General features: G+C 65.3%; 119 protein-coding genes (2 of these 119 cut by a window edge). 52 read left to right on the top strand and 67 right to left on the bottom strand.

The window, feature by feature from the left end; genetic code table 11:
* Positions 1-182: the final stretch of a DUF2145 domain-containing protein gene (locus JW897_RS14560; RefSeq protein WP_338030573.1), read on the top strand. The gene continues 631 nt to the left of window position 1, outside the view; the window shows 182 of its 813 coding nt (coding positions 632-813); the start codon falls outside the window, past its left edge; its stop codon occupies positions 180-182.
* Positions 183-189: 7 nt separating this feature from the next.
* Here JW897_RS14560 and JW897_RS14555 read toward each other — a convergent pair whose 3' ends face one another.
* Positions 190-1,098 carry a DMT family transporter gene (locus JW897_RS14555; protein ID WP_205466700.1) on the bottom strand — a complete coding sequence of 303 codons (909 nt, stop codon included), beginning with the start codon at positions 1,096-1,098 and terminating at the stop codon, positions 190-192.
* Positions 1,099-1,195: 97 nt separating this feature from the next.
* On the opposite strand from JW897_RS14555, the gene JW897_RS14550 reads away from it, so the two are divergent.
* Positions 1,196-2,059 carry a LysR family transcriptional regulator gene (locus tag JW897_RS14550; RefSeq protein ID WP_205466698.1) on the top strand — a complete coding sequence of 288 codons (864 nt, stop codon included), beginning with the start codon at positions 1,196-1,198 and terminating at the stop codon, positions 2,057-2,059.
* A 45-nt stretch (positions 2,060-2,104) separates the two neighbouring features.
* Here the strand turns inward: JW897_RS14550 and ppc are convergent, their stop codons facing one another.
* On the bottom strand, positions 2,105-4,804 hold the full coding sequence (gene ppc, locus JW897_RS14545; protein WP_205466696.1) for a phosphoenolpyruvate carboxylase: 2,700 nt from the start codon (positions 4,802-4,804) through the stop codon (positions 2,105-2,107).
* A 295-nt stretch (positions 4,805-5,099) separates the two neighbouring features.
* Between ppc and hemC the strand changes: the two genes are divergently transcribed.
* The 4 genes from hemC to JW897_RS14525 are packed head-to-tail and all read left to right on the top strand — an operon-like array spanning position 5,100 to position 9,005.
* Positions 5,100-6,029, top strand: a complete 930-nt coding sequence (gene hemC, locus JW897_RS14540; protein WP_048412736.1) for a hydroxymethylbilane synthase — start codon at positions 5,100-5,102, stop codon at positions 6,027-6,029.
* 7 nt (positions 6,030-6,036) lie between these two features.
* On the top strand, positions 6,037-6,768 hold the full coding sequence (locus tag JW897_RS14535; protein ID WP_205466694.1) for a uroporphyrinogen-III synthase: 732 nt from the start codon (positions 6,037-6,039) through the stop codon (positions 6,766-6,768).
* Positions 6,765-7,793, top strand: a complete 1,029-nt coding sequence (locus JW897_RS14530; protein WP_048412738.1) for a uroporphyrinogen-III C-methyltransferase — start codon at positions 6,765-6,767, stop codon at positions 7,791-7,793. Before JW897_RS14535 ends, JW897_RS14530 begins: the two co-directional genes overlap by 4 nt.
* A 3-nt stretch (positions 7,794-7,796) precedes the next feature.
* Positions 7,797-9,005: a heme biosynthesis protein HemY gene (locus tag JW897_RS14525; RefSeq protein WP_048412739.1), complete on the top strand. Its 1,209-nt coding sequence runs from the start codon at positions 7,797-7,799 to the stop codon at positions 9,003-9,005.
* A 72-nt stretch (positions 9,006-9,077) separates the two neighbouring features.
* Here JW897_RS14525 and JW897_RS14520 read toward each other — a convergent pair whose 3' ends face one another.
* Both JW897_RS14520 and cyaY read right to left on the bottom strand, forming a co-directional pair.
* On the bottom strand, positions 9,078-9,494 hold the full coding sequence (locus JW897_RS14520; RefSeq protein ID WP_048412740.1) for a YqaA family protein: 417 nt from the start codon (positions 9,492-9,494) through the stop codon (positions 9,078-9,080).
* Positions 9,491-9,808, bottom strand: coding sequence for an iron donor protein CyaY (gene cyaY / locus JW897_RS14515; RefSeq protein WP_205466692.1), 318 nt, complete (start codon positions 9,806-9,808; stop codon positions 9,491-9,493). Before cyaY ends, JW897_RS14520 begins: the two co-directional genes overlap by 4 nt.
* Positions 9,809-9,928: 120 nt before the next feature.
* On the opposite strand from cyaY, the gene lptM reads away from it, so the two are divergent.
* Together lptM and JW897_RS14505 are read left to right on the top strand one after the other, a co-directional pair.
* The gene (lptM, locus tag JW897_RS14510; protein ID WP_205466691.1) at positions 9,929-10,132 is read left to right on the top strand and encodes an LPS translocon maturation chaperone LptM; all 204 of its coding nucleotides are present in this window, start codon (positions 9,929-9,931) and stop codon (positions 10,130-10,132) included.
* A 138-nt stretch (positions 10,133-10,270) separates the two neighbouring features.
* The gene (locus JW897_RS14505; protein ID WP_205466689.1) at positions 10,271-11,365 is read left to right on the top strand and encodes a pyridoxal phosphate-dependent aminotransferase; all 1,095 of its coding nucleotides are present in this window, start codon (positions 10,271-10,273) and stop codon (positions 11,363-11,365) included.
* Between the two features lie 291 nt (positions 11,366-11,656).
* Here JW897_RS14505 and JW897_RS14500 read toward each other — a convergent pair whose 3' ends face one another.
* The gene (locus JW897_RS14500; RefSeq protein ID WP_019103569.1) at positions 11,657-12,382 is read right to left on the bottom strand and encodes an MgtC/SapB family protein; all 726 of its coding nucleotides are present in this window, start codon (positions 12,380-12,382) and stop codon (positions 11,657-11,659) included.
* 257 nt (positions 12,383-12,639) lie between these two features.
* Here JW897_RS14500 and JW897_RS14495 point away from each other — a divergent pair, with 257 nt between their 5' ends.
* From JW897_RS14495 to JW897_RS14480, 4 genes are read left to right on the top strand one after another with little or no spacing between them, the layout of a single operon-like run.
* The gene (locus tag JW897_RS14495) at positions 12,640-12,960 is read left to right on the top strand and encodes a hypothetical protein (protein WP_156187749.1); all 321 of its coding nucleotides are present in this window, start codon (positions 12,640-12,642) and stop codon (positions 12,958-12,960) included.
* A 26-nt stretch (positions 12,961-12,986) separates the two neighbouring features.
* The gene (locus JW897_RS14490; RefSeq protein ID WP_048412745.1) at positions 12,987-13,355 is read left to right on the top strand and encodes a VOC family protein; all 369 of its coding nucleotides are present in this window, start codon (positions 12,987-12,989) and stop codon (positions 13,353-13,355) included.
* Entirely contained in the window at positions 13,352-13,804 is a 453-nt protein-coding gene (locus JW897_RS14485; RefSeq protein WP_048412746.1) for an EVE domain-containing protein, read from the top strand. Before JW897_RS14490 ends, JW897_RS14485 begins: the two co-directional genes overlap by 4 nt.
* Positions 13,805-14,518, top strand: a complete 714-nt coding sequence (locus JW897_RS14480) for a helix-turn-helix transcriptional regulator (protein WP_048412747.1) — start codon at positions 13,805-13,807, stop codon at positions 14,516-14,518. It begins immediately after the preceding gene.
* A 264-nt stretch (positions 14,519-14,782) separates the two neighbouring features.
* Here the strand turns inward: JW897_RS14480 and JW897_RS14475 are convergent, their stop codons facing one another.
* Entirely contained in the window at positions 14,783-15,757 is a 975-nt protein-coding gene (locus JW897_RS14475; protein WP_205466688.1) for a quinone oxidoreductase family protein, read from the bottom strand.
* 86 nt (positions 15,758-15,843) lie between these two features.
* A complete protein-coding gene (locus JW897_RS14470; protein ID WP_205466687.1) occupies positions 15,844-16,416 on the bottom strand; it encodes a YqiA/YcfP family alpha/beta fold hydrolase in 573 nt (190 codons plus the stop codon).
* A 203-nt stretch (positions 16,417-16,619) separates the two neighbouring features.
* Here JW897_RS14470 and JW897_RS14465 point away from each other — a divergent pair, with 203 nt between their 5' ends.
* Complete coding sequence (locus tag JW897_RS14465; protein WP_043589344.1) at positions 16,620-17,039, top strand: hypothetical protein; 420 nt, start codon at positions 16,620-16,622, stop codon at positions 17,037-17,039.
* Between the two features lie 15 nt (positions 17,040-17,054).
* On the opposite strand, the gene JW897_RS14460 is transcribed toward JW897_RS14465, so the two are convergent.
* Both JW897_RS14460 and JW897_RS14455 read right to left on the bottom strand, forming a co-directional pair.
* Positions 17,055-17,684, bottom strand: coding sequence for a tetratricopeptide repeat protein (locus JW897_RS14460; protein WP_205466685.1), 630 nt, complete (start codon positions 17,682-17,684; stop codon positions 17,055-17,057).
* A gap of 98 nt (positions 17,685-17,782) precedes the next feature.
* Positions 17,783-18,025 carry a hypothetical protein gene (locus JW897_RS14455; RefSeq protein WP_205466684.1) on the bottom strand — a complete coding sequence of 81 codons (243 nt, stop codon included), beginning with the start codon at positions 18,023-18,025 and terminating at the stop codon, positions 17,783-17,785.
* A 19-nt stretch (positions 18,026-18,044) separates the two neighbouring features.
* On the opposite strand from JW897_RS14455, the gene JW897_RS14450 reads away from it, so the two are divergent.
* Complete coding sequence (locus tag JW897_RS14450; RefSeq protein ID WP_205466683.1) at positions 18,045-18,824, top strand: EAL domain-containing protein; 780 nt, start codon at positions 18,045-18,047, stop codon at positions 18,822-18,824.
* Here JW897_RS14450 and JW897_RS14445 read toward each other — a convergent pair.
* Positions 18,779-19,978, bottom strand: a complete 1,200-nt coding sequence (locus JW897_RS14445) for an MFS transporter (RefSeq protein ID WP_240352213.1) — start codon at positions 19,976-19,978, stop codon at positions 18,779-18,781. The genes JW897_RS14450 and JW897_RS14445 overlap by 46 nt on opposite strands.
* 117 nt (positions 19,979-20,095) lie before the next feature.
* Between JW897_RS14445 and JW897_RS14440 the strand changes: the two genes are divergently transcribed.
* On the top strand, positions 20,096-20,977 hold the full coding sequence (locus JW897_RS14440) for a LysR family transcriptional regulator (RefSeq protein WP_205466681.1): 882 nt from the start codon (positions 20,096-20,098) through the stop codon (positions 20,975-20,977).
* 139 nt (positions 20,978-21,116) lie between these two features.
* On the opposite strand, the gene JW897_RS14435 is transcribed toward JW897_RS14440, so the two are convergent.
* A complete protein-coding gene (locus JW897_RS14435) occupies positions 21,117-22,121 on the bottom strand; it encodes an extracellular catalytic domain type 2 short-chain-length polyhydroxyalkanoate depolymerase (RefSeq protein WP_205466679.1) in 1,005 nt (334 codons plus the stop codon).
* A gap of 200 nt (positions 22,122-22,321) precedes the next feature.
* Between JW897_RS14435 and JW897_RS14430 the strand changes: the two genes are divergently transcribed.
* Together JW897_RS14430 and fepB are read left to right on the top strand one after the other, a co-directional pair.
* Positions 22,322-23,143, top strand: a complete 822-nt coding sequence (locus JW897_RS14430; protein WP_205466677.1) for a M949_RS01915 family surface polysaccharide biosynthesis protein — start codon at positions 22,322-22,324, stop codon at positions 23,141-23,143.
* A 114-nt stretch (positions 23,144-23,257) separates the two neighbouring features.
* Complete coding sequence (gene fepB, locus JW897_RS14425; RefSeq protein ID WP_240352212.1) at positions 23,258-24,265, top strand: Fe2+-enterobactin ABC transporter substrate-binding protein; 1,008 nt, start codon at positions 23,258-23,260, stop codon at positions 24,263-24,265.
* A gap of 483 nt (positions 24,266-24,748) precedes the next feature.
* Here the strand turns inward: fepB and JW897_RS14420 are convergent, their stop codons facing one another.
* On the bottom strand, positions 24,749-25,456 hold the full coding sequence (locus JW897_RS14420) for a pseudouridine synthase (protein WP_048412794.1): 708 nt from the start codon (positions 25,454-25,456) through the stop codon (positions 24,749-24,751).
* A 328-nt stretch (positions 25,457-25,784) separates the two neighbouring features.
* Complete coding sequence (locus tag JW897_RS14415; RefSeq protein WP_205466675.1) at positions 25,785-27,701, bottom strand: sensor domain-containing diguanylate cyclase; 1,917 nt, start codon at positions 27,699-27,701, stop codon at positions 25,785-25,787.
* A 328-nt stretch (positions 27,702-28,029) separates the two neighbouring features.
* Here JW897_RS14415 and JW897_RS14410 point away from each other — a divergent pair, with 328 nt between their 5' ends.
* Positions 28,030-28,620 carry a TetR/AcrR family transcriptional regulator gene (locus JW897_RS14410; protein ID WP_240352211.1) on the top strand — a complete coding sequence of 197 codons (591 nt, stop codon included), beginning with the start codon at positions 28,030-28,032 and terminating at the stop codon, positions 28,618-28,620.
* 362 nt (positions 28,621-28,982) lie between these two features.
* Here the strand turns inward: JW897_RS14410 and JW897_RS14405 are convergent, their stop codons facing one another.
* Both JW897_RS14405 and JW897_RS14400 read right to left on the bottom strand, forming a co-directional pair.
* On the bottom strand, positions 28,983-30,119 hold the full coding sequence (locus JW897_RS14405; protein ID WP_048412756.1) for a PilT/PilU family type 4a pilus ATPase: 1,137 nt from the start codon (positions 30,117-30,119) through the stop codon (positions 28,983-28,985).
* 46 nt (positions 30,120-30,165) lie between these two features.
* Complete coding sequence (locus JW897_RS14400; RefSeq protein ID WP_043589321.1) at positions 30,166-31,203, bottom strand: type IV pilus twitching motility protein PilT; 1,038 nt, start codon at positions 31,201-31,203, stop codon at positions 30,166-30,168.
* A 268-nt stretch (positions 31,204-31,471) separates the two neighbouring features.
* On the opposite strand from JW897_RS14400, the gene JW897_RS14395 reads away from it, so the two are divergent.
* The 6 genes from JW897_RS14395 to aroG all read left to right on the top strand — a co-directional run bounded on the left by JW897_RS14395 (position 31,472) and on the right by aroG (position 35,994).
* On the top strand, positions 31,472-32,164 hold the full coding sequence (locus JW897_RS14395) for a YggS family pyridoxal phosphate-dependent enzyme (RefSeq protein ID WP_205466674.1): 693 nt from the start codon (positions 31,472-31,474) through the stop codon (positions 32,162-32,164).
* Between the two features lie 52 nt (positions 32,165-32,216).
* A complete protein-coding gene (proC, locus tag JW897_RS14390; protein ID WP_205466672.1) occupies positions 32,217-33,020 on the top strand; it encodes a pyrroline-5-carboxylate reductase in 804 nt (267 codons plus the stop codon).
* Between the two features lie 8 nt (positions 33,021-33,028).
* Positions 33,029-33,610, top strand: coding sequence for a YggT family protein (locus tag JW897_RS14385; RefSeq protein WP_048412759.1), 582 nt, complete (start codon positions 33,029-33,031; stop codon positions 33,608-33,610).
* 92 nt (positions 33,611-33,702) lie between these two features.
* Complete coding sequence (locus tag JW897_RS14380) at positions 33,703-34,005, top strand: c-type cytochrome (protein ID WP_205466669.1); 303 nt, start codon at positions 33,703-33,705, stop codon at positions 34,003-34,005.
* A gap of 284 nt (positions 34,006-34,289) precedes the next feature.
* Positions 34,290-34,700 (top strand): RNA polymerase-binding protein DksA, encoded by a 411-nt coding sequence (gene dksA / locus JW897_RS14375; protein ID WP_019102526.1) that lies wholly within the window; start codon positions 34,290-34,292, stop codon positions 34,698-34,700.
* Between the two features lie 232 nt (positions 34,701-34,932).
* Positions 34,933-35,994, top strand: a complete 1,062-nt coding sequence (gene aroG, locus JW897_RS14370) for a 3-deoxy-7-phosphoheptulonate synthase AroG (RefSeq protein ID WP_048412761.1) — start codon at positions 34,933-34,935, stop codon at positions 35,992-35,994.
* 61 nt (positions 35,995-36,055) lie between these two features.
* Here aroG and JW897_RS14365 read toward each other — a convergent pair whose 3' ends face one another.
* Positions 36,056-37,483 carry an aminotransferase-like domain-containing protein gene (locus JW897_RS14365; RefSeq protein ID WP_205466667.1) on the bottom strand — a complete coding sequence of 476 codons (1,428 nt, stop codon included), beginning with the start codon at positions 37,481-37,483 and terminating at the stop codon, positions 36,056-36,058.
* A 116-nt stretch (positions 37,484-37,599) separates the two neighbouring features.
* Between JW897_RS14365 and JW897_RS14360 the strand changes: the two genes are divergently transcribed.
* The 4 genes from JW897_RS14360 to JW897_RS14345 all read left to right on the top strand — a co-directional run bounded on the left by JW897_RS14360 (position 37,600) and on the right by JW897_RS14345 (position 42,571).
* Entirely contained in the window at positions 37,600-38,802 is a 1,203-nt protein-coding gene (locus JW897_RS14360; protein ID WP_205466665.1) for a benzoate/H(+) symporter BenE family transporter, read from the top strand.
* A gap of 105 nt (positions 38,803-38,907) precedes the next feature.
* Complete coding sequence (locus JW897_RS14355) at positions 38,908-40,296, top strand: aminopeptidase P family protein (RefSeq protein ID WP_205466663.1); 1,389 nt, start codon at positions 38,908-38,910, stop codon at positions 40,294-40,296.
* A gap of 354 nt (positions 40,297-40,650) precedes the next feature.
* Complete coding sequence (locus JW897_RS14350) at positions 40,651-41,748, top strand: NAD(P)/FAD-dependent oxidoreductase (RefSeq protein WP_240352210.1); 1,098 nt, start codon at positions 40,651-40,653, stop codon at positions 41,746-41,748.
* A gap of 58 nt (positions 41,749-41,806) precedes the next feature.
* On the top strand, positions 41,807-42,571 hold the full coding sequence (locus JW897_RS14345) for a DeoR/GlpR family DNA-binding transcription regulator (RefSeq protein WP_048412765.1): 765 nt from the start codon (positions 41,807-41,809) through the stop codon (positions 42,569-42,571).
* A 150-nt stretch (positions 42,572-42,721) separates the two neighbouring features.
* On the opposite strand, the gene JW897_RS14340 is transcribed toward JW897_RS14345, so the two are convergent.
* Complete coding sequence (locus JW897_RS14340) at positions 42,722-43,444, bottom strand: SDR family oxidoreductase (RefSeq protein ID WP_043589302.1); 723 nt, start codon at positions 43,442-43,444, stop codon at positions 42,722-42,724.
* A 115-nt stretch (positions 43,445-43,559) separates the two neighbouring features.
* Here JW897_RS14340 and JW897_RS14335 point away from each other — a divergent pair, with 115 nt between their 5' ends.
* Positions 43,560-44,387, top strand: a complete 828-nt coding sequence (locus JW897_RS14335) for a LysR family transcriptional regulator (protein ID WP_205466662.1) — start codon at positions 43,560-43,562, stop codon at positions 44,385-44,387.
* Between the two features lie 234 nt (positions 44,388-44,621).
* Here JW897_RS14335 and JW897_RS14330 read toward each other — a convergent pair whose 3' ends face one another.
* Complete coding sequence (locus JW897_RS14330) at positions 44,622-45,815, bottom strand: amino acid aminotransferase (RefSeq protein ID WP_048412767.1); 1,194 nt, start codon at positions 45,813-45,815, stop codon at positions 44,622-44,624.
* Positions 45,816-46,142: 327 nt separating this feature from the next.
* Positions 46,143-46,442, bottom strand: a complete 300-nt coding sequence (locus JW897_RS14325; RefSeq protein ID WP_205466660.1) for a superinfection immunity protein — start codon at positions 46,440-46,442, stop codon at positions 46,143-46,145.
* 295 nt (positions 46,443-46,737) lie between these two features.
* Here JW897_RS14325 and JW897_RS14320 point away from each other — a divergent pair, with 295 nt between their 5' ends.
* The 3 genes from JW897_RS14320 (at position 46,738) to JW897_RS14310 (ending at position 49,559) form a co-directional block, all read left to right on the top strand.
* Positions 46,738-48,222, top strand: a complete 1,485-nt coding sequence (locus tag JW897_RS14320) for a C69 family dipeptidase (protein WP_205466658.1) — start codon at positions 46,738-46,740, stop codon at positions 48,220-48,222.
* A 240-nt stretch (positions 48,223-48,462) separates the two neighbouring features.
* Positions 48,463-48,915 carry a GNAT family N-acetyltransferase gene (locus JW897_RS14315; protein WP_205466656.1) on the top strand — a complete coding sequence of 151 codons (453 nt, stop codon included), beginning with the start codon at positions 48,463-48,465 and terminating at the stop codon, positions 48,913-48,915.
* On the top strand, positions 48,912-49,559 hold the full coding sequence (locus tag JW897_RS14310; protein WP_205466655.1) for an alanyl-tRNA editing protein: 648 nt from the start codon (positions 48,912-48,914) through the stop codon (positions 49,557-49,559). Before JW897_RS14315 ends, JW897_RS14310 begins: the two co-directional genes overlap by 4 nt.
* Before the next feature lie 206 nt (positions 49,560-49,765).
* Here JW897_RS14310 and JW897_RS14305 read toward each other — a convergent pair whose 3' ends face one another.
* The 24 genes from JW897_RS14305 to JW897_RS14190 all read right to left on the bottom strand — a co-directional run bounded on the left by JW897_RS14305 (position 49,766) and on the right by JW897_RS14190 (position 70,188).
* Complete coding sequence (locus JW897_RS14305; protein WP_205466653.1) at positions 49,766-50,350, bottom strand: tail fiber assembly protein; 585 nt, start codon at positions 50,348-50,350, stop codon at positions 49,766-49,768.
* A gap of 10 nt (positions 50,351-50,360) precedes the next feature.
* A complete protein-coding gene (locus JW897_RS14300; protein ID WP_205466651.1) occupies positions 50,361-51,350 on the bottom strand; it encodes a phage tail protein in 990 nt (329 codons plus the stop codon).
* 239 nt (positions 51,351-51,589) lie between these two features.
* Positions 51,590-52,174 (bottom strand): tail fiber assembly protein, encoded by a 585-nt coding sequence (locus JW897_RS14295; protein ID WP_205466650.1) that lies wholly within the window; start codon positions 52,172-52,174, stop codon positions 51,590-51,592.
* Between the two features lie 10 nt (positions 52,175-52,184).
* A complete protein-coding gene (locus tag JW897_RS14290; RefSeq protein WP_205466648.1) occupies positions 52,185-53,621 on the bottom strand; it encodes a tail fiber protein in 1,437 nt (478 codons plus the stop codon).
* A 228-nt stretch (positions 53,622-53,849) separates the two neighbouring features.
* Positions 53,850-54,857 (bottom strand): hypothetical protein, encoded by a 1,008-nt coding sequence (locus JW897_RS14285; protein WP_053077525.1) that lies wholly within the window; start codon positions 54,855-54,857, stop codon positions 53,850-53,852.
* 176 nt (positions 54,858-55,033) lie between these two features.
* Positions 55,034-55,360, bottom strand: a complete 327-nt coding sequence (locus JW897_RS14280) for a hypothetical protein (RefSeq protein ID WP_205466647.1) — start codon at positions 55,358-55,360, stop codon at positions 55,034-55,036.
* A 456-nt stretch (positions 55,361-55,816) separates the two neighbouring features.
* Positions 55,817-57,223, bottom strand: coding sequence for a hypothetical protein (locus JW897_RS14275; RefSeq protein WP_205466645.1), 1,407 nt, complete (start codon positions 57,221-57,223; stop codon positions 55,817-55,819).
* 282 nt (positions 57,224-57,505) lie between these two features.
* A complete protein-coding gene (locus tag JW897_RS14270) occupies positions 57,506-58,084 on the bottom strand; it encodes a YmfQ family protein (RefSeq protein WP_048415923.1) in 579 nt (192 codons plus the stop codon).
* Positions 58,081-59,145 (bottom strand): baseplate J/gp47 family protein, encoded by a 1,065-nt coding sequence (locus JW897_RS14265; RefSeq protein ID WP_205466643.1) that lies wholly within the window; start codon positions 59,143-59,145, stop codon positions 58,081-58,083. The genes JW897_RS14270 and JW897_RS14265 overlap by 4 nt, the downstream gene beginning before the upstream one ends.
* Positions 59,145-59,495, bottom strand: a complete 351-nt coding sequence (locus tag JW897_RS14260) for a phage GP46 family protein (protein ID WP_019102042.1) — start codon at positions 59,493-59,495, stop codon at positions 59,145-59,147. The genes JW897_RS14265 and JW897_RS14260 overlap by 1 nt, the downstream gene beginning before the upstream one ends.
* A gap of 106 nt (positions 59,496-59,601) precedes the next feature.
* Complete coding sequence (locus tag JW897_RS14255) at positions 59,602-60,201, bottom strand: phage baseplate assembly protein V (RefSeq protein ID WP_048415921.1); 600 nt, start codon at positions 60,199-60,201, stop codon at positions 59,602-59,604.
* Between the two features lie 20 nt (positions 60,202-60,221).
* Entirely contained in the window at positions 60,222-61,280 is a 1,059-nt protein-coding gene (locus JW897_RS14250) for a phage baseplate assembly protein (protein ID WP_240352209.1), read from the bottom strand.
* Positions 61,264-62,571 (bottom strand): DNA circularization protein, encoded by a 1,308-nt coding sequence (locus JW897_RS14245; RefSeq protein WP_205466641.1) that lies wholly within the window; start codon positions 62,569-62,571, stop codon positions 61,264-61,266. The genes JW897_RS14250 and JW897_RS14245 overlap by 17 nt, the downstream gene beginning before the upstream one ends.
* On the bottom strand, positions 62,571-64,355 hold the full coding sequence (locus tag JW897_RS14240; protein ID WP_205466640.1) for a glycoside hydrolase family 19 protein: 1,785 nt from the start codon (positions 64,353-64,355) through the stop codon (positions 62,571-62,573). The genes JW897_RS14245 and JW897_RS14240 overlap by 1 nt, the downstream gene beginning before the upstream one ends.
* A 72-nt stretch (positions 64,356-64,427) precedes the next feature.
* A complete protein-coding gene (locus JW897_RS14235; protein WP_043589272.1) occupies positions 64,428-64,802 on the bottom strand; it encodes a hypothetical protein in 375 nt (124 codons plus the stop codon).
* Between the two features lie 153 nt (positions 64,803-64,955).
* Positions 64,956-66,377 carry a phage tail sheath C-terminal domain-containing protein gene (locus JW897_RS14230; protein WP_048415916.1) on the bottom strand — a complete coding sequence of 474 codons (1,422 nt, stop codon included), beginning with the start codon at positions 66,375-66,377 and terminating at the stop codon, positions 64,956-64,958.
* A gap of 75 nt (positions 66,378-66,452) precedes the next feature.
* Positions 66,453-67,151 (bottom strand): DUF1834 family protein, encoded by a 699-nt coding sequence (locus tag JW897_RS14225; RefSeq protein WP_048415915.1) that lies wholly within the window; start codon positions 67,149-67,151, stop codon positions 66,453-66,455.
* A gap of 115 nt (positions 67,152-67,266) precedes the next feature.
* Positions 67,267-67,911 carry a phage tail protein gene (locus tag JW897_RS14220; protein ID WP_082159164.1) on the bottom strand — a complete coding sequence of 215 codons (645 nt, stop codon included), beginning with the start codon at positions 67,909-67,911 and terminating at the stop codon, positions 67,267-67,269.
* An 80-nt stretch (positions 67,912-67,991) separates the two neighbouring features.
* Complete coding sequence (locus JW897_RS14215; protein ID WP_043640201.1) at positions 67,992-68,207, bottom strand: hypothetical protein; 216 nt, start codon at positions 68,205-68,207, stop codon at positions 67,992-67,994.
* Positions 68,208-68,221: 14 nt separating this feature from the next.
* Positions 68,222-68,419: a TraR/DksA family transcriptional regulator gene (locus tag JW897_RS14210; protein WP_043589247.1), complete on the bottom strand. Its 198-nt coding sequence runs from the start codon at positions 68,417-68,419 to the stop codon at positions 68,222-68,224.
* Complete coding sequence (locus JW897_RS14205; RefSeq protein ID WP_205466638.1) at positions 68,416-68,994, bottom strand: hypothetical protein; 579 nt, start codon at positions 68,992-68,994, stop codon at positions 68,416-68,418. The genes JW897_RS14210 and JW897_RS14205 overlap by 4 nt, the downstream gene beginning before the upstream one ends.
* The gene (locus JW897_RS14200) at positions 68,994-69,218 is read right to left on the bottom strand and encodes a hypothetical protein (protein WP_231589344.1); all 225 of its coding nucleotides are present in this window, start codon (positions 69,216-69,218) and stop codon (positions 68,994-68,996) included. Before JW897_RS14200 ends, JW897_RS14205 begins: the two co-directional genes overlap by 1 nt.
* Complete coding sequence (locus JW897_RS14195) at positions 69,215-69,637, bottom strand: M15 family metallopeptidase (RefSeq protein WP_048415914.1); 423 nt, start codon at positions 69,635-69,637, stop codon at positions 69,215-69,217. The genes JW897_RS14200 and JW897_RS14195 overlap by 4 nt, the downstream gene beginning before the upstream one ends.
* A 137-nt stretch (positions 69,638-69,774) precedes the next feature.
* Positions 69,775-70,188, bottom strand: a complete 414-nt coding sequence (locus tag JW897_RS14190; RefSeq protein WP_048415913.1) for a Mor transcription activator family protein — start codon at positions 70,186-70,188, stop codon at positions 69,775-69,777.
* A gap of 329 nt (positions 70,189-70,517) precedes the next feature.
* Here JW897_RS14190 and JW897_RS14185 point away from each other — a divergent pair, with 329 nt between their 5' ends.
* Positions 70,518-71,237, top strand: a complete 720-nt coding sequence (locus JW897_RS14185) for a S24 family peptidase (protein WP_053077522.1) — start codon at positions 70,518-70,520, stop codon at positions 71,235-71,237.
* A gap of 61 nt (positions 71,238-71,298) precedes the next feature.
* Entirely contained in the window at positions 71,299-71,883 is a 585-nt protein-coding gene (locus tag JW897_RS14180) for an SIS domain-containing protein (RefSeq protein ID WP_205466636.1), read from the top strand.
* Positions 71,884-72,029: 146 nt separating this feature from the next.
* Here JW897_RS14180 and JW897_RS14175 read toward each other — a convergent pair whose 3' ends face one another.
* Positions 72,030-72,965, bottom strand: coding sequence for an alpha/beta hydrolase (locus JW897_RS14175; protein ID WP_240352208.1), 936 nt, complete (start codon positions 72,963-72,965; stop codon positions 72,030-72,032).
* 297 nt (positions 72,966-73,262) lie between these two features.
* Positions 73,263-74,138, bottom strand: a complete 876-nt coding sequence (locus tag JW897_RS14170) for an HD domain-containing phosphohydrolase (RefSeq protein WP_205466635.1) — start codon at positions 74,136-74,138, stop codon at positions 73,263-73,265.
* A gap of 283 nt (positions 74,139-74,421) precedes the next feature.
* On the opposite strand from JW897_RS14170, the gene JW897_RS14165 reads away from it, so the two are divergent.
* The 5 genes from JW897_RS14165 (at position 74,422) to JW897_RS14145 (ending at position 79,221) form a co-directional block, all read left to right on the top strand.
* On the top strand, positions 74,422-75,789 hold the full coding sequence (locus JW897_RS14165; protein WP_240352207.1) for an SGNH/GDSL hydrolase family protein: 1,368 nt from the start codon (positions 74,422-74,424) through the stop codon (positions 75,787-75,789).
* A 201-nt stretch (positions 75,790-75,990) separates the two neighbouring features.
* A complete protein-coding gene (locus JW897_RS14160; RefSeq protein ID WP_205466633.1) occupies positions 75,991-77,004 on the top strand; it encodes a class I SAM-dependent rRNA methyltransferase in 1,014 nt (337 codons plus the stop codon).
* 261 nt (positions 77,005-77,265) lie between these two features.
* Positions 77,266-78,600: an SGNH/GDSL hydrolase family protein gene (locus JW897_RS14155; RefSeq protein ID WP_205466631.1), complete on the top strand. Its 1,335-nt coding sequence runs from the start codon at positions 77,266-77,268 to the stop codon at positions 78,598-78,600.
* 72 nt (positions 78,601-78,672) lie between these two features.
* Entirely contained in the window at positions 78,673-78,864 is a 192-nt protein-coding gene (locus JW897_RS14150) for a Lar family restriction alleviation protein (RefSeq protein ID WP_205466629.1), read from the top strand.
* A 9-nt stretch (positions 78,865-78,873) separates the two neighbouring features.
* Positions 78,874-79,221, top strand: coding sequence for a DMT family protein (locus JW897_RS14145; protein ID WP_048415907.1), 348 nt, complete (start codon positions 78,874-78,876; stop codon positions 79,219-79,221).
* Between the two features lie 7 nt (positions 79,222-79,228).
* Here JW897_RS14145 and JW897_RS14140 read toward each other — a convergent pair whose 3' ends face one another.
* Positions 79,229-80,020 (bottom strand): inositol monophosphatase family protein, encoded by a 792-nt coding sequence (locus JW897_RS14140; protein ID WP_048408466.1) that lies wholly within the window; start codon positions 80,018-80,020, stop codon positions 79,229-79,231.
* Positions 80,021-80,111: 91 nt separating this feature from the next.
* Here JW897_RS14140 and JW897_RS14135 point away from each other — a divergent pair, with 91 nt between their 5' ends.
* On the top strand, positions 80,112-80,837 hold the full coding sequence (locus tag JW897_RS14135) for a 16S rRNA (uracil(1498)-N(3))-methyltransferase (protein ID WP_048415938.1): 726 nt from the start codon (positions 80,112-80,114) through the stop codon (positions 80,835-80,837).
* Positions 80,838-80,865: 28 nt separating this feature from the next.
* Here JW897_RS14135 and JW897_RS14130 read toward each other — a convergent pair whose 3' ends face one another.
* Positions 80,866-82,080: a cyclic di-GMP phosphodiesterase gene (locus JW897_RS14130; RefSeq protein ID WP_048415937.1), complete on the bottom strand. Its 1,215-nt coding sequence runs from the start codon at positions 82,078-82,080 to the stop codon at positions 80,866-80,868.
* A gap of 493 nt (positions 82,081-82,573) precedes the next feature.
* On the opposite strand from JW897_RS14130, the gene JW897_RS14125 reads away from it, so the two are divergent.
* From JW897_RS14125 to pyrI, 4 genes are all read left to right on the top strand, one after another.
* Positions 82,574-84,649, top strand: a complete 2,076-nt coding sequence (locus JW897_RS14125; protein WP_205466627.1) for a methyl-accepting chemotaxis protein — start codon at positions 82,574-82,576, stop codon at positions 84,647-84,649.
* Positions 84,650-84,677: 28 nt separating this feature from the next.
* Complete coding sequence (locus JW897_RS14120) at positions 84,678-85,292, top strand: LysE family translocator (RefSeq protein ID WP_205466625.1); 615 nt, start codon at positions 84,678-84,680, stop codon at positions 85,290-85,292.
* Between the two features lie 361 nt (positions 85,293-85,653).
* Positions 85,654-86,574 (top strand): aspartate carbamoyltransferase, encoded by a 921-nt coding sequence (gene pyrB, locus JW897_RS14115; RefSeq protein ID WP_048415904.1) that lies wholly within the window; start codon positions 85,654-85,656, stop codon positions 86,572-86,574.
* Positions 86,575-86,594: 20 nt separating this feature from the next.
* Positions 86,595-87,053 (top strand): aspartate carbamoyltransferase regulatory subunit, encoded by a 459-nt coding sequence (gene pyrI / locus JW897_RS14110; protein WP_043589228.1) that lies wholly within the window; start codon positions 86,595-86,597, stop codon positions 87,051-87,053.
* 105 nt (positions 87,054-87,158) lie between these two features.
* Here the strand turns inward: pyrI and JW897_RS14105 are convergent, their stop codons facing one another.
* The 3 genes from JW897_RS14105 to JW897_RS14095 all read right to left on the bottom strand — a co-directional run bounded on the left by JW897_RS14105 (position 87,159) and on the right by JW897_RS14095 (position 89,672).
* A complete protein-coding gene (locus JW897_RS14105; RefSeq protein WP_048415903.1) occupies positions 87,159-87,677 on the bottom strand; it encodes a GNAT family N-acetyltransferase in 519 nt (172 codons plus the stop codon).
* A 239-nt stretch (positions 87,678-87,916) separates the two neighbouring features.
* Entirely contained in the window at positions 87,917-88,780 is an 864-nt protein-coding gene (locus JW897_RS14100; protein ID WP_205466624.1) for an NYN domain-containing protein, read from the bottom strand.
* An 88-nt stretch (positions 88,781-88,868) separates the two neighbouring features.
* Positions 88,869-89,672, bottom strand: coding sequence for a substrate-binding periplasmic protein (locus JW897_RS14095; RefSeq protein WP_156188005.1), 804 nt, complete (start codon positions 89,670-89,672; stop codon positions 88,869-88,871).
* Between the two features lie 113 nt (positions 89,673-89,785).
* Here JW897_RS14095 and JW897_RS14090 point away from each other — a divergent pair, with 113 nt between their 5' ends.
* Positions 89,786-90,010: a hypothetical protein gene (locus tag JW897_RS14090; protein ID WP_048415901.1), complete on the top strand. Its 225-nt coding sequence runs from the start codon at positions 89,786-89,788 to the stop codon at positions 90,008-90,010.
* A gap of 89 nt (positions 90,011-90,099) precedes the next feature.
* Here the strand turns inward: JW897_RS14090 and JW897_RS14085 are convergent, their stop codons facing one another.
* The 3 genes from JW897_RS14085 to JW897_RS14075 form a co-directional block, all read right to left on the bottom strand.
* The gene (locus JW897_RS14085) at positions 90,100-90,642 is read right to left on the bottom strand and encodes a DUF2059 domain-containing protein (protein ID WP_048415900.1); all 543 of its coding nucleotides are present in this window, start codon (positions 90,640-90,642) and stop codon (positions 90,100-90,102) included.
* Positions 90,643-90,755: 113 nt separating this feature from the next.
* A complete protein-coding gene (locus JW897_RS14080; RefSeq protein WP_053077520.1) occupies positions 90,756-91,706 on the bottom strand; it encodes a substrate-binding domain-containing protein in 951 nt (316 codons plus the stop codon).
* Between the two features lie 189 nt (positions 91,707-91,895).
* Positions 91,896-92,468, bottom strand: a complete 573-nt coding sequence (locus tag JW897_RS14075) for an RBBP9/YdeN family alpha/beta hydrolase (RefSeq protein ID WP_205466622.1) — start codon at positions 92,466-92,468, stop codon at positions 91,896-91,898.
* Between the two features lie 211 nt (positions 92,469-92,679).
* Here JW897_RS14075 and JW897_RS14070 point away from each other — a divergent pair, with 211 nt between their 5' ends.
* Complete coding sequence (locus JW897_RS14070; RefSeq protein WP_205466620.1) at positions 92,680-93,675, top strand: sulfate ABC transporter substrate-binding protein; 996 nt, start codon at positions 92,680-92,682, stop codon at positions 93,673-93,675.
* Positions 93,676-93,782: 107 nt separating this feature from the next.
* Here the strand turns inward: JW897_RS14070 and JW897_RS14065 are convergent, their stop codons facing one another.
* Both JW897_RS14065 and JW897_RS14060 read right to left on the bottom strand, forming a co-directional pair.
* A complete protein-coding gene (locus JW897_RS14065; protein WP_205466618.1) occupies positions 93,783-94,280 on the bottom strand; it encodes a M48 metallopeptidase family protein in 498 nt (165 codons plus the stop codon).
* A 54-nt stretch (positions 94,281-94,334) separates the two neighbouring features.
* On the bottom strand, positions 94,335-94,862 hold the full coding sequence (locus JW897_RS14060; protein WP_053077519.1) for a GNAT family N-acetyltransferase: 528 nt from the start codon (positions 94,860-94,862) through the stop codon (positions 94,335-94,337).
* A gap of 115 nt (positions 94,863-94,977) precedes the next feature.
* Here JW897_RS14060 and JW897_RS14055 point away from each other — a divergent pair, with 115 nt between their 5' ends.
* From JW897_RS14055 to JW897_RS14045, 3 genes are all read left to right on the top strand, one after another.
* The gene (locus JW897_RS14055) at positions 94,978-95,283 is read left to right on the top strand and encodes an antibiotic biosynthesis monooxygenase family protein (RefSeq protein ID WP_048415896.1); all 306 of its coding nucleotides are present in this window, start codon (positions 94,978-94,980) and stop codon (positions 95,281-95,283) included.
* 145 nt (positions 95,284-95,428) lie between these two features.
* Positions 95,429-95,632, top strand: coding sequence for a hypothetical protein (locus JW897_RS14050; protein WP_205466617.1), 204 nt, complete (start codon positions 95,429-95,431; stop codon positions 95,630-95,632).
* The gene (locus tag JW897_RS14045; protein ID WP_205466615.1) at positions 95,629-95,787 is read left to right on the top strand and encodes a hypothetical protein; all 159 of its coding nucleotides are present in this window, start codon (positions 95,629-95,631) and stop codon (positions 95,785-95,787) included. The genes JW897_RS14050 and JW897_RS14045 overlap by 4 nt, the downstream gene beginning before the upstream one ends.
* A gap of 5 nt (positions 95,788-95,792) precedes the next feature.
* Here JW897_RS14045 and JW897_RS14040 read toward each other — a convergent pair whose 3' ends face one another.
* Together JW897_RS14040 and JW897_RS14035 are read right to left on the bottom strand one after the other, a co-directional pair.
* Entirely contained in the window at positions 95,793-96,329 is a 537-nt protein-coding gene (locus JW897_RS14040; RefSeq protein WP_205466614.1) for a YaeQ family protein, read from the bottom strand.
* 249 nt (positions 96,330-96,578) lie between these two features.
* Positions 96,579-97,235, bottom strand: a complete 657-nt coding sequence (locus tag JW897_RS14035; RefSeq protein WP_205466612.1) for an MliC family protein — start codon at positions 97,233-97,235, stop codon at positions 96,579-96,581.
* A gap of 404 nt (positions 97,236-97,639) precedes the next feature.
* Here JW897_RS14035 and JW897_RS14030 point away from each other — a divergent pair, with 404 nt between their 5' ends.
* Positions 97,640-99,079 carry a DEAD/DEAH box helicase gene (locus tag JW897_RS14030; protein ID WP_205466610.1) on the top strand — a complete coding sequence of 480 codons (1,440 nt, stop codon included), beginning with the start codon at positions 97,640-97,642 and terminating at the stop codon, positions 99,077-99,079.
* 219 nt (positions 99,080-99,298) lie between these two features.
* Complete coding sequence (locus tag JW897_RS14025) at positions 99,299-100,099, top strand: substrate-binding periplasmic protein (protein ID WP_205466609.1); 801 nt, start codon at positions 99,299-99,301, stop codon at positions 100,097-100,099.
* A gap of 13 nt (positions 100,100-100,112) precedes the next feature.
* Here the strand turns inward: JW897_RS14025 and JW897_RS14020 are convergent, their stop codons facing one another.
* A complete protein-coding gene (locus JW897_RS14020; protein ID WP_048412910.1) occupies positions 100,113-100,724 on the bottom strand; it encodes an EAL and HDOD domain-containing protein in 612 nt (203 codons plus the stop codon).
* Positions 100,725-100,862: 138 nt separating this feature from the next.
* Between JW897_RS14020 and JW897_RS14015 the strand changes: the two genes are divergently transcribed.
* A complete protein-coding gene (locus JW897_RS14015) occupies positions 100,863-101,495 on the top strand; it encodes a 3'-5' exonuclease (RefSeq protein WP_205466607.1) in 633 nt (210 codons plus the stop codon).
* Here JW897_RS14015 and JW897_RS14010 read toward each other — a convergent pair.
* The 9 genes from JW897_RS14010 to JW897_RS13970 all read right to left on the bottom strand — a co-directional run.
* Positions 101,479-103,170 (bottom strand): bifunctional metallophosphatase/5'-nucleotidase, encoded by a 1,692-nt coding sequence (locus JW897_RS14010; RefSeq protein ID WP_205466606.1) that lies wholly within the window; start codon positions 103,168-103,170, stop codon positions 101,479-101,481. The genes JW897_RS14015 and JW897_RS14010 overlap by 17 nt on opposite strands.
* A gap of 178 nt (positions 103,171-103,348) precedes the next feature.
* On the bottom strand, positions 103,349-103,933 hold the full coding sequence (gene mobA / locus JW897_RS14005; RefSeq protein ID WP_205466604.1) for a molybdenum cofactor guanylyltransferase MobA: 585 nt from the start codon (positions 103,931-103,933) through the stop codon (positions 103,349-103,351).
* A complete protein-coding gene (gene moaE / locus JW897_RS14000) occupies positions 103,930-104,388 on the bottom strand; it encodes a molybdopterin synthase catalytic subunit MoaE (RefSeq protein ID WP_205466603.1) in 459 nt (152 codons plus the stop codon). Before moaE ends, mobA begins: the two co-directional genes overlap by 4 nt.
* 2 nt (positions 104,389-104,390) lie before the next feature.
* Positions 104,391-104,642, bottom strand: a complete 252-nt coding sequence (gene moaD, locus JW897_RS13995; RefSeq protein WP_205466601.1) for a molybdopterin converting factor subunit 1 — start codon at positions 104,640-104,642, stop codon at positions 104,391-104,393.
* Between the two features lie 74 nt (positions 104,643-104,716).
* Positions 104,717-105,541 carry an arginase family protein gene (locus tag JW897_RS13990; protein WP_205466600.1) on the bottom strand — a complete coding sequence of 275 codons (825 nt, stop codon included), beginning with the start codon at positions 105,539-105,541 and terminating at the stop codon, positions 104,717-104,719.
* A gap of 117 nt (positions 105,542-105,658) precedes the next feature.
* Positions 105,659-106,723, bottom strand: a complete 1,065-nt coding sequence (fba, locus tag JW897_RS13985) for a class II fructose-bisphosphate aldolase (RefSeq protein WP_043640341.1) — start codon at positions 106,721-106,723, stop codon at positions 105,659-105,661.
* Positions 106,724-106,808: 85 nt separating this feature from the next.
* The gene (locus tag JW897_RS13980) at positions 106,809-107,438 is read right to left on the bottom strand and encodes a LysE family translocator (RefSeq protein WP_043589187.1); all 630 of its coding nucleotides are present in this window, start codon (positions 107,436-107,438) and stop codon (positions 106,809-106,811) included.
* A 237-nt stretch (positions 107,439-107,675) separates the two neighbouring features.
* Positions 107,676-108,851 (bottom strand): phosphoglycerate kinase, encoded by a 1,176-nt coding sequence (locus JW897_RS13975; RefSeq protein WP_205466598.1) that lies wholly within the window; start codon positions 108,849-108,851, stop codon positions 107,676-107,678.
* Positions 108,838-109,221, bottom strand: the final stretch of a protein-coding gene (locus JW897_RS13970) for a zinc ribbon domain-containing protein (protein ID WP_205466597.1). It continues 732 nt past the right edge of the window; 384 of the gene's 1,116 nt are visible here — the last part of the coding sequence; its start codon lies off the right edge, out of view; it ends in the stop codon at positions 108,838-108,840. Before JW897_RS13970 ends, JW897_RS13975 begins: the two co-directional genes overlap by 14 nt.

Raw genomic sequence — 109,221 nt, 5'->3', positions numbered from 1 at the left:
TCAAGCTGGGGCCGTTGACGCGGCTGGGCGGCCGCATGTTCAAGGCCAATGTCGCCTTCGACGACCACCCCAGCGAGATGCGCTACGCCGACCGCATCCAGACCGTGACCGTGGATTCGGTGATGAACTTCCTGCAGGCCCGCAACGAGGGCTGGCAAGTGCTGGAAATCCCCGCGCCCTGACTTGATCTCAGCGGGCGCCGCACGCCGCCGGCACAGCCGGTGCAAGCGCTGCCGGCTCCCGCGCCGCCAACCAGGCGCCCAGGCTGACGCAGACCAGGCCGGCGGCCAGGTAGCCGGTCAGCGGCTCGTCCAGCAAGGGCACCGCCAACAAGCCGGCCAGGACCGGAATCAGCGCAAACAGCATCCCCACCCGCACCGCGCCCAGCGCCGCGATGGCGCGCAGATACAGCAACATCGCCACGATGGCCGCCGCGCCGCCCTGATACGCCGCCTGGAACAACAGCGCCGGCCAGGGCGCCGCCGCCAGATGCTTGGGCAGCCACAGCAGATAGATCGGCAGATAGAGCATCGCCGCCATGATGGTGATCGCCCGCGTCAGCGGCCAGGCCGGATAGGCCCAGCGCCGCGCCAGCACGCCGAAAGCCGCCCAGCTCAAAGAGGCCAGCAACAACAGCAGATCGCCGATCCAGGCATCGCCGCCGGCGCCGGCGAACAGCGGCGCCGCGCTCAGGGCCAGACCGGCGCCGATCAGCGCGTAGCCGGGCAGCTTGTGACGCCGCAGGCGCTCCCCGGTCAGCCACCAGGCGAACAAGGCCACCAGAAAGGGCTGCATGCCCGGCAGCAGCAGGCCGCCGTGCGCCGCCGGCGCGTATTTGAAGCCGCTGTAGGCGAACAGGCTGACGCCCAGGCCGCCCAACAGGGTCAGCAGCCATAGCCGCGCGTCGCGCAAGGCGCCGCTCGGCAAGCCGCCGCACAGCAGCAGGATCAGCGCGGCGACGCCGACGCGCAGCGCCAGCATGTCGGTGCCGGTCAGCGCGCTCTTGCCGGCGATGCGCGACACGATGTTGAAGCCGGTCCAGATGGCGACGGCGCCGAAGGCGGCCAGATAGCCTTGGCGCGAGGAAACGGTGGACATATGCACTCTCCGGAAATGGGAATGCTTGCATGCTAGCTCGCGCGCGTCATTCTAAAAAATGAATTATTATGATGCAGATAATCTCTTGGAGAGAACGATGGAACTGGACGAACTGCGCATCTTCCAGGCCGTGCTGCAGGAAGACGGCGTGACCCGCGCCGCCGCCCGGCTGAACCGGGTGCAATCCAATGTCACCACCCGGCTGCGCCAGTTGGAAGACAAGCTGGGCGTGCAACTCTTCCTGCGTGAAGGCAAGAAGCTGATCCCCACCGAGGCCGGGCGCCGGCTGGGCGACTACGCCGAGCGCTTGTTGGCGCTGGCCGAGGAAGCGCGCCAGGCGGTGACCAGCGCGGAACCGGCCGGCCACTTGCGGCTGGGGGCGATGGAAAGCACCGCCGCCTCGCGGCTGGCCCCGGTGCTGGCCGACTACCACCGCCGTTATCCGGCGGTGCAGCTGGAGTTGCAGGCCGGCGTGTCCAACGATTTGCGGCGCGCGGTGCTGGCAGGCCGGCTGGACGCGGCGCTGGTCAGCGGCCCCGCCGACGACGAGCGCTTGGACCAGGCCGTGGTGTTCGAGGAGAGCATCGTGCTGGTGGCCGCCGCCGGGCAGCGCGAGCTGTCGCTGCGCACGCTGAGCGAAGCCACGCTGCTGACGTTTGGCCACGGCTGCGCCTACCGCCAGCGGCTGGAAGCGTGGATGCAGCGCCAGGGCGTGCAGCCGCGCCGGCTGGTGGAGCTGGGCTCCTACCACGCGATGCTCAGCTGCGTCGCCAGCGGCATGGGGCTGGCCTTGCTGCCGCAAAGCCTGCTGGACAGCATGCCGCTGATGGCGGCCCAGGTGTCCACCCATCCGCTGCCGGCAGACCTGGGCCAGGCCCAGACCACGCTGATCCGCCGCCGCGGGCTGCGTCAGCCGGCATTGGACGCCTTGCAGCGGCTGCTGTTGGGCGCAGAAAACTAGAGCGGCGCGCTGCGCGGCGGCGAGCTTATGCCGCCGCGCCTGGCCTCAACCGCTGTTGCGCAGGCCGGCCGAAGTGCCGTTGATGGTCAGGTGGATCGCGTACAAGGCCTCGGCGTCGTCCGGCTGGCGACGCAGCCGGCTCAGCAGCTCGGCCTGCAACAGGCCCAGCGCGTCCAGGTACGGCAAGCGCGTTTCCAGGCTGCGGTGCAGCGTCGGGTTCTTCTCCAACAAGACGCTCTGGCCGGTGATGGCGTAGAAGGCGTCCAGCGTCGCCTGCCACTCGGCCTGGATGCGGCCGAACAGCGCCTCGGCCAGCGCGCGGTCTTCCACCAGGCCGGCGAAGCGGCGGGCGATGCCCAGATCCGCCTTGGCCAGCACCTGCTCCATATTGGACAACACCACCTGGAAGAACGGCGAACTGCGGTACAGGCTTTGCAGCCGCGCGCGGCCGGCTTCGCCGTGCTGCTCGATGAAGGCGCGCACCGCCGAGCCGACGCCGAACCAGCCGGGCAGCATCACCCGCGATTGCGACCAGGAGAACACCCAGGGAATGGCGCGCAGGTCCTTGATCGAGGCCAGGCTCTTGCGCGAGGCCGGCCGGCTGCCGATGTTCAGCTTGGCGATGGCGTTGATCGGCGTCGCCTCCAGGAAGTACTGCATGAAGCCCGGCGCTTCCACCAGTTCACGGTAGGCGCGGTAGGCGGCGTCCGACAGCTCGTCGAACACCGTCTCGTCGGTCTCGCAGCTGGCGCAGCCGCTGAGGCTGGCTTCCAGCGTCGCCGCCACCAGGGCCTCCAGGTTGCGGCCGCCGATGGCCGGGTCCGAATACTTGGACGCGATCACCTCGCCCTGCTCGGTGATGCGGATGCGGCCGGCCACGCTGCCGGCCGGCTGCGCCATGATGGCTTCGAACGAGGGACCGCCGCCTCGGCCCACCGAGCCGCCGCGGCCGTGGAACAGCCGCAGCTTGACCCGGCCGTCGGCGAAACAGCGCACCAGCCGCTTCTCCGCCTGGTAGAGCTGCCATTGGCTGGTCAGATAGCCGCCGTCCTTATTGCTGTCGGAATAGCCCAGCATCACCTCCTGCATGCGGCCGCGGCTGTCCAGCAGCTGCTGATACCACGGCAGCGCGAACAGCGCCGTCATCACCTGGGCGCTGCGGTCCAGATCGGCGATGGTTTCGAACAAGGGCACCAGGTTGACGCTGGCGCGCGGCTGCCCGTCCACCAGCCGGATCATGCCGGCTTCCTTCAGCAACAGCGCCAGCGCCAGGATGTCGCTGACCTGGGCGCAGTTGGAGATGATGCTCTGGCCGATGGCGTCGGCGCCGAACTGGCGCTGGATCAGCGCCGCCTCGCGGAAGATGGCCAGCTCTTTCTCGGCCTCGGCGCTGTAGTCCAGATAGGGCGAATACAGCAGCCGCGGCGTGGCCAGCTCGCGCAACAGCACCCGGCTCCGCGCCGCCTCGTCCAGCGCCGCGAACTCCTCCAGCCCGGCGCGGGCGAACAGCTCGCCCACCACCGCCTCGTGGCTGCCGGCGAACTGGCGCAGGTCCAGCGGCATCAGGAAGAAGCCGAACACGTCCACCGCGCGGATCAACTCCGCCAACCGGCCGTCGGCCAGCGTCGCGCTGCCGTGCTCGCGCAGCGAGGCGTCCAGCACGGCGAGATCGGCCTGGAATTCGGCCTGGTCGGCATAAGGCCGGCCCGCCGGCCAGCGGCCGCTCAGGCGCACGCCCAGTTGCAGGCCGGTGGCCAGCACCCGCGCCTCCATCGCCGCCAGCGCGCGCCGGTACGGCTCCTCGCGGCGGCTCTCTTCCTGGTCCGGCGTCAACGCCGCCAAGCCGACCAAGGCCGAGCTGACGCCCACCAGGCGCTGCGACAGCGACAGTTCGCGGTACAGCGCCGCCAGCTCGTACAGATAATGCTCGAACGCCACTTGCGCCTGACGCGTCACCGCGTGGCGCAGCACCGCGGCGTCGACATTCGGGTTGCCGTCGCGGTCGCCGCCTATCCAGCTGCCGACGCGGACGAAGGACGGCAGCGGCGTCCGCTGCCCCCAGGTGGCCTCGATCTGCCGGTCCAGGCGCTGGTACAACGCCGGCAAAGCCTGGAAGAAGGTCAGCGGGTGGTAGGCGACGCCGTTTTCGATCTCGTCCTTGACCGCCAGCTTGAAGTGGCGGATTTCCGAGGTCTGCCACAGCGCCACGATCACGCGCTTGAGCTTGGCCTCCAGCTCCAGTTCCTCTTCCGGCGTCAGATCCGCCGCCGCCAGCTTGCCCAGGAAGCGGCGCACCGCGCGGTGGCCGTCCAGCACGCTCTGGCGCTGCACCTCGGTGGGATGGGCGGTGAGGATGGCGCCGACATAGGCGTCGCGCAGGGTGTCGGCCAGCATGGCGATGCTGACGCCGTCCGCCTTCAGCTTGCCCAGCGCGCGCGACAGGCTGCCCTGCTGCGGCGCGGAACCGGCCTGGCGGTGGGCGCGGCGGCGGCGCACGTGGTGCAGGTCCTCGGCGATGTTGAACAGCTGGGCGTACAGGCCGCAAGCGCGCACCAGCGCCATCGCCGCCACCGGGCTCAGCTCCGCCGCCAGCGGCTGGCTGCGCTCCTCGGCGCTGCGGCCGGCGATGGCGCGCACCTCGGCGTAGACCTCGGGGCCGGCCTGCTCGCTCAATACATCGGCCAGCGCGCGGTCCAGGCGGGCCAGATCGGCGCGCAGCGGCAGGTCCTTGTCTAAATCGCTCATTCGGTATTCCTTGATGGTGACGGGCGGTCGTAACCACTCCCAGTTTTTGAATCGGCTCAAGTCAGCGCGGCCGCTGACTTCAGACGATTCGTTTCGCATGCAAAACATCATAGGCAGGCTTGCCGCTGTAGTGGCAACACTACTGTCATTTAAGCGCTTAGATATTGACCTGAGTGCGCATTGCGCAACATCAAGCTTTGCGCCGCCGTCCAGGCGAAGCCGCGGCGCTGCGCGCCGGGCGGGCATGCTAGAATGCCCGCCATCCAAGCACATAGCCCGATCGGGAACCGGTTTCATGGACAAAATCGTCATCGCCAGCCGCGAGAGCCGGCTGGCCATGTGGCAGGCCGAGCACATCCAGGCCCGGCTGCAAGCGCTCTACCCCCACCTCAGCGTGGACATCCTGGGCATGACCACCCAGGGCGACCAGATCCTGGACAAGACCCTGTCCAAGATCGGCGGCAAAGGCCTGTTCGTCAAAGAATTGGAAGTGGCGCTGGCGGAAGGTCGCGCCGACCTGGCGGTGCATTCGATCAAGGATGTGCCCATGGTGCTGCCGGAAGGCTTCGCGCTGGCGGCGATCTGCGAACGGGAAGACCCGCGCGACGCGCTGGTGTCCGCCCGCTACGCCGACCTGTCGGAACTGCCGGACGGCGCGGTGGTGGGCACCTCCAGCCTGCGCCGCGAATCGCAGATCCGCGCCCGCTATCCGCGGCTGGTGGTCAAACCGCTGCGCGGCAATGTGCAGACCCGGCTGCGCAAGCTGGACGACGGCGAGTTCGACGCCATCATCCTGGCCGCCGCCGGCCTCAAGCGCCTGGGCCTGTCCGAGCGCATCCGCAAGGAGCTGCCACCGTCGGAAAGCCTGCCAGCCGCCGGCCAGGGCGCGCTGGGCATCGAGATCCGCGCCGACCGCGCCGACCTGATGCAATTGCTCGCGCCGCTGAACCACGCCGCCACCCACGCCTGTGTCAGCGCCGAGCGCGCGCTGGCGCGCGAGCTGGGCGGCAGCTGCCAGGTGCCGCTAGGCGCCTTCGCCACCCTCAGCGAGGGCACACTGGCGCTGGGCGGCTTCGTCGCCAGCCCGGACGGCTCGGTGATGCTGACCGCCAGCGCCAGCGCCCCGGCCGAATACGCCGACGCGCTGGGCCGCGTCGTGGCCAAGAAGCTGCTGGACGACGGCGCCGGTCCGCTGATCGAGGCGGTGCTGGCCGACCCGCGCTGAGACGGCGATGCCACGCGTCCTGGTCGCCCGTCCGCTGGCGCAAAGCGCCGAGTTGCTGCGTCTGCTCGCCGCCGCCGGCTTAGACGCCGGCCATCTGCCGCTGATGGAAATCACGCCGCAGCCGGACGCGCTGGCGGCGCTGCCGCAACAAGCGGCGGCGGCGGACTGTCTGGTTTTCGTCAGCCCCAGCGCCATAGACCAGGCCTGGCCGGCGCTGCAAGCGCTGGACCTCGCCGCCAAGCGGCTGCTCTGCATCGGCCGCGCCAGCGCCGCCAAACTGGCCGCGCTCAGCGGCCGTCCGGTGCTGCACCCGGCCGAGGGCAGCGACAGCGAGGCGCTGCTGGCCCTGCCGGAGTTGGCCGATATGCGCGGACAATGCGTGTTGATCGTGCGCGGCGTCGGCGGCAGGCCGCTGCTGGCGCAAAGCCTGGCCGCCCGCGGCGCGGCGGTGGACTTCGCCGAAATCTACCGCCGGCTGGACGGCGCGCCGGACTGGGCGGCCTTCGACCGCGCGCCGCCGGACGCCGTGATCGTCACTTCCGGCGAAATCGTAGAGCAATTGTTCCGTCTCGCTGGCCCCAGTCGAATCAGGACGTTACAATGCCTGCTATATTGCGTGCCGCATCCGCGCGTTGCCGACCGGCTCGCCGCGCAAGGCGCGACGCGCATCATGACAACCCGGGCCGAAGACAGCGCGCTGGTCGCCGGCCTTAAAAAATGGTTCTGTCGTCACCCATGAGCGAATCCCAGATCACCGAAACCGCCAAACCCGAGTCCAAGAAATCGCTGAGTCCGGCCTTGCTGATCGCCATCGCCGCGCTGGGCGTGTCCGGCTGGCAGTACTTCAGCACCCAGCAGGAACTGACCGCCGCGCGCCAGGAACTGGCGCGCCGGCTGGCCGAAGGCAGCGGATCCGCCAAAGAGCTGCGCGCGATGACCGAGCAGGCGATCAGCGCCAACCGCGCCACCGAAGGCCGGCTGGCGCTGATGGAAGCCCGCGTCAACGAATCCGCCGGCCAGTACGCGACGCTGAACGGCATGTACCAGGAACTGACCAAGAACCGCACCGACTGGCTGCTGTCCGAAGTCGAGCACACCCTGGCCATCGCCAGCCAGCAGCTGCAGCTGGCCGGCAACGTGCCGGCCGCCGTGTCGGCGCTGGAAATGGTGGACGCGCGCCTGGCCAAATTCGACCGCCCGCAGTTGATCGGCGTGAAGAAGGCGGTGGCCACCGACCTGGAAAAACTCAAGGCCCTGCCCTATCTGGACAGCGTCGGCCTCACCGTCAAACTGGACCGGCTGATGCTGTCCGCCGACAGCCTGCCGCTGGCGGTGGACGCCCACCGCCTGGCCAGCCAGAAGCCGCAGGCCAAGGCCGCGGCGCCGGCCAGCGCGCCGCTGTGGGAACGGCTGGTGGCCGACGTCAGCAAGAGCCTGGGCGAGCTGATCCACATCCGCCGCATGGACAAGCCGGAAGCGCTGCTGCTGTCGCCGGAGCAGGCCTTCTTCCTGCGCGAGAACCTGAAAATGCGCCTGCTGGACGCCCGCCTGGCGCTGATCCAACGCGACGGCAAGACCTTCGCCGCCGACATCGTCGCCGCGCGCAGCTATGTGCAGCGCTACTTCGACCGCGATGCGCCGGCCGTCACCCAATGGCTGGGCACGCTGGGCGAACTGGAAGGCGCGCCGCTGGACGTGGCGCTGCCGGACATGAACGCCAGCCTCAAATCGGTGCGCGACGCCCAAGGCGCGGCAGGAGAATAAACCGTGAAATTCGCCTTGTGGATTACCGGGCTGTTTGCCCTGGCGGTGCTGGTCGGCCTGGCCGCCACCCTGAACACCGGCTACGCGATCCTGTTCCTGCCGCCGTACCGAATGGAAGTGTCGTTCAATCTGCTGATCGTGTCGGTGGTGGCGCTGATCTTCGTGGTGCACCTGGTGCTGCGCATGGTGGCGGTGGCCGCCAATCTGCCGGCTGAAGTGCGCCGCTTCCAGCGCCAGAAAAAGCTGAAAGCCTCCCGCCACGCGCTGCGCGAAGCCGGCATCTCCTACTTCGAAGGCCGCTTCCAGAAAGCCGAACGCGAGGCCAGCAAGTCGCTGGACGATGAGTACTCGCCGGAAAACAAGGCGCTGGCGCTGCTGATCGCCGCCCGTTCCGCCGGCGCCGCCGGCGACCTGGACAAGCGCGACGGCTACCTGGCGCAGCTGGACGCGATGCCGCCGCGGCTGCAACTGGCGCGCCACATGCTGGACGCCGAACTGAAGCTGGAAGCCAAGGACCCGCTGGGCGCCTTGGCCGCCATCGAACGCGCGCGCGCGCTGTCGCCCAATCTGACCAACGCCTTGCGGCTGGAGCTGAAGGTCCGCCTGCTGCAGAAGCAGCCGGAAGCGGTGCTGGCGCTGACCGAGAAACTGCTCAAGGCCGACGCGCTGGAGCCGGAACAGGCGCGACGCTACCGCTTGGCCGCCTATCAGCAGCAACTGGTGACCCTGCTGGGCGGCCAGGAAATCCGCGACTGGCTGCGCCGCATCCCGGAAGCCGAGCGCAGCAATCCTCAGCTGATGGACCAGGTGGTGGCGCGGCTGATCGTGCTGCAGGACTACGATTACGCCGCCACCCTGCTGGCCGGCGCGCTGGCCAACGACGATCACGACACCCCGGAGCTGTCGCGCGAGCTGGGCAAGCTGGCCGAGCACCTGAGCGAGGACAAGCGGCTGGAACTGCTGAAAACCGCGGAAAACTGGCTGAAGAAACGGCCGCGCGACCACTGGCTGCTGATGGCCTTGGGCCGTCTGGCCCTGTGCCAGCAACTGTGGGGCAAGGCGCAGAGCTATCTGGAAGCCAGCGCCTCGATCTCGCCGACGCTGTGCGCCCACGCCGAACTGGCGCGGCTGTTCGAAGCCACCGGCAAGGAAGAGTTGGCGGCTCAGCATTACAACAAGAGCCTGGAGCTGGCGCTGAAGCAAGGCTGCTGATTCCACGCGCTCGGTACGAAAAAGGACATGCTCGCGCATGTCCTTTTTTTTATCGCCGTGTTGCTTGCCGCCTCAACTCGACAGCAGCAACACGCCCCAGGCCAGCGCCAGATAACGCGCCGCCTTGCCCAGGGTCAGCCACAGAATGCTGGACCACCAAGGCAGGCGCAGCCAGCCGGCGGCCAGCGGGATGGCGTCGCCGACTACCGGCAGCCAGGACAAGGCCAGCACCGCCGGGCCGAAGCGCTGGAACCAGCCGGCCAGCCGCGGCGACAACTCCTTGCGCGGCGCCAGCCGGCCCAGCCACAGGCTGGTGACGCTGCCGGCGGTATTGGCCACCGTGGCCACCAGCAAGGCCGGCCACAACCAGTCCGGCCATTTGTACAGAAAGGCGGACAGCGCCAGTTCGGAATTGCCGGGCAGGATGGTGGACGAGGTGAAGGCCGACACCGCCAGCCCGCCCAGTCCCAGCCACACCAGATGGCTCATTCATCAAACCCTATGGTTTCGCCGCAGGCGGCGGCGATGGCGGCGCTGAGGGTGGAGAAGAATTCCGAGCCGTCGCGCGCGGCGATCCAGCTGCCGTCGCGGAAGGCGAAGTGGTAACCGCCGCTCTTGGCCGCTATCCACAGCTCCTGATTGGCGGTGTGGCGGTTGACGATGATCTTGGCGCCGTCGCTGAACTCGATGTCCAGCACATTGCCGGACACCAGATAGTCGGCGTCCAGGTCGTTGTCGTCGATGGCGGCTTCGATGCGCGCGAAGATGGCGTCGGTGTGCTGCAGAAATTCGGTTTCGTTCATTGCGCTTTCCCGTTGGGTGACGGCCTGAACGCCGTCTTGGCGCGGCTCAGGCCTTGATCGCCGGGCGCATCGGAATCACACGGCGCGCCGCAGCTTTGCTAGTATCGGGATTTTGCCACATTGGAACTCATTCGTATGCGCACCTTGCTGGCTTGTGCAAGCCTGACCCTGTTCCTGACCGCCTGCGGCTTCAAAGGCCCGCTGTATCTGCCCGCCCCCGCGGCCAAGCCGGCCGCCGCCGCGCCGGCAGCCAAACCCGCAGTCAAGGCCGACGCCTCCGCCCCGCGCGCCGCGGTCGAATCCGCCTCTCCCGCCGCCCGCTGACGGCTCCCGCCGCGCTCCCAGACCGGCGCGGCGGCGGCGACAAATGCCGAAGACATATTGATATTCCCACGTGGTTTCCTGCGCTTAAGTCATATCCTTTACACTCAAAGGCTGTAACTGCAGATAAAGGAGCCGCCGATGTCCCACTTCGCCCGTCATCTGGAACATCACACCATCGTCAATCCCTTTCCCGGCATCGCCAAGCTGGAAGCGGCCTTGGGCCACCGCATCGGCGCGCGCATAGGCTCCAATGAAAGCATGGCCAAGCCGGCCTCGCCGCTGACGGCGGAATTCGGCGAGATGATGACGGAGCTGGCCCGGCTCTACCCGGATCCGTACGCCCACGGCCTGCGCCAGCGCGCCGCGGCCCACAACCGCGTGGACGCGAGCCAGGTGCTGTTCGACACCGGCGCCGACAGCCTGATCCTGCTGGCTCTGCGTCTGGCCTGTAATGTCGGCGACGCGGTGGTGTGCACCGCCGGCACCTATCCCACCTTCCGTTATTTCGCCGAAGGCGTGGGCGCGCGCATCCTGGAAGTGCCTTACCAGCAACAAGGCGACCGGCTGCAGGCCGATCTGCCGCGACTGGCGGAGGTGGCCCGCGCCGAGCGCGCCGCCGTGCTCTATCTCGCCAATCCGGACAATCCCACCGGCCACTACTGGAGCGCCCAGGACATCCTGGCGCTGCGCGAAATGCTGCCCTCGTCCACGCTGTTGATTCTGGACGAGGCCTACGTCGATTTCTGCGTGGACGCGCAGGACGCGCCGCCGCAGGGCGCGCTGCCCAACACCCTGCGGCTGCGCACGCTGTCCAAGGCCTACGCGCTAGCCGGGCTGCGGGTGGGCTACGCCATCGGCCCGCAGCACATCGTCGCCAAGGCGGACCAGATCCGGCCGCAATTCGCGCTGTCCAGCTTCGCCCAGCTGGCGGCGCAGATCGTGCTGGACGATCCGGACTACTCGCGCCAGTTGATCGCCGCCACCATCCATCTGCGCGACAAGCTGTCCGACGCGCTGCGCGCGCGCGATCTGGTGGTGATGCCCTCGCACACCAACTTCGTCTGCATCGCCTATCGCGACGCCGCCAGCAGCGAGGCCATCCACCGCCAGTTGCTGTCCGACGGCATCGCCGTGCATCGGCCGCCGCACCCGGCGGTGCGCCACCTGCTGCGCGTCACCGCGCAGCCGCAGGCGCTGTCGGCCAAGGTGATGGCGGCGCTGGCGGAAGGTTAAGCATCGGCTCAAAGTCTGCTGCGCGTCGGCGGGATGGATAGATGACTCGTAGATTCCGCTTTCTCAGAACGTGTTTACGATCTTGCGAGCAAGAGCGAGACAAGGCGAAAACGAGCGAAAAAGCGGAATGTACGAGCGGTACATGAGCATTTTGAGCTGGTTTTTAACGCCGTATCGCCGACGCGCAGCAGATCGTAAACAGGTTCTCAGCGGTGTTCGCCTCTTGCCCGCGTCAATAAAAAACGCCCTGGGCCGACAAGCGGCTCAGGGCGTGGTCCTTTCCAAGCCTCCTCACTCCGAGGTGCTGGGATTCCAGTACGCCTGGCTGATGAAAGGCTGAGCCACCAGCTTGGCGGCGATCTCCTCCAGCTCCTCCCACTCCACCGAGGTGGACAGCAAGGTGGCGGTCATCTCCACCTCGTCGTCGCCAAACGGCTCCACGTCCAGATCCCCCACCGGATACTTGGATTCCTCCAACAGGTCGCTGAGCAAGGCCATCGCGTGCTTCTGGCCGGAGCGGCTGGAAATCACGCACAGCTGGTAAGTGACTTCGCTGGTCTCGTCGTCGATGGGCTTGCGGTTGATCGAGTTCACCACCGGACGCAGCAAGGTGTTGCTGGCCAGCACGAACAGCGTGATCAGGAAGGCCTGCGGAATCTGGCCGGCGCCGGCGCTGGCGCCGACCGCGGCCGAACCCCACAAGGTGGCGGCGGTGTTCAGGCCGCGCACGTTCAAGCCCTCTTTCATGATGGTGCCGGCGCCGAGAAAGCCGACGCCGGACACCACGTAGGACGCCACCCGCGCCGCGCCGCCGGTGCCGTCCAGCTGCAGCGCCATGTCGACGAAGGCCGCCGCGCCCACCGCCACCAGGGTGTTGGTGCGCAAGCCGGCGGTGCGTTGACGGAACTGGCGCTCATAGCCTATGGCCGAGCCCAGAATGAAAGCCGTCAACAGGCTGAGCAAGGTTTGCAGCAGACCAGACCCGTTGAAGCCCAGAAACTGCAGTAAGGTTTCCACTTGTTATTCCTCCTGCGGTCGATTGAAAAAACAGCTGTCCCGGCGCGCCGGGAAACAGTCAGGCAGTTTGCCACATCCGCGTGACCGGGTCGTGCCCGACCGGGCGGTTTTTGCGCGGAGCAAAGCGCATGAGCCCGGCCCGATCAACAAAATTGGCGACAGCGGATTCCTGCTGACAGCACGCTGTCAGCAGGGGGGCCGCACACTAACGTCACGGCCCTGAGCCGACCCGCGTATCCACCACGGAGAGCCTCAACATGCGCCCCCCTCTATTTCAGCTTCCCGCCGGACACGGCTTGGAAATCGCCAGCTTCGAACTAAAAGAAGGCGTATCCGAAGCCGAACTGCAACACGCCGCCCAGCAAATCGACGCCGACTGGCTCCGCCATGAAACCGGCTACCAAGGCTACGCGCTGCTGCGCGGAGAGGAACGGCGCTTCATCCACCTTACCTTGGCCGACAGCCCGGAACGCGCGCGGCAATTGTGCGCGCAATGGCCGGCAGAGCCCGCCTGCCGCGATTTTCTCGCCGCCATTGCCGCCGATACCGGCCGCATAGACTTTTATCACTGCCTATAAGCCGTATCCCCTACAAGGAGTTGACCATGTCCCCCTTCCTACACTGGTTTGAAATTCCCGTGCTCCAGTTCGAGCGCGCCGTCGCCTTTTATCAACAGGCGCTGCAACTGGAGCTGCGCGAGGAAAGCTTCGACAATAACCGCATGGCGCTGTTTCCCCACACCGAGGACAGTTGCGGCGGCGCGCTGCTGAGCTGCCCGCAAGCCCGCCCCCATGTCGACGGCGTGCGCGTCTATCTGGATGGCGGCGCCGATCTCGACGCCACGCTGGAGCGGATCAAGAGCGCCGGCGGCATCGTGGTGCAGCCCAAGACCGCGCTGCCGGAAAGCTGGGGGCACATCGCGCTGTTTTCCGATCTGGAAGGCAATCTGATCGGCCTGCACAGCGCAGCATGAGCCGACGCTACTGGATAGGCGTGGCCAGCCGCGACCATGTGCGGCGCGGTCTGGCCGGCGGCTTCGCCCAGCTGTGCCACGGCAAGGCCGCGCCGCTGAAGCGGATGGCGGCCGGCGACGGCCTGATCTATTACTCGCCGGTGTTGAGCCTGGAAGGACGGGAACCCTGCCAGCGCTTCACCGCCGTCGGCCTGGCGGCGGACGACCGGGTCTACCCGTTCCGGGTCAGCGCCGATTTCGAACCCTATCGGCGCGACATCGCGTTTTGGCCGGCCGAAGACGCCGACATCCGGCCGCTGCTCGGCCAGCTGGCCTTCATCGCCGATCCCGCGCGCTGGGGCTACGCCTTCCGCTTCGGTCATCTGGAAATCGGCCGCGCCGATTTCCTGTTGATCGCGCGCGCGATGCAAGCGACACTGCCGCCATCCATGCTGCGGGAACCCGACTGAATGCGCCGAGCCGACCGACTGGTCCAAATCCTCTTGCTGCTGCGCGGCCGCCGCCGCACCACCGCCCGACAATTGGCCGAATGGCTGGAAGTGGCGCCGCGCACCGTCTACCGCGACATGGCGGACCTGATGGCCAGCGGCGCGCCGGTCAACGGCGAAGCCGGCGAGGGCTATTGGCTGGAAGCCGGCTTCACCCCGCCGGCGGTGGCGTTTTCCGCCCGCGAACTGGCGGCGCTGGAAGTGGGTGCCCGCATGCTGGCCGCCTGGGCCGACCGCGACACCGCGGCGGCGGCGCAATCGGCGCTGGGCCGCATCCACGCGGTGCTGGGCTCGTCCGGCCTGCCGCCGGAGCCGCTGTACGCGCCGACGGCGGGCAATTACCCGCGCGAGCGGCTGGCGCCGCTGCGCGACGCCATCGTCTCCCGCCAGCCGCTGTGGGTGGACTACCGCGACGAAAGCGGCCGCGACAGCCAGCGCGCGCTGCTGCCGCTGGCCTTGTTCTTCTGGGGCGACCGCTGGCTGCTGGCCGCCTGGTGCGGGCTGCGCCGGGACTACCGCAGCTTCCGCGTGGACCGGCTGCAAAGCTGGCGCGCCACGGACTTGAGTTGCCCGCCCGAGGTCAGCCTGGCCGGCTATCTCGGCCACGTCGACGGCGACGGCCAGGCGCTGGCCTGGCTGGAGCGCCATCAGCGCCAGCCCTGGCATCAAGAATAAGAACCTGTTCCAAGCCTGCTGCGCTTCGTGAGGCCTTGCACGGTGAGTACCCGCTCAAATGCTCATCTAGCCCTCGTACACGCCGCTTTTTCACTCGTTTTCGCCTTGTCTCGCCCTTGCCCGCGAGACCTTGAACAGGCTCTAGGAGCCACTAACAGACCCCGGTGCCGCGTTGCGCTTCTTGTCCTGAGGCGGTACTTTCCGCGTCGGCGCGGCTTGGCTTAACGCGGTTTTATTCGCGCCGCCAAGCGCCGCGCCGCCGGCTCAAGGCAGCAGGATGATGGAGCCGCTGGTCTTGCGCGCCTCCAGGTCGCGGTGCGCCTGCGCCGCCTCGGCCAAGGGATAGCGATGCGACGGCGCCACCTTGACCCGGCCGTCCGCCACGCGTTCGAACAAGGCCTGGGCCGAGGCCTCCAGCTCCGCGCGGCTGGCGATGTAATCGGCCAGCTTGGGCCGGGTGAAGAACAGCGAGCCGCGGCTGGTCAGTTCCAGCGGCGCGAACGGCGGCACCGCGCCGGAAGCGTTGCCGAAGCTGACCAGCATACCGCGCGGGCTCAGGCAGGCCAGCGAGATCTGGAACGTGTCCTTGCCCACCGAATCGTAAACCACCGGCACGCCCTGGCCGCCGGTGATCTCGCTCACCCGCGCCACCACGTCTTCGCGGCTGTAATTGATCACATGCTGGCAGCCCAGGCCGCGCACGATGTCGGCCTTGGCGTCGGAACCGACGGTGCCTATCACCGTCGCGCCCAGCGCCGTCAGCCATTGCACCGCGATCTGGCCTACGCCGCCGGCGGCGGCGTGCCACAGCACGGTCTGGCCCGGCCGCACCGGATAAGTGCGCTGCACCAGGTACTCCACGGTCATGCCTTGCAGCATCATGCAGGCGGCGGATTCGTCGCCGATGCCGTCGGGCAGCTTCACCAGCACCGCCGCCGGCAGCAGCCGCTCGCTGCTGTAGGCGCCCAGCGGGCCGCCGGCGTAGGCGATGCGATCGCCCACCGCCAGGCCGGACACCTCCGGCCCCAGCGCCTCCACCACCCCGGCAGCTTCCTGTCCCAGGCCGGACGGCAACGGCAACGGATACAGGCCGCTGCGCTGATAGGTGTCGATGAAGTTGACGCCGATGGCGGTGTGGCGCACCCGCACCTGGCCCGGCCCCGGCGCGGCCAACTCCTGGCCTTGCAGGCCGAGCACTTCCGGCCCGCCGGTGTGGGAGAAAACGATGGCTTGAGTCATGCGGCCTCCTCGGCTCAAAAAATCCAGTGTGCGGCAGCGCCGCCGCCCCGGGCAAGCCGCTGTCGCAGAACAGACTGTTTCTGCTCTCAGGCCAATTGCCCGCGCCCCCAGGCCAGCACTTCCGGCAGGATGCGCGGCCAGGCTTCGAGTCTGTGGTCGTCGCCGTTGAACACCGTCTGACGGCAGTCCAGGTACAGCGCCGCCGCTTCGCGCCAGTCCAGCACCTCGTCGCAGCTGCCCAGCAGCAGCCAGTAGCGACGCGCGGACGGCTGCGCCACGCGCTGCGCCAGCAAGGCCGTCATGTCGGCGTCGCTCAGGGTGTAGACCACGCCGGTGTAGGGATTGGTCTGTTCGCCGATGAAGCACGCCAGGTCGTCGTAAGGACGCACCGCCGGATTGATCAGCGCCGCCGGGCGCTGGTGGCGCTCGGCCAGAAAGGTGGCGTAATAGCCGCCGAGCGAGCTGCCGATCAGCATGGTGTCGGCCGGCAAGGACGCCACCAGGGCGGACGCCTGCTCGATCGCCTCGGCCGGATGCGGCGACAACTGCGGACAATGCAGCGTCGCGTCGACAGCGTTCTGTTGCAGATAAGCGGCGGTTTCGTTCGCCTTCAGCGATTGCGGGCCGGAGTTGAAGCCGTGCAGATAAACAATGTGCATGCGGATGGGAACAAACGGTAAATAAAGAGTTCATTCTAAATGGCCATCGGCCCAAGAAAAACCCTGGCAGCCGCGGCTGGCAACCGTCCTTTCGACGGACTTGCCAATACATTCGCATGAATGATACAAAAGCGCGGAAAAAATAATAAAACCGACGATTTATGCCACGCAAAGCGGTTTACAAAGATAACAGGAGAACATTAATGCTTGCCACCTTGCCGGACAACGCCCTCGTAGCCGACGCCACCACCACCAAGCCTTACTCCGTCGCCAGCCTGATCATGGCTTGCGGCTTTCTGCACCACAGCGCGCAGGCTTTTCTCGACGATGTGCGCGCCGATCAGGCGCTGATCCGTTCCGGCTTCTGTCCGCGCCACCATGTGCACGTGGACCGCGACGGCCAGGCCACGGTGGACGGCTTCGTCCACGAACAGGTGGGCTTGTTGCTGCAGCACAACGCCTCCCTGCATTTCGCCTTGCATGAAATGCTGATGCAGTTCGGCCCGGACGCCTGCAACGACACCCTGGCCGGCATCATCGTGCGCGGCCTGCGCGGAGTGCAGGACTGGCAGGCGGCCTGCCAGTGCCTGGCGGCGATGCGCCGCGGTCCGGCCCGCGCCTGAGATCACGGGCAGCCGTCATTCCGGCGGCTTGGCCCGCTTGGCCAGATCCAAGGCCTTGAGCCCGGCGCCGACGTCGCCCTGAGCCGCCGCCTTGGCGTACCAGCGTATCGCCGCCGGCAGGTCCCGCTCCACCCCGTCGCCGTGCTCGTACATGCTGGCGATCAGGTATTGCGCGCCCACGTCGCCCTGGCGGGCGGCCTTCTCGTACCAGTACGCGGCCAGCCGGTAGTCCTTGGCCGCACCGCGGCCCAGGAAATATTGGGTGCCCAGATCCAGCTGCGCCGGCAGATAATCCTGCCGCGCCGCCAGCCGGAACCAGCGCGTCGCCTCGGTCTGCGACTTGGCCACCTGCTGGCCGCTTTCGTACAAAGCGCCAAGCGCGTGCTGCGCCTGCGGCAGGCCCGCGTCGGCGGCGCGACGCAGCCAACGCTCGCCCCGCGCGCGGTCCGGCGCGCCGCCCTCGCCTCGCCAATGCATCATCGCCAGATCGAAAGCCGCCACCCGGTCGCCGGCCTCAGCCGCCTGCTCGAACTGCCGGCGCGCGGCGGCGTAGTCGCCGCGCTGGTAGCTGGCCCAACCCGCCACGTCCGCGGCCAGGGACGCCAGCGTCCACGCCGCCAATAGCCCGCCTGCCCACGCTTTCATCGCCGTTCTCCGCCTCTGCCCGCCGTAAGTGCCTGTTCAACGCGCTTTCTCAGCCGTTTTCGCCTTAGCTAGCGAGATCGTAAACACGTTCTAAGAGATTAGTCGGCGACCGCCGGAAAATCTGTCAGCGACCGCTCCCACGGCGGCGGCTCGCCGCCCAGCCGTCTATCGATGAGCTCCAGGAAGGCCCGCGCCTTGGCCGACACGTACTCGCGCTCGGGAAACACCGCGTGCAGCGGCAGGGGATAACGCTCCCGCAAGGGCAGCGGCCGGCCGCCGGCGAATGCGGCTGAACCGGCGCCGAGAATCGCCGCGCAATGCTTGCTATGCTGAAAGTCCATCCCGCGCGACTAAACCACCATGGCTCCACCCTTAGGCCCTCATCCCGAGCGACAACTGTACCGCGACGCGGACGGCCGCTATTGCGCGCGGCTGGGCGGCTGTCAGTTCAGCAGCGTGTTCCAGCCGCTGTTCTACCGCAGCGGCGGCGTGTTCGGCTATGAAGCGCTGTTGCGCGTGCGGACGCAGGACGGCCAGACGCCGCCCCCCGACGCCTTCCTGTCCGGGCTGCCGCAGGAACAGGCGCTGGAAGCCGACCAGCTGGCGCGGCTGATCCACATCCGCAACTTCGCGCAAAGCGGCCAGTCCGGCTGCCTGAGCCTGAACCTGCTGGCCCAAACCGCGGTGGTGGACCATCACGGCCGCAACCACCTTCCGCTGCTGCAAGGCCTGCTGGACTCGCTGGAGCTGGACAGCGGCGGCGTGATTTTCGAGTTGCCGGAATATGAGGTGGAACACCACGGCCAGCCGCTGATCAACAGTCTGCGCTTGACCGCCGAGGCCGGCTTCGGCCTGTCGGTGGACGACTTCGGCGCGGTGGCCGCGCGTCACGGCAAGGTCAAGTCGCTGTGCCCGGACCTGATCAAGATAGACCGCAGCCTGCTGCTGGACTATATGTCCGGCGAACACCACCGGCTGCCGGTGCTGCTGGAGCTGGGCTGGCAGATAGGCTGCCGCATGGCGGTGGAAGGCATAGAAACCCGCGAGCAACACCAGGCGATGCAGGAACTGGGGGTCGAGCTCTACCAGGGCTTCTACCTGGGCAAGCCGGCCGAACTGCCGGTGACCTGCCAGCTGTGACCGGCGCGGTCCAGCCACAGGCTGAGCAAGGCCAGCGCGGCCAACGCCGCGCCCAGCCATACCGGCGCGCGCAGGCTCCAGCCGGCGTCCAGCAAGGCGCCGCCGCCCCAGGAACCCAGCATCAGGCCCAGATTGACCACCGACATGTGCAGGCTGTTCACCATAGGCCCGCTGCCGCCGGCGCGCACCACCCGCGCCACCATCGCCGGATTCATCGGCAGACCGGCCAGACCCAATAGCAGCACGCACGCCGCCGTCGCCACCTGCCATTGCGCCAGCAAGGCCAACGCCACCAGGGCAGCCAGCAAGACCAGCAGGCCGCCGCGCAGCACGGTGCGGGTATGACTGTCCGCCAGGCGGCCGCTGCACAGATTGCCGAGCACCGTCGCCAGCCCGTAAGCGGCGAACAGCCAGGGCAGCGTCGAAGCGGCGAAGCCGCTGACCCGGGTGAACAAGGGCGCCAGATAGGTGAAGGCGGCGAACACCGCGCCTATGATCAGGCCGCTGCTCAGATAAGCCGCCCATAGGCTGGGTCGCGCCAGCCGGCGGCCCTCCTCGCCCAGACTCAAGGTCTGCGGGCGGCCCCCGGACGGCGTCAGCGCGGCGATGCCCGCCGCGGCCAACGCCACCATGCCAGCCACCAGCCAAAAGCTCACACGCCAGCCCCAGCTCTGATCCACCCAGGCCGCCAGCGGCAGGCCGGCCACCGAAGCCAGCATCAGGCCGTTGAGCACCAGCGCGGCGGCGCGCGCCACCCGGTGTTCGCCCACCAGTTCCGCCGCCAAGGCCAGGGCCACGCCGAAGAAAGCCGACTGCGCCACGCCGCAGATCAGCCGCGACCACAGCATCTGCCGGTAATCGCCGGCCAGCGCGCCCAAAGCCTGCCCGGCCAGGAACAACAGCAACAGCCCGATCAAGCTGTGCTTGCGCCGCGCCGAACGCAGCAGCCAAGTCAGCGCCGGCCCGCCCAGCACCACGCTGGCGGCGAAGGCCGACACCAGATTGCCCACCGCCGGCAGGCTGACGCCCAGGGCCGCCGCCAGCGACGGCATCATCCCCGCCACCATGAATTCCGACGTCGCCATCGCGAAAATGCATAAACTCAACAGATACACTGTCGCCGGCATCGCCGCCTCTCCGTTCTTGTCCGCCATTCCGCCTCTCCCCTATCGCCATTGAATGAGCGCTCATGCTAGATTTCTTGGCGATACGGAAAAACAGTCTGCAATTCCATATATAACGGAATCAGATTCCGCAATAGCGAGGCCAGCATGGAGAAAATGAGCGGCATCGAGCTGTTCGCCCACATCGCCCAACAAGGCAGCCTGGTGGCCGCCGGACGGCAACTGGGCATTTCCGCCTCCGCCGCCGGCAAGGGCCTGGCGCGGCTGGAAGCGCGGCTGGGCGCGCGACTGGTGCAACGCAGCACGCGGCGGCTGACCCTGACCGCGGCCGGGGAGCAATATTTGCAGCGCTGCCTGCGCATCCTGGAGGAAGTGGAAACGGCCGAACGCGAGCTGCAACGGGGGCAGACCGCGCCGCGCGGCCGCTTGAAAGTGGGCCTGCCGCATGAATGCGGGGTGCTGGCTCCCCACCTGGCGGCCTTCATGCAAAGCTATCCGGAGATCGAACTGGACCTGGACTACAGCGACCGCCTAGTGGACGTGATAGGCGAGGGCTTCGACGTGGTGCTTCGCGGCGGCGAGCCCGGCGATTCGCGCTTGAGCGCGCGGCGGCTGGGCGGCTACCGCGTGCGGTTGGTGGCCGCGCCGGCCTACTTCTCCCGCCACGGCGAGCCGGCGTCGCCGGAGGATCTGACGCGTCACCGCTGCCTGCACTACCGCTATCCGCGCAGCGGCAAGCTGGCGCCGTGGCCGCTGAGCGGCGCGGACGCGACCGCGCTGCCGGTCAACGCCTGCGCCAACACCGGCGACGCGCTGATCCAGTTGGCGGAGCAAGGCGCCGGCATCGCCTGCCTGCCGGATTTCACCGTGCGCCGCCAACTGGCGGACGGACGGCTGCGGGCGTTGCCGGAAGCCTGGGCGGAACGCAGCGGCGCCCTTTACCTGCTGTGGCCCAGCGCCCCCTATCTACCGCCGCGGCTGCGCGCCTTCATCGACTTCTTCGCCGAACGCGGCTTCCCTGGCGGCTAAGGCTCCCGGGGCCCGCGAGCAAGAGCGAGCCAGGGCGAAAACGGCGGAGCAAACGAAACGCGCAGCTGGCGCATGAGCATTCCGAAGTCGTACTCACCGCGCCGCGTCTCACGCAGCGCGGCGGACTGGGAACCGCCTATCAGGGCGCCGACACCAGCCGGTCCGCCATCGCCTTGATCGCCCGCATCTGCACCCCGTTCTTCCAGGCGAAATTCACGCCGGTGTAGCCGAACCAGTCCCAGCAGCCGTTCGGGTTGACAGGCGGCATCGCCGTGGTCTGCGGATACAGCACGATGATGCGGTTGCCGTCCGCCCACTCGTTGTAGCCGGCGTGCCCGTAAAAGGCGTCGCCGACCGCGCCCGCGTACTGCCGGCAGCCGTGCAGCGCCACGTGCACCTTGCAGGCCTCGCCCTCGGCGCAGGCGCGCGGCACATAAACATAGCCCTCGTCGGCCAGGCTGCTGCCCGGCGGCGCGTACGGCTTCTGGTCGAAAGCCACCACCTGGCTGCTCAGCATGGCGACGCGCGGCTGCAACGGGCCGTAGATCTGCTTCAGGATCGCGCCGGCCTGATCGTAGCCTTCGCCCTTCCAGTCGCAGTGGTTGACGTAGGGCGACTTGGTTTCGCCGCAGTCATTGCCGTAAGTCGGCGTGATCTGGGCGTGGCCGGCCGGCAGGCCGCGCAGATACTCGATGCGCGCCGCCGGCACTCCCAGTTTGCGGAAATAGCTCTCGGCGCTGTCCACCACCGCCGTCTTCACGGTATTGTCCTGGCTGCCGCTGAACAGATAGACGCGGCGCTTGGCCAGATTGGACAGCGGGTCGATCTGCCCGCTCAAGGCGAACTGCTGCGTCGCCAGCACCAGGCCGCCCACCGCCGGCGGCGGTCCGCTCATGCAGGCCGGCGCGCCCGCCAGCGTGCCCTTGGAGCAATAGTAGGGCCCGCCCGCCACCACGCCGACGCCGCGCACCGAAGCGGAAAACGCCACCTGATACTGCACCGCCATGAAGGCGCCGGACGACAGGCCGGACACCGACGATTCCCGCGCGTCGCCGCGATGCGCCGGCAACGGCTCCGCCGCCGCAACCATCTGCGCCAGCGTCAACGCCAGCACCCCTCCCCACCACCAGCCTGGTTTCAACATAAGCCCCCCTTTCGCGCGAAACCCGCGCTCCCGCCTGATTATGACGCTCCCGGCCGGCAAAAATCACCCTGATGTCATGCTTCGTCGGCAAATCGGCCAGTTCCCCGCCCCGCGCTCTCCGCCTCGCGCAGCCGTCGGCGCTGTCCCGCGCCTTCGGTATTCCGTACTATTCCAGTTTCATCAATGACAAGAAGAACGGCATGCCCCCGCTCCCCGCGCCCCATACCGCCGGCCTGCGCGCCTTGCTGACAGGCCTGACGCTGGCTCTCGCCGGCTGCACACCAGAGCCCCCGCCGCCGCCCGCCTCGCGGGCCGACGCCGCCAGCGCGCCGGCCGCCGCCGGCCAGGTGCGTCGCTTGAACGCCGTGCCGGCCGGCGTCGAACTGCGCGGCAAGCTGACCGCCGCCTACGGCTGGACGGACAGCGCCGGCGAACAAGTGCTGGTGCTGGCGGAACAGAGGGAATCGCGCGGCGCCGACGGCACCCAGAACGCGGCCCTCTACGCCGCGCAATACACATTGGGACAGGACAGGCCGCGCCGGCTGTGGATGCTCAGCGACGGCGTGACGCGCTGCGAGTTCGACGCCAGCGCGGCCTTCGATCTGGAAGCCGTCGGCTTCCCTGACCTCAACCAAGACGGCGCGCTGGAAACCGTGGTCGGCTATCGCAGCGCCTGCGCCAGCGACGTCAGCCCCAACGACTACAAGCTGATCCTGCACGCCGGCAAAGCCAAGTACGGGCTGCGCGGCCTGGATCGCCAAGGTGTGCGCTGGCTGGATCCGGACAGCGGCCATCTGACCGGCCTGCCGCTGCCCGACGACTGCAGCCCGCAGGGTCAGCGGGCGCTGCAGGCCAAGGGCTGGGAGAGAGACTTCGAACCGCCCTATCTGCCCGGCTGCTACGTCGATGAAAACGACTTCGCCGCGGCGCCGCCGGCCTTTGTCCGCTTCATGCGCCAGCACTGGTTCGCGCGGATGCGCCAGCAGGAAGAAAGCTGGCTCAAACAACAGCAACAGGAATGAGCGCGGCAGGCGCCGGCGTTCGCTGGCGTTCCGCTCGTCCTTCGATATGCATGATAATAATTCTTGTTTGCAATAAAATCGAAGCCACCACCCGCGCCTTTCCAAAGGACTTTCATGGCTTTCGATTTTTCCCGCCCGCGGCGCGCCGCGCTGCGCTTAGGGCTGGCCGCCGGCCTCGCCCTGGCCTTGAGCGGCTGCGGCGCCCCTGAATCCAGCGCCGACGCCTCCGCCGCGGCGCCCGGCCAGTGGCCGCGCACCTTGCATACGCCAAAGGGGCCGTTGACGCTGGAACGGCCGCCGCAACGCATCGTCTCCACCAGCGTGACGCTGACCGGCACTCTGCTCGCCATCAACGCGCCGGTGGTGGCCAGCGGCGGCAGCGCCGCCAACTCCAAGGTCACCGACGGCCAGGGCTTCTTCACCCAGTGGGGGGCGGTGGCCAAACAGCGGGGCGTGCAGCCCTTGTACCAGGGCGAACCCAATGCCGAGGCCATCATCGCCGCCCAGCCCGACTTGATCGTGATGGCCGGCACCGGCGGCGACTCCGCGCTGAAGCTGTACGAGCAGCTAAGTCAGATGGCGCCCACCCTGGTGGTCAATTACGACGATAAAAGCTGGCAGGAACTGGCGACGCTGCTGGGACGCGCCAGCGGCCGCGAGGCCGACGCCCAGGCGGTGATCGCCCGTTTCGACGCCGAGGTGGCGCAGTTGAAAAGCAAGCTGAAGCTGCCGCCGCAACCCACCGCCGCCATGGTGTACAGCGAGGACGGTTCCGGCGCCAATCTGTGGACGCCGGAATCGGCGCAGGGCAAGCTACTGCAAGCGCTGGGCTTCACCCTCGCCACCGCGCCGGACAGCGTCAAGGGCAACACCAGCCAGGGAGTGCGTCGCGACATCGTGCAGTTGTCGGGCGAAAAATTCGCGGAGGGGCTGCGCGGCAACAGCATCATGCTGTTCAACGCCGACGCGCCCACCGTGTCCAAGGTGCTGGCCAACCCCTTCCTGGCGGGCAACGCCGCCGTGCGCGGCAAACAGGTCTACGCCGCCGGCTTCGACACCTTCCGCCTGGACTACTACAGCTCGCGCAATATGCTGGCCCGCCTGGCGCAGCAACTCCAATAGCCGAGCAGCGGTCGGCATCCTTCCTGACAGGCTCGCGCCCACCACGGCGCGGGCCTGTTTTCACATTGATCACCCCGCAGCCGTTTTCGCCTTGTCTCGCCCTTGCTCGCGAGACTTTGAACAGGCTCTTACGTCCACCTCTTCGTCGAGAAGAGCAGTGTAATTTTTTTAAGTAAATAAACAATGTTACTCATCAAATTAATTACATCTCTGGCAATCAATAAGAGATTTGCGATAGCAATGCCCATTTACCACCCCATCTGAAATCGCAGCCAAATCGTCTGCTCTCCTCTCCAGACGCCGTGTGCCGAATGCAAAAAAGCCCCGGGCGTTCGCACGCCTCGGGGCTCTTCAATACACTGACGCAAGCGACTTGATCCCGCTCGCCATGCCGCGCAAGGGACCAAGCGCCGCGACAAAAAAAAGCCGCCTATCTGGCGGCCTTCATGGTGGGGCGGCGGTCTCGCCGCCGGCTTGGATGATTCACGACCAGCCCAGGCTGCTCAGTTCCTCTGCGCTCAGGTGCCGCCACTCTCCCTGCGGCAGTTCGCCCAAAGTCACTGCGCCCAGGCTGATGCGGTGCAGCTGCTCCACCCGGTTGCTGGCCGCCGCCACCATGCGCTTGACCTGATGGTATTTGCCCTGGGTGATGGTCAGCAGGATCACATGGCTGTCCAGCTGCTCGATGCTGTCCGCGGCGAACTCCGCGCCTTCGTCGTTCAGATAGACCCCGCTTTGCAGCTTGGCGATGAATTCCTCGCTGGCCGCGTGCTTCAGCGTCACCTGGTAGCACTTGGGCACCAGCTTTTTCGGCGAACTGAGCGCGTGCACGAACTGACCGTCGTTGGTCAGCAGGATCAAGCCGGTGGTGTCCACGTCCAGCCGCCCGACGGCGGTGATGCCCAGGTTGCCGAACTGGTACGGCAGCAGACGATAGATGCCGGGATTGTGCTGCGGCTTGTGCGAGGTTTCGTAGTTGGGGGGCTTGTGAAACAGCAGATAGAGCGGGCCGGTCACCACCTCCCAGGGCTTGTCGTCCACCACCAGTTGCCGGATCTCGGCCAATTCCACCGGCTGGCGGTAATTGTCGACGATCTCGCCGTTGAGTTCGACCAGGCCGTACTCGATCAGCTGTCGGCATTCCTTGCGGCCGCCAAAGCCTTGTTGTTGCAGTAGTCGGTAAAGTTCCATGACCGGATGGTAGCACACCGCCCCCGGCCCGCTCTGCGCGTCGGAGCCGGTTCAAAGTCCCGCGAGCCGCGGCGAGACAAGGCGAAAACCGCGGGGAACGCGGAATGGCCGGATGGAGCGGGGACTTTCGAAACGGAGCTCGCCGCGCCGTCTCTCACGCGGCGCGGCAGACTTTGAACGGCCTCTCAGAGCCTGTTCAAAGTCTCGCGAGCAAGGGCGAGACAAGGCGAAAATGAGCGAAAAAGCGGAATGTACAAGTGGTACATGAGCATTTTGAGCTGGTTTTTAACGCCGTATCGCTGAAGCGCAGCAGACTTTAAACAGGTTCTCAGGACACCAGCGGCTGCGCCGGATCCGCCACGCACACCCGGTCGCGCCCCTCTTTCTTGGCGCGGTACAAGGCGGCGTCGGCGGCGGCCACCACGCTGCCGGCGTCGGTGCCGTGCAAGGGGCACAGGGCCAGCCCCACCGACAAGGTGACGCGGATGTTGTGGCCGCCGGCCACGATGGGCTGCGCCCGCACATCGCCGCACAACTGCCGCGCCTTGGCGTAGGCGTCGTTCAGCGACGCGCCGGGCAGCAGGATGAAAAACTCTTCGCCGCCGTAGCGGCAGACGATGTCGCCGCTGCGGAAGGCGTCGCTCAGATGCGCCGCCAGCGCCGTCAGCACCGCGTCGCCGCACTGGTGGCCGTATTGGTCGTTGATGTGCTTGAAGTGATCCGCGTCCACCATCAACACCGCGACGTCCCTATGCACCGCCAGCATATGGCTGAGGATGCGCGGCAGAATGTCGTCCAGGTGGCGGCGATTGAACAGGCCGGTCAGCGGATCGCGCAGCGTCTGTTCGCGCAGGCCTTGCTGCAGCAATTCGATTTCGCTCAGGTTCTGGCGCAGCGCCTGATTGGCCTGCAGCAAATCCTGCTCCAGCTGCTTGCGCTGGCTGATGTCGTTGATGCCGTTGATCACGAACCAGCCGTCGTCGGCGCGCACCACGGAACAGGAGATCAGCGCCCAGAACTCCCTACCGTCGGCGGCGCGCAGCCGCACTTCGCGATCGCGCACGCAGCCGCCTACGCGCAGCAGCGAGGACACGCGCTCGCGCTCGGCCGGATCCACATAGAAGTCCTGCACCCGCAGCGGCCGTCCGGGCGCCAGTTGTTCGCGGAACAGCTCCTCGGCGCGGGCATTGGCGTAGATCAGCTCGCCGCCCTGCAAGCGGTTCATCGCCAAGGGGAACGGCGCGGCGTCCGCCATCAGCCGCAACCGCGCCTCGCTGTCCGCCAAGGCGCGGGTCCGGGCGCGAACCTTGCCCTCTAGCTGGCGGTTGACTCCGCGCAGCCTGGCCTCGGTGCGGCGCAGGTCCACCGCCAGGGCCCCGAACACCAGCAAGGTGGTGGTCTGGATCAGCATCAGCATGCTGAGCGTCAGCAACGCCTGCTCGCCGTGCCCGAAAGCGCCGTGGCCGGACACGCCCCCCGCCAGGGCCAGCAACAGAATGCCCAGCGACAAGCCGTGCGCCAGCCGCAGTCGCTGGCGGAAGGCGAACCACAGCAAGGGCAGGCTGAAACAATACGGCAGGGCGGCGTAGCGTCCGGTGCTGTCGTCTATGCCCAGCATGGCCAGTCCGGCGACCAGCAAGGTCAGCCAGGCGGTCAGCCCGTCCAGCGAGCCCAGGCCGCCCTGGCCGTCTCCGGGGCCGGAGCGCCTCAGCAGCAGCAGGCAAGGCGACAGACTGAAAATGCCGGCCAGGTCCGCCAGCCACCAGGCGATGAAGTGACGGCCCAGCGACAACAGGGGCAGCGGCTGGCCGTGCAGCAAGGCCGCCGTGCCGCCCATGGCGGAGATGGCGGCGGCCAGCGCCGCGCCGGCGACGAAGGCCAACACATAGGATAGGCTGTGCAAGGGCAAGCGCCGGCCGCAGCGGTAGCGCACCAGCAAGGCGCCCAGCAAGCTGCCCACCGTGTTGGCGCCGGCGATCAACAAGGCGTCCGCCAGCGGCAGCTGGCGCGACGACAGGCAGAACAGCAGGGACCCTGCCACCAGCCCCAAGCCGTAGCGCTGGCCGCCGCGCAGGGCGACCGCCATGGCCAGACCCGCGGGAAACCAGGCCGGCGTCAGCCAGGTTTCCGCGTTCATGAAACCGGCCATCAATAGCCGCGCCAAGCCCCAATAGGCCGCGGCCACGCCCAACTGACGCCACGCGGCCGCCCAGAAACCCGCGGCGGAATCCCTCCATCGCTGCATGCCTGTCTCCACCTTCCCTCAGCGCGCAGCCGCGGTTGTCGGCGAGCGCCGACGGCCATCCGTCGCCCGCGCGCCGGATTGAGCGCGGCCGGTGTTCCGGGCCGTCCCCGGAACGGGGCTCAAGGCGGGAAACGCCGCTTTTTAGTCAATATAGATATTCAGATGAAATTCCGCCGTCATTTATTGGTCTGCGCATTCCGCGCGCGCGGCAGCCGGATCGCTATCTTGCTGATTCACATCGCGATTGAAGAAATGATAGCTATCATCTAAAACGGAATCACCGCTTCGTCATTGCGTTGCGCCACCCCGTAGTCGAACAGGAAGGTCAATGATGCGCTACAGCTCAACCCACAAGACCGAAACCCGTCAACGGATCCTGACCATGGCCTCGCTGCGCTTTCGCGCCGAAGGCGTGGCCAATGTCGGCATCGCCAATCTGATGGCCGACCTGGGACTGACCCACGGCGGTTTTTACGCCCACTTCCACAGCAAGGACGATCTGGTGGCGCAATCCTGTCGCCAGGCGCTGTTGGACATGAACGAGATTTGGCAGGCCCAGCTGGAGCAGGCGGCCAGCGGCGCCGGGCTGAAACGGCTGGCCAAGGACTATCTGAGTCCGGCGCACCGGGATTTCCCGGACTCCGGCTGCGCCGCCGCCGCGCTGGCCGGGGAGTTGGCCAGGCACGACAAGGCCACCCGCCAGGCGTTTTCAGAAGGCTTGCAGGCGCTGCTGCACACGCTGCGCCAGGCGCAGCAATGCGACGCGGCGGCCGGAGCGCGCCCGGCGCTGGCGCCCGAAGCCTGCCTGGCCCTGATGGTGGGCGCCTTGCTGCTGTCTCGCGCCATCTCGGACGAAGCGCTGTCCGACCGGCTGCTGAAAAGCGCGGCGGCGGCGCTGACTTTGCAAGCGCGGGCTTAAAAAGACGCGCCGACGCAGGCAGTACTCGAGTACGGCAAGTCGGCGCAAGGCGGCATCGGGGCTTGCTTAGCCGCTCTTAGAGCCTGTTCAAAGTCTCGCGAGCAAGGGCGAGACAAGGCGAAAACGACCGAAAAAGCGGAGTGTACGGTTGGTACATGAGCATTTTGAGGGTGTTTTCAACGCTGTATCGCCGAAGCGCAGCAGATCGTAAACAGGTTCTTAGAGTGTGTTTACGATCTCGCGAGCTAAGGCGAGACAAGGCGAAAACGAGCGAAAAGCGAAGTGTACGAGTGCTGCATGAGCATTTTGCTTGTACTCACCGTGCAACGCTTCACCAAGCGCAGCAGACTTGGAACAGGCGCTTAGACGATGTCGAGATGATCTATGCCTTCCAGCGGGTCCCTGGACTTGGAGCCTTCGCTGTATAGCTTGATCTTCAGCCTCAGATCGTTGATGGAGTCCGCGTTGCGCAAGGCGTCCTCGTAACTGATCAGGTCCGCCTCGTACAGCTCGAACAAGGACTGGTCGAAGGTCTGCATGCCGGTTTCGCGCGAGCGGCCCATCACTTCCTTCAGGCCGGCGATTTCGCCCTTGAAGATCATGTCGGACACCAGCGGGCTGTTGAGCAGGATTTCCACCGCCGCCACCCGGCCGCGGCCGCTTTTGATCGGCACCAGCCGCTGGGAAATGATGGAGCGCATATTCAGCGACAGGTCCATCAACACTTGTTGATGGCGCTCCTCGGGGAAGAAGTTGAGAATGCGGTCCAGCGCCTGGTTGGCGTTGTTGGCGTGCAACGTGGCCAGGCACAAATGGCCGGTTTCGGCGAACTGCAGCCCGTAACCCATGGTTTCGCGGTCGCGGATCTCGCCCATCAGAATCACGTCCGGCGCCTGGCGCAGGGTGTTCTTCAAGGCGATGTCCCAATCATCGGTGTCCACGCCCACCTCGCGCTGGGTGATGATGGACTTCTTGTGCTGGTGCACGTATTCGATAGGGTCTTCGATGGTGATGATGTGGTCGTGGTTGTGGCTGTTGCGCCAGTCCACCAGCGCGGCCAGCGAAGTGGATTTGCCCGAACCGGTGCCGCCGACGAAGATCACCAGGCCGCGCTTGATCAGCGCGATGTCGCGCAGCACCAGCGGCAGGTTGAGCTGGTCGAAGGTGGGGATTTCGGTGTTGATCTTGCGCAACACCATGCCGGCATGACCCTGCTGCACATAGGCGCTGACGCGGAAACGCCCCAGACCCGGCGGATTGATCGCGAAGTTCGCCTCCTTCTTGGTCTCGAACTCCTCGGTCTGCCGGTCGTTCATCACCGCGCGCACCAGTTCCTTGGTGTGCTGGGCGGACAAGGGCTGCGGCGCCACCGGGGTGATCTTGCCGTCTATCTTCATCGCCGGCGGAAAATCGGCGGCGATGAAAACGTCGGAGGCGTTCTTGCCGGTGGCGTGCTTCAGCAGATCCAGTATGAACTTGGAAGCCTGGTCTTTTTCCATGATGAGGTCCCGCGGGTCGCCATTTCTAGTGTAGAGCAGCGCCCGCTCAGAATTGATCCTTGTTGGCGGCCTTTTGTCTGGCGTCCGCCGGCGACACCATATTGCGCCGCACCAGCTCCTGCAGACACTGGTCCAGCGTCTGCATGCCGTGCTGCTGACCGGTCTGGATCATGGAGTTGATCTGGGCGATCTTGTTCTCGCGGATCAGGTTGCGGATCGCCGGGGTGCCCAACATGATTTCATGCGCCGCCACCCGCCCGCTGCCGTCCTTGGTTTTCAGCAGGGTCTGGGCGATCACCGCGCGCACCGATTCCGACAGCATCGAACGCACCATTTCCTTTTCCCCGGCCGGGAACACGTCGACGATGCGGTCTATGGTCTTGGCGGCGGAACTGGTGTGCAGGGTGCCGAACACCAGGTGGCCGGTTTCCGCCGCGGTCAGCGCCAGCCGTATGGTTTCCAGGTCGCGCAATTCGCCCACCAGGATCACGTCCGGGTCCTCGCGCAGCGCCGACTTCAGCGCGTTGGCGAAGCTGTGGGTCTGCAAGCCCAGTTCGCGCTGGTTGATCAGGCATTTCTTGCTGTCGTGGACGAACTCGATCGGATCTTCCACAGTCAGGATGTGGGAGAAGTGGTTGTCGTTGATGAAATCTATCATCGCCGCCAGCGTGGTGGATTTGCCGGAGCCGGTGGGGCCGGTCACCAGCACCAGCCCGCGCGGAAAGGCGGCGATTTCCTGGAAGATCTTGGGCGCGCCCAGTTGCTCCAGCGACAGCACCTTGGACGGAATCACCCGGAACACCGCGCCCATGCCGCGGTTCTGCACAAAGGAATTGACGCGGAAACGGGCGATGCCGGGCAGGTCGAAGGAAAAGTCGCACTCGAAGGTGTCTTCGAAGATTTTGCGCTGGTAATCGTTCATGATGTCGTACACCATGTCGTGCACGTCATGATGGTCCATCGGCGGCAGGTTGATGCGGCGGATGTCGCCGTTCACCCGGATCATCGGCGGCAGCCCGGCGGACAGGTGCAGGTCGGACGCCTTGTTCTTGACCGTAAAGGCCAAGAGCTCCGAAATTTCCATAATATAATCTCCACGATGACTGCGCCGCCGCCATGGTTTCAGCCGCCAGGCGACCACTTGAAAAATGAAGAACCGCCGCGCGCCGGCAACGCGTCCAAACGAGGCGCCGGCCCAATCCCGGCATTTCCGCTGATTGTAAGCTCAACTCAGCCATTTGGGATATCGCCGTCACCCCATATTATTAATGATGCGCGGCCATGATTCTTTGTAGAAACCCCAAACCCGGGCAACAAGCCGCACCGCCCGCAGCAAATAATTTCTCGACGCCATGACAGACTCCATCTCCCAACCCTTGCAACAAGTCCGCCAGCGCCTGGCGGACGCGGAACACGCCGCCGGCCGGCCGGCGGGATCGGTGCGCCTGCTGGCCGTCAGCAAAACTTTCCCCGCCGCGGACATCGAGCAAGCCTACCTTGCCGGCCAACGCGCCTTTGGTGAAAACTACGTGCAGGAATTGCAGCAGAAGGCCGAGGCGCTGGCCGGTCTGGAGATCGAATGGCACTTCATCGGCCCGCTGCAATCCAATAAAACCCGCGCGGTGGCGGAATTGGCGCACTGGGCCCATTCGGTGGAGCGGCTGAAAATCGCCGAACGGCTGTCGGCGCAGCGGCCGGACGCGCTGCCGCCGCTGAACGTCTGCATCCAGGTCAACGTGTCCGGCGAGGCCAGCAAGAGCGGCTGCGCGCCGGAACAGGCGCTGGAACTGGCCCGCGCGGTGGCGGCCTTGCCGCGCCTGACCCTGCGCGGTCTGATGTGCATCCCGGAGCCCACCGAAGACGCTGCGCGGCTGGCGGCGCAGTTCGCCCTGTTGCGCCGGCTGCGCGAGCGCCTGATGGCCGAAGGCCTGGCGCTGGACACGCTGTCCATGGGCATGTCCGCCGACATGGCCGTCGCCGTCGCCGAAGGCGCCACCATGGTGCGGGTGGGCACCGCCATTTTCGGCGCACGCCATTATCATTGAATGACATCGGCTTGAAACAACAGGAATTCAAGCCGGTTTATAAGGAAAAAGCATGCGGATTACCTTCATAGGCGGCGGCAATATGGCCAACGCCATCATCGCCGGCCTGATCAAGCAGGCGGCGCATCGCATCCACGTGGTGGACCCGGACGCCGGCAAAGTGGAACGGCTGCGCCAGGAATACGACGTCAGCGGCGGCGCGGCCTTGCCGGACGCCTTCGACATCGGCGACATCGTGGTGCTTGCGGTCAAGCCGCAACACCTGCGCGACTTGTGCCTGGAGCTGGAGCCCAGGCTCAACGGCGCGCTGGTGATCTCCATCGCCGCCGGCATCCGCCTGGACGCGCTGTGCCGCTGGCTGGGCAGCAAGCGCGTGGTGCGGGTGATGCCCAACACCCCGGCGATGATAGGCAAGGGCGTGTCCGGCCTGTTCGCCTCGGTGGGCGTCAACGAAGACGACCGCCAGGACGCCAACACCGTGATGCAGGCGGCCGGCATCACGCTCTGGCTGCAGAACGAACAGCGCATCGACGACGTCACCGCCGTGTCCGGCAGCGGCCCGGCCTATGTGTTCTATTTCATCGAAAGCATGATAGAAGCGGCGCAGCAGACCGGCTTCTCCGAAGCCGAGGCGCGCCGGCTGGTGCTGGCCACCTTCGAAGGCGCGGTGGAGCTGGCCAAGCAGAGCCCGCTGCCGGTGGCCGCCTTGCGCACCAATGTGATGTCCAAGGGCGGCACCACCGAACGCGCCATCGCCCGCTTTGAGGCGGAAGGCGTCAAGCAGGCCATCATCGCCGGCACGCTGGACTGCCGCGACCGCTCCATCGAAATGGGCCAACAACTCAGCCAGGACTAAGCCACATCATGTTCTTCGACACTTTGCGCTTTCTGATCCACACCCTTTTCGGCCTGTTCGTGCTGGTGCTCTTGCTGCGCTTCTATCTGCAAGTGGCGCGCGCGCCGTTCAAGCACCCGCTGTGCCAGTTCGTGATGGCCGCCACCAACTTCGCGGTGCTGCCGCTGCGCAAGCTGGTGCCGGCGATGCGCGGCTACGACAGCGCCACCATGCTGCTGGCCTGGCTGGTGGCGCTGCTGTCCAATGTGCTGGTCACCCTGCTAAGCTCGGTGCCGGAAGTCTTCACCTTTCCGCAGGTCTGGGTGGCGCTGTCCCTACTGTCCTTGCTGGAGGTGTTCAAACAGTCGCTGACCCTGTTGATGGGCAGCGTCATCGTCCAGGCCGTGCTCAGTTGGGTCAGCCCCTACAACCCGCTGATGCCGGTGCTGGACGCGCTGACCCGGCCTTTCCTGCGCCCGTTCCGCAAGGCCAATGTCGGCGGCGTGGACTTGTCGCCGCTGGTGCTGTTCCTGATCATCCAGGTGATCCTGATGCTGCCGGTGCGCATGCTGGAAGCAAGCTTCTTGACTCAACTCAAAGTGATATTGTAGCAATTCATGCTATTTGTCATATTTTTGGCGGCCGCAGCTTCGCGGCCGTTGATTTGGACAACTGATTTGCATCACCACACAGGAGACTTCCGATGAAAAAAATACTGTTCGCCGCCCTGCTGAGCGCCGCCGCCGCGCCCGCCTTCGCCAATATGCAGCTGGCGCAGAAATACAGCTGTACCGCCTGTCACGCGGTGGACAAGAAAATCGTCGGCCCGGCTTATAAGGACGTAGCCAAGAAATACGCCGGCCAGAAAGGCGCGGAAGCCTTGCTGATGGCCAAGGTCAAGAACGGCGGTTCCGGCGTGTGGGGCCCGGTGCCGATGACCCCGCATCCGAACATTCCGGACGCGGATCTGCGCGCGCTGGCCAAATGGGTGTTGTCGCTGAAATAAGCCATCTCGGCATGGCTGATCCGGCACGCCGCCCGGCGCGCCGGCCCCCGGAAAAAGGCGGCGGATTGCCGCCTTTGAACTGTCCGGGCCATTTTATGTCTTAGCCTGTTGCGCCAATACCCTTTTAACGATGCCTCAGGCTTGTTACCGGAGTGAAACAACGCTATACCGATTGTCAGCAGCAGGGAGTTAATATCACCTAAGCGCCTAAGACAGTTGCAGAAATAGCGGGGCGCCGGTAATCTTCTCCGCCTGTTGCCAACTCTATGCTGGAAGCACCTATTATGGCCAAACTAACCGAACAGGATATCCTCAACTGGACCGGCGACGATTACATGAACGCCGACCATCTTGAGTTTTTCAAAGACCGGTTGTTGCAGATGCAGCAGGAGTTGCTCTCTAACGCAAATGCGACCGCCAACCACCTGCAAGAGCAGGAAGCCACGCCGGATCCGGCCGACCGCGCCACGCTGGAAGAGGAATACGCGCTGGAACTGCGCACCCGCGACCGCGAGCGCAAGCTGCTGCAAAAGATCCAGGCCTCGCTGCGCCAGATCGAAGACGGCTCTTACGGCTTCTGCGAAGACACCGGCGAGCCTATCGGCCTGCGCCGCCTGATGGCCCGCCCCACCGCCACGCTGTCGGTGGAAGCCCAGGAACGCCGCGAACGGATGAAGCGTCAGTACGCCGACTGATCGTTCCGGCCCTCGCCCGCAAAACGCCCTGCCCGCAAGCAGGGCGTTTTTCATGCCCGCGTCTGCTCCATCCAGCAAAAACAAGCAGATAAATCCGCAAGCGATAGCTTATCCCTAACGATCGTCTAGTATGAATTTAGGGCATTAAAGCAGGCCGGCCGCTTGTCTAGCGTCGTGGAATCCGGTTATCTTGCTGCTATGCAAAAACTGAAATAGCAAGGAAGCCGCCTTTATGCAACGCCAGACCGACGACGTCAGAATCCGCGAAATCAAGGAACTGCTGCCGCCCATCGCCCACCTGTACGAACTGCCGATCACCGAGGCCGCCTCCGAGGTGATTTACGCCGCCCGCCGCGACATCTCCGCGCTGCTGCGCGGCGAGGACGACCGCCTGCTGGTGGTGATCGGCCCCTGCTCCATCCACGACACCGAAGCCGCCATCGAGTACGCCAAGAAACTGGCGCCGCTGCGCGACAAGCTGTCGCAGGAGCTGGTGGTGGTGATGCGCGTCTACTTTGAAAAACCGCGCACCACCGTCGGCTGGAAAGGCCTGATCAACGATCCGCTGCTGAACGAGTCCTTCGACATCAACAGTGGCCTGCGCATCGCGCGTCGCCTGCTGCTGACCCTGAACGACATGGGCATGCCGGCCGCCACCGAATTCCTGGACATGATCACCCCGCAGTACTTCGCCGACCTGATCAGCTGGGGCGCCATCGGCGCGCGCACCACCGAAAGCCAGGTGCACCGCGAGCTGGCTTCCGGCCTGTCCTGCCCGGTGGGCTTCAAGAACGGCACCGACGGCAATCTGAAGATCGCCGTGGACGCCATCCGCTCCTCCAGCGTGCCCCACCATTTCCTGTCGGTGACCAAGACCGGCCATTCCGCCATCGTCTCCACCGGCGGCAACCCGGATTGCCACGTGATCCTGCGCGGCGGCAAGGAACCCAACTACTCGGCCGAGCATGTCAGCGCCGCCGCCGCGGAGCTGGCCTCCGTGGGCCTGCCGCAAAAACTGATGGTGGACTTCAGCCACGCCAACAGCCGCAAGGACTACCGCCGCCAGATGGAAGTGGCCGACGACGTCGCCGGCCAGCTGGCCGCCGGCAACGCCAACATCTTCGGCGTGATGGTGGAAAGCCATCTGGTGGAAGGCCGCCAGGACCTGAAACCGGGCTGCGAACTGACCTACGGCCAGAGCGTCACCGACGCCTGCATCGGCTGGGACGACACCGAGAAGCTGCTGACCACGCTGGCCGACGCGGTCAAGGCGCGCCGCGCACGCCAGGGCTGAGCCGACGCCAAGCTCCAGGCTTGGAAGCAAGAACAACGGCGGAGCCTGCGCTCCGCCGTTTTCATTGGCTCAGCTGTTCGCCGGCCAAGCGGCCCAGCGTGGCGATCGCCCGCTCCAGCGCCGGCGACCACGGCTGGCCAAAATTCAAGCGCAGGCAATGGCCGAAGCGCGGCTCGGCGGAAAACACCATGCCCGGCGCGAAGCTGATGGACTCCGCCAGCGCCCGCTCCAGCAAGCGGCCGGCGTCCAAGCCTTCCGGGCACTCCACCCACAACAGCAAACCGCCTTGCGGCCGCCGCAGCCGCGTGCCCTTGGGGAAGGCCGCCAGCACCGCGTCGGCCAGCTGGCGCATCTGGCGCGCCAACTGCCGCCGCAGCTGAGCGGCGAAGCGCGCGTAGTCGCCGTCGGCCAACACATCCGCCAACAGGCTCTGGTACAAGGCCGAACTGACCAGGCTGCTGCTATTGCTCAAGCGCGCCAGCGCCGCATGATGGCGGCCGCCGGACAACCAGCCCAAACGGAACGAGGGCGCGAAGCACTTGGTGAAGGACGAGCAGTAAATCACTTCGCCGCGGCTGTCCCAGGCTTTCAACGGCGTCGGGTGCTGCTCGCCGAAGTAAAGCTCGCCGAACACATCGTCTTCGATGATGGTCAGCCCGTGGCGATAAGCCAGCCGCAGCAGCCGCTTCTTGGACTCGTCCGGCATCAGCGCGCCGGTGGGGTTCTGAAAATTGGTCACCGTCACCAGGCAGCGCGGCGCCGGCCCGTGGCGCAAGGCGAACTCCAGCGCCTCCAGCGACAGGCCGGCGTCCGGCGTGCACGGGATTTCCAGCGCCTTCAGCCCCAGCGCCTCCAGCGTCTGCAGCAGGCCGAAGTACACCGGCGTCTCCACCGCCACGGTGTCGCCGGGCCGGGTCAGCAAGCGCAGCGACAGGCTGATCGCTTCGGTGATGCCGTGGGTGAACAGGATGGCGTCCGGCTCCAGCGCCAGCTGCCACTGCGCCGCCAGTTCGCACACCAGCCGGTGCAGCCGCGCCTGCTCGCCGCGCGGCAGATAGGCGCCGATCAACTCCGGCCGCCGGCTCAGCGTTTGCTGCAGCCGCCGCGCCAGCGCCGCCGCCGGATACATGCTGCCGTGCGCTTCCGCCATGTGCAGCTGAGTGCCGATGTCTAGTCCCGACCACTCGATCAATTGCGACATGCGGCTGTCCACCCGCACCAGGGTCGCCGCCGACGGCAGACCGTCGTCCTCGGCGCGCGCCTGCTGCGCGCGGCTGGGCAAGGCGGCGAAGAAGCCGGCGCGCGGGCGGGCGCTAACGCGCTGCCGGCGCTCCAGATGGCGGTAGGCCGCCAGCGCGGTCAGTACGTTGACGCCGTGTTCGGCGGCCAGCCGGCGCACCGAGGGCAGCCGGCTGCCGGGCGGATATTCGCCGCTGTCCAGCCCTTGCTCGACCTTGGCGGCAATGCGCAAATACAGGGAATCAGTCATCGCTGTTATATAGAACAGATTGTGCGCAGCATAAACTGTTTGCGCCGGCTGTGGGAAGGCGCGAACCAACGCTTGCGCTAGGCTGGGCGCTACTTTTCATCGCAAGAAAGCGCATCATGCCGTCCACCTTCTGGCGCGACCTGTCGCCCTCCGCCGCGCTGGCCGCGGTGCTGGCCCTCTTGGTCGGCTACTCCGGCCCCTTCCTCATCATCGTCCACGCCGCCCAGTCCGCCGGCCTGTCCCCGGCCCAGCTAGGCTCTTGGATCTGGGCGGTGTCCATCGGCTCCGGCGTGGCCGGCCTGTGGCTGTCCTGGCGCTGGAAGGCGCCGGTGATCACCGCCTGGAGCACCCCCGGCGCGGCCTTGTTGCTGGCCGCCCTGCCCGGCGTGCCCTACGGCGAGGCGGTGGGCGCCTTCCTGGCCGCCGCCGCCATCGTCACCCTGCTGGGCGTCAGCGGCCTGTTCGACCGGCTGATGAAAGTCTTCCCCGCCGCGCTGGCGGCGGCGATGCTGGCCGGCATCCTGTTCCGCTTCGTCGCCGAACTCGCCAGCGCCGCCGGCCACGACCCGCTGCTGGTGGTCAGCATGGCCGCGCTGTTCTTCGTCGGCCGCCGCTTCTTCCCACGCTACGCCTTGCCGGCGGCGATCCTGCTGGGCCTCGCGCTGGCGGCGGCGCAAGGCTTGTTTCAGCCGCTGCCGACCCACGGCGGCGGCGGCCCGCTGTTCACCGCGCCGCAGTGGTCGTGGAGCGCCTTCTTCAACCTGGCCCTGCCGCTGGCGCTGGTGGCGCTGACCGGCCAGTTCCTGCCCGGCATGGCGGTGCTGTCCTCCTCCGGCTACCACATTCCGGCGCGCTCGCCGGTGTCGCTGCTGGGCGCGGTCTCCATGTTGACCGCGCCCTTCGGCGGCCACGGCGTGGTGCTGGCGGCGATCACCGCCGCCATCTGCACCGGTCCGGAAACCCATCCCGACCCCAAGCGCCGCTACGTGGCCGGCGTGATCTGCGGCGCGCTCTATCTGGCGATAGGCGCGGCCGGCGGCGCGCTGGCCAGTCTGATCCTGACCTTGCCCAAGGCGCTGGTGGCCACCGCCGCCGGACTGGCGCTGTTCGGCACCCTGGCGTCCTCGCTGAGCGCGGCGCTGGGCGACGAAGGCCGACGCGAGGCGGCGCTGATCACCTTCGTGGTGGCCGCCTCCGGCGTCAGCATCGCCGGCCTGGGCGCGCCGCTGTGGGCCTTGCTGGCCGGCGGCGCGGTGGCGCTGATCCTGCGCCCGGCCAAGCCCCGACAGGCCGAAGCCGCCGTCGGCCAACGCGGCTGAAGCGGCACTGGCAGCCCGGCGGCGGGCGTGATAAGTTAAGGGACTGGATACAATATTCCGCGCGGCGACCGAACCGGGCGGACCCTGCCCACCCTCGAGGAAACCATGTTCGCTGCCACCGTATACGCGCAACGCCGCGCCCGTCTGCAAGCGGCCGGCCTGTCCGGCCTGCTGCTGTTTGTCGGCAATGTCGATTCGCCGATGAACTACCACGACAACACCCTGCCCTTTGTCCAGGACTCCAGCTTCCGCTACTTCTTCGGCCTGAACGAGCCGGGCCTGGCCGGCCTCATCGACGCCGACAGCGGCGAAGCGACGCTGTTCGGCAACGATCCGGACGTGGCCGACATCGTCTGGACCGGCCCGCTGCCCAGCCTGGCCGAACGCGCCGCGCTGGCCGGCCTGGAGCAGAGCCGCGCCTACGCCGAGCTGGCCGCCGCGGTGGCCGCCGCGCGCGCCGCCGGCCGCGCCGTGCACTACCTGGCGCCCTACCGCGGCGAGACCCTGATCGAAATGGGCCGCCTGCTGGACGTGCACCCGGCCCAGGTCAAGGACGGCTTCTCCACGCCGCTGACCCACGCCGTGGTGGCGCTGCGCGAGATCAAGGGCGACGAGGAAATCGCCGAAATGGAAGCCGCGCTGGCGGTCACCCGCGACATGCATGTGGCCGCGATGCGCCACGCCAAACCCGGGGTGATGGAATACGAGGTGGTAGGCGAAATGGAAGGCATCATGCGCCGCCGCGACTGGCAGCTGGCCTACCCGTCCATCTTCTCGCGCCGCGGCGAAGTGCTGCACAACCATCACCACGACAACCGCCTGGAAAGCGGCGACCTGGCGCTGAACGACACCGGCTGTACCTCCGGCGGCGGCTACGCCAGCGACATCACCCGCACCTTCCCGGTGGGCGGCAAGTTCAGCCCGCGCCAACGCGAGTTGTACAACATCGTGCTGGACATGCAGCTGGCCGCCATCGAGGCGATGAAGCCGGGCGTGCGCTATCTGGACGTGCACAAGCTGTCGGCGCGGCTGATGGTGGAAAGAATGAGCGCGCTGGGCTTCTTCCGCGGCGACGCCAACGATATCGTCGAATCCGGCGCCTACGCCATCGCCTTTCCGCACGGCCTGGGCCATCAGATCGGCATGGACGTGCACGATATGGAAGGCCTGGGCGAAGACCTGGTGGGCTACGGCGACGACACCGAGCGCAGCCCGCTGTTCGGCCTGGGCTACCTGCGCCTGGGCAAGGCCTTGAAAGCCGGCATGGTGGTGACGGTGGAGCCCGGCATGTACTTCATCCCGGCGCTGATCGAAGCCTGGGCCGCCGAAGGACGCCACAGCCAGTACATCAACTACGACAAATTCCGCGAATACCGCGACTTCGGCGGCATCCGCATCGAAGACAATGTCTTGGTCACCGCCGACGGCAGCCGCGTGCTGGGCGCGCCGATTCCCCGGACGGCGGAAGAAGTCGAAGCCGCGATGGCCGGCTGAGTCTAGCCGCCACGCCTGTTCAAAGCCGCCCCCGGGCGGCTTTTTGCATATGGACGCCGCGGATGCCAAGGCGCACCATCTGCAGACTAAGAACCGCTAAAACACCTCGCAGAGAAGCTGAGCCAAGGCGCGCCGACGCAGGCAGTACCACTAGTACGACCAAGAGGCGCAAGGCAGGATCAGGGGTGTTGTTAGCGGGTCTAAGAGCGTGTTTACGATCTCGCGAGCTAAGGCGAGACAAGGCGAAAACTAGCGAAAAACGGAATGCTACGAGCGGTACATGAGCATTTTGAGCTGGTACTCACCGTGCCGACGCGCAGCAGATCGTAAACAGATTCTAAGCAGCCGGGAGCGATGATGGAACAGGTGGAGTGCGTGGTGATAGGCGCCGGCGTGATCGGCCTGGCCGTGGCGCGGCAATTGGCAATCGCCGGCCGCGAAGTCGTCGTCGTCGAAGCGGAAAGCGCCATCGGCCAGCATGCGTCCAGCCGCAACAGCGAAGTGATCCACGCCGGGCTCTACTACCCGCCCGGCAGCCTGAAAGCCCGGCTATGCGTGGCCGGCCGCCAACGGCTGTACGACTACTGCGCCCAACGCGCCATTGCCCACCAACGCTGCGGCAAACTGATCGTCGCCGTCGACGACGCCGAATTGCCGCGGCTGCAAGCCTTGCAAGCACGCGCCGCCGCCAACGGCGTGACCGATCTGCGCTGGCTGGACGCGGAACAACTGCAAGCGCTGGAGCCGGCCTTGCGGGCCCGCGCCGCGCTGCTGTCGCCGTCCACCGGCATAATAGACAGCCACGGACTGATGCTGGCCCTGCTGGCCGACGCCGAAGCCCACGGCGCGACGCTGGCGCTGCACTCGCCGCTGCACGGCGGCCGCGTCACCGGCGACGGGCTGGAGCTGGACATCGCCGGCATGCGGCTGCGCGCGCGCCTGACGGTCAACGCCGCCGGCCCTTGGGCGCCGCGGGTGGCGGCCAGCATTGCCGGGGTTCCACGTGAAACCATCCCCACGCCCTATTACGCGCGCGGCGCCTATTTCGCACTGCAGGGCCGCTCGCCGTTTCAGCGCCTGATCTACCCGCTGCCCGAGGCCGGCGGCCTGGGCACCCATCTGACGCTGGACCTGGCCGGACAAGCGCGCTTCGGCCCGGATCTGGAATGGGTGAACGACATCGACTACCGGGTGGACCCGGCGCGCGCCGAGCGCTTTTACGCCGGCATCCGCCGCTGGTGGCCGGCGCTGCCCGAGCAGGCGCTGGCGCCGGCCTATGCCGGCATCCGCCCCAAGATCGCCGGCCCCGGCGCGGCGGACGCGGATTTCCTGATCCAGGGGCCGGCGCAGCACGGCGTGCCCGGCCTGCTCCAGCTCTACGGCATCGAATCCCCCGGCCTCACCGCCAGCCTGGCGCTGGCCGAATACGCGGCGGCAACGCTGACGGCATAGCGCCGGGACGAGTTGTCCGCTTACAATCGGACAGTCTCAACCCGCCGCCTTGCAGCTTATGCTCATTCTGAATCAACGCCAGCAGGAACTGCTGGCCATGGTCAAGCGCGACAGCTATGTCAGCGTGGAAAAGCTGGCCGAACATTTCTCCGTCACCCGGCAGACCATACGCCGCGACATCGCGCTGCTGGCCGAGCACCAGTTGCTGCAACGCTACCACGGCGGCGCCAGCGTGCTGTCCAGCGTGGAGAACGTCGCCTACCAGGCGCGGCAGGTGCTGTGCATAGACGAAAAGCGCCGCATCGCTGAATGCCTGGCGCGTCAGATCCCGGACAACGCCTCGCTGTTCATCAACCTGGGCACCACCACCGAGGAAGTGGCCAAGGCGCTGCACCAGCACCGCGGCCTGCGGGTGATCACCAATAATCTGCACGTGGCGGACACCATGTGCGACTACCCGGACTGCGAAGTCATCGTGCTGGGCGGCATGCTGCGCAAGCGCGACCGCGGCATCACCGGCGAAGCCACGGTGCAGCTGATCCGCCAGTTCCGCGTCGACTACGGCATCATCGGCATTTCCAGCATCGAGCTGGACGGCACCCTGCGCGATTACGACTACCGCGAAGTGCGCAGCGCCGAGGCCATCATCCAGCAATCGCGCCACGTGTTCCTGGCCGCCGACCACAGCAAGTTCGACCGCCCGGCGCTGGTGGAGCTAGGCCATCTGTCGCAAATAGACGCGCTGTTCACCGACCAGCCGCCGCCGCCCGCCGTCGTCGAGTTGATGCGGGAGGCGGAGACTCAGTTATACGTGGCGGACTGACAATCCCTTAGAACCTGTTTACGATCTGCTGCGCGTCGGCGATACGGCGTTGAAACCGAGCTCAAAATGCTCATGTACCACGAGTACATTCCGCTTTTTCGCTCGTTTTCGCCTTGTCTCGCCTTAGCTCGCGAGATCGTAAACACGTTCTTAAGGCTGCTGCCGCGTCGCCGCCAGCACGATCTCGCGGATGCACACGTTCTGCGGCTGCTGATAGGCGTAGACGATGGCGCTGGCCACGTCCTCGGCCGCCAGCACGCCGCCCATTTCCTGTTTCCAGGCCTCGTAGCCGGCCTTGATCGCCTCGCTGCTGGTATGCGACAGCAGCTCGGTGTCCACCGCGCCCGGCGCGATCGTCACCACGCGCACGCCGTGGTCCGCCACTTCCTCGCGCAGATTCTCCGACATCGCGTGCACCGCGAACTTGGTGCCGCAATAGGCCACATGGTTGGGGAAGGTCTTGCGTCCGGCCACCGAGCTGATATTGATCACCGTGCCGCGCTTGCGCTCCACCATGCCGCCCAGCACCGCGTGGATGCCGTTGAGCAGGCCGTGCACATTGACGTCGAACATGGTTTTCCACTCTTCCGGCGCTTGCTCGGCCATCAGCCCCAGCAACATCACGCCGGCGTTGTTGATGATGGCGTCCACTGGCCCGAAGCGGCCTTCCGCCTCCGCCACCGCGGCGGCCAGCTGGGCGCGGTCGGTCACGTCCACCGCGCGGCACAGCGTGTTCGGCAGCGCCAGCGCCTCCAGGCGTTCGACCCGGCGGGCCAGCAGCAACAGCGGATGGCCTTGCTGCGACAGCAGGCGGGCGGTGGCGGCGCCGATGCCGGAACTGGCGCCGGTGATGACGATCAAGGCTTTACTCATGACAACACTCCTTTAGCAATAGAAATAACTGATAACAAATCCTTGAGCAGCACTATAATCCGCTATCGATTCGACGAAAAATCGTTTATTCCACTTGCTGTCATCGGTTTAACTTATGGATATACGCTCGCTCAAAGCCTTCATCGCCGTGTTCGAAGAGCGCAACATCACCCAGGCCTCGGCGCGCCTCTACCTGAGCCAGCCTGCGCTGTCCGCCACCATCCGGCAACTGGAAGAACAGCTGGGGGCCACGCTGTTTCAGCGCCAGCCGCGCGGCGTGGAAGTGACCGACGCCGCCCGGCTGCTGTATCCGGCGGCGCGGCGTCTGGTGGAGGAAGCCGACGGCCTGGCGCAGCTGTTTCGCGGCCGGCAGGACTGCCTGCCGCTGACGCTGGGCGTGGCGGCGGACCTAGGTCAAGCCGACGTGGCGCGCGTGCTGGCGACGGCTTACCGCGCGGTGGACGGCTTGCTGCTGGAACTGGCGGCGGGTTGCGCCGGCGACGCGCGGCTGGACGAGGAAGCCAACCGTTGCGAGGACGAGTTGTTCTTGCCGCTGTGGGAAGAGGAGTATGTGCTGGCGATGCGCGCGGACGCGCCGCTGGCGGGGCAGCCGCTGCTGCGGCCGGGACAATTGCTGGGCCAGGACCTGATCGCCTGCCCGGACCACCCCTCGCACCAGCGCTTCGCCAGCCTGCTGGGCGAGGCGGCGCGGGAGCTGGCGGTGGCGGCGCGCTGCGCCACCCTGCAACAGGCGGCGACGCTGGCCGCGGCCGGCGCCGGCATCGCCTTTGTCCCGCAGGGGCTGGCCCAGGACCAGCCCGGCCTGTGGAGCTGCCGGCTGGAACAGGCGGCGCTCAGCCGCCGCGTCGGCCTGTGCTACGCGCCGGACGCCTTGGCCAAGCCGGCGCTGGCCCGTTTGAAACAAGGCCTGGCCGCCGGCTGAGGAGCTGTTTTAAGAGCGGCTGACAAAACTCGGTTTTACGGCTGAGGCAAGACGCGCCGACGTAGCCAGTACCTTGAGTACGGCAAGCCGGCGCAACGCAGCGGATTATGTACCGGTTCTTAGAGCCGCTAACAAAACCGCGCAGCGTACCTGAGCCAAGGCGCGCCGACGCAGGCAGTACCCGTAGTACGGCAAGCCGGCGCAACGCAGGATCAGGGGTTTTGTTAGCGGGTCTTACTGCACCGCGGCGAAAGCCTTAGCCACATAAGGCGCATTGGCGCGGGTCAGCCCGGCCACGCACATGCGGCCGGTGCCCACCAGGTAGACGCCGAAACGCTCGCGCAAGACGTCAACCTGCGCCTGGTTGAAGCCGGTGTAGCTGAACATGCCGCGCTGATGGACCAGGTAGGCGAAGTCATGCTCCGGCAGCGCCTGCTTCAGCACCTCCACCAGGATGCCGCGCATTTCCAGGATGCGGCCGCGCATCTCGTTCACCTCGGACAGCCACAGCGCCTTGAGCTCGGCGTCGCCCAGCACGGTGGCGATCAAGCGCGCGCCGGTGGTGGGCGGGTTGGAGTAGTTGCGGCGCACCGTGGCCTTGAGCTGGCCCAACACCAGCTCCGCCTCGGCCTGGCTCGGACACACCACCGATAGGCCGCCGCAGCGCTCGCCGTACAAGGAGAAGATCTTGGAGAAGGAGTTGCTGACCAGAAAGGACACGCCGGCGTCGGCCATCGCGCGGATGGCGTAGGCGTCCTCTTCCAAACCGGCGCCGAAGCCCTGGTAGGCGATGTCCATGAAGGGAATCAGCTGCTTGCGCTTGGCCAGCGCCACCACCTGGTCCCACTGCGCATTGTCCAGGTCCGAGCCGGTGGGGTTGTGGCAACACGGATGCAGCAACAGGATGCTGCCGGCCGGCAGGGTTTCCAGCGTCGCCAGCATCGCGGCGAAGTCCACGCCGCGGGTCTGCGCGTCGAAATAGGGATAGCGATTGACCGCGATGCCGGCGCCTTCGAAGATGGCCACGTGGTTGTCCCAGGTCGGATCGCTGACCCATACCTGGGCATCGGGGAAATAGCGCTTGAGAAAGTCCGCGCCCACTTTCAGCGCGCCGGAGCCGCCCAGGGTCTGGATGGTGGCGATGCGGCCGGCGGTCAGCGCCGGGTGCGCGGCGCCGAACAGCAGCTCCTGCACCGCCTTGCGGTAGGCCGGCAGGCCGTCCATCGGCAGATAAGTGCAAGGCGGCGTCGGCTGGGCCGCCAGCTTGGCCTCGGCCTGCTGCACCGCCTGCAGGCGCGGAATGCGGCCCTGCTCGTCGTAGTACAGGCCGATGCTGAGGTTGACCTTGTCGCCGCGCGGGTCTTTGCCGAAGGCGTCGACCAGCGACAGGATGGGATCGCCGGCGTAGGCGTCGACGTGCTGAAACATGCGTTTCTCCTTGAGTAGTGTGGTATCGCCTCGTGCAACCATTTAGAACGGCTAACAAACCTCTGACGCTGCGTTGCGCCGACTTGCCTCAGACGTGAGGCTGACCGTGTTAGCCGCTCTTATAGAACGTGTTTACGATCTTGCGAGCTAAGGCGACACAAGGCGAAAACCGCTGAGAAAGCTGAATGTACTGGTGGTACATCAGCATTTCGGAGCGGGTTTCAACGCCCTTGTCCAACTATCCCGCCGACGCGCAGCAGATCGTAAACAGCTTCTTACTCCGCCCTCTGACGGGGCGGTGGATACAAGCTATTGTGCCAGACGGATTCAGGACCTGGCCGCCAGATCGTCGCGCTTCAGCGCCAGCATCATCGCCGCGATCCACGGCAGGATCAGCCAACCGCCCAGAATGTTCAGCGCCGCCACCAGCTTCAGCCGCGGGCTGCCCACCAGCGCCGCGGTCAAGGTGGGCACCAGATAGGCGCCGCCCAGGGCCAGCGCGTTGCCCAGATACATCGCCCATTGCTGCCATTGCGGCTCGCCGCTGTAGGCGCCGTATGCCCACAGCGCCAAGGCCGCGGCCAGCACCGTGAAGAACAGCTTGCGCGCCATCGTCAGTATTTTCATCTTTTTTCCGTTCCCGCCGCGGCGGAACATGCCGCCACAATGAAATGCCAAGCTTAATCAGGCTTGCGCCAATATGGCAAAAGCAATTGCATAAATCAGACAGTTTGCGCCACATCTTTACCAAACAGCGCAAGATTGATATGCATCAGGCAAGCATGGGATTCCCATTTCAACTAATGCGAACCATCTGCCTACAATCTACTTGCCCTCACCGCCAAACCGCCGCGCGCCTAGCGCGCGGCCACCATGAGCCGTCTCGAACCGCGACGGACCGCTCAGAGAAGAGGAATGCATCATGACGCCGCGCCCTACCCTGCTTGCCCTGGCCACCGCCCTTGCGCTGGCCGCCCCGCTCGCCGACGCCTGCTCATCGCTGATCGTCGGCAAACAAGCCTCCGCCGATGGCTCCGTCATCATCGCCCGCAACGAGGATTATTACATCAATAACTGGAACAAGCGCCTGGTGCTGCACCCGGCGCGCGCGGCGGCCAAGGATGAGATGCTGAGCTTCAAGAACGGCCTGAAAGTGCCGGCGCCCAAGCAGTTTTACCGCTACAGCGGCCTGATGGACTGGAACGGCGACAGCGCAGGCGGCGACGGGTTGTACGAGGAACGCGGCGTCAATGAATTCAATGTGGCGGTATCCGCCACCAATAGTGCGGAAATCAACGCCCGCGCCAAAAAGGCGGACCCGCTGCTGGACAGCGGCGTGGTGGAGGCGGTGATCCCCTCGCTGATCCTGCCGCAGGCCAAGACCGCGCGCGAAGGCGTGGAACTGCTGGGGCGCTATCTGAGCCAATACGGCGCCGGCGAAGGCAACGGCGTGCTGATCGCCGATCCGAACGAAGCCTGGTATATGGAAATCGGTTCCGGCCACCACTGGCTGGCCTATCGCGTGCCGCAGGACAGCTATTTGATGGTGGCCAACGGACTGCGCCTGCACGACATCGACCTCGCCGACCGCGCCAATGTGATCGCCAGCCCCGGCCTGGCCGAGTTCGCGGCCAAACACCAGCTGCTGCCCAAGGTGGACGCCAAGCGCTTCAACTTCGCCCAGGCCTTCGGCGTCGTCGGCGACAAATACAATGTGGACCGCGAATGGCTGGGCCAGCAGCTGCTGAACCCGGCGCTGCGCCAAGCCACGCGGCAGGCGCAATACCCGCTGACGCTGAAGCCTGAGCGCAAGATCGCGGTGGCCGATGTGGCCAAGGTGCTGCGCGCCACCTTCCACGGCACCGCGTTGGCCAAGTTGAAGGACGCGGACCGGCCGATGGGGGTGGAGCGCACCATAGAAACCCACGTCATCCAGCTGCGCGCCGGCCTGCCCAAGGAATTGGCGGCGCTGACCTGGCAATCCTTCGGCAGCCCGGCCGGCGCGGTGCTGGTGCCGATGTACGAAAACGCGATGAAGGACATCCCCGCGCCGCTGCGCGCCGGCGCGGCCGCTTATGAGAGCGGCTCCGCCTACTGGGCCTTCCGCGCCAACGCCACGCTGGCCCAGGCCAAGCCGGAGAAATACCTGCCGGTGCTGGCGCAATGGCAGACACGGCTGGAGCGGCAGTTCCAGAGCCAGCAGCCGGCGGTGGACGCGATGCTGGCCAGCCTCTACGCCAGCCAGCCGCAAACCGCCATCGGCTTCGCGGGCCAGTGGAGCGGCGGCAATATGCTGAGCGCGGTGCAATCGGCCCGCGACGTTTACGCCGGCCTGTTAACCGATCTGACCAAGGCCAGCGAGAAGAAGTACAGTCCGGAGGAGCTGGAAAAAATCAAAAACCTATAAGCGTCTAAGAACGTGTTTACGATCTCGCGAGCTAAGGCGAGACAAGGCGAAAACGGCTGAGAAAGCGGAATGTACTCGTGGTACATGAGCATTTCGAAGCAGTTTTTACGCCGTATCGCCAACGCGCAGCAGATCGTAAACAGGTTCTAACAGCCAGGAGCGGCACCGGCAAGCCCGGCCGCTCCTGCCAGCCCGGGCGTGTTATCTTTATGACATTCCCCTCGCCCGGCTGGCTGCGCCATGACCATCCACATCGACACCGATCCCGCGCGGCTGGACCGCGAACGCGTCTACCGCTACCTGTCGGAGCAGTCCTACTGGGCGCGCCAATTGCCGCGCGACATCTTCGAGCGCTCGCTCACCCATTCGCTGTGCTTCGGCGCCTACGCCGCCGACGGCGAACAGATAGGCTTCGCCCGCGTGATCACCGACTACGCCACCTTCGGCTACTTGGCCGACGTGTTCGTGGTTGAGGCCTGGCGCGGCCAAGGCGTGTCCAAGCAATTGATGGCGGCGATCGACGCCCACCCCGGCCTGCAGAACCTGCGCCGCTTGCTGCTAGCCACCGCCGACGCCCATGGCCTGTACGCGCAGTTCGGCTTTGGCGCGTTGTCGCGGCCGGAACGGCTGATGGAGCGGCTGGACGCCGAGGTCTACCAGCGGCTGGCGACGGACGCCGGAAACGCGGCATGAGCGTACATAAACAGTTCTGGGCCGATCCCTACCAGACCAAGCTGCTCGCCACGGTGGCGCGTGCAGACGGCGCGCAGATCTGGCTGGACGTCACCATCTTCTACGCCTTCTCCGGCGGCCAGGAAAGCGACGCCGGCAGCATAGGCGGCCTTCCGGTGCTGCGCGCGGAGAAACAGGGCCTGGACATCGCCTACACCCTGCCGGACGGCCATGGCCTGAGCCCCGGCGACGCGGTGACGGTGGCGATAGACTGGCCGCGCCGCTGCCGGCTGATGCGCTTGCACTTCGCCGCGGAGCTGGTGCTGGAAACCATTTGCCGCGAACTGCCCGACGCGGAAAAGATAGGCGCCCACATCGCCGAGGATAAGGCGCGCATCGATTTTGCGCTGGCCCAACCCATCACCCCACGGCTACCCGCCATCGCCGCCAAGGCGCAGGCGCTGATAGACGCCGACCTCGCCATCGTCAGCGCCTATTCCGACGAAGCAAACCAGCGCCGCTACTGGGAGCTGCCCGGCCTCTACCGCGTGCCCTGCGGCGGCACCCATTTGCACCGCAGCGGCGAAGTGGGCGAACTGAAGCTCAAGCGCAAGAACGTGGGCCAGGGCAAGGAGAGGGTGGAGATCACGCTGGCGCGGCCATAAGATCCTGTTCAAAGTCTGCTGCGCTTCGGCGATACGGCGTTGAAAACCTCTTCGAAATGCTCATGTACCACGTGTACATTCCGCTTTTTCGCTCGTTTTCGCCTTGTCTCGCTCTTGCTCGCGAGACTTTGAACAGGCTCTAAGAAAAGCCCGCGCGGGATAGCCCGGCACGGGTGGTTTCACGTGAAACGGCGGTCTGCAAACGCTCAGGCAGGCTGCTTCGGCCAGTCCGCCTCGGCCAACTGCGGCCACGCGGCCTGCTGCGGCAAGCGCGACAGCTCAACGCAGTAACGCTTCCACGCCGTCAACAAGCCTTGTTCCTGCGTCGTCGCCAGGCCCAGTTCCTGCGCGTCCTCCAAGGGCCGGCGCTGCGCGTAGGCAATCGCCAAACGCTGCTGCAAATCCTGCTGCGCCTGCGCCGTCAACGCCGCGCGCTGCGCGTCGGCATCCACTTTCCAAGCCTTCTTGTTCCACACCGCGAAGGGCGGCGGCTCCAGCTCGGTGGCCTGCAAGCTGTCCGGCGTATCGCCGATTTGCACCGTCGCCGGCTGCGCGCTGGCCTTGCTCCACAACTTGAGCGCGCGGAAATCCACCACCAGCAGCCAGCCGCCGTCGCGGTAGACCACCGCTTGCCTGTCCCCCGCCTGCGGCGGTTGCTGCTCGGTGGCGTTGGCCGGAACCAGCCAGGTTTCCTCAATATCCAGCGGCGACAGGTCCGCCATGGTGGTGCCCAAATACTCGCCGGTTTCCGGATGGTAGGCGTAGACGGTTTTCTGTTTGCGTTCTTGCATGGCGGTTTCCTTAGTATTTGATGCAGGCGAGCAGGGCTACGTTGCGGGGACGGGTTTCAACGCCAATGCCTCTGTTTGCGCCCGTTACGAGAGTCATTTGATCAGATGACAACATCTCTCTGCCGTATGCCCAGGCGCCACCGCCCGAGCCAGGAGTAAGCGCCAATGCACCTCCATCGCTTGGGCGTATGATTGTGTGGACATGAGGCCCGACAGTCCCGGCCTGCGCACTCCCCAGCACACGGCCCGGATCAACACGGCCCTCATCATCCCACCCTCGCACAAACTCCCCGCGTAAATCCGGCAGCTTGAAGGTTGTTGAGCCATCCCCAGCGCCATAAGTGGTTCCGATCACGGCAAACAAGCCGGGATAAGTGCTGCGACTAGCCAGCGAGCCATCACACTTCAGCCAACCCGGCGGCGCGTAAGGCATCGCAAAATGGCCTACCAGGCCCGGCGCGCCGGACATGGTCAGCAGATTGGTGATAGGGCCGTCCTCGCACTGGGTCAGGTCCACATAAAAACCACGAGACTTGACGCCGTCGTTGTTGAATACGCGAAACTGGTTGCCCCAGACATCGATATTCACATCGCTGAGCTTGCTGTCGCTCTGCGGCGCTTGCAGTTGCAACTGCCCACCCTCCTTGCCGCCCTCGGCCAGGAAGCGGGAGTTGGGCTGGAAGTCCACCCTCCCGTTCATCTTGCCGCCGCTCAGCGGCAAGGCGTCGGTGATGCCGTAACCGGCCAGCGTGGTCGGCTTGCTGTTGCCGCCCCAGGCCAGCTTCTTCAACGCCTGCAGCAACTGGTCCTTGCGCGCCGGGTCGGCGCTCTGGCCGCTGTCGCGTATCACCGTCAGCAACTCGTCCTGGCTGGACTGGGCGGCGGACTGGACATTGTTCAGCCACTCCGAGGTCACCACCGTGCCCAACTCGCCGGTGTAAGGGTTGCCGTCGTGGAACAGACCGTCCGGGCTGTTGATCGGCTTCATGGTGTTTTGCATCGCACTCTCGCTCCATTCAAGGGTGGGCCCGCTGGCCGAGCTGGCGGCGTGGGGCGGACTCCGGGCCGGGCGGGTGGTCCGGAAACCACCCTCTGACCTGCTTCGCTAGTGAATCAATACAGTGATTTTGCCGGGAAGCGACGCGCGTCAGCAGTGGACGGATGTCAGTAGCCTGGAGGCCTGCCCCAATGCAAAACGGCAGCCGAAGCCGCCGTTTTGCAGACACATAACCCTCAGTTTTAGACCGGCGCCGCAGGCCAATCCGTTTCAGCCAGTTGCGGCCACGCCGCCAACTGCGGCAGCCGCGACAGTTCAACGCAGTAGCGCTTCCACGCTGTCAGCAAGCCCTGCTCCTGCGCCGTAGCCAGCCCCAGTTCCTGCGCATCCTCCAAAGGCCGGCGCTGAGCGTAGGCAATCGCCAAGCGCTGCTGCAGCTCCTGCTGCGCCTGCGCTGTCAGCGCCGCGCGCTGCGCGTCGGCGTCCACTTTCCAGGCTTTCTTGTTCCACACCGCGAAGACCGGCGGCTCAAGCTCGGTGGCCTGCAGGCTGTCCGGCGTGTCGCCGATTTGCGCCGTCACCGGCTGCGCGCTGGCCTTGCTCCACAGCTTGAGTGCGCGAAAATCCTCCGCCAGCAGCCAGCCGCCGTCGCGATAGACCGCCGCTTGCCTGTTCTCCGCCTGCGGCGGTTGCTGCTCGGTGGCGTTGGCCGGAATCAGCCAGGTTTCCTCAATATCCAGCGGCGACAGGTCCGCCATGGTGGTGCCCAAATACTCGCCGGTTTCCGAATGGTAGGCGTAGACGGTTTTCTGTTTGTGTTCTTGCATAACGGCCTCCTTAGTATTTGATGCAGGCGAGCAGGGCTAGGTTGCGAGGGCGGGTTTCAGAGCCTCCCGTCACACCGGTTACGTTAACCCTGCCGGCATACTTGGTCGGGCTATATCCGGTGAAGTGAGTGCCTTGAATTGAGTCTCCTTGGCCTACGTCATTCACTAAAAAGCTCATCCCACTCCATTCCAGGCTAGGGTGTCTATGGGCCTCTACACTCCCTAATTGCGCGCCCCCAAATGAACGCCCGCCATCAACACCACGCTCTTCGCCCCACCCCCGCAAGAATTGACCATTTAAGTTCGGCAAATAAAACTTGCCGGAACTGGCATCCGTTCTATATACCGCAGGAGCGCTAGGCGGCGAGAATGCCGATGCGTAAAGATTTTTTTTGCTGACTTTCCAGTCCTGGTAATAGCCGGAAGAAGAACCGGACAGCCCAGGAGCGCAGCCGTCTACGCCAAACAAGAGGGTGTTATCCGCGATGAAAACCCGCCGAGTACTGGATAAGCTCCAGGTCAAAACGCCATCGACAAACAGGCGGTAATTTTGTCCGTCATAGCAAAAAGCGATGTGATACCAGCGCGCAGTGGAAAAAATGCCAGGAGTCCCAGCGGATGCCTCGACAATAAACCCAGGTTCAACGCCAGCCAACCATATCACCGGGGCCTTGCTCGCCTTATCCAAGCCAATCGTTATCTCCCCCCAGGTTTTGGATTGATTCATGGAGGCAATCCATGCCACCTGATAACCGTTGCTAGTACCAGTGCCGGTGAAGTTTGGGAAATGCCATCCCTCGATGGTGAACTCATTGGGATTGAACGCCTCCGCCAGCGGCATGCTGGCGTAGCCGCCGATTTCCTGTGTCTTTAGGCTTTGCGTTCCAAACTTGGCCTGCTCCGTCGACATCCCTGCCCCGCCAAATGTCGATACCACAGAGCCCCAGGCGCAATCCGCCAACTTCTCAGCCTCGTCCAGACGCAACATCGCCTGCACATCGCCCTTGATCGGGGCGAAACGATGCCCAATGGAGTTGAAGAGCTCTGGATAAGTACTTTGCCAAACCTGGGTGCCGTTGGCCCGCAACCAGCCTTCGGGCGCTATCGGCATGGCAAAGTACGCGACTTCCCCCGCCGGGGCCGCAGCCTTAACCTGGCTCATGCTAGCCCCATCGGTAATCCCGTACCCCGCCAAGGTAGTCGGCTTGCTATTTCCGCCCCAGGCCATTTTCTTCACTGCTTGCAGCAATTGATCCTTGCGGCTGGCGTCCAATTCCTGGCCGCTGTCCTTGATCAAGGCGATCAACTCGTCCTGCGTGGCGGCAGTCGCTTGCTGCAGGCTGTTCAGCCAATCGGCGCTGACAATAGTGCCCAGCTCGCCAGTGGTGGGGTTGCCGTCATGAAACAGGCCGTCCGGGCTGTTGATCGGCTTCAAGGTGTTTTGCATCGCGCTCTCGCTCCTTAATTGAGTCTGCCCATGAGCCGGGCAGGCGACATAGGCGGGGCACGGACCACATCAGCCGTCGTCAGACCGCCAGTTGACCCGCTTCGCTAGTAAATCGATACCCTCATTGTGCCGGGAAGCGACGCGCGTCAGCAGCGGACGGATGTCAGTGCCGAGCAGGCAAAAAAAAGGCAACCCCGCAGGATTGCCATGCTTGGAAACCAAGATTGTTTACGGCGCGATCGGCGCTTTGTGTACGTAACCGAGATGATTACCGGACAAGGCCGCAGGCAAGGCCAGCTGGAAGATCGAGTTATTCTCAGCATAAATATGGCTGATGCTGTAACCACGCCCCCATTCAGTCACCCCGGCCATATGCACCCAACCATCGCTTGGCGTGATGCGCTTATTCTCCATGGGCTTGCCATTGCGATACTGGCCGCAGTCGAAGTAAATAGAGCCGCTGATGCAACGCAGCCAGTTCATAAACGTAATCGGTCCTTCGGTTCCAACCCCATACGCCATCGCCATCGCCATATTCTTGCCATCAAACACTCCTGGCGAATAAGTCAATGCAGCACAACGCAACTCCGCGATGTGAAACTCAAAACCATAGCGCTTTTGTTCTCGCTCACGCACCAAGCTGTCCAACAAATCCAACACCGGTTGCGTCAGTTTCGGACCTGGGCCCTCATACGAGCCATTATCATGAATGAAACGCCCCACCGAGCTGGCGCTTTGGCTATATGAAACATTATGCATGGGCGTGGCAAACGGTGCGGTGATCTGATTGGTTCTCGCCTGCACAATGCCCTCGGGCGTGAACGGATCGAAAAAGCGACCGCCGTCCGCCAACAGATTCCGCCGCGGCAACATGCCCACGGTGATGCCGTCCTGAATGCCGTAGCCCGCCAGGGTGCTGGCCTTGTTGGCCTTGACCGCCACCTCGGCCTTGGTGGCGCCGTCGCTAATGCCGTAGCCCGCCAGCGTGGTCGGTTTGCTGTCGCCGCCCCAGGCCATTTTTTTCACCGCCTGCAGCAATTGGTCCTTGCGGCCGGCGTCCAGCGTCTGGCCGCTGTCCTTGATCAGCGAGATCAACTCCTCCTGGGCTGAGCGCGTCGCCAGTTGCAGGTTGTTCAACCAGTCGGCGCTGACTATGGTGCCCAGTTCGCCGGTGGTGGGGTTGCCGTCGTGAAACAAGGTGTCCGGCGTGTTGATGGGCTTGAGTGCTTCTTGCATGGAATCGCCTCCCGCGGATAAGAAAATGCGAAAAGAAAATCGGCCGGAGGCCGATGACAGCTGTCGCTGCTGAAAAGACTGGGGACGATTTTGCGGGAAACGCGCGCGGGGCGGCAGCGGACGGGTGTCAGTGCGCCGGAGGCGAAGCGCCGCGCTTGTCGCCGCGGCGCGGCGCCTTATATCACATCGGAAATCTGCTCGAAGCCGGCTTGCAACTCCTGGCGGATGGGCTCCAGCAGCGCCGCCATTTGCTGGCAGTTGACGTGCTTGTCCTCCTGGCTGTCCTGCAGCAACGCCATCAATGCATGCAGGCTCTGGTTGGCGGCGTGGACGTGGACGATGCCCTGGGTCAGGCCTTCATCGGCCTGCAGATAGCGCTGCTCCATGAGCTTGACCAGAGCGTAAGCCTCGTCCTGACCGGCGGTGACGATGCGCAGCTGCTTGATCTGCTCATGCAGGCGCTGCAACGGTGACAACTCCGGCTTGGCGACGGGGACGTTCATGGCTGGCCCTCCGGTGTCTCGGGCCGGGCATGGCAAGGGTGCGGCTGGCAGAAACTCAATATATTCATTATGGCCTCCACAAACATCTGCTTAAGGATGCCTGCGCGGCACGCGCGGAAGGCGTGGGCAGGCTCATGACAAAGTGGGAGGACCGCAGTGCGCACGGCAGCCCCCTTGCGGGGACTCAGTGCCATGGCCTGCCCTGTTTGCGGCAGACGCATGGACGTAGCGAACCGCTGGCCAGCGGTTGCTACCACACTAAAGTAGGACCTCCCAGTCCCGCGGCTGTGGATTGTCACAGCGCAAGGGCGAGAGTAAGGGGGGATGGCTGGAGCGTCAAGGCGGCGGCGGACCGGGGGGCGGAGATTAGCGCAAAAGCCGGCATTTGGCAGCACCGGTGCTGACCGTAAAAAAGCCGCATCCGGAAAGGATGCGGCTGGCGGGCGCTTGGCCGACTTAACTGAAGCTGAGCACGCTGTTGGCATTGCCCGCCACGCCGCTGGTAGCCGGAGAATATACCGTCGGGCAGCCGGTCGATGCGGCCTTGGTGTCGTAGGCCTCCAAATAGCTGGTGCTGTAAGTCTCAAACCCCACCTGGCAGTTCTTTGCCCAACCGCCATTAATTACCATGGTAGTTCCGCAAAGCGCTCTGAACCCATTGTTGCAGTTTTCCGCAATGGCCATCGGCGCGTAAATCACCCCAGCCCAAACCGCTTGAAAGCCGGTATCGCAAGTGAGCGCCTTGCCGCGTCGTCCCTGCGGCAAAGCCGGCACGGGTCCGGAACCGTGATTCCACATCACCGCGCCAGAATGCGCCTCGAAGCCCACTGCGGATTGCTCCACCACGCTGCCATCGCACCAGAGATAGGAGTTGCGTGCGGCGTGGAAGCCGGTTCGTACTCCCATCACTCGCCCCTCGGTGACCCACGCACGGCTGGTATCCGCACACAGCATCCCATGCGGGTAGGCGCTGCGATCATTGGCATCGAGTCGAACAGGTACTTTGGTAAGAAAGTTTTTGCCCTCGCCGACGATGTTCACGTAATGCAGCTCGCAGTGGGAGCCGCCACCAACGACAACGCCCCATTCCTTAACCTTGTTGATCCTCAGCTTGCTGTTGCTGAAGCGGGAGTTTTGCTCCACTTGCAGGCCGTTGCCCGTTCCCTCCAGGATCAAAGAATTTTCCGCCCCCCACACCCATGAGCCTTCGCCAATATGCAGGCAACGATGGCTCCAGTTGCCCTCGGTGGCTTCGCCAATCAGGTGAAAGCCGGAGAACTCGACGCCGCGGGCATTGGAGAACACCACTCCATGACTGGTTTTGTTGGCGTCGGCGATGAAACGGATCTGGCAGGCCGAGGGGTTGGCGATATTACCGCGGATGCGAATGCGGCTGGCGAAGGGCTGGTTGCCCAACCAGATGCCTGTCGCGGTGTATTGGCCATCATCCACCTTGATCAGCACGTCGGTCTTCAGGGTTTTACCGTTGAGGCTGTTCCAGGCGCTGGCGATGTCGGCAAACTCGCGGCCGGGGCCCACCTGCAGCTCCTTGTAGCCGTTTATCCCCCAGTCGTCGATTTTCATCGCGTCGGTGATGCCGTAGCCGGCCAGCGTGGTCGGCTTGCTGGCGCCGCCCCAGGCGATCTGCTTCACCGCCTGCAGCAACTGATCCTTGCGCGCCGGGTCCGCGCTCTGGCCGCTGCTTTTGACCACGGTCAGCAGTTCCTCCTGGCTGGCGATGACCGCGGACTGGACATTGTTCAGCCAATCGGCGCCGACGATGGTGCCCAGTTCTCCGCTGCTGGGGTTACCGTCGTGAAACAGGGTGTCCGGCGTGGGAACCGGCTTGATGACTTCTTTCATCAGTCTCTCCAAAAACGGTGAATGAATCAGGACAGGGTCAGGATTTGCTGGGATTGGCTGCCTAGGCGCGCCCAAACCTCCTGTTGCGTATCGAAGGTCGAAGACGCTGGAACCGGCGTAAGGTCGGCTGCAGGGTCTTTGTCTTGATCGGGGTTTGCCGTGGATTGGGGGTCTTGCATGGAGCGCTCCTCAAGGAAGGGGAAAGAGCACAGGCTCCCGCCCGCCAGGGCGGGGCTGTGAGGGGAAGGGAGAACGGAAGGGAAGGTCCGCGCGAGGCGCGGTTTAAGGCTGGTAGGCGAAGTAGACGTAGGTGTGGGCCGGCTTCAGATCCTTGAACAGATCTTCCAAACGCGGGTCGCCGAAGGTGGTCAGACGTTCCCCGGCCAGCGATTGGCCGGCGCGGAAGAAATACGGCCGGGTCTTGGCGCCGAACACGGTGACTTGCCACACCCAGGGGATGTCCGCCGTCCACAGTTGTTGGCCGGCGCGGTTGAGGCCGGCACGGAAGGGCTGCGGCTCGCTGACGGTGATGCGGTAGCCCATGCCGGCCGCCAGCCGGGTGAAATACGGGATGGACAGGCCGCCGGTTTCCGCCAGCTTGGCCAGCACCGCCTGCTGGCGCTGCTGGTAGGGTGCGTCCGTCGGCGGGGTCAGGCCGCAGACGCGCTCCCAGTCCGGCAGCAGGCCTTCGGCCAGCAGCGGCGTGGTGGCGCCCACCAGCTGCCGGGCGCTGTTCTGCACCCGGTCCAGCGCCGCGCCTTCGCTGCCCAGTTCGGCCTGCAGTCGCGGCCCGTCCGGACTGTAGCTGACCGGCGGCAGCAAACGCGTCAGCAGTTCGCTATGCGGGGTTTGCGGGCTCATTGCATCCCCCTCACCGTGAGTTTGCCCAGACGCAGCCATTCCACGGTTTTCTCATTCACCGCCGGCGCGATATTGTCGGCGGGCGACAGCAGTTGGCGGTCCACCACGCCGGGCAGGTCGGAGATCAAGGCTTCCAGCCGGCTCTTGTACAGTTTGCTGCCGGGGGCGAGGCTGGAGAAATGGGCGGCCAGCACTTGGCGCAGCGGTTCGGTGACGGCTTGCACGGTGGTGCCGTCCACCATCAGCGCCACTTCGATGTCCACCGGCCGCGGCGTGGGCGCCAGCACCAGGCAGTTCTTGGCGGTGACTGGGCGCAGGTCTTCGATATGGGCTTGCACCGCGGCCAGAGTGTCGGCCGAAGGCAGGCTGTCCTGAGCGGTGATCACCACGTCCACGGTGCCCAGGCCGCGGCGCAGCGGGTAGACGTAGGCGGCGGACACGCCCGGCACTTCCAGCGCCCAGCGCCGGTAATCGTGACGGTTGCCGCCGGCCGGCGGACGGCGGATCAGTTCCAGCAGCCGCGCCAGCAAGGCGGCGTCGTCCTCTTCGTCCACGCCGCCGTCCATGCTGGCGAAGCTGACGCGGCTGGCCAGACCGCTAGGCGCGGCCATCAGTTCGGCCACCGTGCCGGCCGCCACATTGCCGGCCAGGCCGGGCAGATCGGCGGCCACCGCCACGCGGGCCCGGCCGTCCACGTCCAGCTGGCCTCCGGCCTGGGTGGTGTAGAGTTGTTCGCCCAGCCGCACTTTCAGGCCGGCGACGAAACCGGCGCCGGGGTTGCCGCCCAATTGCAGCAGGCCCTTGGCCGCCACCGGCGGCTTGCGGCTGAGGCCGCGCACCCGGGCGTGCTGTTCCAGATAGTCGCGGTCGGCGCTGTCGGGAAAGATCTGGCGGGCAATCCAGCTTTGATGCTGGTACAAGCCTTCCACCGCGCTGGCGACCGAGCTGGCGCGCACGTAGAAGTCGCTGTCGGGGCCGACGTCGGCGTCGGCGCGCAGGTTTTGCAGATCGCGCAGCAGCGCGCCGCGTATGGTTTCAAAATCCGGGGTGGACAGGGGCATCAGGCTATCCTCACGTGGTGTTGGAAATGTCGGGTCTGGCCGCCGGCCTCTTCCACTTCGACCAGCAGCAGCAAACGGCCGCTGCCCGGGCGCTGCGCCTCTACGCCTACGCGGCGGGCGCGGCCGTCGCGCAATAGCGGTTGCAGGGCTTGTTCGGCGTACTGGCAGGCCAGCAGATCGATCTGGCTGCTGTCCTTGCTGCGCGACAACAGATGCAGGCGGGAGCCGAGTTCGGGATCGGCCCACCAGCCGCCCAGCGGGGTCATCAGCCTCAGGTAGACGGCGTTGGCCAGAGTGTCAGTGGTGGAGCCGGCGTAATCGCCGGTAATGGGGTCCAATAGAGGGTCCATGGCGTTATTTTCCGGGTTTGAAAGGGTTGGGGATAAGGGAAGCGGGTCAGTGCCGGCGAACATTCAAACAAGCGATATCAACAGCACGCTTGGTGAAAATCGTGTTTTACAACGGTGGGCTGGTCGTACCGTGCACGCCGTTATGCTGGTGGCCCACCAGGCTCTTGCCGCCGGCCACCACGTCGCCGCTGACGGTGACGCTGCCCTGAATGGCCATGCCGCCATTGCCTTTGATCTGACCTTGCGCCACCAGCTGCGCGCTGGTGCTGAGCGTGGGCGTGGTGAAGCTGGCTTGTTCGCTGGCGTTGACCTGCCAGTTCTTGCAGCGCAGGCTGAAGGTGTCGCACTCCACCTCGATCAAGCGGCCGCGCTTGAGCACGATCTTGCTGCCTTCGTCGCTGTACAGCGCCACTTCGCCGGGTTTGAGCTGTTTCAGCCGGTAGCTGCCGTGTTCGGTGGCGATCACCACGCCGTGGCTGCTGCGCCCGCCCAGGGGCAACACCACCGCCATGCTGCCCGGCGGCGGGTTGGCGCTGTAACCGTAGTGCTGGAACAGTTCGGCGTCCTGCAGCTGCTCGCCGGCCAGCGCGTCGGCCTGAACGGTTTGCACATCGCCGGCGCTGTCCACGCGGGTCAGCACCGCGCGGAAGCCCTGCCGCACATTGCTGAAGGCGCGGCGGATTCTCTGGTCTACGTCATTCCACATCGTTTCAACCTTTCTTTGTTTCAGCGTTTGCGCATCGCCGGCAGCCAGCGGCCGTCCTCTTTCAGCGTCAGCCGGGTGGTGCTGCCCTGCCCGCGTCCGCCGCTGAAGGTGCGCGCCATCAGGAAATAAGTGCCGCCCTTGATGCCGTGCGGCTCGCTTTCCACCTGGATGCGCTGGCCGGGGGTCCACAGTTCACCTGCGCTGTTGCGATGGCCGGCCACGGTGGCGCTGAGGGTGTAGCCGGCCAGCCGGGCGTCGGCCAGCATCTTGTCCGCGCGCGCAGCCAGTTCCGCCGGATTGGCGGCGTCCGGCTCCACCACGATGCGCGGTTTGTGATACCGGACGTCCGGGTCCGCGGACTGATGCTTGAGATCGTGCCTGCCCGGGGTCAAGGCCTGACGGTGGCCTTGGCCCAGCAGGGTCAGTTGCGAGTAGCGCGGCGCGTGGGAGCGGGTTTCCGCCAGGCTGAGCACATTGTTGCCCTTGCCGTCGCGACGCAGGATCAGCTTGGCCTTGGCCGGGGCGCTGTAATCCGGGCCGCCCACCACCAGGGTGCCGTCCGGATCGAACCAGGCGGCGAGGCCGTTGGCCGCCGCGGCGCGGGTCAGCACGTCCCAGGCGCTGTTGCCCGGGTCCACGCTGATTTTCTCGATCTGGCCCTTGCCCTTGGCGTCCACGCGCAGACGGCTGACGCCCAAGGGCTTGATCACGTTCTCCAACACATCGCTCAGCGTCATGCCCTTGCCGGTGAGCAGCGGCGCGCTGCAATCCAGCAACATGCCGGCCAGATCCCGGCCCGACAGCGTCAGCTGGTGACTGCCCGCGCCTATGCTGTGGCTGATGTCGTCCACCCGCCCCTGCAGCACCACGTCCGCGCCCACCAGCACTTTGACCTCGGCGCCCGGCTCCACCGCCGGCGGCACCTCGCCGCCGGGCAGGCCCAACGACACCTGCCAGGCGTCGGCGGCCACGGTCAGATCGGAGTCGATGCTGTACTGGGTCCAGTAGCGATGCGCCTTGCCGGCGATCTCCAGGCTGACTTCGTTATTGGCCGAAACGGTCTTAGCGGGCGTAGCCATGGATCAGCTCTCCTGCTTGCAGATGGTTGGGATGCGCCAGCTGCGGGTTCAGCCGCAGCAGCTCGGCGGCGCGGCCGCTGTCGCCGTACCACAGGTGGGCCAGTTGACGCAGATTGGCGGCGGATTCCACCTTGCGGGTGATCAAGGGCGGCTTGGCGGCCACCAGGCCGGCGGCGCTGCGTTGCACCTGCAGGCCCAGATCGCGCAGACTTTCAATCACCTGGCGCGCGTCCTCGCCCGGCAGCGCCTTGCGCCATTGCTCTATGGTCTGCTGCAAGGTGGCGCGCACGTCGCCGGCCACTTGCTCCAGCGCCGGCGGCGTCAACGTGGGCTGCGCGGCTTCCGAGCGGAACAGATCGGCGGCGGCGTTCGCCATCGAGGTGGACACGGTCAGCTTGAGCAGCGCGTCGATGCGGAGCTCGTCCTCGGTCCAGACCTCCAGCGCCTTGCCGGCCTGGCTCAAGCTGTCCGACGCGCGGCCGATTTTCTTGGACACGCCGTTGAGCCTGTCCTTCATCGCGTTCCAGTCGGCCAGAGTGGCCTGCGGCAGCTTGGCCTCCGCCTCCCACTTCAGGCCCGGCCAGATTTCCAGCTTGACGCCGAAGCGCCAGTTGGCGACCTCGTCCACCAGGGACGTCACCTGGCCGATGAAGGCCTGCGGATAGGCCAGCAAGTCCACCACCTGGGCAATGCCTTGCTGCGCCATGCCGGCGAGCTGCCGCACGGTGTCGCTCAAGCGCACGCGCAGCGCGCCCAGCCGGGTCAGCGCGGTATTGGCGTTTTGCAGCAGGCCCTGAGCCTTGGCGAAGGCCTCGCCGCCCAGGCTGCGCGCCTTGGCCGCCAAGGCGCCAATGGCCTCCACCTGCTGCAAAGGCTGCTGACTGGCGAAAAAGGGATTGCCCGGCGTGGCCTCCACCCAGTTCACTTCCACGGTGCAGGAGTCCGGCGCGTCGGCTTCGTGGCTGATCTGGTAATCCAGCAGCTGCGCCTTGGGCATGCTGCCGAATACCGGGTGGATCAGTTCGCCCGGACCGGCTTGGTCCAGCGCGGCGACGAAGTCGCGCAGCCGCTGCTGATAATCGCGGCCCCAGAAGAAGACGCTGAGCGACACCTTGCGCGCCTTGCGGCCCAGGTCCTCGACGTCTGCGCCGTCCAGATAGGGGTATTCGTGCATCGCCTGGTCGCGCTGGGCGCTGTCCACGCTGCGCAGGCATTCAAAGCGCACCCCGCGGAAACTGGCGTCCACCAGCGCGCCGGCGGCGGAACCGGCAAACAGACTGAGATTGAACATCAGCTTCTCCTTTGTTGTTGGCTATTGGCTGCGTTGACGGCGGCGACGATATTGCCGTTTTGGACGTCTACGGTGACTTGGATCGGTAGGGACAGCACGCTGCTGAGTTGGGCCAGAGTGGATTGCAAGGCGGACAAGATGGCTTGCAGTTGAGCTGCATCCGCTCCCCCTGTATTTGTACTGGCAACTTCTCCTCCCTCGGGTAGCAGGATCCCTCCAGCCGGTACGGGAGCTGCCTTAGGCTTAGCCGCCTCTTTTGCCTTGGCCTGCTCAGCTTTTTGCTTAGCCACTTCTTGCGCCTTGGCTTGCTCAGCTTTTTGCTTAGCCGCTTCTTGCGCCTTGGCTTGCGCAGCTTTTTGCTTGGCCGCTTCTTGCGCCTTGGCTTGCTCAGCTTTTTGCTTGGCCGCTTCTTGCGCCTTGGCTTGCTCAGCTTTTTGCTTGGCCGCTTCTTGCGCCTTGGCTTGCTCAGTTTTTTGCTTGGCCGCTTCTTGCGCCTTGGCCTGCTGAGCTTTTTGCTTGGCAGTTTCTTGTGGCTGGGCCTGACGCTTGCCCCCTGTGTCTGCAGTCTGTTGTTCAGCTTGGGGCCGTTTGTTTTTGACCGTCGTTGTGGGCTGAACTTGTTCTTGTGTTCCTACCTTTTGAGCACCTGCTTTGTTCAAATACTCTGCTCTGGGTCGCAAAAACTTTTTAGGGGCTTCCCAATAACCACTATCTGGTCCAAATTTCGCAGAAGCAGGCCCAGTGCTAGATTGTGAGCCAAAAAATTTTCCGTTTCCCGTTTTAGCGTCAAACGCCTCAACTAAGCCTGTGTGATTGTTTTTACCACGCCACAAAGCAATATCACCTGGCCGTACGTTTTTTAGATCGACCTCCTCGTAGTACTTTGACTTATCCAGTCCACTCGTATTTTCATAGGGTATCTCGTAACCTGCGCCTTTTATTGCCTGGTTAACCAAATTTGAACAATCAATTTTACGAACGCCACCAGCACTCGCCTTACCGTTACCACCATACCCGTATTGATAGCCCTTGAAACGTTCTCGCTGATCAAGAATAGCCGGATAACTTTTCATTGACTGCAACTGAAGTTGTGCACTTCCGACTGAGTCCGAGATACCCCCCTTTGAATTTACACCTTCAGCAGGTTGGGCTTGAGATACCCTATATAAGCCAGATTCTCTCAAATAACGCTGATATCTTTTTTGGCGATCAGACAATCCGTTGCTACCACCATTAATCAGTTTAGTAACGGCTCTCACATTACCGCTTCTGGCATATTTAACTATTTCAGGTTGTTTTTTTTGCCAAAACCACGTGGCAATTTTCGCAGCGATCGCAGCATTTTCGGCCAACTCTGGGTTGGCAATCAAATCTAAGTTTAATGCTTTTCCCGCAGCCTCATAATTAGATCGACCAGTGATTTGTATGAAGCCGCGCCCCCGATATCTAAATCCATCTCCCTTTTTATTATTTCCTAGATTTTTTTTACCCCACTCACCCCCATAAATTGCTTCATATACTTTTTCTTGACCAGAATTTATTAAGGACTGCACTTGAGACTCTGTCGTAATCCCTTGTGCATTGAGCCGATCTTTGAATTTTTTCAATACATTTTTTGCCGTCCGGTAATTCCCTTCCCGCAAAGATTCAAACCCTCCACTTTCATGAGCCATTTGTGCCAGAAACATCGCCTGCTCTTTAGGGTCACGGATATTTGCTGCTAGCATTTCATCGATCAACGTAGCCTTATTGGAAGCAAAAGCCTGTTGGCGTTTCTGTTTCATATTCGCCATAATGTGCCCTCTGGGAAAAAGCGGTGTGCCATCGGCACACCGCATACAGTCAAACTAAGCGTGTTACTCAATTACCTTCCGCAGCGACAGCAGCTTGATATCGCGGCGCGCTTCGCTTTCCACTCCGTATTTCTCGCCCACTTCCAGAGTGAAGCAATCCAGGTAGCTGGTGCGCTTGCCGCCCGGCGCCACCGGGAATTCGGTCAACTTGGCTCCTTCGATCGCCTCCCAGTCCAGCTCGCCGGACAGCGGAATGGAGACGGTGACGGACAGCTCGTATTCCGAGATGCCGCGCGCGAAGCCGCGGGCGCGGCCGCTGCTGTTCATGGTTTTCACCAGCTTGCGGCCGGTCTTGCTGCTGACGTTCAGATCGATGACGTCGATTTCCTGGCCGTTGACTTCCAGTACGATCGAACCTGCGTATTCTTTCAAAGCCATGTGAATGTCCTTTTCGGTTTCATGTGGACGGCCCTGCCGGTTTGGCGGCGGGCCGCCGGGTCAAGCGTTAACGAGGAAAACTAGGTCCGCTCGGGTAAGCACGCAGGGGCAAGACGGCGCGCCGCGGCACCCCGCGTGTTTACCCCGCGCCGCTTACAGCAGCAGATCGATGCGGCCGGCGAACACATGCAGGCCGTTGACCACGTCCACCGGGATCTTGGCGTCCAGACGGTTCACGTCTTGCGCGTCGCGCTCGACGATCAGGCCGTCCTTGTTGGCTTCCACCGCCTCGATGATTTCCAGCTCTTCCAGCTTGTAGAGCACGTCCAGCAGCTCGGAGCGGACCTTGGACGGGGTGCGATCGGACAGCTTTTCGCGCGGGAAGCGCAGCGCCACGCGTTCGCGGCAGGCGCGGCGCACGTAGTCCAGGGTGCGGATGGTGGTCAGATCCAGCAGCGACACGTCGTCCACGCCCTGGGCGTCCTTGGTGTAGGTGCTGATGGAGCGCACGATCTGCACGCGCTCGCCCGGGCCCACTTCCAGAGGGGTCACGCCGTTGTAGAGGGCGTTTTCCTGCTCGGTGCGGCTGGTGCGGGCGGCCAGTTCCACCACGTCCAGACCCTTGAGTTCCAAGGTGTTCAGCGGACGGGCCGGATCTTCCTCGCTGGCGATCACCGCGGCGTAGGCGGCGGCCAGTTCGCCCGGCAGTTTGGCGGAACCGCGATACCAGGCGGCGCTGACGCGGCCGCTGGCCAGCTTGGAGGCGATGGCGCTGACTTCCGCCAGCGCGCCGACGGCGCCGACCACGCCGATGGCGCCGCGTTGCTCCATCGGGCCGGACACGAAGTCCAGATGGGTGCGCAGCGCGGTGAAGGCGGCGTCGTTGTTGAACGGGCTGACCACGATGTGGTGGCCGCCGCTGACCACGGCCGCCAGCGCCGGAGCGATGTCCGGATCGGCTGCGCCGCCTTTCATCGCGGCCACGGTGATGCCGAGGCCGGCGATCTGCTCCTGCGCCTTCAGCGCGACGGCGTTGCCTGCCGCGCCCTTGTGGCGGGCGGTCAGGGTCAGCACTTCCTTGGCGACGGCGGCGGTCACCGGCAGGTCAGCCAGCTTGTCGACGGCGGCCTTGGCGGCGGCGGCGATCTTGGCGGCGTCGTCGCCGGCGGCCACGGCCACGTCGATGCGGCGGCCGCCGATGAACAGGCTGGCCACGCCGGCGCCGGTGGCCGGGCCGGTGAAGGTGAAGGTGCCGACGGCGGCGGCGGCGCTGTCCGCGTCGTCAACCGCGATCACGCTGAGCTGCAGATAGGGATTGGCGTTGATGGCGGCGCGGGCCAGCAGATGAGCGTAGGAGCCGCGGCCGAAAGCCTGGGCGGCCTGCTCGTCGCTGAACACGTCCAGCGCGGCCAGCGCCGGCTGAGCGGCGTCGGCAAAGCGCTGGCCGATCACCAGCACGCGCTGCGGATTGCCCGGCAGGGTGCGCACCGCCAGCTTGGTGTTGAACTCGAAGTATTTGCCCGGCTTGCGGATGGACGCCGGAATCTGGTCGAAGCTGATGTTGGGGCTGGCCATAGAGTATGGGCTCCTGATTGATGCGGTTGGGGGAAAGTCGTCGCGCCGGACGGCGCGGCGGGATACTGCGAAAAATCAAATGCGGGGCGGCTTGGGCTGCAGCACGACATCCTGGGCCTTGACGCCCGGCTTGCCGTCCAGGCTGTAGTCCAGCCGGGTGCTGCGCCATTCGGTGGCGGGGCCTTCCAGCCGGCCTCCGAAGCGGGCGAACACCTGGTCCGGATCGGCCTCGCCCTGCGGCGACGGCCAGTGGCCGTTGTCCAGCGCCTCGTCCAGCCAGTGGGTGGAGAAATCGCAGGCCACCAGGCTCCACGGCTCGCCGTCCCGCTGGGCCTGGCCCAGCGGGCGCACTTGCTCGGGAATCAGCGGCGACACCGCCAGGCTGAAATCCTGGGCCGCCAGCAAACGGCGCACCGCGTAAACCAGCTGCCAGACGCCGGCGCCGGCGTAGCCGCGATCCGCCTGCAGGCGGTCTCCGACGATGACGGTGAAGCGGGCCTGCGCCTTGTAGCGCTGGCGTTGGCTGGCCGAAGGCTGGCAGGCGGTCACGCCGCCGGCCACGGTCCACAAGGCCGGCAAACGCGCCAGCGCCTGCGGATTCAGGCCCGGGCTGCCCGCCGCCGGCGTCAGCCGGCTTTGGTGACGACCTTGCGCCAGATCCAGCCCGCAGAGGCCGGTTTCGTCCAGGTCGGCCGCCACTTCGCGCACCATGCGGCCCAGGCCCTGGCGCAGGCGGTCGGCGATGGCGTCTTGCAGTTGGATCAGCTGGGACATGATTTCCTCAAGGATTCATCGGTTTATCGATAAGGCTATTGTCTCGCGCCCGCGGTTTTGGGCTTAGCTGAGCGATGTCAGTGGAGCTTGCGGCCGCGGGCGCGGCCGGGGAGGATCAGACCTTGATGCAGGCCAAGAGGGCGATGTTGCGCGGGCGGGCTGCGCCGACCGAGCTGACATAGTTGCCCAAAGCGCCCTTGACGCCGGTCACGTAGTGCATTTCCAGGCCGGGATAGCCGGCCAAGTCAGGAATATCCGCGCCGAAGGCGGCGGTGCCGGCGGCTGCCTGTCCTGCGCCGACATTGGTGCTGATGTTGTACAGCTCGTTGTCGCTGAAATACTCGTTGGCGGCGACCAGCGTGCCTTTCTGCGCGCTGCCGAGCTTGCGAGCCGGATCTACGCCGCGCCCGTCGTCCCAGCCGCGAATGAATTCGCCGCGCAGGTCAGGGACATTGAACATGGCTTCGTCGCTGTTCTTCGCATCGCGGAAGCTGTCGCCGATCACGCTGAACAAGGTGGGATACGCGCTTTTGGCATAGGCCTTGCCATCAGCCTTCAGCCAGCCTTCCGGGGCTTTCTCCGCGGCAAAATGCATGACGGCGCCGCTGGGCACGCCTTGTCCCTTGCCTCCTTCTTGGCCGCAACAAGTCGCATTCATCTGGAACTGCGCGCCCTTGCCATCCGCGGCCATTGCAGCGTCTTCATGGCCAATTAAATTGAACTGCAGCTGCGGTTTGATACAGATCGTCGTTTGCGACATCTGGATTCCTTTCACAAGGTTTGAGAAGACGGAAATTCGACGCCGCGCCGGAGGCGGCGGATGAAACGGCGTACCGCCGCTCAGTGAATCAAACGCTTGAGGAATTCGCCCAGCAGCGTCACCGCCAGCGCGGACAAGGCGCCGGACATGGCGCCGCTGCGCGCGGCCTGGACTTCGACGTCGCGTAGGCGGCCGTCCAGCTCTTCCAGTTTTTTGTCTTGTTTGGCGAGGTGCGCCACGATCATGTCGAGCTTGCCTTCTATGCGGCCCAGGGCCATCAAATTGTCATGTTCCACGTGAAACCCGCCTTTCAGCCTTCGGCCAATTGTTGGCAGATCACGCAGCGGGTGCAGCTGGGCATGATCGCCCGGCGCGCGGACGGGATGGGATCGCCGCAATCCTCGCAGTGGCTGTAGCCGGTCTGATCGAACTGTTGGTAATGGCGGGCAATCGCTTGCTCGCGAAACTCGGTCTCCAGTTCGCTGGCCCGATCGAAAAAGTCGCTCATGGTTGTGGTCCTTCGGATGTGAACAGCCCGCCGAGCGCCGTCAGCCTTTGTTCCAGTTGCTGGCACCAGGCGCCGTAGTCGGCGGCGTGAGCCAGGAGGTCTGCTGCCGGTAACCCGGCGCCGGCGGCGGCGGCTTGATGGGGATTTGCAATAGATACGGAGTCGGTTGCGGGCACTGCGGCGGCGGGATAGCCGAGGACTTGCCGGTAGAGGCGCAGGCTGTCAGGGCCAAGGCCGCCGTAACGGCCGCCATCCTGTTGCACGACATATTCGATCCTTTGTTTCTGGTCTTGCAGCCGCCGCTGCAGGTCCTGTTGTTGACTCAGCAAGCGCGCCTCCTGTCGGCCCAGCAGCTCGCGCAAGCGTTGCTGCTGCAGCAAGGCGGCCTCCAATTGCCGCTGGGCGCGTTCCGCTTCGGCGGTCAGGCGGCCTTGATCCGCCGCTCGCTGTTCGGCCAAACGCGCGCGCCAGTTCTCCGCGCCGTGGCGCAGCCCAAGCGGATACGCCAAGCCAGCCGCCAGCAAGGGCGGCAACAGCCAGCCTCCCAGCTTCAGCCATGCGGGCCCCGAGCCCATCAGCGGCCGCCTCGGTCGCGCCAGGCGGCTATCAGGCGCAAGCCGGCGGAGTAACCGCCGACGATGCCGAGATAAATCAGCCAGATCTCCGCGCCCAGGGCGCCGCGCAGCCCCTCCACCACGAACAGCAGCGTGGCCGCGGCGCAGGCGATGTTGGCCCACAGCCGGGAATGGCTCAGCCGGCGGCCGCCGGGCCGGGTCAGCAAGTCGGACAGACGCATCATTTCTTCTCCTTGTCGAGGTCGGTCGGATTCAACTCAAAATGGGGAAACTCGCGGAAAGGCGCGTCCGCCCGGCCATACCAGTTCAGGCCCAGCGCGGCGCCGATCTCGCCCATCAGCTGCCAGTGCGGATGGTGGGCGTCCCAGACCGGCTTGCCGCCGATCAGCGGCACCACATCGAAGGCGCGCGCCGCCGGGCTGCCGTGCAGCATGGCGTTGTGCGCGGACTGGCCCGCGCGGGCGTTGGTCACCTTGAGCCCGGGCCGGCTGCGGCCCTGCGCGTACAAGGCGTCTTGTTCCGCTCCGGAACGCCAGGTGCAGGTGATCAAGGCCTCCACGCCGGCGTCGCGGCAGCGCCGCACAAACGCTTCGGCCAGGGGTTGCAACTGCGGGTGCAGGTCGGAAATAGCTCTGCTGGCCATGAAGACTCCTTTTGTTGACGAAACGTGGCTCATTGGCCGGCCGTCATGCGCGGCGCGCGCGCAGCCCTGCCAGGCGGACGGAACCGGCTTGAAACAAACAGGAGAAATCGGAAGAGGGGGGGAAGCGGCGTATCGCCTTAATGCAGGTCTTGGCTGGGCGTTTTCAGCACGCGCCACACCATGCGGTCGCTCAGTTGGAAACGGATGGCCAGCACGCTGACCGCCTCGTTGGCGCCCAGTCCCTGGTCCAGCAGTTGGTCGAAGTCGCTCAGCAATTGTTGATTGCGCGCCAAGCGCAAGGCCTGGCTGCAGCGCGGCACGTACAGGATGTCGCCGCCAAAATGATGAGTCAGGCTGGCTGCGGCGTCTTCGCCTATCACCTCCACCAGCGCGGCGAAGCGCAGTTGCCCCGCCTTGCTTTGGTTTTTGGAGATGGGCAAGGTAGTGCCGCCCAGCGCCTGCACCAATTGCAAGGTGCGCGGCAAACCGATCAGTTCCGCCACCAGGCGCATGGTTTCGGGCAGGGCCGGGGCGATATTGGCTACGGTCATCGCGGAAATCTCCTTGTAATCACGGAACAAAGACGATAAGTTCTAAATGAGTTATAATTAATCAAGGTCATGTACGCAGTTTGCATTTAGAACTGTCGTTCTAAACACTGGCAAGCCCATGAATTCTATCGAATACAGCCATTCATGCGCTGGCTCACACAAGGACCTTGCCTTGCGCCGACTTGTTTTGAACTTGCCTCAGATTCATAAGTGCTATTTTAGTTCAAAACGTAAAACCGATCAATTAGTACGATGTCACTACCTGTCCTTTAGTTCAGGTCATTTGACCGAGCCGTGGCGCCGGCCTCGCACGCCAAATGGAGTTCTATATGGAAAAAAACTTGGAACAAAGTGACTTCAAGCAACGGCTGGAGTTGCTGATAGGCGCGGAAAAGCCCTACGCCTGGGCCACCCGCATTGGAATCAACAAAGGTTCGTTCACCAATATGTGGTATCACGGCGGGGTGCCGCGCGCGGCCACAGCCAGCAAGATCGCGGAGGCCAGCGGCTGCAGGCTGGAATGGCTGCTGCACGGCAGCGGGCCGCAGTACGAGTCGGCGCCGCCGCTGGGCGCTTCGATCAGACTAGAACGCGATTCGGACTGTTTTGTACCCGACAACGTCCATGAAGAGTTCTGTTTCATCCCGCGCTATAACCTGAAGGCCTCGGCCGGCTTCGGTTCCAATGCCAGCGATGAAGCGCCGATGTTCTATATGGCGTTCCGAAAATACTGGATCAAGAACCATCTGAACGCGTCCGCCCGGGACCTGGCGGTGATCAGCGTCAAGGGCGACAGCATGAGCGGCGTGCTGGAGGACCGCGACACCATCCTGGTCAACACCGCGGAACACTCGCCCGGCGAGGGCCTGTACGTGATCCGCATGGGCGAAGACATCTTCGTCAAGCAGTTGCAGCGTTTGCCCGGCGGCGCGGTGCAGGTGCGCAGCGCCAATCCCTTGTACGAAACCTTTACCGTGGACCTGCAACGCAATACAGGCGAATTCGAAGTCATCGGCCGCGTGGTCTGGTTTGGCCGCCAGATCGGCTGACCCGGACCCGACGCGGGTGTAGACTGTTGTTTTGCCGCACCGCATGAAACGAGACACCACCATGATTCAACACATCGAAGCCAGCCTGAACGAGGCGCAAACCGCCTTGGCCAATCTGCTGGCCAACCCGGAAGCGCTGGCCAGCATCGACGCGGCGGCGCAAACCCTGATCGCCAGCCTGACAAGCGGTGGGCGCGTCTTTTCCTGCGGCAACGGCGGTTCGATGTGCGACGCCATGCATTTCGCCGAAGAGCTGACCGGCCGCTACCGCAAAAACCGCCGCGGCATGGCCGCCGTCGCCATTTCCGATCCCAGCCACATGACTTGCGTGGCCAACGACTACGGTTACGAGTTCGTGTTTTCGCGTTATCTGGAAAGCCACGCCCGCGCCGGCGACGTGCTGATCGGCATCAGCACCAGCGGCAATAGCCAGACCATAGTCAACGCCGCGCAAGTGGCCCGTGAAATGGGCGTCAAGGTGATTATCCTCACCGGCCGCGCCGGCACTCGGCTGGAGCCGCTGGCCGACGTCTACGTCAACACGCCCGGCGGTCAGTTCGCGGACCGAGTGCAGGAGTTGCACATCAAGGTGCTGCACATCCTGATCGAACTGGTGGAACGCCACTTCTGCCCGGAAAACTATTGAGTTTCCCCGCTTGGTCACGCTTGCCATTGTGCTGACGACGCGCGCCGCGCCATAAGCGACGTCCGTCAGTACAACGGCATTAATGCGACGCAAAAAAACCGCCGCCCGGTCTACCCGGCGGCGGTTCTGCTTTCCGGCGGCGCGCGCTAGCGATTGAGGAAGGCAGCGATGCGCTGATACACCATGCGGCAGACGTCCGGCACGATGGCCTCCAGATTGAGAAAGGCGTGCACCATGCCGTCCAGATGCAAATGCTCCGCCTCCACCTCCGCCGCGCGCAGCTTGTCGGCGTAAAGAAAGGCCTCGTCGCGCAGCGGATCGAAGCCGGCCGACACCAGCATGGTAGGCGGCAGCTTGCGGCTGAATCCGCCATGCAGCGGCGAGGCCTGCAGGCGGTTCTCCGCGTGCTGGAAGTAGTTATCGAAATACCAGGCCACCCGCGCCTTGGTCAGCAGATAGCCTTCGCCGTTCTCGTCCACCGACGGCTGGCTCAAGGTGTAGTCGACGCTGGGATAGATCAGCACCTGGCGCTTGATCCGCAGCGAAGCGTCGTACTGCCCCAAAGCGCTGAGGCTGGACGTCAGCGCGCCGCCGGCGGAATCCCCGGCCAGCGACAGCTGGCGCAGATAGGGCAGCCCGCGCGCGTCCAGCGCCTGCCACAAGCCCTTGGCCACGACGGCGGCGTCCTGCAAGCCGGCCGGGTACGGGCTTTCCGGCGCCAAGCGGTAGTCGGCGGCCACCACCACGTGCTGGCTGGCGGCGGCCAAGCGCCGGCAGATCGGATCGTAAACGCTGACGCTGCCCACCATGTGCCCGCCGCCGTGGAAGAACGCCAGCACCGGCAGCGCTCGCTTCGGATCCGGGTGGTAGACGCGCACCGGCACGGTGAAATCGCGGCCGGGCACCAGGTCGTCGTTGACCCAGGCGATGTCCGGTCCCGGCGTCACCAGCTGTCGGGTCAGATTGGCCAGCGCTTCGCGCGCGCCTATCGACGTCGCCTTGTATCCTTTGGCCACCAACTCGGCCAGTTCGCGGTTGTATTCTTCCAGCCAGACGGCCAGAGCGGGATCGAGCTGATGCATGCAAGCTCCTATCGGCCCAGGCGTGACGGACGGCGCGCGGGCGCAGCGAGAGAAAGGGGACTGCCGGGCGCGGGCCGCCGCGGCGCCAAGCGCACGGCGAGCGGTCCGTTGCGGACTTAAACCGGTTCAAAGCCCAGCGAGCAGCAGCGAGGCCAAGCGAAAACCGCCGGGAAAACGGTTTTGCCCCTACGGGCTTGGAACAGGCTCTCAGCCAGCTTATACCATTGGTATTGCCACGCAAGCGTACAAGCGCGCATGGCCTCGCTGTTATTCCCGTCGGACCCCGCCGGCGCTCCTTCAACCAAACAGGCGCTCGAGCAGGCTGGGTTTGCGCGTTTGCAACAATTGCTCGGCGCCCAACAGCAGATCGTCGATCAGCCCCGGGTCGGCCCGCGGCTGGCGCGCCAGCGCCGGATTGGAGTGGCCGGACGGCGCCAGCTCCAGATGCGGCCCGCGTCGCGTCAGCCTATAGCCGCCGGCGCAGCTGGGACAGAAGATCTCCTCGCCGTCGGCCATGCCGCGCGGCACCGCGATGATGGGACCGCAGCCCTGACAGCATTGCAGCGGAATGCCCGGCTCGCTGTGGCCGATCACGTGATCGAACCGGCCGGCCTCGCCCAGCAGGATGAAGCGCTCGCCCAGTTCGCGGTCGAACTGGGTGCCCAGATTCTCCCGTACGATGGCCAGCGCGCGCTCCTTGGGCATGCCCCGCCGATACGGCCGGGTGCTGGTCATCGCGTCGAAGGCGTCGGCGATGCCGACGATGCGCGCCGCCAGAGGAATCTCCTTGTCCCTCAGCCCCTGCGGATAGCCGCGGCCGTCCGGCGTTTCGTGGTGGCGCAGCACCGCGTCCAGCGCCAGCTCCGCCAGCGGGTGATCGCTGAGCAAGTCCGCCCCCACCCGGGGATGGGTCTTGATCACCTCGTACTCGGCGTCGCTGAGTTTGTCCGGCTTGTTCAACACCGCGTCCGGCACGCCCACCTTGCCCAGATCATGCAAAAAGCCGCCCAGCGCGATGCGCTCCACCTCGGACTGCGGCAGGCCAAGATCATCGGCCAACGCGTAGCTCAAGCGCGATACCCGCCATAAATGCCCGCCGGTATAGGCATCGCGCGCCTCCACCATCATCGCCATCGTATACAGCGTTTTCAGCAGCTCCCGCGCTTGTCGCATTTCCGTCCCCGCATGCCGATGAAGCCCGGCCGCGAGAGCGATATCTGCAAGCGCTCCGGCGGCGACTCAGGCCGAATGATTTCAATATGGCATATCAATGCGGCTTTGCTGCGCTGGCAGCAATACGACAGTCAAACGCTTGGAAATAGAGCAATCATTCCATTTGCATGAAATTTTCATTTTTCTTGGCTAGCCTAGGCGGCACGCGGATTGCGCGCCGCCAGCGGCGCCGGTCCATGCGTTCGCGCCGTCGCCTGACGGCGCTCCACACGAGGAGACAACAATGAAATCGCTGCTATTGCTGGGCTTTGCCCTGAGCCCCCTGGCCCACGCCGCCGCCGCCGAACCCATCCAGCCCGACCCGCGCTACAGCCATGTGCTGTCCTCGTCCGGCCCGCTGAGCCGCGAGCAGCTGCTGAAGACGGCTCCGCCGGCGCCGCAGAGCCGCGCCGCGCGCGGCGACGCCAATGTCGAGCTGATGTCGGTGCCCGGCCCGGCCACTTACACCTATCTGCGCTGCTATTACCGCACCGGCGGCGACGCCGCCAAGCCCACCACCGACTACGTGTGGGGCCTGGACCCCAGCAGCGGCGACTACTACCGCCTGAACGGCTATTGGTGGTCCAGCAGCGCCTTGGACTGGAAGAACATGTATTACACCGACGTGGCGCAAAGCACGCTGCAATCGGTGTGCCGCGGCACCTTGCAGAAAAAGGGTATCCAGCAGAACCCGGCGATGGTGTTCTCCGCCGACAACCAGCTGTCGTTCAACTACACGGTGTGGACCAACGACAAGGCCGGCCAAGGCGCCGCCGTCAACAAGATCGTCGCCTTCGGCGACAGCCTGTCGGACAACCAGAACGTCTACAACGCCTCGATGTGGACGCTGCCCAACCGCAACAGCTGGTTCCTCGGCCACTTCAGCAACGGCCAGGTGTGGGTGGAGTACCTGGCCGGCCGCCTGCAGCTGCCGGTGTACAACTGGGCGATAGGCGGCGCCGGCGTGGACACGCAAAAGCTGGTGATCCCCGGCGTGCTGCAACAGGTACAGTCGTGGAAGGACTACATGAAGCAGGCCCGCGACTACGATCCGGCCACCACGCTGTTCACCATGCTGATCGGCGGCAACGATTTCGTGAACTACAACAACTCGGTGGACAAGGTGATCAGCGGCCAGAGCCAGGCGCTGACCAGCCTGATAGACGCCGGCGCGCGCAACATCCTGGTGCTCAATCTGCCCGACGTGTCGCGGGCGCCGGTGTTCCAGTTCAAGTCCGGCGCGGCCCAGGTGGCCGTCCAGGTGCGCGACTACAACCAGCGCCTGAACGCGCTGGCCGCCCAGCTGCGCCTCAAATACGGCAGCGGCCTCAAGCTGAACGTGTTCGACAGCTACGCGCTGTTCAACAAGGTGCTGGGCAACCCCGCCGCCTACCAGTTCAACAACGTCACCCAGTCCTGCCTCAACATCAACGCGGACTCCAGCACCAACTACCTGAGCGCCCAGAGCCCGCGCGCCAACTGCGTGAATCCGGACAGCTTCGTGTTCTGGGACACCTTGCACCCCACCACCCGCACCCACAAAGTGCTGGCGGACGAGGTCTACGGCTTCATGAACGGCTCCGCCGGCCTGGCCGCCCTGCCGCGACGCTGAGGACCGGTTCTAAAATCGATTGAATCAAGCAAGCGACCCAGCCCTTCCCCGACAGGCCGCCCACCGGCGGCCTGTTGTTTTGCAAGGGCTTTTCCGGACGCGCATTTGAGCGCGGCTGCGGCAAGGCATACAATGAAGGATTTTCCGGCGCGCCCGCCCCCAAGCAGCGAGCCGGCCCGGAACCGCAAGCGAAGGCCCCCGATGTCCTCCCTGACCCCATTGCTGCAGAGCGCCGAAGCCGCGCGCGCAGAACTGATCGCCCGGCTGCAAGCCGAAGACACCAATTGTTACCGCCTGTTCCACGGCAGCGTGGAAGGCGCGCCCGGCCTGACCGTGGACCGCTACGGCGAGCAGCTGCTGGCCCAGACCTTCCACCAGCCACTGAGCGAGGACGAACTGGCGGCGATCCGCGCCCACTACCAGGCCAGCCATCCCGGCCTGCCGCTGCTCTACAACGACCGCAGCGCCGACAACTCCCGCATCGGCAACGCGCTGACGCTGGAACAACAGGCCGAGGCCGAAGCCGACCACACCATCCGCGAACTGGGCGTCAACTACCACTACCGCGCCCGCCACAAGGGCCAGGACCCGTGGCTGTTCCTGGATTTGCGCGCCGCGCGCCGCCACGTGATGCAGCTGGCCGCCGGCAAGAGCGTGCTCAATCTGTTCGCCTACACCTGCGGCGTCGGCGTGGCCGCGGCCAAGGCCGGCGCCAGCTTCGTGATGAACGTGGACTTCGCCGAATCCAGCCTCAGCGTGGGCCGCGCCAACGCCAAGCTCAACCTGCTGGCCACTCGGCCGCGCTGCGTGCAGAGCGATGTGTTCGCCGCCATCCGCCAGCTGTCCGGCATCGGCCAGCCGGAGCGCGTGCGCGGCAAGAAAATGCCGCCCTTCCCCAAACTGGAAGCTCGCCAGTTCGACCTGGTGTTCCTGGACCCGCCGCGCTACTCCAAGAGCCCCTTCGGCGTGGTGGACCTGATCAACGACTACCAGGCGCTGTTCAAGCCGGCACTGCTGGCCACCGCGCCCGGCGGCACGCTGATCTGCTGCAACAACGTCGCGCAGGTGGACGGCGACGACTGGCTGGAAGCGCTCAAGCGCAGCGCGGCCAAGGCCGGCCGCGAAGTGCGCGCGGCGGAATGGATCGCCCCGGACGCGGACTTCCCCAGCCCGGACGGCAAGCATCCCTTGAAGATCGTCGCGCTCAGCGTCTGATCTGTGCTCTTGACGGCTTAGGCCCCCGCCCTAGCTGCCGCCGTCACATCCAATCTCAGTGAACGCCCGCCTTGCGCGGGCGTTTTCGCATGAAAAACCACAGCGTTTAAGCCATATGGCATTTTTACGCATAACTTAAAATTACCGTTTATTTTCACCTGTAAATACTTAAATATCCCGATACGGCACCACGCCGCAACGGCCGCGCTAGACGGCATACAACAGACAGCTTGACTCAAATCACGTATCGGGAAAGTCGCTATGAAACCTCAACTGCTACGCGGCCTGCTGGCCGCCGCCGGCCTGTTCGCCGCCAGCCAGGCCCATGCCCAGCTGGACCCGCAATTGGACTATCTGTCCCCGGGCGGGCCGCTCAGCGAAGCCCAGGTCAAGGCCGCGGCGGCCAAGCCGGCCGTGGCGATGGGAGCCGCCACCTACACCTATCTGCGCTGCTATTACCGGCTGGACATGAACGCCGGCAAGCCGCAAACCAGCTACCACTGGGCGCTGGACCCCAGCAGCGGCGACTACTACCGCGTCAACGGCTACTGGTGGTCCGGCAGCATCGTCGCGCTGAAGAACATGTTCTACAGCGACGTGGCTCAGGACACCCTGGCCGGGGTCTGCCAGAAAACGCTGGCGGCCAAGGGCGTCAACCGCCCGGTGGCGCTGTACGCCGCCGCCAACAACCAGATGTCCTACAACCACACCATCTGGAGCCAGGACAGCGCCAGCCAGCCGGCGCGCGTCAACAAGCTGATCGTGTTCGGCGACAGCCTGTCCGACACTCAGAACATGTACGGCGCCTCGCAATGGCGGCTGCCCAACGCCAAGAGCTGGTTCATCGGCCGCTTCAGCAATGACCGAGTTTGGGTGGAGTATCTGGCCGAGCAGTTGAAGCTGCCGATCTACAACTGGGCGATAGGCGGCTCCGCCGGCGATCAGCACCTGGTGGTGCCGGGCTTGCTGCAGCAGGTGGAATCGTGGTCGCAATACATGCAGAAGGCCGCCAACTACCGGCCGGAAAACACCCTGTTCACCATGCTGATAGGCGGCAACGACCTGCTCAACTACGGCCGCACCGTGGACCAGGTGATCGCCGACCAGGGCAAGGCGCTGGAACGCGTCATCACCGCCGGCGCGCGCCACATCGTGGTGCTGAACCTGCCCAATCTGGCCCGCACTCCTGCGGCCCAGGCCAGCGGCAAGGCCGCCGCGCTGGCGCCGCAGGTGCGCGATTACAACGCCAAACTGGCGCTGCTGGTGACGCAATTGCAACAGAAGTACGGCAGCACGCTGAAGCTGAACCTGTTCGACAGCAACACCCTGTTCGACGACTTGCTCGACAACCCGGCCAAGTACCAGGTCAGCAACGCCACCCAGTCCTGCCTGGACATCGCCGGCAACGCCAGCCTGCCCTATATCTGGGAGCAGAAACCGCGCGCGGAATGCGGCAATCCGGACGCCTTCGTGTTCTGGGACGTGCTGCACCCCACCACCCACACCCATAAGCTGTTGGGCGGCTACGTCGCCAACTTCGTCAAGGCGGCGGATCCGGCGGTTTCGGCCGCGGCGGCGCTGAAAGCGCGCCGCTAAGCGCTGACCCCATGCCGCCGCCATCACGCGGCGGCTTGGGGTAAGATGCCGGTTTCAGCCGGACTTTCCGCCATGAGCCAAACACCGCAAACCGCCCTCAGACCCTGCCCCAAATGCGGCGCGCCCGCCCTGCTGGTCAAGGCCGGCTCCCGCCGCTTCTGGGTGCAATGCAGCCGCTATCCGGACAACGGCAACTGCGGCGCCATCGGCGCTCAGGCCGACAACAAGAAAGAAGCCGTCGCCAACTGGAACGCCGGCCGCTGAGCGCGCATCATGAATCTCTCGCCCTATCTGTTGACGCCGCTGTTGCTGGTGTTGTCCAATGTGTTCATGACCTTCGCCTGGTACGCCCACCTGAAGGACATGTCGTCCAAGCCCTGGTGGCTGGCCGCGCTGGCCAGCTGGGGCATCGCCTTGTTCGAGTATTTGCTGCAGGTGCCGGCCAACCGCATAGGCTACGGCGCGATGAGCTTGTCGCAGCTGAAGATCATTCAGGAAGTGATATCGCTGTCGGTATTCATACCGTTCGCGGTGTTTTACATGAACCAGCCCTTCCGCTGGGATTACGTCTGGGCCGGGCTGTGCCTGGTGGGCGCGGTCTATTTCATGTTCCGCGGCTGAAGCCGGGCTATTGGTTGGCGCGCACCCAGCGGTGCCATTGGGAGAACAGCTCCGGATTCAGCGCGGCGATGGCGGAGCGCTTCCAGATCACGTCGCTCCAGTAGTCGTCGCTGTTGAGGCTGGCGATCTGACCCCCGGCCTCTTCCAGGATCACCGCGCCGGCGGCGTAATCCCACAGCCGCTGGCCGCCGTGCAGATAGAGATCGTAGCGTCCGGCCGCCAGATAACACCAGTCCAGCGTGCTGGAGCCCAGATTGCGCAGGCTGCCGCAGGGGCAGGTGCTGCCGATGCGCGCGGCCAGCTTGCCGGAGCGCAAGTATTTGACCTCCACGCTGGCGATGGCGTCGCACATGGTGTTGACCACGGTTTTCAAGGGCAGGCGCTGGCCGTTCAGATAAGCGCCCTCGCCGCGGCTGGCGTAGAACATTTCCTGGGACACCGGGTTGTAGATCACGCCCAAGCGGCTCTTGCCGCCCACCATCAGGCCGACGGAGATGGCGAAATACGGCAGGCCGTTGACGAAGTTGGTGGTGCCGTCTATCGGGTCCACCACCCACAGGCCGTCCTGGTTTTCCGCCCACAGCCGGTCTTGCTCGGCCAATTCCATCTCCTCGCCCAGCACCGGGTGAGGCAGAATGCGCGGCAAGGCGGCCTGCAGCGCCTGCTGGCAAGCCATGTCGGCCTCGGTGAACAGCGTGCCGTCGTCCTTGCGGCTTTTGCCCACGCGCAAAAAGCGCGGCATCACCTCGTCGCGCGCCACTTCCCTGAGCACCTGCATCACCTGTTCCAGCACCTGCATTCGTTTTCCCCCAAGGCCGCTGCAATCCCATTTGCTGCAATCGCAGCAAACAAAGCAAAATACCGGTATCAACAGCGACTTTCAATACGTCATGCCCAGGTTTTACATTGACGCCGACCTTAGCGTCGGCCAAACGCTGGCCTTGCCGGACACCGTGGTGCGCCATGTCCAGGTGCTGAGGCTCAATGCCGGCGACGCCGTCACCCTGTTCAACGGCCGCGGCGGCGAGTATTCCGCCACGCTGGACGCGGTGATGAAACGCGACGCCCACTGCCGCATCGAAGGCTTCGACGAGGTTTCACGTGAAACGCCGATCTGGCTGGGCCTGGCCCAGGCCATCTCCGGCGGCGACAAAATGGAGTTCACCCTGCAAAAAGGCGTGGAGATGGGCGTGTCCGCGTTTCAGCCCATCGCCGCGGAACGCTCCATCGTCAAGCTGTCCGGCGAGCGCGCCGACAAGCGCGTGGCGCGCTGGCAGGAGATCGTGATTTCCGCCTGCGAGCAAAGCGGCCGCAACGCCATTCCTCAAGTATTGCCCATCCTGTCGCTGGAGCAATGGCTGAAACAGCCGCCGGCCGCCGACGCGCGGCTGATCCTGTCGCCGGCGGGCACCCAGCGCCTGGCCGACATCGCCGCCGCGCCCGCGCGCGCCTGGCTGATGGCGGGGCCGGAGGGCGGCTACTCAGCCCGCGAAGAGGCCGCGGCGCTGGACGCCGGCTGGACGCCGCTGAAGCTGGGGCCGCGCATCCTGCGCACCGAAACCGCGGCGCTGGCCGCGGTGGCGGCGATGCAGACCGTGTGGGGGGATTACCGCTAGCCTGAGCGGCGCGGGGCGCTCCGCCCCGCTATAGGAAACGCAGCGGATCTATCTTCCACTTGTCCGGCGACTCATGCTTGACGATGCGGTCGCCGCCGCCGAAGCCCATGCCTCGCGACAAGTCCACCATCTCCGGCGGGATGTAGACATTGCTCTTGGTGCTGAAGAACACCTTCACCTTGGGCGAGATCAGATTGCTCTCGTTCTGCTCCACCACCACGCCCAGCCGGCCGCTCTCCAGGCGCACCAGGGTGCCGATCGGATAAATGCCTATGCTGCGCATGAAAGCCTGCACCAGCTGCGGATTGAAGTGGAACTTGGACCACTCGTAGATCTTGCGCAAGGCGTCGGTGGGCGCCATGCCCTTGTGGTAGCAACGGTCCGAAGTCAGCGCGTCGTAGACGTCGACAATGGCCGCCATCTGCCCCAGCTGCGAGATCTCCTCGCCCTTGAGCCCGGCCGGATAGCCGCTGCCGTCGTGACGCTCGTGGTGCTGCGCCGCCACCAGCACCGCGGTTTCGGAAATGCCGGTGGTTTGCAGCAGGATCTGCTTGCTCTCCACCACATGGCACTTCATCACCGTGAACTCCTGCTCGGTCAATTTGCCCGGCTTGTTGAGGATGCGGTCCGGAATCTTCATCTTGCCGATATCGTGCAGCATGCCGCCGATGCCGGCGTGATGGATCACTTCCTTGCTCATGCCCATCGCGTTGCAGAAGCTGACCATCAACGCGCCTACGCTGACCGAATGCTGGAAGGTGTAGTTGTCCTTGTCCTTGATCCGGCACAGCGACAGCAGCGCGCCGCCGTTGCGCAGGATGGACGAGGTCATCTTGGTCACCGACGGCTCCACCATCTCCAGCTCCACCTGCTTGCCCAGCCGCACGTCCTTGAGAATGCCCTGGATGATCTGGTTGGCTTCGCTGTGGATCAGCTGGGCGCGGCCGAACTCGGCGCCGGCCTCCACCTGCCGCTCCAGGATGGTCTCGTTGCTGCCGAACTCGCGGATCTGCTCCTCCAACTGCTTCTTCACCTCGGTGGCGGTGGGCGCGGAGGGCAAGTCCATCCCCTTGCGCGTGTCTATGTACACCTCGTGAATGCCGGAGTCGGCAATCTTGCGGATCTCTTCCTCGTCCTTGACCAGAAAACGCTTAAGCAAAAAGGGGTGCGACATCCAATCGCAGTTCAGATCGTGGATGTACATGCCCACCTTGAGATCGGCCACTTCTATGCACTTGATCATTCTGTGCTCTTTATCCCGCCGCGCGCCTGTGCCGCCGGCCGCGCGCATGCGTCTCCGCCACCCTGTCACCGGGACCTCGCCGGCCGATATCGCCGGCGCAAATGGACCGGCCCGCCCGATGCCGCCCGGGCGCGCCTTTCTTCAGCATCAACTCCGCTATCGGCATTTGCAAGGTATTCCATTAGCCCGGCGGCCAAATTAGCGGCCTCGCATGACATGCGAATTCACCGTCAAGCTCGCGCAAAGCCTGCTAGATAACGCGGCGCGCCGTCGCTTGTCACGCGGCTGTAAATATTGCCGCCGCGGCCCTTGTGGCGCGCTCCCCACGTTCCGCCGCGCGGCGGCCCGCTTTTAACGCGTCGGCATGGACCGGCGCGAGCCTCTGGCTTTAATGTCTATAAATAAGGGCAAGACGCCGGGCTTCGCCTCCGCTCGCGCGCTGCCGCGGCAGACCGCCCTATAACAAGCTTCGCAAGGTATTGGGGAAAGAAGAATGGAACAGCAGAAATGGGGCCGCCTGAGCACCCGCATCATCCTGGTGGCCGCCGCCGCCATCGCCGTCGGCTTCGCCGTCATGATTGGCCTGATCGCCTGGCAGAGCTACAGCTCGGCGGTGGACCAGGGCTACAAGCTGGCCTCGGAACAGGCCAGCAGCTACGCCAAGGACGCGGAAAGCGACTTCGCGCGCAACTTCACCCTGCCGCGCCACCTGGCCGACGCGGTGCAGGGCATACAGCGCGTCGCCCACCCGGACCGCAAGCACACCGACAACACGATACAGCAGATGCTGGACAACGCGCCGCAATCGGTGGGCCTGTGGATGCTGTGGGAGCCCAACGCCTTCGACGGCAACGACAACGGCTTCCGCATGGACTGGCCGCGCCACGACCCCACCGGCCGCTACCAGCCCTACGTCACCAAGAACGACAAGGGCAAGGCGCAGATGGACGTGATGATGTCGACGGACCGGGTCAAGGAATTCCCCAAGTTCAAGGAGCACCCGGAAAGCTATCAGCCCGACTACGAAAAACCGGGCTGGGGCGATTTCTACTACGTGCCCAAGCAGCGCGGCCGCGACACCATCACCGAGCCCTACCCCTACGAAGTGCAGAACCGCAAGATCCTGGAAAGCTCGCTGGCCGTGGTGATCAAGGACGCCGCCGGCAAAATGCTGGGCGTGTCGGCCACCGACATCGCGCTGGACGACCTGCAAAAGAAATTCGGCCAGATCCGGCTGTATGAAACCGGCTACGTCAGCATGCTGTCCGAAGGCGGCCTCTACGTGGTGAATCCGGAAGCCGGCCTGCTGGGCAAGCCGGCGCCCAAGGACAGCCCGCTGACGCCCTATCTGGGCAAGATCAAGCAGGGCGAGGACTTCGTCTACGAGGCCGGCGGCTTCACCCACTTCTTCCACCCGGTGAAAGTGGCCAATACCGGCCAGTTCTGGACGCTGGGCGTCAGCATCCCCACCGCAGCCATCACCGCCGACGCGCGCCGGCAAAGCCTGACCGCGGTGCTGATAGGCGCGGTGGCGCTGGCGCTGATCCTGCTGGTGCTGGCCGGCGTGGTGCGCGCGCTGACCCGGCCGCTGAACCACCTGGCCGCCACCATGGAACAACTGGCCTCCGGCAAGGGCGACCTGACCATCCGCATCCCGATCCGCAACCGCGACGAAATCGGCCGCACCGCCGACGCCTTCAACCGCTTCATCGCCAGCCTGCGCGACATGTTCGTGGAAGTGCGCGAGCAGAGCCAGGCGGTCACCGCCGCCGCGGTGTCCTTGCAGGAGTCCGCGCGCCAGGTGGAAAGCGCCTCCGCCTCGCAATCGGACGCGGCCAGCGCCACCGCGGCCGGCGTGGAGGAAGTGACCGTCAGCGTGCAGCACATCGCCAACACCGCGCAGCTGGCGGAAAGCACCGCGCGGGAAACCGGCAGCCTGACCGAACAGAGCGTCGCCACCGTCAACCAGGTCACCGCCGAAATCCGCCGCATGACCGACAATATGCACGCGCTGGCGGAACGGGTGAACGGCCTGGGCGCGCGTTCGGCCGAAGTCAGCACCATCGTCAACGTGATCAAGGACATCGCCGACCAGACCAATCTGTTGGCGCTGAACGCGGCGATCGAAGCCGCGCGCGCCGGCGAGATGGGCCGCGGCTTCGCCGTGGTGGCGGACGAAGTGCGCAATCTGGCCGGCCGCACCGCCGAGGCCACGGTGGAGATCAGCCGCATCGTCAACGCCATCGGCCAGGAAACCCGCGACGCGGTCAGCGATGTGCAAAAGAGCAGCCAGTTGGTGGGCAACAGCGTCTCCATCGCCGAAGACGCCAACCAGGCGATGCAGACCGTGCTGGACCGCAGCCACGGCCTGGTGGGCAGCATCGTCGACATCGCCTCCTCCACCCGCGAGCAATCCGCGGCCAGCCTGGAGATCGCCCAGAACGTGGAGCGCATCAGCAGCATGGCGCAAAGCAATAGCGACGTGGTGCGCCAGGTGGCCGCCTCGGTCGGCCATCTGCGCGAACTGTCGGCGCGGCTGGAAGCGCTGGTGGGCGATTTCCGCACCTGAGCCGCCGGACGACGAAAGGAAAAGCCCGATGATTGAAATCGACTGGTGGCCATTTGTCGCCGCTTCGCTGCTGCTGGTGGTCACGCCGGGAGCCGGCACCCTGTCCATCCTCGGCGCGCTCGGCGGCGGCGGACTGCGCGCCGGCTACGCGGCCCAGGCCGGGCTGCTGGCCGGCGATCTGATCCTGATCGCGCTGGCCGGCGGCGGCGTGGCGGCGCTGCTGGCCGCCCATCCCGGCTGGTTCGAGCTGCTGCGCTACGCCGGCGCGCTCTATCTGGTCTGGCTGGGCGCGAAACTGTTGTTCCGCCGCGGCGGCGGAGCCGCCGCCGTGGCCGCGCCGACGCCGCGCAGCGCCAGCGCCTGCTTCCGCCGCTCGCTGTTGATCACCCTGGCCAACCCCAAGGCCATCCTGTTCTTCATGGCTTTCTTCCCGCAATTCCTGGACGCCAGTCGCGCCGGCCCGGCCGGCTTCGCGCTGCTGGCCGCGGTGTTCTGCCTGATCAATATGCTCTACCTGGCGCTGCTGGTGTGGCTGGCCGGCCATTTGCGCCGCCGCGCGTTCGCCCCCGGCGGCCGCCTGCTGCTCAACCGCCTGCTGGGCGTCTGTTTCCTGGGCCTGGGGATCAAATACGCGCTGCGCTGAGAGCCTGTTCGATGTCCGCTGCGCTTCAGCGATGCGGCGTTGAACAGGCGCCAATAGCCGTCCAAAGCTCGCAGCAGACGCGCAAGTGTCCCTTTTCTGCCATCAATTTCGATAAATGCGACATGGGTCTTACCGCCGCGCCGGAATTGGGATTACAATCCCGCAGTTTTGTTCGGACCACAGGCAATGACCCACGCAACAACGCTTCCCGCACGACGCACCGCCCGCCACGGCGGCGACCTGCCGTTGGCGCGAGGCCTTGCCGTTCCCGGACCCCGATGCAGTAAGAAAACAAGCTCCTGATTCCAGGGGCTTTTTTTTTACCCGCGACTCATAAAGCCAATATTGAAAGGACGCGACCATGGCCAACCCCCTCTACCGCAAACACATCATTTCCATACCGGACTTCAGCCGCGAGGAACTGGAGCTGGTGGTGGCCACGGCAGCCCGCCTGAAACAACAGCCGCGCAACGACCTGCTGAAGGACAAGCTGGTGGGCAGCTGTTTCTTCGAGCCCTCCACCCGCACCCGGCTGTCCTTCGAGACCGCGGTGCAGCGGCTGGGCGGCAGCGTCATCGGCTTCGCCGACGGCGGCAACACCAGCGCCAAGAAGGGCGAAACCCTGGCGGACTCGATCAAGATCATCGCCTCCTACACCGACGCGGTGGTGATGCGCCATCCCAAGGAGGGCGCGGCGCGGCTGGCCAGCGAATTCTCCGACGTGCCCATCATCAACGGCGGCGACGGCTCCAACCAGCACCCGACCCAGACCCTGCTGGACCTGTTCACCATCCGCGAGACCCAGGGCACGCTGGAAAACCTGACCGTGGCCTTCGTCGGCGACCTCAAGTACGGCCGCACCGTGCACTCGCTGACCCAGGCGCTGTCGCTGTTCGGCGCGCGCTTCTACTTCGTCGCGCCGGAGCAGCTGGCGATGCCGGACTACATCTGCGAGGAGCTGGATGAAAAAGGCATTCAGTACACCGTGGTCGGCAGCCTGGACGACGTGATTCCGCAAGTGGACGTGCTCTACATGACCCGGGTGCAGCGCGAGCGCTTCGACGAGGCCGAGTTCAAGAAGATCCAGGGCAAGTTCGTGCTGCGCGCCGACATGCTGCACAGCGCCCGCACCAATATGAAGATATTGCACCCGCTGCCGCGCGTCGACGAGATAGAAACCAGCGTGGACGCCACGCCGCACGCTTATTACTTCGAACAGGCCAAGAACGGGGTCTACGCGCGCCAGGCGCTGTTGTCGCTGGTGTTGAACGAGACCGTCTGATTCAGGAAAAGGAAACCATCATGCAATACACCCGCACCGTAGAAGCGCTGAAACAAGGCACCGTCATCGACCACATTCCGGCCGGCCAGGGCCTGGTCATCCTGCGCCTGTTCAAACTCAGCGAAACCGGCGAGCGCGTCACCGTGGGATTGAACCTGTCCAGCCGCCACATGGGCGCCAAGGACATCATCAAGGTGGAGAACATCGCGCTGTCGGAAGAACAGGCCAACGAACTGGCGCTGTTCGCGCCGCAGGCCACCGTCAACGTAATCGACAATTTCGAAGTGGTGAAGAAGCACAAGCTGGCGCTGCCGGACACCATCGAGGGGATTTTTTCCTGCCCCAATTCCAACTGCATCTCGCACAACGAGCCGGTGACCAGCTTTTTCTACGTCAAACCCCAGGCGCGCGACACAAAAATGAAATGCAAGTATTGCGAAAAGGTGTTCAGTAGGGATATCGTTGCAGAGGTGCGCTAAGTCGTACAAGGGTGAATAGAGAAATATCAAGAAAACACTGCGTTCGACAGTGGTAAAAAGCACGAGCAAGCGCCGCAGACCCCTGCGGCGCTTCTCATTTCCGGATCAGGACGCCGCCGGACCCTCGCTGGCGCCGTCGATGAAGCGCTGCAGAAACACCAGATCCAGCCAGCGGCCGAACTTGAACCCCACCTGCGGCAGCGTGCCCACCTGCTGGAAGCCCAATTTCTCATGGAAGCGGATGGAGCCCGCGTTGGCGGCGTCCACCGCGCCTATCATGGTGTGCTTGCCCAGCGCCTTGGCGCGCGGGAACAAGGCCTGCACCAAGGCGGTGCCTATGCCCTTGCCGCGCGCGTCGGCGGACAAGTGCACGCTGTGCTCCACGGTGAAGCGGTAGCCCGGTTTGACGCGGAAATCGCCGAAGCTGGAAAAGCCCAGTATCTTGCCGCCCTCTTCGGCCAGCAATACCGGATAGCCCGCGGCGGTGCGGTCCTGGAACCAGACGGCGAATTCGCCGGCGGACAGCGGATCGTCGTTGTAGATGGCGGTGGTGGTGGCGATGACCTCGTTGTAGATGTCGAGTATCGCCGCCAGGTCTTCCAGCGTGGCGTCGCGGATAATCATGTTCTGTCCCTTGCTGATGTGGCTTGTTGTTTGGATCGCGGGCACGGACGCCGACGCGGATCCTTAGAACCTATTTACGATCTGCTACGCGTCGGCGATACCGCGTTGAAACCAACTTCGAAATGCTCATGTACCACCTGTACATTGCGCTTTCTCAGCTGTTTTCGCCTTGTCTCGCCTTAGCTCGCGAGATCGTAAACACGTTCTTTAGGAATGCAAACAGTGTACCAGCAGCCGGTTCAGCCGGCAGCAGCCGGCTTTTTGCGCGGGCTGCGCTTCTTGCGCGCCGGCGTTTCCGGCGGCTCCGCCGCGGGCGGCGCGGCCGCAGCCGCTGCGGGCAGCGATTCGCCGTCCTGCTTGAGCCGGATTTCGCAATGCAGTTTGGAGCCGTTGCGGCTTTCCTGCACCGTCAGGAAGTCCAGCTTTTTCACCATCTGCGACAGCCGGGAATGACCGTAGACCCGCGGGTCGAACGAGGGATCGTTCTTGGCCAGATAAGTGCCCACCACCGACAACTCCGCCCAGCCGCTGTCGCGCGACACCGCCTCGATCGCATTGGTGAACATGTCCTGCAGCGGGTGGCGCTCCTTCTCAGGCTGCGGCTTGGCGCGGCTGCGCGTACTGCGCGTCTTGGGCTTGTCGGCCGCGTGCTTGGCCGCCGCCGGCTCCGGCCGCAGAATCTCGGTGAACACGAATTTGTCGCAGGCGGCGATGAAGGGCCGCGGCGTCTTGGACTGCTCGCCCAGGCCGATCACCATCAGCCCGGACTCGCGCAGCCGGGTGGCCAGGCGGGTGAAGTCGCTGTCCGAGGACACCAGGCAGAAGCCGTCGAAATTGCCGGTGTAGAGCAGATCCATCGCGTCGATGATCAACGCGGAGTCGGTGGAGTTCTTGCCCTTGGTGTAGGCGAACTGCTGAATCGGCGAAATCGCGTACTGATGCAGCACTTCCTTCCAGCCCTTCAGCTGGCTGGTGGTCCAGTCGCCGTAGGCGCGCTTGACCACGGCGGTGCCGTATTTGGCCACCTCGGCCAGCAACTCGGCGATCAGCGCCGACTGCGCGTTGTCCGCGTCTATCAATACCGCCAGTTTGCGGTTTTCCATACTTGGTTTCCGTAAGGCTATCGAGCCATGCTAAAACCGGCCGCCGCGGCTGTCAAAACCGGCGGCCGGACGCGGCGATGAGCCGGTTCTACGGCGGCGCGTCGCGCAGCGTCTGCTCCACGATGGCGGCAATCCTCCCCTCGCGCTTCATCTGCTCCAAGACGGCGTTCAGCTGCCGGATGAAATCGTCCAGATAGGGAAAGCGCTGCCGGCCGTGCTTGGTGAAGCCGACATAGGCCTGCTCACCGTTCAGATTGGCCGCCGCCACCAATTCGCCGCGCTGCTCCGCGCTGATCGCTCCGCGCCGCTGCAACCGTTCCAGCACATAAAGAATGGACAGCTTATCGTTCAAATAGCAGTCGGTGCGGCCGTTGATCAGCTTCAGCAGATTGCCCTGGGTGTCCGGCGCCTCGTCCAGCTGGATCTCGCCGCGCTGCACCGCCAGCCAGAACGCCTTGCCGCCGGGACGGAAACCGGCGTTGTTGCCGAAGCGCAGTCCCAGGAAATCCGCCGGCCAGTGCTGCCGCGGCGCGCGCATGACCTCCGCGCGGCAATACACCGCCAGCTGCTCCTGCCAGAACGGCGCCGAATAGCCCATGTAGTCCCGCTCCGGGCGGTAATACGGCGGCGACAGCGCCGGCGCGCGGCCGGCCTCCAGCTCGGACAGGCCGCGCTTCCACGGCACCGGCCGCAGATCGATGCGGTAATCGCTCAAGCGCTGCGACGCCGCGCGCAACACCTCGTTGTACACGCCCTCGGCCCTGCCGTCCTTCTCGTAGGAATACGGCGGATAGCCGTTGTCCACCAGCACCACCACCTGGCGCGGCGGCGCGGCCGCGACGCCCGCCGCCAGCCCGGCCAACAGCAAGAGCAATAAGCCCGGTCTCATCATTTGAATGACATAATCCGTGTCGATAAACACGTTATAGCCGCTGCGCCGCCAAGCCGTTGGCACGAGTCTTGCAGCGTCGCGGACATCGTCCACTCCCGCCGCCGAGGCCCGCCATGAAACTGTTCTCGCGCAACACGCCCGCCGCCACCAGCGAGGTGGTGATGTTCAATTACCGCCGGCCGGTGCGCGCGCGTCAGGTGGCGCTGGGCGGCGGCGGCCGGCTGTGGCTGGTCGAGGCGCTGGACCCGACCCACAATGTCTGGGTATGGCAAGAGGAGTCCAGCCAGGCGGAAGCCGCGGTGGACACCGCGCGCCGGCTCAGCCTGATGCTGAACTGAACCGGAATGGTGCGACGCGGCACCAAGCTGGCGCGCGGCACGCAAAAAAGCCGCCCTTGGGCGGCTTTGATGGCGAAGCGCAAACGCGCTTATTTCTTGGCGACGCTCTTGCCGAAGCTTTCCGCGGCGGCGCGCATCTTGGGCAACAGCACCGGCTCGGCGGCCTTCAGCGTGTCGCCGGCGATGGTGTTGATGATCTGCGGCTGCTGCTTCAGCAGTTTCTGACCTGCGGCGGTCTTGTAGAAAGCGTTGATCTGCTTGAGTTCGTCGGCGCTGAACTGAGCGCTGTAGGCCTTGGCCACGGTTTGTTCGAACTGCTGCTTGGCGGCGCTGGAGCCAAAGTAGTCGCTGGCCAGCTTGTGCACGTTCTCGCCGTAGGTCTTGAAGCCTTCCTGCGCTTTTTTCTGCTGGGCTTCGCTCAGCTTGATCTTGTTCTTGACGAAGTATTCCTGCAGCAGCGGCATCGCGCTGGCGGTGGTGCGCTGCGCCAGTTCCGGCAGCATATTGTTCAGGCTCAGCGTGGCGGACAACTCTTTGACGGCGGCGTCCTGGGCGGCGTCGGCGTGCGCCAGCAGCGGCAAAGTCAGCGCCAGGGCGGCCAGGCCGGCTTTGAGCGGGCGTGATGCGAACATGTGGAATCCTTTGGCTTGAGTTGGAAACAGCTGGCGTCGGCCAGGCCGACGCGGAAACACCGGCAGTGTGACACCGCCGCCGCCGCAGGTCAAAAAAGACGGGGGGCCGCCGCCTAGCGCGCCGCGTCGGGCAATGGCGGCAGCTGACTTTGCCAGCCCTGATAGGCTCCGATATTGGCGCGGGTAATCAGCTGCACCGGCACCACCACCGTGCGCGGCTTGGATTTGGGATTGTCCAGCAATTGGCGGCCCAGCCTCACCGCCTCCACGCCGATGGCGTACGGCGCCTGGCTGGCGGAGGCCACGATCTGATTCTGCGCCCGCAACGCCTTCTCGATGTCCGGCGAGCCGTCCACCCCGGCTATCATCACTTCCCCGCGGCCGGCTTCCCGCGCCGCCTGCTCCGCCCCCAGCGCCTGACGGTCGTTGCAGGCGAACACGCCGTTGATCGCGGGGTAGCGCCGCAGATGCCGCTCCATCAGCCGCTTGCCGCCCCAGCTGGACGCCAGCCCGCTCTCCTTGTAGCTGAGCAGGCGAATCTTGGGAAAAGCGGCCAGGCTGCGGCGACAGCCGGCCACCCGGTCCCAGACCGAGGACACCGGCGGGCCGCTCTGAATCACCACCGTGCCGCGGCCGCGCATCTGCTCCGCCAGATAGCGGCAAGCCAGCGCCCCGGCCTGGACATTGTCCGATTTGACCGTACCGTCGGCGCCGGGCGCGTCCACGTCCACCGCCACCACCCTCGCCCCGGCCTGGTGCGCCAGGCGCACCAGCGGCGCCACCGCCTTGCTGTCCGCGGCCACCAGCAGGATCAACTCCACCTGCTGGCGCAGCAATTGCCGCACCTGCTCCTCCTGCCGCTCCAGGCTGAAATTGGCGGACAAGGTGGTGACTTGCGCATTGGGATTGGCCGCGCGCGCTTCGTTCAGCGCGCCGCGCGCGACGATCTGGTAAAAGGGATTGTCCAGCGCCCCCACGGACACGCCGATGCGGCTCAAGGGCGCCGCGTAAACGGCTCCGGCCAGGGACAGCCAGCAACAGGCAAGAAATCGGCTCGGCATCATGGCCACTCTGTGATGATTGAAATACGTGTCATCCCAGTTTAGACCACCCGGCTTGGACCGAAACCACGCCGAGCAAGCGCTCGTTCACGGCAAAGCCCAGCGCCTGTTCAAAGTCTCGCGAGCTAAGGCGAGACCAGGCGTGCCCGCCGTGTCACGTCTCACGACGCGCGGCAGATCGTAAACAGCTTCTCAGGCCGCCTGGCTCAGACTAGCCCTCACCCGCTGCGCCAGCAAATCCAGCTGCAGCCAGCCCTCCTCCCACTGCCCGTGGCCGGACTCCACATTGATGTGACCGGCCTGGCGCAGCCAGGCGATGGGCGTGCGCCAGTAACCGGCCAGCCGCGCCGCGCGCGGCGTCTTGCAGAAGGGGTCGTTGCTGCTCGCCACCATCCGGGCCGGAAACGGCAAGGGCTGGCGCGGCGTCGGCGCGAAGCCCATCAGCTCCCGCGGCACGAAGGGGCGCTCCACATCCGCCGGCGCCACCAGCAAAGCGCCGGCGATGCGCCGCGGCTGACGCTGCGCGTAATGCGCCACCGCCACGCAGCCCAGACTGTGGGCGATGACGATGACCGGCTTGCGCGTCCGGTCCAGCGCCTGGTCCAAGCCCCTCAGCCAGTCGTCCAGCTGCGGCGCGTCCCAATCGTCGGCTTCCACTCGCGTCGCGCCCAGTCGCCGCTGCCAATGACTTTGCCAATGCCGCGGGCCGGAGTTGCGCCAGCCGGGTTGGATGATCAGGTCGAAATCCGCCAGCGAAGGTTCCATCGCTCAGCTCCTCAAAGGTTGAGCTCGCACTGTAGAACGGCTTTAATATTCTTGGAAATGATATTGAACGAGAAACTTATTCCCTATTTCTCTAAAAGACCTTGTCGTCACATAGATTTATTTGGAATTTGAAGATAAAAAACAATCACTTCTGGCGATAAAACATTTCTGATTAGATGCATTCATCGCTTGCCTCCTTCAGGAAACCGCCATGCCACGCTTCTCCGTCCGCCACGCCCTGCTGTCCCTCGCCTTGTTCAGCGGCGCCACGCCGCTGCTGGCCGCCGAATTGCTCAACGTCTCCTACGACCCCACCCGCGAGCTGTACCAGGACGTCAACAAGGCTTTCGCCGAACAATGGAAGAAACAGGGCGGCGACGTCGCCATCAAGCAGTCGCACGGCGGCTCCGGCAAACAGTCGCTGGCCATCCAGCACGGCCTGGAAGCCGATGTGGCCACGCTGGCGCTGGCCTACGACATCGACGTGCTGGCGGACCAGGGCCTGCTGCCCAAGAACTGGCAAAGCCGGCTGCCGGACAATAGCGCGCCCTACACCTCCACCATCGTGTTCCTGGTGCGCAAGGGCAATCCCAAGGGCATCCGCGATTGGGGCGACCTGATCAAGCCCGGCATCCAGGTGATCACCCCCAACCCCAAAACCTCAGGCGGCGCGCGCTGGAACTATCTGGCGGCCTGGGGCTACGCGCTGAAACAGCCCGGCGGCAACGAGGCCAAGGCCCGCGCCTACGTCGGAGAGTTGTACAAGCACGTGCCTGTGCTGGACACCGGCGCGCGCGGCGCGACGCTGACCTTCGCCCAGCGCGGGCTGGGCGACGTGCTGCTGGCCTGGGAAAACGAGGCGGTGCTGGCGGTGAAGGAACTGGGGCCGGACAAGTTCGACATCGTCACCCCCTCGCTGTCCATCCTGGCGGAGCCGCCGGTGGCGGTGGTGGACAAGGTGGCCGACAAGAAAGGCAACCGCAAGCTGGCCGAGGCCTATCTGAAGTTTCTGTACACCCCGCAAGGCCAGACCATCGCGGCGCAGAACTACTATCGGCCGCGCGACGCCAAGATCGCCGCGCAATACGCCGCCCAGTTCCCCAAGGTCAAGCTGTTCACGCTGAAAGACACCTTCGGCGACTGGCGCAGCGCCCAGCGCAAGCACTTTGCCGACGGCGGCGTGTTCGATCAGCTAGTCGCCAAGTAAAAAGCCGGGTTCAAAGTCCGCCGCGCTTCCGTGAGGCGGCGTAGAACAGGCTCTAATATGGAAACAGCCCGGCGACGCCGGGCTGTTCTGCATGCGGGGACGACGGATCAAACCGCCCGGCTTTCGCGCCAGGTCAGCCACACCCGCATGTCGAACTCCAGCTGGTGGTAGTCCGGCTCCATATGGCAGCACAACTGGTAGAAAGCCTTGTTGTGGTCCTTCTCCTTCAGGTGGGCCAGTTCGTGCACCACGATCATGCGCAGGAAGGGCAGCGGCGCGTCGCGAAACAAGGCGGCGACGCGGATTTCGTTCTTGGTCTTCAGCTTGCCGCCCTGCACCCGCGACACAAAGGTATTGGTGCCCAGCGTGCCCTTGACCGGGTGCTGCTGGCTGTCGTAGCTCACCTTGGACGGCAGCGCCGCGTTCTTCAGATAGCGTTGCTTGATCTCGGACACGTACTGGTACAACGCCTTGTCGGTCTGCACATCGTGGGTTTCCGGATACTTGCGCGCCAGCCAGGCGCCCAGCTGGCCGGAGTCCAGCAGCGCCTGCACCTGACTGAGCAGGGCGGCGGAATAGTGCTGCAAATAATTGAGGCTTGCCATCCCGCTATTGTAGAACGAGGACGCGTTCCGGTGTTGCCGCGGCGCAAACCGGCGCTACAGCAAACAGGACGGATCATCCCACTGATAGCTGAGCGCCAGCGCGCGCCGGCCGCCGGCGGTGTCCACCTCGCAAGGCGCGGACTCCGCGCCGCCCAGCGCCCGATAAAAGCCGCAGGCGTCCCGGTTGGCCTGGTACGCCCACAGGAACAAGGGCCGGCCCGGCGCGACGCGCAAGGCTTCCGCCGCCGCCGCGGCCATCAAGGCGCGGCCGATGCCGCGCCCCTGCTGCCCGGCCAGCACATGCAGATTGTCCAAGTAAACGCCCCGTTCCGGCGCCTCGTCCGGCAACAGGCAGACAAAACCCACCGGCTCTCCCCGCCACAGCGCCAGCCGCACCCAAAGCGTTTCCGGCGCGGCGAAGCGCCTTCGCCACATCGCCAGGCGTTCCGCCGCGGCGCCTTGGTCCAGATAGTCGTCAGGCAGGATGCCGCGATAATGCTGTTGCCAGCTGGCGACATGCAGCGCCGCGATCCGCTCGGCGTCCAAGGCCGTGGCGGCCCGCAAACGCAAGGGCTGAGCCATTGTTTCTCCTCTCATCCGCGATGGTTCCGCGCCGGCGGCCGAACTGGCTCTGGCCAGGACCGCCGGCAATCGGGACAATCCCGATACCGCTTACCTTAACCGAGGAAGACTTCCCATGCATGTCGTGATTTTTCGCGCCGCCGCGCGGCAACTGGACGCGGAATACTCCGCGGTCGCCCAGCAAATGCGTCAGCTGGCCATGGAGAACTTCGGCTGCCTCGCCTTTGTTTCCGCCTGTGAGGACGGTCAGGAGATCGCCCTGTCCTACTGGCCGGACGCCGACAGCATCCGCGCCTGGAAGGCGCACGCCGACCATGTATTGGCGCAGCAACTGGGGCGAGAGCGCTGGTATCGGCAATACCGGGTAGAGGTGGCGCGCATCGAACGCAGCTATGAATGGACCATGGACGCGTCAAGCTGAGGTCCGCGCTATCGCGCTGTTTCACGTGGAACCGGGCCGCCGCGCGGCGCGACTAGCGCCTTTTTATCCGCGCCCGGGCTTTCTTTAGCCGCTTTTTACGCGTCGGAGCCTAGCATGCACCATGTCCCATTGGAGGCCCTTGCTTATGAGCGCAAGCAAACCCGTCCGCCGCGCCTTGCCGGCGCGCGGCATTCCCGATTATCTGCCGGACGAGGACGCGGCGCCGCTGGCGCTGCGCCGCTACATACTCGAATCACGGTTCTCGGCAAGGCCGGGCCTGGCCGAAGCGACATTCGGCTGGCGCGCGTCCCTGCGCGCCTGGTGGCGGCGGCTGAGCGCGCGGCGATGAGACGCGGCGATCTCGCGCTACGCCACCGCCGGCTGTTGAACGCCTACGCCCAGGCGCGCCATCGGCGCATGCCCTGGCTCAAACGCAAGGCGCGGCTGCCGCGCGCGGCCCAAACGGGCTTGTTGCAACGACTGCGCGCCTGGCTGTGCGGCTGAGCGGCTTATTTGAGCCGCAGCGGCTCCACCAGCACATTGCTGGACTCGTCGGCCAGCCACAGCTGGCCGTCCTGGATGGTGGCGCTCAACTGCATGCTGCGCTGGCAGATGGCGACCAGCTCGGCCAGCGTGGCCGGCTCGACGCGAAACACGCTGAGCTTGTCCAGCCGGGCCAGCTTGTTCTCCAGCTGCGGCCACCACACTTCGCTGGCGCGGCCGCCGTAGCTGTACAACACCACGCGCTCGGCGCGGCTGCACGCTTTCTTCAGCCGCTTTTCGTCCGGCTCGCCCAGCTCCACCCACAGCTCGATCTCGTCGACATAGTTTTTCTGCCACAGCTCCGGCTCGTCGTCGGCGCTCAGGCCGCGGCTGAACTGCAGGGTTTCGCTGGCGTTGAGCGCGAAAGCGGCCAGACGCAGCATCATGCGCTCCACGGTTTCGGACGGGTGCTGGGCCAGCGTCAGCTGATGACTGGCGTAATAGCCGCGATCCATGTCGGACACGGCGAGATTGGCTTTGTAAATGGTGGCGGACAGGGCCATGCGGAAACCGGTTTTGCGAAAAAAGAAACCATTGTACGGGGCCGCCGGCCATTGCGCCCGTTCAATCGCTCGACGGCCGGCCGCGCAAGCCTGAAACAGGTTCTTAGAACGTGTTTACGATCTCGCGAGCAAGGGCGAAACAAGGCGAAAACGGCTGAGAAAGCGGAATGTACATACGGTACATGAGCATTTCGAAGGCGTACTCATCGTGTAACGCTCCACGCAGCGCAGCAGATCGTAAACAGGTTCTTAGGGCGAAGGCTGGCTGGAGCAGTCCAAAGGTTCGCCGCGCCAGGTAATGCTGGCCTCGCGGCCCTTGATCCACAGCTCCAGCCCCGGCGCCGCGTAGCGCGCGCCGCTGCCGCTCAGGCCCTGGTGCAGGATGGCGGTGGAGCCGTTGTACTCCAGCTTCACCGTGGGCGGGTGAGTGCGGTAAAAGGTGGCCAGCACGGTGCGGGTGGCGTTGCCCTTGCAGACGTAGCGCAAGGGCGTCAGCGACGGGGCCAGGCCCCAGGCCGCCTGCAACTGGGTGATGCGCATGATGTAAACGTCGCCCAGGCACATATGCATGTCCTCGGTCTTGACGCAGTCCTTCAGGCTTTTCACCCAGCGCCGCTGCTCGGCGATCAGCTTGGCCTCGGCGCCCGGCCGCCCTTGCTGCGCCTGCTCCAAGGCCTGGGCGTAAACCTTCTCCAGCCGGTTGTCCTGCCGGGTCAGGCTGTCGTCCTGACACACCATGGCCTCCACCGGATTGCCCGGCTTGTCGCAATTGAAATCGGTCGCCGCCGGCGCGTTGGCCTCCGCCGCTTCCTCCACAGCCTTGCCGCTCTCCGCCGCGCGGCCGTGGCCGCCCTCCGAACCGCCCTTGCCGGCGGCCAGCGCCAAGGCCGGACACAATATGATCAAGCCGACCAGCCTACGGGCGGATCCAGGCATACCGATTTCCTCTGAACTGCGTTATTCGCCGCCCATCCCGGGCGGACACATCAAAACAGGGCATCTTGCCGCCGCGGAGCCCAAACGCTCCGGCGGCGTGACAGCATGATACCAGTTCGCCCATTCGCATTTATTAATAATATCGGCCGTCAAAACGACCGCGCGCGGCTTTGAATTCCGCTGGAATGGATATGACAATGCGGCGACAAGTTCCCAAGCCGACGATTTGAAGGTAAACTCCGGCCTCCCGCGCGCAATTCCAATCTTTGCGCGCCGCGCGCGCTTCATCCCGAAGCGCCCATCGCATCCCTAACTTTTTCCCGTCAGCCTGGATTGGTTCGCACATACTGCGATAGGCCGTCGCAGGAGCAAACATGTCCACACTCACCTTTGCCGACCTCGGTCTGGCCGAATCCCTGTTGCGCGCCGTCAGCGAAACCGGCTACACCACCCCCACTCCGATCCAGGCCCAGGCCATCCCGCAAGTGCTGCAAGGCGGCGACCTGCTGGCCGCGGCCCAGACCGGCACCGGCAAAACCGCCGGCTTCACCCTGCCCTTGCTGCAACTGCTGATGGGCAAGCCGTCCACCCAGCCGGGCCGTCCGCGCGCGCTGGTGCTGACGCCCACCCGCGAGTTGGCCGCTCAGGTTGAGGAGTCGGTGCAGACCTACGGCAAATACCTGCCGCTCAAATCCATGGTGATGTTCGGCGGCGTCAACATCAATCCGCAGACCCGCGAGCTGCGCAAACCGCTGGACATCCTGGTGGCCACCCCCGGCCGCCTGCTGGACCACGCCGGCCAGCGCAACATCGATTTGTCCGGCGTTGAGATCCTGGTGCTGGACGAAGCCGACCGCATGCTGGACATGGGCTTCATCCACGACATCCGCAAAGTGCTGGCGCTGCTGCCGGCCAAACGCCAGAACCTGCTGTTCTCCGCCACCTTCTCCGACGAGATCAAAGGCCTGGCCGACCGTCTGCTGGACAGCCCCAAGCTGGTGGAAGTGGCGCGCCGCAACACCACCAACGAGCTGGTGGACCAGAAGATCCACCTGGTGGACCGCGACCGCAAAACCGACCTGCTGATCCACCTGATCAAAGAGCGCAACTGGTTCCAGGCGCTGGTGTTCACCCGCACCAAACACGGCGCCAACCGCCTGGCGGAAAAACTGGAGAAAACCGGCATTCCCGCCGCCGCGATTCACGGCAACAAGAGCCAGAACGCGCGCACCCGCGCGCTGGCCGACTTCAAGAGCGGCGAGCTGCAGGTGCTGGTGGCCACTGACATCGCCGCGCGCGGCCTGGACATCGACCAGCTGCCGCACGTGGTCAACTTCGAATTGCCCAATGTGCCGGAAGACTACGTGCACCGCATCGGCCGCACCGGCCGCGCCGGCAGCAAGGGTGAGGCGGTGTCGCTGGTCTGCGTCGACGAGTTCAGCTTCCTGAAAGACATCGAGAAGCTCACCAAGCAATCGATCGAGCGCTTCGCGGTGCCGGGCTTCGAGGCGGATCTGTCGGTGAAGCCGGAACCCATCCCGATGGGCGGCGGCAACCGCCGCGGCCAGCCGCAGCGCCAGGGCGGCGGCGGCAAGCCGCGCCACCAGCCGGACAGCAAGCCCACCGGCCACGGCCATCGCTCGCCGGCGTCCAAGCCGCGCCAGGGCCAAGGACAGAGCCAGGGCCAAGCCAAAAACGCCACAAACGGCCAGCCGGGTCAGCGCTCGCCGCAAGGCCAGGGTCAGGGTCAGCGCGGCAAGCCCGCCTCCTCGCGTCCGAGCTCGGCGTTGTTCAGCCCGCCGAAAGGCCGCTAAGCCTGCTCCCGCGGCGTCGCGCCCTGTCGGCGCGGCCGCCGCAGCGCCCCTTCGCCGGCCCCGCGGCGATGGAAGCGCTTTACGGCGAGCGCCAAACCTGCCTACGATTCAGCAACAGGCCCTGGGGCCGACAACAATATCGAGCGGAGGCGGCGCGCGCCGCGCTCCGCGCAGGCAGCACGCGTACAACGCGCACAGATCGAGCAAGGATTCGGGGAAATGATGAGACTTCGCAGCTGGCTGCTGGGCAGCCTGGCTGTAGTCCTGCTGGCGGCAGCTCAGCCGCAGGCCGCGCCACGTCTGAAAATCACCCTGTCCAACCAGGAGTGGCCGCCCTATATGGGCAAGGAACTGCCGTACGACGGCATTTTGTCGCGTCTGGTCAAAGAGGCGTTCGCCCGTTCCAACGTCGACGTCGCCTTCCGTTACTACCCCAACAACCGCACGCTGCAATCGGCGCGCAACGGCACCGTGGACGGCAGCTTCGGCTGGGCGCCGACGCCGGAGCGCAAGCAGGATCTGCTGTTCACCCAGCCGGTGCTGCATGCGCGCATGGTGTTTTTCCAGCGCCGCAACGCCAACTTTCCCTGGAACGACCTGTCCAATCTGCGCCACGCGCGGGTGGGCGTCACCGTCGGCAATTTCTATTCCGACGAATTCAACCGGCAGGTCAAGGCCGGTCACCTGATCCCGGACATGGCGCCGGACGACGTCACCAATTTGCGCAAGCTGCTGGCCGGCCGCATCGACCTGTTCCCCATCGACATGGAAGTGGGCCAATACCTGATCGCGCGCAACTTCCAGCCTCGGCTGGCCCAGCAACTGGAGCCGCAAAACAAATCGTTCTGGGTGGCGCCGCTGCACGTGGTGATCTGGCGCAAGCACCGCCAGGGCCAGGAATTGGTGGAGCGTTTCAATCGCGGCCTGAAGGCCTTGCAGGACAGCGGGGAGTTCGATCGCATCGTGGCGGAAACCCGGGCGGCCAGCCTGGCCTACCACAAGCCGATCAAGGCGCAGTGAAAAGAAGGCGAAGCTAGGGCGCGTCCGCGCTGCTCAGCACCACCGGCCGGCCGTGGAAATAACCCTGGAACCAGTGGAAGCCCAGCTCGCGGCAACGTTCGAACTGCTCGCGACTGTCCACCTTTTCCGCCAGCAAGATGCCGTCGAAATCGCTCAATTGGGCCATCAGCGCCGGCAGCCGCTCCGGCTCCACCGCCGCCACGTCCACCTTGACGATGTCCACCAGCGGCAACATCGCCGTCTGATCCGGCCCCAGGTGGATCACGTCGTCCAGCGCCAGGCGGAAGCCGCGTTGGCGCAACAGCGCCATCCGTTGCAGCAGGGCCTCGGTGACGGTCACCGTTTCCAGTATTTCCAGCACCAGCCGCTCCGCCGGCAATTGGTCCAGGATGGGGTCTTGCAACAAATCGGCGCTGGCGTTGATGAAACCGGGAAACTGGCCCAACACATCCGCGCAGCCCAGCTCTCCGAAGGCGTTGCGCAGCACCTCGGCGCTGGCGAGCAGATCGTCGCGCACCAGGGCGAAATTGGCCGGACTGGAGCGGAACAATAGCTCATAGGCCACCAGTTGCTGCTGGCGGTCGACGATTGCCTGCCGGCCAAGATAACGTGAAGAATTAGGCATGCCGACGATACTACAGGATATTGCCGCCGCTGTTGGGCATCTCCTGCTGAAGCGCCCAAAAAATATGACAGCTTATGCCTGACCCGCGCCATTAAATGCGGTAAGGTTGCAAATTACCCTCAAGTCAGCGAGTCCGCCATGTTGCCTACCCGACAAATTCCTCGCGAGGAGATCAAAACGCTGCCGCTGTTCGCCGGCCTGACGCCGGAACAGGTGCGGCTGGCCGCCACGCCGGAACTGGCCGCCGCCGCGCTGCGGGAGTTGGGCGGCTGCGCGGTGCTGGGCTTCGACACCGAATCCCGCCCCACCTTCCACAAGGGCGAGAAGCCGACCGGTCCGCACCTGATCCAGCTGGCCAGCGACGACGGGGCCTGGCTGTTCCCGGTGCAGGACGGCCAGTGCGCGCCGGAGCTGAAAACCCTGCTGGAAGATCCGCAGCGGCTGCTGGCGGGCTTCGAGCTCAGTTCCGACCAGGCGCTGCTGCAGCAACGGCTGGGCATACGCTGCGGCCGGGTGCTGGACCTGGTCTCCTGCTTCGACAGCGACGATGCGCGCATCACCGTCGGCGCGGTGCAGGCGGTGGCGCGGCTGTTCGGCCAGTACTTCCGCAAGTCCAAAAAGCTGTCCACCACCAACTGGTCCAAGCTGCCGCTGACGCCGGCGCAGCAGGCCTACGCCGGCAACGACGCCTGGGTGGCGCTGCGGGTGTTCCGCGCGCTGCAAGCGCGCGGACGGCTGCCGCCGGCGGCCAGGCTCAAGGCAGACGCGTAATCCGGTTCAGCGCCGGCACCGCCACCGGCGAGGCGCCGGCGAAATAGCTCTCCAGCACGTCCACGTCCACGCCGCCGCCCACCCGATTGACGCCCTGGGTCAGCACGGTGAAGCCGTCGCCGCCGCCGGCGATGAAGTTGTTGACCTGCACCCGGTAGTTGAGCAGCGGATCGATGGCCACGCCGTTGATCTTGATGCTGGCGATGTCCACCTTGTTGCCCGTCGGCGCCGCCGGGTTCCAGCTATAGCTGAACCCCTTGGACACTTGCAGAATCTTGACCTTGGACGGATCGCTCCATTGCTGCTCCAGCAACTGGTCGATCTGCGCGCCGGTCAGGGTCAGCGTGGTCATCACATTGCCGAAGGGCTGGGTGGTGAACAATTGGCTGTAAGTGACGTCGCCGCCGGCGCCGGGAATGATGTCCGCGCGCACGCCGCCCGGGTTCATGAAGGCCACCACCGCGCCCTGAGCCGCGCCGGCCGCCAGTTGCGCGTCGGCCACCACGTCGCCCAAGGCGGTTTCGCCGGCCGCGGACGGGGTGCGGTCCAAAGTGCCCGCCGCCTGGCCCACCACACGGTTGGCCACCGGGGCCACCAGGTCCTTGTACAGCTTGACCAGATTGCTGACCGAGGCCAGCGGCGCGATGTCGCGCGCCACCACCCGGTTCTGCGCCTGGATGGAGCCGGGCTTGACGTCGCGGGTGGCCGGGTCCAGCACGAAGTCGATCTCGGTGAACAGTTGGCCGTAATTCTTGGCGCTGGTCACCCGACGGCCGTCTATCACGCAGTTGTAGGCCTGATGGGTGTGGCCGGTGACCACTAGCTTCACCGCCGGGTCCAGCTTCTTGACGATGTCGACGATGGGACCGGACACGCCGTTGCAATCGTTGAAGTTGCCGCTCTGGTAGCCACCCTCGTGCACCACCACCACCACGGCGGACACGCCCTGCCGCTTCAGCTGCGGAATCAGCTGGTTCACCGTGGCCGCCTCGTCCTGGAAGCTCAGCCCCTTGATGCCGTCCGGCGACACGATCTCCGGCGTGCCTTTCAGCGTCATGCCGATGAAGGCCACCGGGATGCCGCCGAACTTCTTGATCTCGTAAGCCGGGAACAGGGTGCCGCCGTCACTTTTCTTGACGTTGGCCGCCAGGAACTTGAACTTGGCGCCGACGAACTTGCCGTTCTGGCAGGAGGTGGTGGTCGCGCCCGTCTTGCAGCCGCCGTTCTGCATCCGCAGCAGTTCCTGCTGGCCGTCGTCGAACTCATGGTTGCCGACGGCGTTGAGGTCCAGGCCCAGCAGGTTCATCGCCTCGATGGTGGGCTCGTCGTGGAACAGACCGGACACCAGCGGGCTGGCGCCGATCAGATCGCCGGCCGACACCACCACGGTATTCGGCGATTTGGCGCGCAGCGACTGCACCCAGGCCGCCAGGTAGTCGACACCGCCGGCGTTGATCTTGACGGTCTTGCTCGGATCGGCCGGATCCGGCACCGTCAGCTGGCCCGGCATTTCCAGATTGCCGTGGAAATCGTTGAAGGCGATCATCTTCACCGCCACCGGCTGGCGCGAGACGCCGGTGTTCTGATCGCCCGGACCCCAGCCGCCGGAGCCGGCGGAACAGCCGAACAGCGCCAGGCTCGCCGCCAGGCACACGCTCATGGTTTTCAGTTTCACGAAACGCATCCTTGTCTTGTTTGTTGTCGCGCGCCGGCGCCGCCGGCCGCGATCGAATGGGGAGACGCCCGTCCACTGCCATGGACCGCGATGGACGCTCCGATCGCGCGCACTATAGCAAAACAAAATGACAAAGAGTTAAAACTTTCGTGATGCGAAGCAAAACGCCATGCCGGCCTCAGTCGGCGCGCGGCTCCGCCTCCAAGGCCGCCAGCGCGTCCGCGGTGTTGAGATTGGGAAAGAGGTGGTCGAACGCCACTTCGACATGGTCCAGCCCGGCCAGCCAGCCGCGGATGGAGCGGCCGCCGCCGGTCAGGTAGGCGGCCAGCCCGGCGCGCAGGCCGGGCCCCAAAGCCAGCAGGCTGGGATGCCAGCCTTCGCGGTCGCTCGCGCTGGCCGCCTGGCGGCCCGCAGCCACTTCCGCCAGCAAGCGGCGCGAGAAATCGGCCGGCAGCCGCACCGCGTCGCAGGGCATCACCAGCCAGACCGCGCCGTCGTCGCGTTCCAAAGCCGCCAGCACCCCGGCCAAGGGCCCCGGATAGTCCGGCAGACTGTCCGGCAACAGCGGGCAGCCAAAATCGGCGTACGCGTCCAGATTGCGATTGGCCGAAACCCAGACCCGCTCGGGCGGCGGCGTCTGCGCGGACAGCGCCGCCAAGGCGTGCGCCAGCAGCGGCCGCCCGGACAGGACGGCCAGGCCCTTGTCGACGCCGCCCATGCGCGTGGCGCGGCCGCCGGCCAGGATCAGCGCCTGGTGGCTCATTGCCAGCGTTCCGCCGCCCGGGCGTCGCTGTGCTTGGCCTCCACCCAGCGCGCGCTGCCGTCGGCCAGGATTTCCTTCTTCCAGAACGGCGCGTCCTGTTTCAGGTAATCCATCAGGAATTCCGCGGCGGCGAAAGCGTCGCGGCGGTGGCCGCTGGCCACCACCACCAACACGATGGCTTCGCCCAGCGCCAGCCGCCCGACGCGGTGGATGACGGTGGCCGCCTGCAGCGGCCAGCGCCGGCGCGCCTCCTCCACAATCGCGGCCAAAGCCTTTTCGGTCATGCCCGGATAGTGCTCCAGTTCCAGCGCCGTCACGTCGCGGCTGTCGCCGTAATCGCGCACCAGGCCGCTGAAGCTGACCACCGCGCCGCAGGCCGGGTTGCCGGACAGCGCTTCGATTTCCGCGCCGGCGCTGAAGCGCTGCGGCTGCACCCGCACCGTGAACGCGTCCATGCTCATCCTCCGGTCACCGGCGGAAACACCGCCACTTCGTCGCCGTCGCTCAAGACGACGTCCAGCCTCGCCATCTGCTGGTTCACCGCCACGCGGAACACCCGGTCGGCGGCCAGCTCCCGCGCCCAGACTTCGCCGCGCAGCCGCAGCTCCACCAGCAACTCCTCCACCGTGGCCGCCTCGCTGTCCAGGTGTTCGCTCTCCAGGCCGAACTCGTCCCGCAAGCGGGCAAAATACAAAAGATTCAGTTTCATCGCCTGCCTCCGTGCAGTTGAGCGGATACCGCAGTGTAAGCAATCCGCGCCGGGCCTCCAATACGTCAAGGTGGCTAGGCCAGCCGGGAGCGCAAGCGCCGCAGCAAGGCGCCGGCGGTCGCCGCGTCCTCCACCCGTCCCGCCGTGCACTCGGTCACGCCGGCCCCCGCCAGCGCGACGCGCTCGACGATCGCGTCGATCACCTGCCGCAGCGTTTCCAACGCCAACCCTCCCGGCGTCGGACAGCACACCCAGGGATGGCTTGCCGGATCCAGCACGTCCAAATCCAGGTGGATGTAGCAAGGCCAGGCCGGATTCAACGCCGCCGCGACGCAGCCGGGGTTCTCCGCCATCGCTTCCACACCGAACAAACGCAGCCGCTTGGCGTCTATCCATTCCCGTTCGGCGACGTCCAGGTCGCGCTGGCCGGCCAGGATCAACTGCTCCGGCGCCAAAGGCGTTTGCACCAGCGGCAGCATGCGCGAAAGTCCTTCGCCCATCAGCAGGCGCAAGGGCATGCCATGGAAGTGCCCGCTGGGCGAACTGGCCGGGGTGTTCAAATCCCCGTGCGCGTCCAACCAGACCACGTTGAGCCGTCCCTGCAAACGGTGGTTCAGATAGGCGAGCGGCGCCACCTCCACGCCGCAATCCCCACCGCAGGTCAGAATCCGTTCCGGTTGCCGCTGTTGCAGCAGCCGCCAACAGGACTGCTGCTGCGCCAGCAAGGCCTCCAAATGATCGACGCCGTCCATCCGCGCCGTAGCCGGCTCCGCCGCCAAGGCCACCCGCTGCGCTGATTCCAGCCCCGCCGCCTGCTGCGCATGCAGCGCGCCTTCCTCCAAAGTCGAACACGTGCCGGCCCCCTGCCACTGCGGAAACACGATTTCCAAATATCCCATGCCCCCCTCCATGCGCCCGAATAAAGTACCAGCCTAATGCGCCGGCGGGGACAAGTCATGGCGCAATGCAAAAAGCCGCTCTGACGAGCGGCTTTTGAACGCATGACGCGGCAACGCTTACTTGACGATCTGCGCCAGCTCGCCCTTCAGGTATTTATTGGCCATGGTGTCCAGGTTGATCGCCTTGATCTTGCTGGCCTGGCCGGCGGAGCCGAAGGCTTCGTAGCGGGCGATACAGATGTCGCGCATCGCGTCGGTGGACACCTTCAGGTATTTGCGCGGATCGAATTCGGCCGGGTGCTGGGCCAGGAAGCGGCGGATGGCGCCGGTGGAGGCCAGGCGCAGGTCGGTGTCGATATTGACCTTGCGCACGCCGTGCTTGATGCCTTCCACGATCTCTTCCACCGGCACGCCGTAGGTTTCGCCCAGATCGCCGCCGAATTCGTTGATGATCTGCAGCCATTCCTGCGGCACGCTGGAGGAGCCGTGCATCACCAGGTGGGTGTTGGGGATGCGGGCGTGGATTTCCTTGATGCGGTCGATGCGCAGCACGTCGCCGGTGGGCTTCTTGCTGAATTTGTAGGCGCCGTGGCTGGTGCCGATGGCGATGGCCAGCGCGTCCACGCCGGTGTCCTTGACGAACTGGGCGGCTTCTTCCGGATCGGTCAGCAGCTGGCTGTGGTCCAGCACGCCTTCGGCGCCGACGCCGTCCTCTTCGCCGGCCATGCCGGTTTCCAGGCTGCCCAGGCAGCCGATCTCGCCTTCCACCGACACGCCGCAGGCGTGGGCGAAGTTGACCACGGTGCGGGTGACGTCGACGTTGTAGTCATAGTCGGCCGGGGTCTTGCCGTCGCTCTTCAACGAGCCGTCCATCATCACCGAGGAGAAGCCGAGCTGGATCGAACGCTGGCACACATCCGGGCTGGTGCCGTGATCCTGGTGCATCACCACCGGGATGTGCGGGAATTCTTCCACCGCGGCCAGGATCATGTGGCGCAGGAAAGGCGCGCCGGCATATTTGCGCGCGCCGGCGGAGGCCTGCACGATCACCGGGGCGTTCACCTTGTCGGCGGCCTCCATGATGGCGCGCATCTGCTCCAGGTTGTTGACGTTGAAGGCCGGCAGGCCGTAGCCGAATTCCGCTGCGTGGTCCAGCAGCTGACGCATGGAAACGAGAGCCATGGTGTTCAATCTCCGCAAACTGCTCCGCCGGGGCGGAACATGGTTGGCGCCCGGACCGCGCGGCGGCCCGAGGCGAATTCATCAATCAGTGTCGGGACACGCTGGACAACAACACGCCGGCGCCGACGAAAGCGCCGCCGGACACCTTGTTGACCAGCTTGAGACGCCGCGCGCTGTTCAGCCAGCCGGCCAAACGCGCGCCGCCGCCGGCGTAAGCCAGCTGCCACGACGCCTCGATCACGTAAAACGTCGCCGCCAGGATAGCCAGCTGAGGCCCCTGCGGCTGCTGCGCGTTCATGAACTGCGGGAACAGCGCGGTAAAGAAGATAAAGGCCTTGGGGTTGCTCATCGCCACCAGAAAGCCGGTGCGGAACATGCCCCAGGGCGTGTGCTTGCCGGTCGCCGCCTCGCGGATTTCCTCCACCGGCTGCGGCTGGCTGCGCCAGGTCTTGATCCCCAGATAGATCAAATAGGCGGCGCCGGCGTATTTTACCAAGGAAAACAGCAGTTCGGAGGTGGCCAGCACCGCGCCCAGTCCGGCGGCGGAGCCGAACATGATCAAACCCAGCGCCGTCATCAGGCCGAAGCAAGTCATCAGCGTGCGCCTAACCCCGTAGTGAATGCCGTGGGTCATCGCCAGCAGCATATTGGGGCCGGGCGTGGCCGAGACGAAAAACACGGTGGTGACGAACAGCAACCAGGTATTGAGCGACATGGAAATCTCCGGCGGGTGAGCCATCAGGATGAAACGGCGATGAATAAGCCAGTGTAACGCAAGCCATTCATCCTGATCGCCTTTTTCCCCAGTCTCAGAACGTGTTTATGATCTCGCGAGCTAAGGCGAGACAAGGCGAAAACGAGCGAAAAAGCGGAATGTACTCGTGGTACATGAGCATTTTGAGCTCGGTTTCAACGCCGTATCGCCGACGCGCAGCAGATCGTAAACAGGTTCTTAGCCGGCGCGCTCGGCCAGAATGGCCACCGCCGGCAGCTCCTTGCCTTCCAGGAACTCCAGGAAGGCGCCGCCGCCGGTGGAGATGTAGCTGATGTCGTCGGTGATGCCGTACTTGGCGATCGCCGCCAGGGTGTCGCCGCCGCCGGCGATGGAGAAGGCCGGCGAGGCGGCGATGGCCTGGGCCAGGGTCTTGGTGCCGCCGCCGAACTGCTCGAACTCGAACACGCCCACCGGGCCGTTCCACACCACGGTGCCGGCTTTGGCGATGATGGCGGCCAGCTCTCGCGCCGAATCCGGGCCGATGTCCAGGATCATGTCGTCGGCGGCCACCTCGGCCGCGCTCTTGGTCACGGCGGCGGCGGTTTCGGCGAATTCCTTGGCGCAGACCACGTCAGCCGGCAGCGGCACGTCGCCGCCGCGGGCGCGGATCTTGGCGATCACCTTCTTGGCCTCGTCCACCAGCTCTGCTTCGGCCAGCGATTTGCCTATGGCCTTGCCTTCGGCCAGCAGGAAGGTGTTGGCGATGCCGCCGCCCACGATCAGCTGGTCCACCTTGTCGGCCAGCGATTCCAGAATGGTCAGCTTGGTGGACACCTTGGAGCCGGCGACGATGGCCACCAGCGGCCGCGCCGGCGCTTGCAGCGCCTTGCCCAGCGCTTCCAGCTCGGCGGAGAGCAGCACGCCGGCGCAGGCGGCCGGCGCGAACTGGGCCACCGCGTGGGTGGAGGCTTCGGCGCGGTGGGCGGTGCCGAAGGCGTCGTTGACGAACACGTCGCACAAGGCGGCGTAGGCGCGGCCCAGGTCGGCGTTGTTCTTTTTCTCGCCCTTGTTCAGGCGCACGTTTTCCAGCATCGCCACTTCGCCGGGGGCCACGCTGAAGCCGGACCGCCAGTCCGCCACCAGGCGCACCGGCTTGCCCAACAAACCGGACAAGCGCTCCACCACCGGCGCCAGGCTGTCTTCCGGCTTGGGCTCGCCCTCGGTGGGGCGGCCCAGATGGGTCATCAGGATCACGCCGGCGCCGGCCTTCAGGCACAGCTCGATGGACGGCAGGCTGGCGCGGATGCGGGTATCGTCGCCGATGACGCCGTTTTTCACCGGCACGTTCATGTCCACGCGGATCAGCACGCGCTTGCCGGCCAGGGCCAGTTCGGAAAGTTTATTGAATTTCATCGTTCGCTCGCTCGGGTTTGGATTCGCTTGTCGATTGATTCATCGGCGCGGACTCCGGCTTGGCGCCGGGGCGGCCGCATTTTTTGCAGTACGGAAAAAAGGCGAAATTGCGCGCGCCGCAGTCGCAGCCGCGGAACAGCTGCAGGCCGCAGTGCACGCAGTAGTCGGCGTCGTCGCCGGCAATATTGTATTGATGGTCGCAGGACGGGCAAGTTTTCTTCTGGTAGGCGCCCAGCGCCTGGGCGTAGGCCACGTGGCGCGCGCGCTCGCTCTGGCTTTGTTGCAGCTCGGCGCGTTTTTTCTCGGCGTAGCGCTGAAAGGCCTGGATCATGCGCAGGCCGGCGAACACCGTCAGCGCGATGCCCACCGC

It is taken from the genome of Chromobacterium alkanivorans (assembly GCF_016937655.1).
Lineage (GTDB): Bacteria > Pseudomonadota > Gammaproteobacteria > Burkholderiales > Chromobacteriaceae > Chromobacterium > Chromobacterium alkanivorans.
The sequence above is the reverse complement of the archived record's forward strand: the minus strand, read 5'-3'. Positions and strand labels throughout refer to the sequence as shown.

Bases quoted from the DNA above. Each gene is read 5' to 3' on its own strand.
- JW897_RS14555 (WP_205466700.1), bottom strand. From the start codon at position 1,098: ATGTCCACCGTTTCCTCGCGCCAAGGCTATCTGGCCGCCTTCGGCGCC.
- JW897_RS14550 (WP_205466698.1), top strand. From the start codon at position 1,196: ATGGAACTGGACGAACTGCGCATCTTCCAGGCCGTGCTGCAGGAAGAC.
- ppc (WP_205466696.1), bottom strand. From the start codon at position 4,804: ATGAGCGATTTAGACAAGGACCTGCCGCTGCGCGCCGATCTGGCCCGC.
- hemC (WP_048412736.1), top strand. From the start codon at position 5,100: ATGGACAAAATCGTCATCGCCAGCCGCGAGAGCCGGCTGGCCATGTGG.
- JW897_RS14535 (WP_205466694.1), top strand. From the start codon at position 6,037: ATGCCACGCGTCCTGGTCGCCCGTCCGCTGGCGCAAAGCGCCGAGTTG.
- JW897_RS14530 (WP_048412738.1), top strand. From the start codon at position 6,765: ATGAGCGAATCCCAGATCACCGAAACCGCCAAACCCGAGTCCAAGAAA.
- JW897_RS14520 (WP_048412740.1), bottom strand. From the start codon at position 9,494: ATGAGCCATCTGGTGTGGCTGGGACTGGGCGGGCTGGCGGTGTCGGCC.
- cyaY (WP_205466692.1), bottom strand. From the start codon at position 9,808: ATGAACGAAACCGAATTTCTGCAGCACACCGACGCCATCTTCGCGCGC.
- JW897_RS14505 (WP_205466689.1), top strand. From the start codon at position 10,271: ATGTCCCACTTCGCCCGTCATCTGGAACATCACACCATCGTCAATCCC.
- JW897_RS14495 (WP_156187749.1), top strand. From the start codon at position 12,640: ATGCGCCCCCCTCTATTTCAGCTTCCCGCCGGACACGGCTTGGAAATC.
- JW897_RS14490 (WP_048412745.1), top strand. From the start codon at position 12,987: ATGTCCCCCTTCCTACACTGGTTTGAAATTCCCGTGCTCCAGTTCGAG.
- JW897_RS14485 (WP_048412746.1), top strand. From the start codon at position 13,352: ATGAGCCGACGCTACTGGATAGGCGTGGCCAGCCGCGACCATGTGCGG.
- JW897_RS14480 (WP_048412747.1), top strand. From the start codon at position 13,805: ATGCGCCGAGCCGACCGACTGGTCCAAATCCTCTTGCTGCTGCGCGGC.
- JW897_RS14475 (WP_205466688.1), bottom strand. From the start codon at position 15,757: ATGACTCAAGCCATCGTTTTCTCCCACACCGGCGGGCCGGAAGTGCTC.
- JW897_RS14470 (WP_205466687.1), bottom strand. From the start codon at position 16,416: ATGCACATTGTTTATCTGCACGGCTTCAACTCCGGCCCGCAATCGCTG.
- JW897_RS14465 (WP_043589344.1), top strand. From the start codon at position 16,620: ATGCTTGCCACCTTGCCGGACAACGCCCTCGTAGCCGACGCCACCACC.
- JW897_RS14460 (WP_205466685.1), bottom strand. From the start codon at position 17,684: ATGAAAGCGTGGGCAGGCGGGCTATTGGCGGCGTGGACGCTGGCGTCC.
- JW897_RS14455 (WP_205466684.1), bottom strand. From the start codon at position 18,025: ATGGACTTTCAGCATAGCAAGCATTGCGCGGCGATTCTCGGCGCCGGT.
- JW897_RS14450 (WP_205466683.1), top strand. From the start codon at position 18,045: ATGGCTCCACCCTTAGGCCCTCATCCCGAGCGACAACTGTACCGCGAC.
- JW897_RS14445 (WP_240352213.1), bottom strand. From the start codon at position 19,978: ATGGCGGACAAGAACGGAGAGGCGGCGATGCCGGCGACAGTGTATCTG.
- JW897_RS14440 (WP_205466681.1), top strand. From the start codon at position 20,096: ATGGAGAAAATGAGCGGCATCGAGCTGTTCGCCCACATCGCCCAACAA.
- JW897_RS14435 (WP_205466679.1), bottom strand. From the start codon at position 22,121: ATGTTGAAACCAGGCTGGTGGTGGGGAGGGGTGCTGGCGTTGACGCTG.
- JW897_RS14430 (WP_205466677.1), top strand. From the start codon at position 22,322: ATGCCCCCGCTCCCCGCGCCCCATACCGCCGGCCTGCGCGCCTTGCTG.
- fepB (WP_240352212.1), top strand. From the start codon at position 23,258: ATGGCTTTCGATTTTTCCCGCCCGCGGCGCGCCGCGCTGCGCTTAGGG.
- JW897_RS14420 (WP_048412794.1), bottom strand. From the start codon at position 25,456: ATGGAACTTTACCGACTACTGCAACAACAAGGCTTTGGCGGCCGCAAG.
- JW897_RS14415 (WP_205466675.1), bottom strand. From the start codon at position 27,701: ATGCAGCGATGGAGGGATTCCGCCGCGGGTTTCTGGGCGGCCGCGTGG.
- JW897_RS14410 (WP_240352211.1), top strand. From the start codon at position 28,030: ATGATGCGCTACAGCTCAACCCACAAGACCGAAACCCGTCAACGGATC.
- JW897_RS14405 (WP_048412756.1), bottom strand. From the start codon at position 30,119: ATGGAAAAAGACCAGGCTTCCAAGTTCATACTGGATCTGCTGAAGCAC.
- JW897_RS14400 (WP_043589321.1), bottom strand. From the start codon at position 31,203: ATGGAAATTTCGGAGCTCTTGGCCTTTACGGTCAAGAACAAGGCGTCC.
- JW897_RS14395 (WP_205466674.1), top strand. From the start codon at position 31,472: ATGACAGACTCCATCTCCCAACCCTTGCAACAAGTCCGCCAGCGCCTG.
- proC (WP_205466672.1), top strand. From the start codon at position 32,217: ATGCGGATTACCTTCATAGGCGGCGGCAATATGGCCAACGCCATCATC.
- JW897_RS14385 (WP_048412759.1), top strand. From the start codon at position 33,029: ATGTTCTTCGACACTTTGCGCTTTCTGATCCACACCCTTTTCGGCCTG.
- JW897_RS14380 (WP_205466669.1), top strand. From the start codon at position 33,703: ATGAAAAAAATACTGTTCGCCGCCCTGCTGAGCGCCGCCGCCGCGCCC.
- dksA (WP_019102526.1), top strand. From the start codon at position 34,290: ATGGCCAAACTAACCGAACAGGATATCCTCAACTGGACCGGCGACGAT.
- aroG (WP_048412761.1), top strand. From the start codon at position 34,933: ATGCAACGCCAGACCGACGACGTCAGAATCCGCGAAATCAAGGAACTG.
- JW897_RS14365 (WP_205466667.1), bottom strand. From the start codon at position 37,483: ATGACTGATTCCCTGTATTTGCGCATTGCCGCCAAGGTCGAGCAAGGG.
- JW897_RS14360 (WP_205466665.1), top strand. From the start codon at position 37,600: ATGCCGTCCACCTTCTGGCGCGACCTGTCGCCCTCCGCCGCGCTGGCC.
- JW897_RS14355 (WP_205466663.1), top strand. From the start codon at position 38,908: ATGTTCGCTGCCACCGTATACGCGCAACGCCGCGCCCGTCTGCAAGCG.
- JW897_RS14350 (WP_240352210.1), top strand. From the start codon at position 40,651: ATGATGGAACAGGTGGAGTGCGTGGTGATAGGCGCCGGCGTGATCGGC.
- JW897_RS14345 (WP_048412765.1), top strand. From the start codon at position 41,807: ATGCTCATTCTGAATCAACGCCAGCAGGAACTGCTGGCCATGGTCAAG.
- JW897_RS14340 (WP_043589302.1), bottom strand. From the start codon at position 43,444: ATGAGTAAAGCCTTGATCGTCATCACCGGCGCCAGTTCCGGCATCGGC.
- JW897_RS14335 (WP_205466662.1), top strand. From the start codon at position 43,560: ATGGATATACGCTCGCTCAAAGCCTTCATCGCCGTGTTCGAAGAGCGC.
- JW897_RS14330 (WP_048412767.1), bottom strand. From the start codon at position 45,815: ATGTTTCAGCACGTCGACGCCTACGCCGGCGATCCCATCCTGTCGCTG.
- JW897_RS14325 (WP_205466660.1), bottom strand. From the start codon at position 46,442: ATGAAAATACTGACGATGGCGCGCAAGCTGTTCTTCACGGTGCTGGCC.
- JW897_RS14320 (WP_205466658.1), top strand. From the start codon at position 46,738: ATGACGCCGCGCCCTACCCTGCTTGCCCTGGCCACCGCCCTTGCGCTG.
- JW897_RS14315 (WP_205466656.1), top strand. From the start codon at position 48,463: ATGACCATCCACATCGACACCGATCCCGCGCGGCTGGACCGCGAACGC.
- JW897_RS14310 (WP_205466655.1), top strand. From the start codon at position 48,912: ATGAGCGTACATAAACAGTTCTGGGCCGATCCCTACCAGACCAAGCTG.
- JW897_RS14305 (WP_205466653.1), bottom strand. From the start codon at position 50,350: ATGCAAGAACGCAAACAGAAAACCGTCTACGCCTACCATCCGGAAACC.
- JW897_RS14300 (WP_205466651.1), bottom strand. From the start codon at position 51,350: ATGCAAAACACCATGAAGCCGATCAACAGCCCGGACGGTCTGTTCCAC.
- JW897_RS14295 (WP_205466650.1), bottom strand. From the start codon at position 52,174: ATGCAAGAACACAAACAGAAAACCGTCTACGCCTACCATTCGGAAACC.
- JW897_RS14290 (WP_205466648.1), bottom strand. From the start codon at position 53,621: ATGCAAAACACCTTGAAGCCGATCAACAGCCCGGACGGCCTGTTTCAT.
- JW897_RS14285 (WP_053077525.1), bottom strand. From the start codon at position 54,857: ATGCAAGAAGCACTCAAGCCCATCAACACGCCGGACACCTTGTTTCAC.
- JW897_RS14280 (WP_205466647.1), bottom strand. From the start codon at position 55,360: ATGAACGTCCCCGTCGCCAAGCCGGAGTTGTCACCGTTGCAGCGCCTG.
- JW897_RS14275 (WP_205466645.1), bottom strand. From the start codon at position 57,223: ATGAAAGAAGTCATCAAGCCGGTTCCCACGCCGGACACCCTGTTTCAC.
- JW897_RS14270 (WP_048415923.1), bottom strand. From the start codon at position 58,084: ATGAGCCCGCAAACCCCGCATAGCGAACTGCTGACGCGTTTGCTGCCG.
- JW897_RS14265 (WP_205466643.1), bottom strand. From the start codon at position 59,145: ATGCCCCTGTCCACCCCGGATTTTGAAACCATACGCGGCGCGCTGCTG.
- JW897_RS14260 (WP_019102042.1), bottom strand. From the start codon at position 59,495: ATGGACCCTCTATTGGACCCCATTACCGGCGATTACGCCGGCTCCACC.
- JW897_RS14255 (WP_048415921.1), bottom strand. From the start codon at position 60,201: ATGTGGAATGACGTAGACCAGAGAATCCGCCGCGCCTTCAGCAATGTG.
- JW897_RS14250 (WP_240352209.1), bottom strand. From the start codon at position 61,280: ATGGCTACGCCCGCTAAGACCGTTTCGGCCAATAACGAAGTCAGCCTG.
- JW897_RS14245 (WP_205466641.1), bottom strand. From the start codon at position 62,571: ATGTTCAATCTCAGTCTGTTTGCCGGTTCCGCCGCCGGCGCGCTGGTG.
- JW897_RS14240 (WP_205466640.1), bottom strand. From the start codon at position 64,355: ATGAAACAGAAACGCCAACAGGCTTTTGCTTCCAATAAGGCTACGTTG.
- JW897_RS14235 (WP_043589272.1), bottom strand. From the start codon at position 64,802: ATGGCTTTGAAAGAATACGCAGGTTCGATCGTACTGGAAGTCAACGGC.
- JW897_RS14230 (WP_048415916.1), bottom strand. From the start codon at position 66,377: ATGGCCAGCCCCAACATCAGCTTCGACCAGATTCCGGCGTCCATCCGC.
- JW897_RS14225 (WP_048415915.1), bottom strand. From the start codon at position 67,151: ATGTCCCAGCTGATCCAACTGCAAGACGCCATCGCCGACCGCCTGCGC.
- JW897_RS14220 (WP_082159164.1), bottom strand. From the start codon at position 67,911: ATGTCGCAAACGACGATCTGTATCAAACCGCAGCTGCAGTTCAATTTA.
- JW897_RS14210 (WP_043589247.1), bottom strand. From the start codon at position 68,419: ATGAGCGACTTTTTCGATCGGGCCAGCGAACTGGAGACCGAGTTTCGC.
- JW897_RS14205 (WP_205466638.1), bottom strand. From the start codon at position 68,994: ATGGGCTCGGGGCCCGCATGGCTGAAGCTGGGAGGCTGGCTGTTGCCG.
- JW897_RS14200 (WP_231589344.1), bottom strand. From the start codon at position 69,218: ATGATGCGTCTGTCCGACTTGCTGACCCGGCCCGGCGGCCGCCGGCTG.
- JW897_RS14195 (WP_048415914.1), bottom strand. From the start codon at position 69,637: ATGGCCAGCAGAGCTATTTCCGACCTGCACCCGCAGTTGCAACCCCTG.
- JW897_RS14190 (WP_048415913.1), bottom strand. From the start codon at position 70,188: ATGACCGTAGCCAATATCGCCCCGGCCCTGCCCGAAACCATGCGCCTG.
- JW897_RS14185 (WP_053077522.1), top strand. From the start codon at position 70,518: ATGGAAAAAAACTTGGAACAAAGTGACTTCAAGCAACGGCTGGAGTTG.
- JW897_RS14180 (WP_205466636.1), top strand. From the start codon at position 71,299: ATGATTCAACACATCGAAGCCAGCCTGAACGAGGCGCAAACCGCCTTG.
- JW897_RS14175 (WP_240352208.1), bottom strand. From the start codon at position 72,965: ATGCATCAGCTCGATCCCGCTCTGGCCGTCTGGCTGGAAGAATACAAC.
- JW897_RS14170 (WP_205466635.1), bottom strand. From the start codon at position 74,138: ATGCGACAAGCGCGGGAGCTGCTGAAAACGCTGTATACGATGGCGATG.
- JW897_RS14165 (WP_240352207.1), top strand. From the start codon at position 74,422: ATGAAATCGCTGCTATTGCTGGGCTTTGCCCTGAGCCCCCTGGCCCAC.
- JW897_RS14160 (WP_205466633.1), top strand. From the start codon at position 75,991: ATGTCCTCCCTGACCCCATTGCTGCAGAGCGCCGAAGCCGCGCGCGCA.
- JW897_RS14155 (WP_205466631.1), top strand. From the start codon at position 77,266: ATGAAACCTCAACTGCTACGCGGCCTGCTGGCCGCCGCCGGCCTGTTC.
- JW897_RS14150 (WP_205466629.1), top strand. From the start codon at position 78,673: ATGAGCCAAACACCGCAAACCGCCCTCAGACCCTGCCCCAAATGCGGC.
- JW897_RS14145 (WP_048415907.1), top strand. From the start codon at position 78,874: ATGAATCTCTCGCCCTATCTGTTGACGCCGCTGTTGCTGGTGTTGTCC.
- JW897_RS14140 (WP_048408466.1), bottom strand. From the start codon at position 80,020: ATGCAGGTGCTGGAACAGGTGATGCAGGTGCTCAGGGAAGTGGCGCGC.
- JW897_RS14135 (WP_048415938.1), top strand. From the start codon at position 80,112: ATGCCCAGGTTTTACATTGACGCCGACCTTAGCGTCGGCCAAACGCTG.
- JW897_RS14130 (WP_048415937.1), bottom strand. From the start codon at position 82,080: ATGATCAAGTGCATAGAAGTGGCCGATCTCAAGGTGGGCATGTACATC.
- JW897_RS14125 (WP_205466627.1), top strand. From the start codon at position 82,574: ATGGAACAGCAGAAATGGGGCCGCCTGAGCACCCGCATCATCCTGGTG.
- JW897_RS14120 (WP_205466625.1), top strand. From the start codon at position 84,678: ATGATTGAAATCGACTGGTGGCCATTTGTCGCCGCTTCGCTGCTGCTG.
- pyrB (WP_048415904.1), top strand. From the start codon at position 85,654: ATGGCCAACCCCCTCTACCGCAAACACATCATTTCCATACCGGACTTC.
- pyrI (WP_043589228.1), top strand. From the start codon at position 86,595: ATGCAATACACCCGCACCGTAGAAGCGCTGAAACAAGGCACCGTCATC.
- JW897_RS14105 (WP_048415903.1), bottom strand. From the start codon at position 87,677: ATGATTATCCGCGACGCCACGCTGGAAGACCTGGCGGCGATACTCGAC.
- JW897_RS14100 (WP_205466624.1), bottom strand. From the start codon at position 88,780: ATGGAAAACCGCAAACTGGCGGTATTGATAGACGCGGACAACGCGCAG.
- JW897_RS14095 (WP_156188005.1), bottom strand. From the start codon at position 89,672: ATGATGAGACCGGGCTTATTGCTCTTGCTGTTGGCCGGGCTGGCGGCG.
- JW897_RS14090 (WP_048415901.1), top strand. From the start codon at position 89,786: ATGAAACTGTTCTCGCGCAACACGCCCGCCGCCACCAGCGAGGTGGTG.
- JW897_RS14085 (WP_048415900.1), bottom strand. From the start codon at position 90,642: ATGTTCGCATCACGCCCGCTCAAAGCCGGCCTGGCCGCCCTGGCGCTG.
- JW897_RS14080 (WP_053077520.1), bottom strand. From the start codon at position 91,706: ATGATGCCGAGCCGATTTCTTGCCTGTTGCTGGCTGTCCCTGGCCGGA.
- JW897_RS14075 (WP_205466622.1), bottom strand. From the start codon at position 92,468: ATGGAACCTTCGCTGGCGGATTTCGACCTGATCATCCAACCCGGCTGG.
- JW897_RS14070 (WP_205466620.1), top strand. From the start codon at position 92,680: ATGCCACGCTTCTCCGTCCGCCACGCCCTGCTGTCCCTCGCCTTGTTC.
- JW897_RS14065 (WP_205466618.1), bottom strand. From the start codon at position 94,280: ATGGCAAGCCTCAATTATTTGCAGCACTATTCCGCCGCCCTGCTCAGT.
- JW897_RS14060 (WP_053077519.1), bottom strand. From the start codon at position 94,862: ATGGCTCAGCCCTTGCGTTTGCGGGCCGCCACGGCCTTGGACGCCGAG.
- JW897_RS14055 (WP_048415896.1), top strand. From the start codon at position 94,978: ATGCATGTCGTGATTTTTCGCGCCGCCGCGCGGCAACTGGACGCGGAA.
- JW897_RS14050 (WP_205466617.1), top strand. From the start codon at position 95,429: ATGAGCGCAAGCAAACCCGTCCGCCGCGCCTTGCCGGCGCGCGGCATT.
- JW897_RS14045 (WP_205466615.1), top strand. From the start codon at position 95,629: ATGAGACGCGGCGATCTCGCGCTACGCCACCGCCGGCTGTTGAACGCC.
- JW897_RS14040 (WP_205466614.1), bottom strand. From the start codon at position 96,329: ATGGCCCTGTCCGCCACCATTTACAAAGCCAATCTCGCCGTGTCCGAC.
- JW897_RS14030 (WP_205466610.1), top strand. From the start codon at position 97,640: ATGTCCACACTCACCTTTGCCGACCTCGGTCTGGCCGAATCCCTGTTG.
- JW897_RS14025 (WP_205466609.1), top strand. From the start codon at position 99,299: ATGATGAGACTTCGCAGCTGGCTGCTGGGCAGCCTGGCTGTAGTCCTG.
- JW897_RS14020 (WP_048412910.1), bottom strand. From the start codon at position 100,724: ATGCCTAATTCTTCACGTTATCTTGGCCGGCAGGCAATCGTCGACCGC.
- JW897_RS14015 (WP_205466607.1), top strand. From the start codon at position 100,863: ATGTTGCCTACCCGACAAATTCCTCGCGAGGAGATCAAAACGCTGCCG.
- mobA (WP_205466604.1), bottom strand. From the start codon at position 103,933: ATGAGCCACCAGGCGCTGATCCTGGCCGGCGGCCGCGCCACGCGCATG.
- moaE (WP_205466603.1), bottom strand. From the start codon at position 104,388: ATGGACGCGTTCACGGTGCGGGTGCAGCCGCAGCGCTTCAGCGCCGGC.
- moaD (WP_205466601.1), bottom strand. From the start codon at position 104,642: ATGAAACTGAATCTTTTGTATTTTGCCCGCTTGCGGGACGAGTTCGGC.
- JW897_RS13990 (WP_205466600.1), bottom strand. From the start codon at position 105,541: ATGGGATATTTGGAAATCGTGTTTCCGCAGTGGCAGGGGGCCGGCACG.
- fba (WP_043640341.1), bottom strand. From the start codon at position 106,723: ATGGCTCTCGTTTCCATGCGTCAGCTGCTGGACCACGCAGCGGAATTC.
- JW897_RS13980 (WP_043589187.1), bottom strand. From the start codon at position 107,438: ATGTCGCTCAATACCTGGTTGCTGTTCGTCACCACCGTGTTTTTCGTC.
- JW897_RS13975 (WP_205466598.1), bottom strand. From the start codon at position 108,851: ATGAAATTCAATAAACTTTCCGAACTGGCCCTGGCCGGCAAGCGCGTG.